Annotated in this window: 99 protein-coding genes and 5 pseudogenes (2 of these 104 only partly in view); 45 read left to right on the forward strand and 59 right to left on the reverse strand. The window is 67.6% G+C overall.

The window, feature by feature from the left end; translation table 11 throughout:
- On the forward strand, positions 1 to 623 hold the end of the coding sequence (locus G6N46_RS17020) for an aldehyde dehydrogenase (protein WP_163692837.1). Its footprint begins 850 nt before the window's first position; the window shows 623 of its 1,473 coding nt (coding positions 851-1,473); its start codon lies off the left edge, out of view; the stop codon is at positions 621 to 623.
- A 172-nt stretch (positions 624 to 795) separates the two neighbouring features.
- Positions 796 to 1,017, forward strand: coding sequence for a hypothetical protein (locus tag G6N46_RS17025; RefSeq protein WP_061006832.1), 222 nt, complete (start codon positions 796 to 798; stop codon positions 1,015 to 1,017).
- 441 nt (positions 1,018 to 1,458) lie between these two features.
- On the opposite strand, the gene G6N46_RS17030 is transcribed toward G6N46_RS17025, so the two are convergent.
- Positions 1,459 to 2,256 (reverse strand): crotonase/enoyl-CoA hydratase family protein, encoded by a 798-nt coding sequence (locus G6N46_RS17030; RefSeq protein WP_138247638.1) that lies wholly within the window; start codon positions 2,254 to 2,256, stop codon positions 1,459 to 1,461.
- Positions 2,257 to 2,407: 151 nt separating this feature from the next.
- On the opposite strand from G6N46_RS17030, the gene G6N46_RS28935 reads away from it, so the two are divergent.
- A complete protein-coding gene (locus G6N46_RS28935) occupies positions 2,408 to 2,542 on the forward strand; it encodes a hypothetical protein (RefSeq protein ID WP_268815718.1) in 135 nt (44 codons plus the stop codon).
- 56 nt (positions 2,543 to 2,598) lie between these two features.
- On the forward strand, positions 2,599 to 3,174 hold the full coding sequence (locus tag G6N46_RS17035; protein WP_167526469.1) for a TetR/AcrR family transcriptional regulator: 576 nt from the start codon (positions 2,599 to 2,601) through the stop codon (positions 3,172 to 3,174).
- Here the strand turns inward: G6N46_RS17035 and G6N46_RS17040 are convergent.
- Positions 3,171 to 3,698 carry a dihydrofolate reductase family protein gene (locus tag G6N46_RS17040; RefSeq protein ID WP_138247636.1) on the reverse strand — a complete coding sequence of 176 codons (528 nt, stop codon included), beginning with the start codon at positions 3,696 to 3,698 and terminating at the stop codon, positions 3,171 to 3,173. The two genes, G6N46_RS17035 and G6N46_RS17040, sit on opposite strands and share 4 nt — an antisense overlap.
- Positions 3,699 to 3,756: 58 nt before the next feature.
- Between G6N46_RS17040 and G6N46_RS28690 the strand changes: the two are divergent.
- The 4 genes and pseudogenes from G6N46_RS28690 to G6N46_RS17055 all read left to right on the forward strand — a co-directional run.
- A pseudogene (locus G6N46_RS28690) lies at positions 3,757 to 4,875 on the forward strand (acyl-CoA dehydrogenase family protein); the annotation flags it as partial.
- A 552-nt stretch (positions 4,876 to 5,427) separates the two neighbouring features.
- Positions 5,428 to 5,877, forward strand: a pseudogene (locus G6N46_RS28695) (acyl-CoA dehydrogenase family protein); the annotation flags it as partial.
- A 101-nt stretch (positions 5,878 to 5,978) separates the two neighbouring features.
- The gene (locus G6N46_RS17050) at positions 5,979 to 6,461 is read left to right on the forward strand and encodes a hypothetical protein (RefSeq protein WP_138247634.1); all 483 of its coding nucleotides are present in this window, start codon (positions 5,979 to 5,981) and stop codon (positions 6,459 to 6,461) included.
- 54 nt (positions 6,462 to 6,515) lie between these two features.
- A complete protein-coding gene (locus G6N46_RS17055; RefSeq protein WP_138247633.1) occupies positions 6,516 to 6,983 on the forward strand; it encodes a hypothetical protein in 468 nt (155 codons plus the stop codon).
- A 6-nt stretch (positions 6,984 to 6,989) separates the two neighbouring features.
- Here the strand turns inward: G6N46_RS17055 and G6N46_RS17060 are convergent.
- Positions 6,990 to 7,789 (reverse strand): annotated as a pseudogene (locus G6N46_RS17060) (crotonase/enoyl-CoA hydratase family protein).
- Positions 7,790 to 7,936: 147 nt separating this feature from the next.
- On the opposite strand from G6N46_RS17060, the gene G6N46_RS17065 reads away from it, so the two are divergent.
- From G6N46_RS17065 to G6N46_RS28355, 4 genes are all read left to right on the forward strand, one after another.
- The gene (locus G6N46_RS17065) at positions 7,937 to 8,689 is read left to right on the forward strand and encodes a lysophospholipid acyltransferase family protein (protein ID WP_234785509.1); all 753 of its coding nucleotides are present in this window, start codon (positions 7,937 to 7,939) and stop codon (positions 8,687 to 8,689) included.
- 6 nt (positions 8,690 to 8,695) lie between these two features.
- On the forward strand, positions 8,696 to 10,324 hold the full coding sequence (gene fadD12 / locus G6N46_RS17070) for an acyl-CoA ligase FadD12 (RefSeq protein ID WP_138247631.1): 1,629 nt from the start codon (positions 8,696 to 8,698) through the stop codon (positions 10,322 to 10,324).
- Positions 10,314 to 11,546: an alpha/beta hydrolase gene (locus tag G6N46_RS17075; RefSeq protein WP_138247630.1), complete on the forward strand. Its 1,233-nt coding sequence runs from the start codon at positions 10,314 to 10,316 to the stop codon at positions 11,544 to 11,546. The genes fadD12 and G6N46_RS17075 overlap by 11 nt, the downstream gene beginning before the upstream one ends.
- A gap of 248 nt (positions 11,547 to 11,794) precedes the next feature.
- A complete protein-coding gene (locus tag G6N46_RS28355) occupies positions 11,795 to 12,157 on the forward strand; it encodes a hypothetical protein (protein ID WP_138247629.1) in 363 nt (120 codons plus the stop codon).
- Positions 12,158 to 12,177: 20 nt separating this feature from the next.
- On the opposite strand, the gene G6N46_RS17085 is transcribed toward G6N46_RS28355, so the two are convergent.
- Together G6N46_RS17085 and G6N46_RS17090 are read right to left on the reverse strand one after the other, a co-directional pair.
- Complete coding sequence (locus G6N46_RS17085; protein ID WP_064861105.1) at positions 12,178 to 13,596, reverse strand: WS/DGAT/MGAT family O-acyltransferase; 1,419 nt, start codon at positions 13,594 to 13,596, stop codon at positions 12,178 to 12,180.
- A 47-nt stretch (positions 13,597 to 13,643) separates the two neighbouring features.
- The gene (locus G6N46_RS17090) at positions 13,644 to 14,867 is read right to left on the reverse strand and encodes an alpha/beta hydrolase (protein WP_135357742.1); all 1,224 of its coding nucleotides are present in this window, start codon (positions 14,865 to 14,867) and stop codon (positions 13,644 to 13,646) included.
- Positions 14,868 to 15,011: 144 nt separating this feature from the next.
- On the opposite strand from G6N46_RS17090, the gene G6N46_RS17095 reads away from it, so the two are divergent.
- The 3 genes from G6N46_RS17095 (at position 15,012) to G6N46_RS17105 (ending at position 19,509) form a co-directional block, all read left to right on the forward strand.
- Positions 15,012 to 17,171, forward strand: coding sequence for an acyl-CoA dehydrogenase family protein (locus G6N46_RS17095; protein WP_135357743.1), 2,160 nt, complete (start codon positions 15,012 to 15,014; stop codon positions 17,169 to 17,171).
- A gap of 89 nt (positions 17,172 to 17,260) precedes the next feature.
- The gene (locus G6N46_RS28940) at positions 17,261 to 18,478 is read left to right on the forward strand and encodes a septum formation family protein (RefSeq protein WP_138247628.1); all 1,218 of its coding nucleotides are present in this window, start codon (positions 17,261 to 17,263) and stop codon (positions 18,476 to 18,478) included.
- Positions 18,479 to 18,612: 134 nt separating this feature from the next.
- Positions 18,613 to 19,509 (forward strand): PDDEXK family nuclease, encoded by an 897-nt coding sequence (locus G6N46_RS17105; protein WP_234880479.1) that lies wholly within the window; start codon positions 18,613 to 18,615, stop codon positions 19,507 to 19,509.
- A 90-nt stretch (positions 19,510 to 19,599) separates the two neighbouring features.
- Here G6N46_RS17105 and G6N46_RS17110 read toward each other — a convergent pair whose 3' ends face one another.
- Entirely contained in the window at positions 19,600 to 20,958 is a 1,359-nt protein-coding gene (locus G6N46_RS17110) for a WS/DGAT/MGAT family O-acyltransferase (RefSeq protein ID WP_138247627.1), read from the reverse strand.
- 44 nt (positions 20,959 to 21,002) lie between these two features.
- A complete protein-coding gene (locus G6N46_RS17115) occupies positions 21,003 to 22,490 on the reverse strand; it encodes an amino acid permease (protein ID WP_138247626.1) in 1,488 nt (495 codons plus the stop codon).
- A gap of 97 nt (positions 22,491 to 22,587) precedes the next feature.
- Between G6N46_RS17115 and G6N46_RS17120 the strand changes: the two genes are divergently transcribed.
- Both G6N46_RS17120 and G6N46_RS17125 read left to right on the forward strand, forming a co-directional pair.
- Complete coding sequence (locus G6N46_RS17120) at positions 22,588 to 23,505, forward strand: alpha/beta hydrolase (protein ID WP_163692838.1); 918 nt, start codon at positions 22,588 to 22,590, stop codon at positions 23,503 to 23,505.
- Between the two features lie 269 nt (positions 23,506 to 23,774).
- The gene (locus G6N46_RS17125; RefSeq protein WP_138247624.1) at positions 23,775 to 24,044 is read left to right on the forward strand and encodes a hypothetical protein; all 270 of its coding nucleotides are present in this window, start codon (positions 23,775 to 23,777) and stop codon (positions 24,042 to 24,044) included.
- Positions 24,045 to 24,111: 67 nt separating this feature from the next.
- Here G6N46_RS17125 and G6N46_RS17130 read toward each other — a convergent pair whose 3' ends face one another.
- The 6 genes and pseudogenes from G6N46_RS17130 to fadD4 all read right to left on the reverse strand — a co-directional run bounded on the left by G6N46_RS17130 (position 24,112) and on the right by fadD4 (position 32,061).
- The gene (locus G6N46_RS17130) at positions 24,112 to 25,257 is read right to left on the reverse strand and encodes a 3-ketosteroid-9-alpha-monooxygenase, oxygenase component (RefSeq protein ID WP_138247623.1); all 1,146 of its coding nucleotides are present in this window, start codon (positions 25,255 to 25,257) and stop codon (positions 24,112 to 24,114) included.
- A 44-nt stretch (positions 25,258 to 25,301) separates the two neighbouring features.
- A complete protein-coding gene (locus G6N46_RS17135) occupies positions 25,302 to 26,852 on the reverse strand; it encodes an FAD-binding protein (protein ID WP_061003515.1) in 1,551 nt (516 codons plus the stop codon).
- A 12-nt stretch (positions 26,853 to 26,864) separates the two neighbouring features.
- Positions 26,865 to 28,548 (reverse strand): annotated as a pseudogene (locus G6N46_RS17140) (AMP-binding protein).
- The gene (locus tag G6N46_RS29010; RefSeq protein ID WP_322790400.1) at positions 28,541 to 29,539 is read right to left on the reverse strand and encodes a nuclear transport factor 2 family protein; all 999 of its coding nucleotides are present in this window, start codon (positions 29,537 to 29,539) and stop codon (positions 28,541 to 28,543) included. Before G6N46_RS29010 ends, G6N46_RS17140 begins: the two are co-directional and overlap by 8 nt.
- Positions 29,540 to 29,558: 19 nt before the next feature.
- The gene (locus G6N46_RS17155) at positions 29,559 to 30,542 is read right to left on the reverse strand and encodes a MaoC family dehydratase (RefSeq protein ID WP_338100891.1); all 984 of its coding nucleotides are present in this window, start codon (positions 30,540 to 30,542) and stop codon (positions 29,559 to 29,561) included.
- 1 nt (position 30,543) lies between these two features.
- Positions 30,544 to 32,061, reverse strand: coding sequence for a fatty-acid--CoA ligase FadD4 (gene fadD4 / locus G6N46_RS17160; protein ID WP_133425805.1), 1,518 nt, complete (start codon positions 32,059 to 32,061; stop codon positions 30,544 to 30,546).
- A 267-nt stretch (positions 32,062 to 32,328) separates the two neighbouring features.
- Here fadD4 and G6N46_RS17165 point away from each other — a divergent pair, with 267 nt between their 5' ends.
- Positions 32,329 to 34,038, forward strand: coding sequence for a GMC family oxidoreductase (locus G6N46_RS17165; RefSeq protein WP_138247621.1), 1,710 nt, complete (start codon positions 32,329 to 32,331; stop codon positions 34,036 to 34,038).
- Here the strand turns inward: G6N46_RS17165 and G6N46_RS17170 are convergent.
- From G6N46_RS17170 to G6N46_RS17180, 3 genes are all read right to left on the reverse strand, one after another.
- Positions 33,939 to 35,219 carry a calcium:cation antiporter family protein gene (locus G6N46_RS17170; RefSeq protein ID WP_138247620.1) on the reverse strand — a complete coding sequence of 427 codons (1,281 nt, stop codon included), beginning with the start codon at positions 35,217 to 35,219 and terminating at the stop codon, positions 33,939 to 33,941. The two genes, G6N46_RS17165 and G6N46_RS17170, sit on opposite strands and share 100 nt — an antisense overlap.
- A 625-nt stretch (positions 35,220 to 35,844) precedes the next feature.
- Entirely contained in the window at positions 35,845 to 37,674 is a 1,830-nt protein-coding gene (locus G6N46_RS17175; protein WP_138247619.1) for a phosphoenolpyruvate carboxykinase (GTP), read from the reverse strand.
- Positions 37,675 to 37,890: 216 nt separating this feature from the next.
- Positions 37,891 to 38,886 carry a hypothetical protein gene (locus G6N46_RS17180; RefSeq protein ID WP_138247618.1) on the reverse strand — a complete coding sequence of 332 codons (996 nt, stop codon included), beginning with the start codon at positions 38,884 to 38,886 and terminating at the stop codon, positions 37,891 to 37,893.
- Between the two features lie 123 nt (positions 38,887 to 39,009).
- Here G6N46_RS17180 and trmB point away from each other — a divergent pair, with 123 nt between their 5' ends.
- The 3 genes from trmB to G6N46_RS17195 all read left to right on the forward strand — a co-directional run bounded on the left by trmB (position 39,010) and on the right by G6N46_RS17195 (position 43,602).
- Positions 39,010 to 39,813, forward strand: a complete 804-nt coding sequence (gene trmB / locus G6N46_RS17185; RefSeq protein ID WP_407665120.1) for a tRNA (guanosine(46)-N7)-methyltransferase TrmB — start codon at positions 39,010 to 39,012, stop codon at positions 39,811 to 39,813.
- Complete coding sequence (locus G6N46_RS17190; RefSeq protein WP_138247616.1) at positions 39,810 to 40,526, forward strand: NYN domain-containing protein; 717 nt, start codon at positions 39,810 to 39,812, stop codon at positions 40,524 to 40,526. The genes trmB and G6N46_RS17190 overlap by 4 nt, the downstream gene beginning before the upstream one ends.
- Positions 40,527 to 40,623: 97 nt before the next feature.
- Entirely contained in the window at positions 40,624 to 43,602 is a 2,979-nt protein-coding gene (locus G6N46_RS17195) for a trehalose monomycolate exporter MmpL3 (protein WP_138247615.1), read from the forward strand.
- Here the strand turns inward: G6N46_RS17195 and G6N46_RS17200 are convergent.
- A complete protein-coding gene (locus G6N46_RS17200; protein ID WP_138247614.1) occupies positions 43,562 to 44,734 on the reverse strand; it encodes an AI-2E family transporter in 1,173 nt (390 codons plus the stop codon). The genes G6N46_RS17195 and G6N46_RS17200 overlap by 41 nt on opposite strands.
- Before the next feature lie 139 nt (positions 44,735 to 44,873).
- On the opposite strand from G6N46_RS17200, the gene G6N46_RS17205 reads away from it, so the two are divergent.
- Genes G6N46_RS17205 through G6N46_RS17215 form a run of 3 tightly spaced genes read left to right on the forward strand, consistent with a single transcriptional unit; the run spans position 44,874 to position 47,549 of the window.
- Positions 44,874 to 45,977, forward strand: a complete 1,104-nt coding sequence (locus tag G6N46_RS17205; protein ID WP_138247690.1) for a lysylphosphatidylglycerol synthase transmembrane domain-containing protein — start codon at positions 44,874 to 44,876, stop codon at positions 45,975 to 45,977.
- Complete coding sequence (locus tag G6N46_RS17210; protein ID WP_138247613.1) at positions 45,974 to 47,188, forward strand: M23 family metallopeptidase; 1,215 nt, start codon at positions 45,974 to 45,976, stop codon at positions 47,186 to 47,188. The genes G6N46_RS17205 and G6N46_RS17210 overlap by 4 nt, the downstream gene beginning before the upstream one ends.
- Positions 47,178 to 47,549 carry a DUF3054 domain-containing protein gene (locus G6N46_RS17215; protein ID WP_138247612.1) on the forward strand — a complete coding sequence of 124 codons (372 nt, stop codon included), beginning with the start codon at positions 47,178 to 47,180 and terminating at the stop codon, positions 47,547 to 47,549. The genes G6N46_RS17210 and G6N46_RS17215 overlap by 11 nt, the downstream gene beginning before the upstream one ends.
- A 52-nt stretch (positions 47,550 to 47,601) precedes the next feature.
- Here G6N46_RS17215 and G6N46_RS17220 read toward each other — a convergent pair whose 3' ends face one another.
- Both G6N46_RS17220 and G6N46_RS17225 read right to left on the reverse strand, forming a co-directional pair.
- Positions 47,602 to 47,973, reverse strand: a complete 372-nt coding sequence (locus tag G6N46_RS17220) for a heme-binding protein (protein ID WP_138247611.1) — start codon at positions 47,971 to 47,973, stop codon at positions 47,602 to 47,604.
- Positions 47,974 to 48,068: 95 nt separating this feature from the next.
- Positions 48,069 to 48,623 (reverse strand): hemophore, encoded by a 555-nt coding sequence (locus G6N46_RS17225; protein ID WP_138247610.1) that lies wholly within the window; start codon positions 48,621 to 48,623, stop codon positions 48,069 to 48,071.
- Between the two features lie 411 nt (positions 48,624 to 49,034).
- Here G6N46_RS17225 and G6N46_RS17230 point away from each other — a divergent pair, with 411 nt between their 5' ends.
- Together G6N46_RS17230 and G6N46_RS17235 are read left to right on the forward strand one after the other, a co-directional pair.
- Positions 49,035 to 51,953 (forward strand): MMPL family transporter, encoded by a 2,919-nt coding sequence (locus tag G6N46_RS17230; RefSeq protein WP_138247689.1) that lies wholly within the window; start codon positions 49,035 to 49,037, stop codon positions 51,951 to 51,953.
- Positions 51,950 to 52,489 (forward strand): helix-turn-helix domain-containing protein, encoded by a 540-nt coding sequence (locus tag G6N46_RS17235; protein ID WP_061006517.1) that lies wholly within the window; start codon positions 51,950 to 51,952, stop codon positions 52,487 to 52,489. The genes G6N46_RS17230 and G6N46_RS17235 overlap by 4 nt, the downstream gene beginning before the upstream one ends.
- A gap of 18 nt (positions 52,490 to 52,507) precedes the next feature.
- Here G6N46_RS17235 and G6N46_RS17240 read toward each other — a convergent pair whose 3' ends face one another.
- Positions 52,508 to 53,197 (reverse strand): hypothetical protein, encoded by a 690-nt coding sequence (locus G6N46_RS17240; RefSeq protein WP_061006518.1) that lies wholly within the window; start codon positions 53,195 to 53,197, stop codon positions 52,508 to 52,510.
- Positions 53,194 to 53,874 (reverse strand): hypothetical protein, encoded by a 681-nt coding sequence (locus G6N46_RS17245; protein WP_064858615.1) that lies wholly within the window; start codon positions 53,872 to 53,874, stop codon positions 53,194 to 53,196. Before G6N46_RS17245 ends, G6N46_RS17240 begins: the two co-directional genes overlap by 4 nt.
- 59 nt (positions 53,875 to 53,933) lie before the next feature.
- On the opposite strand from G6N46_RS17245, the gene G6N46_RS17250 reads away from it, so the two are divergent.
- Positions 53,934 to 55,907, forward strand: coding sequence for a M13 family metallopeptidase (locus G6N46_RS17250; RefSeq protein ID WP_138247609.1), 1,974 nt, complete (start codon positions 53,934 to 53,936; stop codon positions 55,905 to 55,907).
- A gap of 61 nt (positions 55,908 to 55,968) precedes the next feature.
- Here G6N46_RS17250 and G6N46_RS17255 read toward each other — a convergent pair whose 3' ends face one another.
- Complete coding sequence (locus tag G6N46_RS17255; protein ID WP_138247608.1) at positions 55,969 to 57,054, reverse strand: L,D-transpeptidase; 1,086 nt, start codon at positions 57,052 to 57,054, stop codon at positions 55,969 to 55,971.
- Positions 57,055 to 57,276: 222 nt separating this feature from the next.
- On the opposite strand from G6N46_RS17255, the gene G6N46_RS17260 reads away from it, so the two are divergent.
- From G6N46_RS17260 to G6N46_RS17275, 4 genes are all read left to right on the forward strand, one after another.
- Entirely contained in the window at positions 57,277 to 57,576 is a 300-nt protein-coding gene (locus G6N46_RS17260; RefSeq protein ID WP_138247607.1) for an MTH1187 family thiamine-binding protein, read from the forward strand.
- An 86-nt stretch (positions 57,577 to 57,662) separates the two neighbouring features.
- Positions 57,663 to 59,087: an allophanate hydrolase gene (locus tag G6N46_RS17265; protein ID WP_138247606.1), complete on the forward strand. Its 1,425-nt coding sequence runs from the start codon at positions 57,663 to 57,665 to the stop codon at positions 59,085 to 59,087.
- Complete coding sequence (locus G6N46_RS17270; protein WP_138247605.1) at positions 59,084 to 59,782, forward strand: cysteine hydrolase family protein; 699 nt, start codon at positions 59,084 to 59,086, stop codon at positions 59,780 to 59,782. Before G6N46_RS17265 ends, G6N46_RS17270 begins: the two co-directional genes overlap by 4 nt.
- A gap of 13 nt (positions 59,783 to 59,795) precedes the next feature.
- Positions 59,796 to 61,382, forward strand: coding sequence for a SulP family inorganic anion transporter (locus G6N46_RS17275; RefSeq protein WP_138247604.1), 1,587 nt, complete (start codon positions 59,796 to 59,798; stop codon positions 61,380 to 61,382).
- Positions 61,383 to 61,479: 97 nt separating this feature from the next.
- Here the strand turns inward: G6N46_RS17275 and ricR are convergent, their stop codons facing one another.
- A complete protein-coding gene (gene ricR, locus G6N46_RS17280) occupies positions 61,480 to 61,809 on the reverse strand; it encodes a copper-sensing transcriptional repressor RicR (RefSeq protein ID WP_064858539.1) in 330 nt (109 codons plus the stop codon).
- A 75-nt stretch (positions 61,810 to 61,884) separates the two neighbouring features.
- Here ricR and ilvD point away from each other — a divergent pair, with 75 nt between their 5' ends.
- On the forward strand, positions 61,885 to 63,585 hold the full coding sequence (ilvD, locus tag G6N46_RS17285) for a dihydroxy-acid dehydratase (protein WP_138247603.1): 1,701 nt from the start codon (positions 61,885 to 61,887) through the stop codon (positions 63,583 to 63,585).
- Positions 63,586 to 63,793: 208 nt separating this feature from the next.
- Positions 63,794 to 64,960 carry an ankyrin repeat domain-containing protein gene (locus G6N46_RS17290; protein WP_138247602.1) on the forward strand — a complete coding sequence of 389 codons (1,167 nt, stop codon included), beginning with the start codon at positions 63,794 to 63,796 and terminating at the stop codon, positions 64,958 to 64,960.
- On the opposite strand, the gene G6N46_RS17295 is transcribed toward G6N46_RS17290, so the two are convergent.
- The 7 genes from G6N46_RS17295 to G6N46_RS17325 form a co-directional block, all read right to left on the reverse strand.
- A complete protein-coding gene (locus tag G6N46_RS17295; RefSeq protein WP_163693171.1) occupies positions 64,897 to 65,727 on the reverse strand; it encodes a PaaX family transcriptional regulator C-terminal domain-containing protein in 831 nt (276 codons plus the stop codon). The genes G6N46_RS17290 and G6N46_RS17295 overlap by 64 nt on opposite strands.
- A gap of 94 nt (positions 65,728 to 65,821) precedes the next feature.
- Positions 65,822 to 67,033 (reverse strand): saccharopine dehydrogenase family protein, encoded by a 1,212-nt coding sequence (locus G6N46_RS17300; RefSeq protein WP_138247601.1) that lies wholly within the window; start codon positions 67,031 to 67,033, stop codon positions 65,822 to 65,824.
- On the reverse strand, positions 67,030 to 68,058 hold the full coding sequence (locus G6N46_RS17305; protein ID WP_138247687.1) for an alpha/beta hydrolase family protein: 1,029 nt from the start codon (positions 68,056 to 68,058) through the stop codon (positions 67,030 to 67,032). The genes G6N46_RS17300 and G6N46_RS17305 overlap by 4 nt, the downstream gene beginning before the upstream one ends.
- Before the next feature lie 118 nt (positions 68,059 to 68,176).
- On the reverse strand, positions 68,177 to 68,923 hold the full coding sequence (locus G6N46_RS17310) for a DAPG hydrolase family protein (RefSeq protein WP_138247600.1): 747 nt from the start codon (positions 68,921 to 68,923) through the stop codon (positions 68,177 to 68,179).
- Entirely contained in the window at positions 68,920 to 70,260 is a 1,341-nt protein-coding gene (locus G6N46_RS17315; protein ID WP_138247599.1) for an FAD-binding oxidoreductase, read from the reverse strand. The genes G6N46_RS17310 and G6N46_RS17315 overlap by 4 nt, the downstream gene beginning before the upstream one ends.
- 79 nt (positions 70,261 to 70,339) lie before the next feature.
- A complete protein-coding gene (locus tag G6N46_RS17320; protein ID WP_138247598.1) occupies positions 70,340 to 70,735 on the reverse strand; it encodes a hypothetical protein in 396 nt (131 codons plus the stop codon).
- Entirely contained in the window at positions 70,735 to 71,400 is a 666-nt protein-coding gene (locus tag G6N46_RS17325) for an O-methyltransferase (protein ID WP_138247597.1), read from the reverse strand. The genes G6N46_RS17320 and G6N46_RS17325 overlap by 1 nt, the downstream gene beginning before the upstream one ends.
- A gap of 84 nt (positions 71,401 to 71,484) precedes the next feature.
- Here G6N46_RS17325 and G6N46_RS17330 point away from each other — a divergent pair, with 84 nt between their 5' ends.
- Positions 71,485 to 72,486: a DUF4331 family protein gene (locus G6N46_RS17330; RefSeq protein ID WP_138247596.1), complete on the forward strand. Its 1,002-nt coding sequence runs from the start codon at positions 71,485 to 71,487 to the stop codon at positions 72,484 to 72,486.
- A gap of 104 nt (positions 72,487 to 72,590) precedes the next feature.
- On the opposite strand, the gene G6N46_RS17335 is transcribed toward G6N46_RS17330, so the two are convergent.
- From G6N46_RS17335 to G6N46_RS17355, 5 genes are all read right to left on the reverse strand, one after another.
- Positions 72,591 to 73,082, reverse strand: coding sequence for a TIGR04338 family metallohydrolase (locus tag G6N46_RS17335; protein ID WP_138247595.1), 492 nt, complete (start codon positions 73,080 to 73,082; stop codon positions 72,591 to 72,593).
- Entirely contained in the window at positions 73,079 to 73,828 is a 750-nt protein-coding gene (locus G6N46_RS17340; RefSeq protein ID WP_138247594.1) for a DUF2786 domain-containing protein, read from the reverse strand. Before G6N46_RS17340 ends, G6N46_RS17335 begins: the two co-directional genes overlap by 4 nt.
- A 71-nt stretch (positions 73,829 to 73,899) precedes the next feature.
- Complete coding sequence (locus G6N46_RS17345; RefSeq protein ID WP_163692841.1) at positions 73,900 to 74,076, reverse strand: hypothetical protein; 177 nt, start codon at positions 74,074 to 74,076, stop codon at positions 73,900 to 73,902.
- A 119-nt stretch (positions 74,077 to 74,195) separates the two neighbouring features.
- Complete coding sequence (locus G6N46_RS17350; protein ID WP_138247593.1) at positions 74,196 to 75,230, reverse strand: alpha/beta hydrolase; 1,035 nt, start codon at positions 75,228 to 75,230, stop codon at positions 74,196 to 74,198.
- A gap of 13 nt (positions 75,231 to 75,243) precedes the next feature.
- Positions 75,244 to 76,083, reverse strand: coding sequence for an alpha/beta hydrolase (locus G6N46_RS17355; RefSeq protein ID WP_133425787.1), 840 nt, complete (start codon positions 76,081 to 76,083; stop codon positions 75,244 to 75,246).
- 60 nt (positions 76,084 to 76,143) lie between these two features.
- On the opposite strand from G6N46_RS17355, the gene G6N46_RS17360 reads away from it, so the two are divergent.
- A complete protein-coding gene (locus tag G6N46_RS17360) occupies positions 76,144 to 77,178 on the forward strand; it encodes a sigma-70 family RNA polymerase sigma factor (RefSeq protein WP_138247592.1) in 1,035 nt (344 codons plus the stop codon).
- Positions 77,179 to 77,371: 193 nt separating this feature from the next.
- Positions 77,372 to 78,496, forward strand: coding sequence for an NDMA-dependent alcohol dehydrogenase (locus G6N46_RS17365; protein ID WP_138247591.1), 1,125 nt, complete (start codon positions 77,372 to 77,374; stop codon positions 78,494 to 78,496).
- 345 nt (positions 78,497 to 78,841) lie between these two features.
- Here the strand turns inward: G6N46_RS17365 and G6N46_RS17370 are convergent, their stop codons facing one another.
- The 5 genes from G6N46_RS17370 to G6N46_RS17390 all read right to left on the reverse strand — a co-directional run bounded on the left by G6N46_RS17370 (position 78,842) and on the right by G6N46_RS17390 (position 84,888).
- Positions 78,842 to 79,768, reverse strand: coding sequence for a DUF4349 domain-containing protein (locus tag G6N46_RS17370; protein ID WP_133425783.1), 927 nt, complete (start codon positions 79,766 to 79,768; stop codon positions 78,842 to 78,844).
- A 229-nt stretch (positions 79,769 to 79,997) separates the two neighbouring features.
- A complete protein-coding gene (locus G6N46_RS17375; protein WP_138247590.1) occupies positions 79,998 to 80,774 on the reverse strand; it encodes an SDR family NAD(P)-dependent oxidoreductase in 777 nt (258 codons plus the stop codon).
- Positions 80,775 to 80,825: 51 nt separating this feature from the next.
- Complete coding sequence (locus G6N46_RS17380; RefSeq protein ID WP_138247589.1) at positions 80,826 to 83,795, reverse strand: hypothetical protein; 2,970 nt, start codon at positions 83,793 to 83,795, stop codon at positions 80,826 to 80,828.
- 198 nt (positions 83,796 to 83,993) lie between these two features.
- Positions 83,994 to 84,374, reverse strand: a complete 381-nt coding sequence (locus G6N46_RS17385; RefSeq protein WP_138247588.1) for a hypothetical protein — start codon at positions 84,372 to 84,374, stop codon at positions 83,994 to 83,996.
- Positions 84,375 to 84,444: 70 nt separating this feature from the next.
- Complete coding sequence (locus G6N46_RS17390; protein ID WP_167526414.1) at positions 84,445 to 84,888, reverse strand: MarR family winged helix-turn-helix transcriptional regulator; 444 nt, start codon at positions 84,886 to 84,888, stop codon at positions 84,445 to 84,447.
- Positions 84,889 to 84,955: 67 nt separating this feature from the next.
- Between G6N46_RS17390 and G6N46_RS17395 the strand changes: the two genes are divergently transcribed.
- From G6N46_RS17395 to G6N46_RS17405, 3 genes are all read left to right on the forward strand, one after another.
- A complete protein-coding gene (locus G6N46_RS17395; RefSeq protein WP_138247586.1) occupies positions 84,956 to 85,726 on the forward strand; it encodes a pirin family protein in 771 nt (256 codons plus the stop codon).
- 170 nt (positions 85,727 to 85,896) lie between these two features.
- Positions 85,897 to 87,003, forward strand: a complete 1,107-nt coding sequence (locus G6N46_RS17400) for a phosphodiester glycosidase family protein (protein ID WP_174814059.1) — start codon at positions 85,897 to 85,899, stop codon at positions 87,001 to 87,003.
- Positions 87,004 to 87,155: 152 nt separating this feature from the next.
- Positions 87,156 to 87,515: a hypothetical protein gene (locus G6N46_RS17405; RefSeq protein WP_138247585.1), complete on the forward strand. Its 360-nt coding sequence runs from the start codon at positions 87,156 to 87,158 to the stop codon at positions 87,513 to 87,515.
- 117 nt (positions 87,516 to 87,632) lie between these two features.
- Here G6N46_RS17405 and G6N46_RS17410 read toward each other — a convergent pair whose 3' ends face one another.
- The 14 genes from G6N46_RS17410 to fadD5 form a co-directional block, all read right to left on the reverse strand.
- Positions 87,633 to 90,065, reverse strand: a complete 2,433-nt coding sequence (locus G6N46_RS17410; RefSeq protein ID WP_138247584.1) for a hypothetical protein — start codon at positions 90,063 to 90,065, stop codon at positions 87,633 to 87,635.
- A 410-nt stretch (positions 90,066 to 90,475) separates the two neighbouring features.
- Positions 90,476 to 91,342 (reverse strand): mammalian cell entry protein, encoded by an 867-nt coding sequence (locus G6N46_RS17415; RefSeq protein WP_234880478.1) that lies wholly within the window; start codon positions 91,340 to 91,342, stop codon positions 90,476 to 90,478.
- Positions 91,309 to 91,872 carry an Rv1363c family protein gene (locus tag G6N46_RS17420; protein ID WP_138247583.1) on the reverse strand — a complete coding sequence of 188 codons (564 nt, stop codon included), beginning with the start codon at positions 91,870 to 91,872 and terminating at the stop codon, positions 91,309 to 91,311. The genes G6N46_RS17415 and G6N46_RS17420 overlap by 34 nt, the downstream gene beginning before the upstream one ends.
- Positions 91,872 to 92,843: an RDD family protein gene (locus G6N46_RS17425; protein WP_138247582.1), complete on the reverse strand. Its 972-nt coding sequence runs from the start codon at positions 92,841 to 92,843 to the stop codon at positions 91,872 to 91,874. Before G6N46_RS17425 ends, G6N46_RS17420 begins: the two co-directional genes overlap by 1 nt.
- Positions 92,840 to 93,484: a hypothetical protein gene (locus G6N46_RS17430; RefSeq protein ID WP_138247581.1), complete on the reverse strand. Its 645-nt coding sequence runs from the start codon at positions 93,482 to 93,484 to the stop codon at positions 92,840 to 92,842. The genes G6N46_RS17425 and G6N46_RS17430 overlap by 4 nt, the downstream gene beginning before the upstream one ends.
- Positions 93,454 to 95,013, reverse strand: a complete 1,560-nt coding sequence (locus G6N46_RS17435; RefSeq protein ID WP_135357665.1) for a virulence factor Mce family protein — start codon at positions 95,011 to 95,013, stop codon at positions 93,454 to 93,456. Before G6N46_RS17435 ends, G6N46_RS17430 begins: the two co-directional genes overlap by 31 nt.
- A gap of 3 nt (positions 95,014 to 95,016) precedes the next feature.
- Positions 95,017 to 96,204 (reverse strand): virulence factor Mce family protein, encoded by a 1,188-nt coding sequence (locus tag G6N46_RS17440; protein ID WP_179967710.1) that lies wholly within the window; start codon positions 96,202 to 96,204, stop codon positions 95,017 to 95,019.
- Positions 96,204 to 97,820 (reverse strand): virulence factor Mce family protein, encoded by a 1,617-nt coding sequence (locus G6N46_RS17445; RefSeq protein WP_135357666.1) that lies wholly within the window; start codon positions 97,818 to 97,820, stop codon positions 96,204 to 96,206. Before G6N46_RS17445 ends, G6N46_RS17440 begins: the two co-directional genes overlap by 1 nt.
- Before the next feature lie 10 nt (positions 97,821 to 97,830).
- Positions 97,831 to 99,396, reverse strand: coding sequence for an MCE family protein (locus tag G6N46_RS17450; protein ID WP_174814060.1), 1,566 nt, complete (start codon positions 99,394 to 99,396; stop codon positions 97,831 to 97,833).
- Positions 99,393 to 100,424 carry an MCE family protein gene (locus tag G6N46_RS17455; RefSeq protein ID WP_138247580.1) on the reverse strand — a complete coding sequence of 344 codons (1,032 nt, stop codon included), beginning with the start codon at positions 100,422 to 100,424 and terminating at the stop codon, positions 99,393 to 99,395. Before G6N46_RS17455 ends, G6N46_RS17450 begins: the two co-directional genes overlap by 4 nt.
- Entirely contained in the window at positions 100,421 to 101,701 is a 1,281-nt protein-coding gene (locus tag G6N46_RS17460; RefSeq protein ID WP_138247579.1) for an MCE family protein, read from the reverse strand. Before G6N46_RS17460 ends, G6N46_RS17455 begins: the two co-directional genes overlap by 4 nt.
- Positions 101,702 to 101,705: 4 nt before the next feature.
- Positions 101,706 to 102,575 (reverse strand): MlaE family ABC transporter permease, encoded by an 870-nt coding sequence (locus tag G6N46_RS17465; RefSeq protein ID WP_138247578.1) that lies wholly within the window; start codon positions 102,573 to 102,575, stop codon positions 101,706 to 101,708.
- Between the two features lie 3 nt (positions 102,576 to 102,578).
- Positions 102,579 to 103,382 carry an MlaE family ABC transporter permease gene (locus tag G6N46_RS17470; protein ID WP_135357671.1) on the reverse strand — a complete coding sequence of 268 codons (804 nt, stop codon included), beginning with the start codon at positions 103,380 to 103,382 and terminating at the stop codon, positions 102,579 to 102,581.
- A 262-nt stretch (positions 103,383 to 103,644) separates the two neighbouring features.
- The gene (gene fadD5 / locus G6N46_RS17475) at positions 103,645 to 105,267 is read right to left on the reverse strand and encodes a fatty-acid--CoA ligase FadD5 (protein ID WP_138247577.1); all 1,623 of its coding nucleotides are present in this window, start codon (positions 105,265 to 105,267) and stop codon (positions 103,645 to 103,647) included.
- A 136-nt stretch (positions 105,268 to 105,403) separates the two neighbouring features.
- Between fadD5 and G6N46_RS17480 the strand changes: the two genes are divergently transcribed.
- Positions 105,404 to 106,090 (forward strand): GntR family transcriptional regulator, encoded by a 687-nt coding sequence (locus G6N46_RS17480; protein ID WP_138247576.1) that lies wholly within the window; start codon positions 105,404 to 105,406, stop codon positions 106,088 to 106,090.
- On the opposite strand, the gene G6N46_RS17485 is transcribed toward G6N46_RS17480, so the two are convergent.
- Both G6N46_RS17485 and G6N46_RS17490 read right to left on the reverse strand, forming a co-directional pair.
- The gene (locus G6N46_RS17485) at positions 106,087 to 106,530 is read right to left on the reverse strand and encodes an SRPBCC family protein (protein WP_133425769.1); all 444 of its coding nucleotides are present in this window, start codon (positions 106,528 to 106,530) and stop codon (positions 106,087 to 106,089) included. The genes G6N46_RS17480 and G6N46_RS17485 overlap by 4 nt on opposite strands.
- Positions 106,531 to 106,636: 106 nt before the next feature.
- Positions 106,637 to 107,068, reverse strand: coding sequence for an acyl-CoA thioesterase (locus G6N46_RS17490; protein WP_138247575.1), 432 nt, complete (start codon positions 107,066 to 107,068; stop codon positions 106,637 to 106,639).
- A gap of 26 nt (positions 107,069 to 107,094) precedes the next feature.
- On the opposite strand from G6N46_RS17490, the gene G6N46_RS17495 reads away from it, so the two are divergent.
- Positions 107,095 to 108,183, forward strand: a complete 1,089-nt coding sequence (locus tag G6N46_RS17495; RefSeq protein ID WP_138247574.1) for an alcohol dehydrogenase catalytic domain-containing protein — start codon at positions 107,095 to 107,097, stop codon at positions 108,181 to 108,183.
- Here the strand turns inward: G6N46_RS17495 and G6N46_RS17500 are convergent.
- Positions 108,180 to 108,839, reverse strand: coding sequence for a TetR/AcrR family transcriptional regulator (locus G6N46_RS17500; protein WP_138247573.1), 660 nt, complete (start codon positions 108,837 to 108,839; stop codon positions 108,180 to 108,182). The two genes, G6N46_RS17495 and G6N46_RS17500, sit on opposite strands and share 4 nt — an antisense overlap.
- Positions 108,840 to 108,961: 122 nt before the next feature.
- Here G6N46_RS17500 and G6N46_RS17505 point away from each other — a divergent pair, with 122 nt between their 5' ends.
- Positions 108,962 to 110,263, forward strand: a complete 1,302-nt coding sequence (locus tag G6N46_RS17505; protein ID WP_138247572.1) for a cytochrome P450 — start codon at positions 108,962 to 108,964, stop codon at positions 110,261 to 110,263.
- Here G6N46_RS17505 and G6N46_RS17510 read toward each other — a convergent pair.
- Positions 110,260 to 112,056: an acyl-CoA dehydrogenase gene (locus G6N46_RS17510; RefSeq protein ID WP_138247571.1), complete on the reverse strand. Its 1,797-nt coding sequence runs from the start codon at positions 112,054 to 112,056 to the stop codon at positions 110,260 to 110,262. The genes G6N46_RS17505 and G6N46_RS17510 overlap by 4 nt on opposite strands.
- 30 nt (positions 112,057 to 112,086) lie before the next feature.
- Positions 112,087 to 112,779 carry a TetR/AcrR family transcriptional regulator gene (locus G6N46_RS17515; RefSeq protein WP_234880477.1) on the reverse strand — a complete coding sequence of 231 codons (693 nt, stop codon included), beginning with the start codon at positions 112,777 to 112,779 and terminating at the stop codon, positions 112,087 to 112,089.
- A gap of 147 nt (positions 112,780 to 112,926) precedes the next feature.
- On the opposite strand from G6N46_RS17515, the pseudogene G6N46_RS28710 reads away from it, so the two are divergent.
- The 3 genes and pseudogenes from G6N46_RS28710 to pntB all read left to right on the forward strand — a co-directional run.
- Positions 112,927 to 113,043: pseudogene (locus tag G6N46_RS28710) on the forward strand (CAP domain-containing protein); the annotation flags it as partial.
- A gap of 252 nt (positions 113,044 to 113,295) precedes the next feature.
- On the forward strand, positions 113,296 to 114,819 hold the full coding sequence (locus G6N46_RS17520) for a Re/Si-specific NAD(P)(+) transhydrogenase subunit alpha (RefSeq protein ID WP_138247570.1): 1,524 nt from the start codon (positions 113,296 to 113,298) through the stop codon (positions 114,817 to 114,819).
- A 35-nt stretch (positions 114,820 to 114,854) separates the two neighbouring features.
- On the forward strand, positions 114,855 to 115,343 hold the beginning of the coding sequence (gene pntB / locus G6N46_RS17525) for a Re/Si-specific NAD(P)(+) transhydrogenase subunit beta (RefSeq protein WP_138247569.1). 942 nt of this gene lie beyond the right edge of the window; the window shows 489 of its 1,431 coding nt (coding positions 1-489); its start codon is at positions 114,855 to 114,857; the stop codon falls past the right edge of the window.

The raw sequence follows: 115,343 nt of genomic DNA on the forward strand, positions 1-115,343 counted from the left end.
TGATGAACACCGGCCAGGCCTGCGTCGGCCAGACCCGCATCCTGGCCCCGCGGTCGCGGTACGACGAGGTCGTCGAGAAGGTGGCCGCCGGCGCGGCCGCCATGCAGGTCGGCCTCCCCGATAATCCGGCCGCCATGATCGGTCCGCTGATCAGCGAGAAGCAGCGCGAGCGCGTCGAGAGCTACATCAAGAAGGGTGTCGAAGAAGGCGCCCGCATCGCCACCGGCGGTGGCCGTCCCGACGGCCTCGATTCCGGTTGGTTCGTGCAGCCGACGGTGTTCGCCGATGTCGACAACTCGATGACCATCGCCCAGGAGGAGATCTTCGGCCCGGTGTTGGCGATCATCCCCTTCGACAGCGAAGAAGACGCCATCCGGATCGCCAACGACTCGGACTACGGCCTGGCCGGCAGCGTCTACACCACCGACATCCCGCGGGCCATGAAGATCGCCTCGCAGATTCGCACCGGCACCTACGCGGTCAACATGTACGCGTTCGACCCGGGTGCGCCGTTCGGCGGCTACAAGAACTCCGGCATCGGCCGCGAGAACGGCCCCGAGGGCATCGAGGCCTACTGCCAGGCCAAGAGCGTCCTGATGCCATTCGGCTACACCCCGGAGTAATACCACCTTCGTCCGGATGGCCACCCGCGCTTTGTCCTTCGCCCCTCGGGGGACTCGGCCGGGTGGCCATTCGGCTTTTTCAGCACCGGTTTTTTATCCCAGGCGAACCCCAGCAATCGCTGATACCGTCACGCCCGTCCGAAGGTCTGGCAAACAATCTGGGAGGAAACGTATGGCTGTCTCTGTAGATCTCGACAAGGCACTCGACAAGGCGTACGAGGGCAAGTCCCTCAAGGAAATCCTCGACGCATCGCCCGCCGCGCTGGCCGGGGTCAGCGACGCCGACGCCGAGCACCTCGCCGCGGCGTTCAACATCAAGACCGTGCGTCAGCTCGGTTCCAGCAAGTACTTCGCCGTCGCTGCCGCGCTCGTCGCGCTGGAGAACGCCGGCTAGTTTTCTCTGCGAACTGACGCAAAACTGCCCCTTTTCCTCGGAGAAGGGGCAGTTTTGCGTTCCCCCGAGCGGGAGTTCGTCAGTAATGCTGAGGGCCACGCGCCGAGTCCGGCTGAGCGCTGTGTCAGCCTCGGCTCGGTTTAGCGGATGCTAGCGGAAAGTACCTGGGTGCAATCGCGGTCGGGATCTGCCGACGGTTTCTGCATTCAGGGACGGCTCAAGCCCGTAAATGGTCCCTGGGTTCAATCACGGCGGCTAAATGCGCAGGGTGATTGACGCGACGTACTTGTCGGGAGGTTTTCGCGCCGAGCCAGCAGCAACCGGCCGGATCGCGGGAGTTGAGTGCGAACTGAGGTCGCAAAAGTACGCGTGGGCAGGTGCGTAGGTTCGCAGTCAACGCCATTTCTCAGTCGCGAGGCCGGCCTTCGAGTTGGACCGTGGCTACGCCCCCTGGAACTGAGCGGGGCGACGCTCGACGAAGGACTGCACGCCCTCGGCGGCGTCCTGAGTTGTGAACAACCGAGCCACTTCGGGTTGCAGTCGCTCGAACGCCGCGGCCTCGCCGGAACTGCGGGCCAGCTGCGCCGAGGCCAGCGTCGCGCGCACACCCAGCGGAGCCGCGCGGTCGGCGATGGTGTGCGCGATCTCGATGGCTCGCGCGTGCGCGGCCGCAGCATCCTCGACCACCTCCTGCACCAGGCCGATGCGGTGCGCCTCGGTGGCGTCGAACTCGTCGCCCGTGAGCAGCCAGCGCATGGCGTTGCCCCATCCCGCATCGCGCGGCAGCCGCACGCTGGCGCCGCCGAACGGATAGATGCCGCGCAGCACCTCGATCTGGGCGAAGCGGGCGTCGGCGGCGGCAACCCGGATATCGGCGGCGAGCAGCAGTTCGATGCCGAGCGTCAGGCATCGACCCTGGACCGCCGCGACGACGGGCTTGGTCCACGGCCCGTCGAGTCGCCACGGATCGCGGCCGTCAGCGGGAAAGGGACTCTCGCCGGCGGCGATCAACGGGGCGACATCCAGCAGGTCCAGCCCTGCGGTGAAGTGTTCGCCATGAGCGAGGAGCACGCCGGCGCGCAGGCTCTCGTCGCGCTCCAACAGCCCGTATGCCCGGGAGAGGTCAGCCAGCATCGTGCGGTCGAACGCGTTGCGCTTGTCGGGCCGATCGAGTCCCATCACCAGAACACGTCCGTCCCGTTTGAGGGTGACGGTCTGCAATACGGGTTCGGTCGTCATGTCAGCAGTGAACTCTCGATTCCCAAATTATGCAAGAGACCATATTTTTGATGGCATTTGGCCGCTGTAGCCACCCAATAGTGACCTGGAATACATTCTTTGGCCTGGTGTGGTCGGCGTTTTATGCTGAGTTCCATATCAAGGAGGCGCCATGTGGGTGGTCGAGGTCAACGTGAAGGGCCGTCGCTTCACGCATACCGTCCTGGGTGCCAACGAGCGGCTGCGTGAAGCTGCGCGGGGCATGCAGGACCGGATGACGCGACTGCGGAACCGGGTCACGCATTGACGTCAGCTGAGCCCGTCGCCAAGACGGTCAACAAGCGGGGCGCGACGCGGGAACGCATGGTGCGCAGCGCCGCCGCTGTGCTGCGCGAGCGCGGCGCGGCAGGCGTGACCATCGACGAGGTGCTGGTCCGCAGCGGCGCCCCACGCGGCTCGGTCTACCACCACTTTCCCGAGGGCCGCAGCCAGCTGCTGATCGAGGCGCTGCAGTTCGCCGGTGATGCGATCGCCGCGCATATCGACGCGTCCGCCGCGTACGGCGGCATCGCCCTCGTCCGCGGATTCGTCACCTTCTGGGATCGCATCCTCGCCGACAGTGACTTCACCGCCGGGTGCCCGGTGGTCGCGGCTGCCGTCGGGTCGGGTGACGAAGCGCCGACCCTGACCCCCATCGCCGCCGAGATCTTCGATCGGTGGCGCACCGCGCTCGGACACGCCTTCACTGCCGAAGGCTTCAGCGACAGCGACTCGTCAGCGCTGGCGGTCACCTGCCTGGCCGCGCTCGAGGGCGCCGTGGTCCTGAGCCGCTCGTCGCAGAGCGTCGAACCGCTGCACGACGTCGCCACGCAACTCGAATTCCTCATCAAGGCAAAGGCTTTCGTCAAGAACAACGGCCTGCCGACCGCCGGCGGTTAGCCTTCCGCGCGAGCCCACCGCGCGCACACGAAGTCCCCGTTCACCGCGGATTCCAATAGCTTCCACTCCGAGCGCACCGGCAGCACGGGTGCGCCTTCACCCAACGAGCATGGCGCGTACGACACCACCAGTTCGTCGACCAGACCGGCCGTCACGAACTGCGCCGCGACGTCACCGCCCCCGACGATCCAGACGTCACGTTCGCCCGCCGCCTCAACCAGGGTCGGAAGCAATTGCGCCACATCACCGCTCACCGCCTGCACAGGATGGCCATCGACGACGACGTCCGACCGGGAGGTGAGCACCCACGTCGGTTGGGGATATGGCCAGTCACCCGGCTCGTGCTCGACGACCCAGCGGTATGTCGTCGAGCCCATGACCAGGGCACCGACCGACTTCTCGAACGCCTTGTAGCCGAACGGGCCGTCGACGTCGATGTCGCGCGAGAGCAGCCAGTCCAGACTGCCGGTGGAATCGACGATGAAGCCGTCCAAGCTCGATGCGGTGTAGTAAATGGTCGCCATCGCACCGAGTATGCCGGGACCCACCGACAACCCGGGAAGCCACGATTAGTGTTGCCCGATGGACGATTTCGACGCACTTCGCGCCGACGACGGTGACCTGGCCAAACTACGCGACGACCTGCGCCGGTTCCTGGCCGAGGACGCGGCGCAGTTCGGCTGGCAACCCGGCGTCGACTGCTGGCTGTCGAAGTGGGACGCCGACTTCAGCATGCGGCTGGCGGCGGCCGGCTTCGTCGGGCTGACCATCCCCGTCGAGTACGGCGGCCACGGACGCAGCCACATGCACCGCTACGTCGTCACCGAGGAACTCCTGGCCCACGGCGCCCCCGTGGCCGCCCACTGGATCGCCGACCGGCAGGTGGCGCCCGCCCTTCTCACCTACGGCAGCGAGGACCAGCGCCGCCGTCTCCTGCCCCGAATCGCTGCCGGCACTCTGTATTCCGCCATCGGCATGAGTGAGCACGAGGCGGGTTCCGATCTGGCCGCCGTCACGACCAAGGCCACGCGCACCGACACCGGCTGGCTGCTGAGTGGCAGCAAGGTATGGACCAGCGGCGCGCACCTGGCACACCAGATCGTGGTGCTCGCCCGCACCAGCCCGCTGGACCCGAAACATCGGCACGCAGGGTTCAGCCAGTTCATCGTGCCGACCGATGCCCCGGGCGTCACCATCGAGCCGATCGTCCAGATGAACGGCGAGCACCACTTCAACGAGGTGCTGTTCGACGACGTCGCGCTGACCGATGCCGATCTGCTCGGCACCGTCGGCGCCGGCTGGCATCAGGTGACGTCCGAACTGGGTTTCGAGCGCAGCGGTCCGGAGCGCTTCCTGTCCACGGCCACGCTGCTTTTCGCACTCGTCGACGCCCTGCGGGACGACCCGCGCGCCGACGTCGGTGAACTGATGGCGCGGATGATCTCGCTGCGCCAGCTGTCCATCTCGGTCGCCCGGGCGCTGACCGCCGGCCGGGACGCCGCGGTGTCCGCCGCACTGGTGAAGGACCTCGGCACCCGTTTCGAACAGGATTCCGTCGAGATCGCCGCGGAGCTGCTGGACCGGTACGACGGCCCCGACCGTCCGCGACTGCAGGCGATGCTGGACACCGCCCGCGTGCACGCACCGCTGTTCACACTGCGCGGCGGCACCAACGAGGTACTGCGCGGCATCGTCGCCAAGAACTGGACCAAACAGGCTGCAGCCGAACAGCATTCGGACGAGTACGCCGAATTGCGGGAACTGGCCGAGCAGATCGGCCGGACGGCCGCGCCCGCCCGGACACTGCCACTGACGTTCGACGACGCCCTGTGGCGCACCGCCGAGACTTCGGGACTGACGCGGCTCAGCAGTGACGCCGAGGCCGGACCCGCCGCCGCGGCCGTCGTGCTGGGCACCCTGGCGCGTCATGCCGCCGCGGTGCCGATCGCCGAAACCGATGTGCTGGCAACATGGCTGGCCACCGAGGCCGGCCTGGTGGTACCGGAGTCCGGACCACTGACGGTGGCGGTCGAGCAGATCGCCACCTGGCCGCAGTGCGGACCGGTGTTGGTGACCAAGCGCGCGCCGGACGCCCTGTACGTCGGCCTGGTGAACCCACCGATGCTCACCGACAATGGGCACAACCTCGCGGGCGAACCTCGGGCCACCGTCGAATTCGACATGGCAGCAACCGATGTCGTCCAACTTCCGCTTGCCGTCGCCGACGAGCTGACCATCCGCGGCGCCTGGTGCCGGTGTGTACAGATCGTCGGCGCATTCGATGCCGCCGCCGAACTGACCATCGCACACACCGAGACGCGGGTGCAGTTCGGCCGCCCGCTCGGCGCCTTCCAGGCCGTGCAGCACTCCCTGGCCACCATGCTCGGAGAGATCGAACGCGCCAGGGCCGCAACCACTCTGGCCGTCACCGCGGCCGCTCAGTATGGCTTCGCCGACGCCCGCACCGGCTACGCAACAACCGTGGCCAAGGTCGCGGTGGGCCGCGCCGTCGCTCCGGTGACGACCATCGCCCATCAGTTGCACGGCGCCATCGGCACCACCGCGGAACATCCGCTGTGGCGCGCGACCATGCGGGCACGCAGTTGGGCCGACGAATTCGGCGGCACCAGCTGGCATGCCCGCCGACTCGCGACGCTCACCGCGACGACGAACCCGTGGTATGTGACGGTGGGCCGCGTCTGAAACGTGTTGTGACCTAAGTCATTATCCGCGCCGAAAGTGGACTCCGTCCGCTTGTGACGGCGGCCATAGCGCTACCGGCGGTCCCGGTAAAAACTCGACACATGTCGAAATTCAGCGGCGCCCTGGCTGCGCTGGCCGTGTCCGCCCTGCCTGTCGCGACTCTGGTCGCCGCGCCCGCCGAGGCCGCCGGCACGTCCCGCCAGACCCTGATGTCGCGGACGTACACCTGCGACCGGCAGCCCATCAACTACATGAAGTTCCGGTTCCCGGCGGTGCCGACCGCCGAGATCACCTCCGACGGCCGGACCGCCACCGCCCACATCGAGATGCTCGACGGTGCGCGCAACGCGCAGTACACGGTTCGGGTGATCCCGGCCCCGCATGCCTCGCTGGGCTGCCTGCCAGGTGACCCGAGCATCGCCACCGGCGCACTGAGCACCGACGGCTTCGGCAACGGCAGCTCCACCGTCCAGCTTTCCGTCGCCCCCGGCATCAGCGGCGTCTGGGTCGCGGTTGATCTGCCCCAAGCGCATTCGCAGAGCCCGGCCGAGTTCTACAGCAGCGACTTCGTCGCCTCGGTCTGACATTTGTTCGACCCCAGCGGCCGACACGAACGATCTCCCCGGTAGAACAAACACATGCGCTACCGGGAGAACATGACGTCGCGGCGACTCGATGGCCGTCAGGCCGCGGTGCTGGCCGCCGCTCTGCTGCTGGCCGGATGTTCGGGTGACAAGCCGCCGGCACAGCCCACCACCTCGACGTCGAGCGCTCCGGCGCAGAGTTCGTCGGCCGCCCCGAGCACGCCCGACGCCGGCGCGCCGCCGTCCCCGACCAGCCGTCAGCTCGACGGCGGCACGTGCCTACAGCTCACCGGCGCGGTGGTGAACCTGATGTCCGGGGCGTCCCCCGACGACGCGAAGGCGGCCGGGGACACCATCAACGGATTCCACCCGCCGGCCGATGTGCAGGCCGCCGTGACGCACTTCGTCAAGACCAACGGCCTGCACAGCAGCGATCCCGACCGCAGCCAGTTCAGCCGCACGCTCAACAACTGGGTTGAGCAGCAGTGCCCGGTGCAGCAGCCGGAGAAGAAACCCAAGTAGCGAAGGTCAGCTACCGGTCCACTGCGGCGCGCGCTTCTCGGCGAAGGCGACCGCGCCCTCACGCGCGTCCTTCGACATGAAGATCGGGCCCAGGATGGCGCCCTGCTTCTCCCACTTCTCCGCGTCGGACCAGTCGGGCGACTCGACGATGATGCGCTTCGTCGCGGCCACGGCCAGCGGGCCGTTGGCCGTGATGCGCTCAGCCAGCGCGAGAGCGGCATCCAGTGCGCCGCCGGGCTCGGTCAGCTCGTTGACCAGACCCAGCTCATGGGCCCGCGTCGCGGTCAGGTTGTCGCCCGTGAGCGCGAGTTCCATGGCGATGGCGTAGGGGATGCGCTGCGGCAGCCGCAGCAACCCGCCACCACCGGCGACCAGACCGCGCTTGACCTCGGGGATACCGAACGCCGACGCGTTGGAGGCGACGATGAGGTCTGCCGACAGCGCCAGCTCGGTGCCGCCCGCCAGCGCGTAACCCTCGACGGCCGCGATCAGCGGCTTGGCCGGCGGACGCTGGGTCAGGCCGAAGCCGCGGCTCGAGATGATGTTCTCGCCCTTGGCGAAGGCCTTGAGATCCATGCCGGCACAGAACGAGCCGCCCGCGCCGGTCAGCACGCCGACCGACAGCCCGGGGTCCTCGTCGAGGCGGTCCGCGGCAGCGGCCAAGCCGTTGCTGCCAAGCCGTTGCTGACCGCTGAGTTGACAGCGTTCTTGGCTTGGGGCCGATTGATGGTGATGATCAGTATGCGGTCGCGCTGTTCGAGGAGGACGGCATCTTCGCTGGTGGCTTCTTCGGTCACGACGGTGATGCTAGCCACAGGGGATTGGCGTCCGGCGGTCAACCAGTGAATAATCGAAAATTAGAACGCGTTCTAGTTTTCGCCGCAGTCAGAGGAGAAACCGTGGCCAAGCTGCCCGAAATCACCAAATTCGACCCGGAGCTGACCGAGAAGGTCATGGGGATTCTCCGCCCGCTGCTGAAGGTGTATCACCGATCCGAGGTCCGCGGATTGGAGAACATTCCCCTCGGCGGCGCGCTGGTGGTGAGCAACCACTCGGGCGGCATGCTGCCCATGGACGTGCCGATCTTCTCATCGCATTTCTACGACAAGTACGGCTACGACCGTCCCGTCTACACCCTCAGCCACGCCATGCTGATGGTCGGCCCGACCGCGGACTTCTTCAAGAAGACCGGCTACATCCTGGCCAGCCACGAGAACGCCGACGAGGCGCTGCGCTCGGGCGGCCTCGTCGTCGTCTTCCCCGGCGGTGACTACGACGTCTACCGGCCGTCGACCGACGCCAACAAGATCGACTTCGACGGTCGCAAGGGCTACGTGAAGGCGGCGATCAACGCCGGCGTGCCGATCGTGCCGATGGTCGGCATCGGCGGCCAGGAGACCCAAATCTTCCTCACCCGCGGCGAGAAGATCGCCAAGGCACTCGGTCCCATCGCACGCGCCGCCCGTGCCAAGGTGGTGCCGCTGTCCATCGGCCTGCCGTTCGGGCTGTCCGCCGTGCTGCCGTTCAACGTGCCGCTGCCGTCGAAGATCGTCATGCAGGTGCTGCCGCCCGTCGATCCCACGGCCATCGCGTTCGAGTCCGGCGATGAGCCCGACATCGACGCGGTCGACGCGCATGTCCGCAAGGTCATGCAGGACGCCCTCGACGAACTCGCCGAAGAGCGTCGCTTCCCGGTACTAGGCTGACCGGCCGTGGGTATCACCGACAAGCTGACCGCAACAGCCGGCCTGGTCAACACCATGGTCCGGGCCGGTGTCATCGCCCCGCTCCGTCCGGACAAATACGTCCGGATCGCCGGCGCCATGGCGCGCGAAAACATGAGCGTCACTTCGGGTTTCGCGAGTTCTGCGCAGCGCTGCGGTAACCGTCCCGGCCTCATCGACGAACTCGGCACACTGACCTTCAGTGAGCTCGACAAGCGGGGCGACGCGTTCGCCGCCGCACTGCAGACGCTGCCCTCGGCCAAGGTCGTCGGCATCATGGCGCGCAACCACCGGGGCTTCGTCGACTCCCTGATCGCGGCCAACCGCATCGGCGCGGATGTGTTGCTGCTCAACACTTCCTTCGCGGGCCCGGCGATGGCCGAGGTCGTGGCCCGCGAGAACGTCGACGTCATCATCTATGACGAAGAGTTCACCGCGACCGTCGATCGTGCTTTGGAAGACCGCACGGGGCGGTCCGAAGTGACCCGGATCGTGGCGTGGACCGACACCGAGGACCACCCACTGACCGTCGAGTCACTCATCATCGACCATCGCGGGCTGCAGCCGCGACGCACGGGCGAGAAGAGCCGCGTGATCCTGCTGACCTCCGGAACCACCGGAACTCCCAAGGGCGCCAAGCATTCCGGCGGTGGCGTGGACGCGCTGAAGGCGATCCTAGACCGCACGCCCTGGCGCACCGAGGAGACGACCGTCGTCGTCGCGCCGATGTTCCACGCCTGGGGCTTCTCGCAACTGGTGTTCGCGGCATCGATGGCCTGCACCGTCGTCACGCGGCGCAAGTTCGACCCGCAGGCCACGCTGGCGCTGGTCGACAAGTACCAGGCGACCGGATTGTGTGTCGTCCCAGTGATGTTCGACCGGATCATGGAGCTGCCGGACCACATCCGCAACCGCTACAGCGGCCGCTCGCTGCGGTTCGCCGCGGCCTCCGGCTCGCGCATGCGTCCCGACGTCGTCACGTCGTTCATGGACCAGTTCGGTGACGTCATCTACAACAACTACAACGCCACCGAGGCCGGCATGATCGCCACCGCGACGCCGGCCGACCTGCGCGCCGCCCCCGATACCGCCGGCCGCCCCGCCGAGGGCACCGAGATCAAGATCCTGGACGGCGACTTCAAGGAGTTGCCGACGGGTGAGGTCGGCACCATCTACGTGCGCAACTCCACGCAGTTCGACGGTTACACCTCCGGTGCCACAAACGATTTCCACCAGGACTACATGTCCTCGGGCGATGTCGGCTATCTCGATGCCGCCGGCCGCCTGTTCGTCGTCGGCCGCGACGACGAGATGATCGTGTCGGGCGGCGAGAACGTCTACCCGATCGAGGTGGAGAAGACGCTGCTGACGCACCCCGAGGTGGCCGAGGCCACCGTGCTGGGTGTCGACGACGAGCAGTACGGCCAGCGGCTGGTGGCGTTCGTCGTGCTGACCGACGGGGCGGAAACCACCGAAGATGCGCTCAAGCAGCACGTGCGCGACAACCTGGCCAATTACAAAGTGCCACGGTCGATTACGGTGCTGGCCGAACTGCCCCGCAACAGCACCGGCAAGATCGACCGCCGCGAGTTGAAGGCGCTGGTCGATGGCGCGTAAACCGGTGACCCTGCTGCGGGCCGTGCTCGGACTCGTCAACGCCACCAACGCGGCCCGCCCGCTCGCGCGGTCCGGAAACCCCGGCATCGTCGCGTTCGCCTATGGCTGGCCCTCCAGTGAAGCGGCCGGATTAATGCTCAGTTCCTCGGTGCTGTCCGCGGTCCGCCGCGGCCGGCGCGGCGATTTCTCGGGCACCGGCGGCCGAATCGCGTTGGTTATCAACGCGATCACCTGGGCCGTCCTGGGATACATCTTCGCCCGGAGCCGGAGCTCGCAGCCGGCGTTCGAGGAGCCCCTGACCGACGTGATCGGTCCGCGCAATCCCGCCGACCCGGGCGTCCCGCGCCTGCCCGGCATCGGACGCACCATGCTGTCACGCCGCAAATACAACAAGGACACCGTCAAGTACGGCCCGCACCGCGCCAACCTGGCCGACATCTGGCGTCGCCCCGACCTGCCGCGCGACGGCAAAGCCCCTGTGCTGCTTCAGGTTCCGGGCGGCGGCTGGATGCTCGGCGATCGTCGGCCGCAGGCCTACCCGCTGATGGGCGCCCTGGCCGACCGCGGCTGGATCTGTGTGTCCATCGGCTACCGCGTCAGCCCGAAACATCAATGGCCGGCACACATCATCGACGTCAAGCAGGCCTTGGCCTGGGTCAAGGAACACATCGCCGAGTACGGCGGCGACCCCGATTTCGTGGCGATCAGCGGCGGCTCGGCGGGCGGTCACCTGTCGTCATTGGCGGCGTTGACTCCCGGGGATCCCCAGTGGCAGCCGGGCTTCGAGGACGCCGACACCTCGGTGGTGGCCGCGGTCCCGGTGTACGGCCGGTACGACTGGTTCGGCTTCGAAGGCCCCGGGCGCGCCGAGATGATGCGGGCCCTCGAGCAGCTGATCATCAAGAAGCGGTTCGCCAACGATTCGCAGGTGTTCCTGGACGCCTCCCCCATCAAGCGGATCGGTCCCGACGCCCCGCCGTTCTTCGTGCTGCACGGCACCAACGACACGTTGATCGACGTCCAGGAGGGACGGGATTTCGTCGCCGCGTTGCGGGCGCAGTCACCGGCGCCGGTGGCGTACGCCGAGATCCCCAACGCGCAGCACGCATTCGACGTGTTCGGCTCGGCACACGGCCGCTACACCGCCGAGGCGATCACGCGGTTCCTCGAGTGGGTGCGGGTCGAGAAGGGGCATGCCGCGAGCAACGTCGCCGTCGGTTGACAGTCACCGTCCGCGTTCTCAGCTCGCGACCGAAGCAGGACCCCATTCGGTCCGCCGCTCTCATCGACATGTCCGATCTGGACCCGTCACCTTGGGCTGACATTGTCACCTTGAATTGACACCGTCAGCCCGAGGTGACGACTCCCAGCCCGAACCCACTTGGAGACAGGTCGCGTCGGTCTCGGGCACACCCAACTTGTCGGACCCGCGACACATACTTTCCGCAATGACCCCGGAAGGTATATGCCATGACTTACGCAGCCGAGCGATTCTGGTGGGAACCACAACAACGCCGTCCGACGCGCGAAGAGATCGACGCCGCCGGCGATGCGTTCCGGAAAGCACACGGCCTCGACGATGATGATGACGATGACTGGTCGTTCGAAGACGAACCACCCGAACCTGACCCGATAGCCGCGGACGTATTCGGCGGCATCAGCCGACGCGCGCTGGCTCAGGCGCGCGACGATCTCGACAGCGCGAAGAAGCAGTACGAGCAGGCCGTGCGTCAGGCCCGCGCCAACGGATGGACCTGGGCCGAGATCGGACGGATCATGGGGGTGTCGCGGCAGGTGCTCCACAAACGATTCCGCAACCGCCCGTCGGACTGAAGAGCGGCCGGGCGCAAACGCTACTGCGCCATGGCGGTCTCGACGACCGTCAGCTCCTCGGAAAGCCCTGCGGCCCTGCGGATCTGCTTGAAGTCCTCGACCATGCCCGCGGTCACCTCGTGCGGATCGTCGGTGGTCGAGCCGTCGGCGAGAACCGAGATGTTGAGCTGGTCGACGTAGCTCCACACCGTGATGTTCAGGCCGCTGCCCGCGGTGAGCGGTCCGACCGAATAGATCTCGGTGACGGTCGCGCCGCCCACCTTGCCGACTTCCCGGGGTCCGGGGACGTTCGAGATGTTGAGGTTCAGCACCTTGTTCTGCCCGTCCTTGTTGGACAGCCGGCGGAACATGGACTCCATCGGCGCCGGCGGCATGTAGGCCGCCCACCGGGCGACGAGCTCCGGGCCGACCAGCTGGTGACTCTCCTTGGCCAGCAGGGCGGCCTCGCGGGCCTGCTGGACGCGCTGCGCAGCGTCGTCGACGTCGACCGGCAGCGCGATCAGCACGCCACTGAATCGGTTGCCGGAGATACGATCCGGCGAGAAGTCGTAGCTCATCGGCACCGATGCCAACAGCGGGTGATCGGCCTTGCCGTCGTACTTCAGCAGCAGCTCGCGCAACGCGCCCGACGACATGGCCAGCACCAGGTCGTTGATGGTGACGCCGAGCTTCTTGCTGGTCTCCTTGACATCCGCGAGCGCCAAAGTGGCTGTGGCGAAACGTCGCTGGGGCGTGATCACGTGGTTCATGAAGCTCGGCGGCGGCGTGAACGGCCGGGTCAGTTCGGGCGACAGCTTGCGGCTGCTCTTGCGTACCCGCGCCATACCGTCGGCGGTGTACTTCACGACGCCGGGGAAGCGTGCGATCTGCCGAAGGTGGTCCGCGAACGCCGACCGGACGAGCTGGCCGCGCGACGGCGCCGGATCCGTCACGTACAGATCATTGTCGCGTTGCGGTCCCTCGGTGATGTCCATACCGAGCGCCAGCAGGTTGGCCGAGGCCACCCCGTCGGCCAACGCGTGATGGATCTTGCCGACCACGGCGACCCGCCCGTTGGCCAGACCTTCGACGAGGTACATCTCCCACAGCGGCCGGCTGCGATCCAGTGGGGTACTGGCGATTTCGCCGATGGCCTCGTCCAGTTCGCGGCGACCACCCGGAGCGGCAACCCGCCACGGCCGCACGTGGTACTCGAGGTCGACCTCGGCGTGCTCGCGCCACATCGGATGGTGGAACTTGAAGGGGATGTCGACGAGTTGGTAGCCGAAGGGCTCCAGCTTGTACAGCCGTTCGCGCAGCACGCGGCGGAATTCGTTGATCCCGAAGGTGCGATCACCGAGGCCGGCCAGGTCGATGACGGCGATCTTGAGGGTGTGCATGTGCACGTTGGGCGTTTCCGAATACAGCAGGAACGCGTCCCACCCACTCAGTCGTTTCACTCGACCTCTCCTGCGCTTCGGGTCGGAACCTCGGCCAGTCGATCGGTCTAGACGACCTCTTCGACACAGTGCAGGTTCTGGTTCCGGCGAACCTCGTCGAGGAACAACCCTATGGCAGTGGCCATCGACCCCGTGCGGGCACCGTCGATCATGTCGAAACCGTGTCCGGCACCGGGCAATTCGATGTAACTGACCGTGGAATCGGACACCGCGCGCAGCTCGTGTACGAAGTCCCGCGCCTGCGCCACCGGGATCACGCTGTCGCCGCTGCCGTGAATGACGAGGAACGGCGGCGCATCGCGGTGCACGCGCGCGATCGGCGACGCCTGCCGGTAGATCTCCGGGTGTTTGTCGATGCGGCGCCGGACCACGACGCGCTCCAGGAAGTCGACGAACTCCTCGCGCTCCTTGGTGGACCGGTCCTCCCAGTCGTACCGGCCGTAGATGCCGACAACGGCGTCGACCGACGTGTCGGCGCCCTCGGGCAGCTCGGTCTGCAGTTCGGGATCGTTGGCCGTCAGACCCGCCAGCGCGGCGAGGTGCCCACCGGCCGAGCCACCGGAGATGGCTATGAAGTCGCGGTCGCCACCGAACTTGTCGACGTTGGCCCGGGCCCACGCGATCGCAGTCTTGACGTCGGTGATGTGTTGCGGCCAACGGTGATTCGGGGCCACGCGGTAGTCGATGGACAGACAGACCCAGCCGTGCTGGGCCAGATGGCTCATCAGGGCATAGCCCTGCAGCAGCCGGCTGCCGTGCACCCAGGCCCCGCCGGGCAGATAGATCAGGACCGGGGCCGGCTCGCTGGGCAGGTCGTCGGCGCGCCAGACGTCCAGCAGTTGCGACGGGCTGTCGCCGTAGCGCACCGACGTGCGGTGCACCTGGCGCCGGTGTTCGCGTGCCCGCCAGAACGGCGGCGTGCGCTCGGGCGCCGGCCATTCGATGTCGAGTTCCTTGGGTGGCACGACGCCCGTCAGCGCGGCGCGGACGACCTCGTTGGTGCAGTCGCGCTCGGCCCGGCGGATCTCGGCGACGCTGGGAGTGAACAGCGCCTTCGACGTCGACGCCCAGAAGCTGGGCACGTGCCGCATGCCCCAGAGGGTCATCGCGGTGGCGCCGCCGAGCGGCTCGAGACTCTTGCCGATCACCGGCAGCGACGCGGCCGCCGTGGCCATCGCCAACAGATGATCGGAGGGCTTGGCTGCCATGAACCAGCGCAGCCTGGTGGCCAGGGAAGGGCCGTGAACATCATTGTTCGGTCGAGCCGTCATTTCGCGAGCGTACACCGGGCTGACCACGCGGTTTCGGGGCCACGGCAAGTTCGCGGTCACAGTTCGGCGACTGCCGATCTGTGAAGTGCATCACAGCTGACCAGGGCCTATTCGAAGTCGTACCGTCGTGCTTACAGTCGAGCGATGGGTACCTCAGCGCTGGCGATCACCGACGACCACAACGACCTCGCGGACTCAGCGGCGGGACTGCTGCACCGGCTCGGTAGCCGGGCCGCCGCCCGCGCCACGCTCGAGGGTGGGCCGTCGCATCCGGCCGGCTTCTGGACGGCCGCGGCCGATCTGGGGTGGCAGGGCCTGGCGATCCCCGAGGCGTACGGTGGCTCCGGTTTCGGGCTGCCCGAGCTGGCGGTGGTGCTCGAGGCGCAGGGCCGCGAATTGTGCCCCGGGCCGTTCCTGCCGACCGTCGCCGCCGGCGTCGTCATCGACCGGTGCGGAACCGAGGAGCTGCGCGCGGCGCTGCTGCCCGGGCTGGCCGACGGCAGCACCGTCGCCGCCCTGGGTTTGTCGGGCCACGTTCACATCACCGGCCACACCGTGTTCGGCGAGAGCCCCACGGTGCTGGGCGCGCCCGATGCCGCGCTTCTGGTCCTGGTCGCCGGTGACGACTTGGTGGTCGTCGACGCCCAGGCCAACGGAGTCACCGTCACCCCGCTGGCCGGGGCTGACACCACGCGCAGCATCGGCTCGGTGACGCTGGACCAGGTCGAGGCCATCGCCGTCATCCGCGATGCAGCCATCAAGGCGCACAACGCTTTTCGCATTCTGGCCGCCGCCGAAGCCGTCGGGATCAGCTGGGCGGCGCTGGAGATGGCCGTCGAGTACGCCAAGGTGCGCGAGCAGTTCGGCCGCACCATCGGCACGTTCCAGGCCGTCAAACACCATGCCGCCAACATGCTGGTGGCGGCCGAACTCACCACCGCCGCCGCATGGGACGCGGCACGCGCCGACGATCTGGACGACACCTGGTTCGGCGCGGCCGTGGCCGCCACCCAGGCGATGCACAGCCAGGTCTTCAACGCGGAGAACAACATTCAGCTGCACGGCGGCATCGGCTTCACCTGGGAGCACGACGCGCACCTGTACCTGCGCCGGGCCCTCACACTGTCCGCATTGACGGGAGACGGCGCCGACCCGCTGGCCGATGTGGTCGACGGGCAGCGCACCGGCCGGGCCCACGGCGCGTCGTTCGCACTGCCCGAGGAAGCGGCCGAATATCGCACCGCCGCCCGCGACGCCGTCGCCACCCTGCGGTCGTTGACGGAAGACAAGAAGCGCGACTTTCTCGTCGATTCCGGCTATCTGGTGCCGCACTGGCCCAAGCCGTGGGGCCGGGACGCGGGCGTGCTGGAGCAGTTGGTGATCGAGGAGGAGTTCCGCGATGTGGAGCGGCCCGACCTGGGCATCACCGGCTGGGTGACGCTGACCATCGCGCAGGCCGGCACCGACGACCAGCGTGAGCGCTGGGTATACCCGGTACTGCGTGGCGAGATCATGTGGTGCCAGCTGTTCTCCGAACCCGAGGCCGGCTCGGACGCCGCCGCGGTGCGCACCAGCGCCAAGAAGGTCGACGGCGGCTGGCTGGTGACCGGGCAGAAGGTGTGGACCAGCCTGGCCCAGTACTGCCAGTGGGGCCTGGCCACCGTCCGCACCGATCCCGACGCCCCCAAGCACGCCGGCGTCACGATGATGGCGATCGACATGAAGGCGCCCGGCGTGACCGTCAACCCCCTCAAGGGCCTGACCGGCAACGCCCACTTCAACGAGGTGTTCTTCGACGACGTGTTCGTCCCGGACGCCGACGTCATCGGTGACGTCAACAAGGGCTGGCTGGTGGCGCGCGCGACGCTGGGGAACGAGCGCCTGTCGATCGGTGGCGGCTCCGGCGCGCAGTCCGGCTTCAGCGCGGACGATCTGATCGCCCTGCTGGACGCGGCCCCGCCGGAACTCGCGGCCGGGCTGCGCGACCGGGCCGGCGCCGTGATCGCCGAGGGACACACCCTGCGGCTGCTGAATCTGCGCCGGATCAGCCGGGCCATCGCGGGCACCGGCCCGGGGCCCGAGGGCAACGTCACAAAACTCGTGGTGGCCGAACAGGGGCAGCGCCAGACCGAGCTGGGCATGAAGCTGGCCGGCGCCGCGGCCGTGACCGGGCAAACTCCCGCGCTCACCCAGGCCTACCTGGGCTACCGCGCCATGACCATCGCCGGCGGCACCTCGGAGATCACCCGGAACACCATCGCCGAACGCATTCTCGGCCTGCCCCGTGATCCTTTGCTCAAGTAGGCGCTCACCCGTCACGAGTCGGTAGAGACTCGGTGGAGATAGCTGCGCCAAGCTGCGCCGATCGGCCAGATATGTTACGCTAGGCACCGATGAGTGTGCTATCGGTCAAGTTCGGGACGCAGCGCCGCGCTTTGCTAGCGGCTTTGCTGTGCGCCCAACTGATCGCCGGCGTGGTCACCGTGGCCGCTGTCGGCCCGTCCGCGGGCGGCGCGACCGACGACGACCACACCGACGCCGTCTTCCGCAGCGCGAACGCCGGCAGCTGCCTGACCTGGCAACCTGAGCCGCCACAGCGCCCCGCGTTCGTCCAGTGCAGCAGCCCGCACCTGTTCGAGGTCGTCAACGCCGTCCCGGGAGACGGCGACCAGGAATCCTGCGCGGTGTCGGGACGCCGGTACCTCGGATCGCACTACGACCCGAACGGCCGATTCGCGTACGGCCTGCTGCGCTCGGTGGGCGAGGGTTCCGGGTCCCGCATCTCGCTGTGCGGACTGCAACTGCCCGGCCCGAACGGCGCGCAGCTGCCGTTCCGCGGGCTCGTCGCCGAACAGGACCAGTCACGGGTATGGCCGCCGGGCACCTGCCTGGGAGCCGACATGAAGGGCGGGCAGACGGACCTGGTGCCCGTGGACTGCGCCGAACCGCACTCGGTCGAGGCCGTCGGCCCCATCGACCTCGACGCACACTTCCACGACGGCCCGCCGCCCTCGGATGCCGAGCAGGAAGAGGTACTGCGGCCCGCCTGCGTCACGATGGCCACCGCGTATCTGGCGCCAAAGACCCTGTCCGGCAGCGCATTGACCCTGAACCACCGACCGATCGGGCCGGCCAGCTGGTCCGCCGGCAGCCACCAGGTGCTCTGCGCCCTGGCGCCGCGCACACCCGGCCCGATGACCGGAAGCGTCAAGGCCCCCGGCGGCGCCACCGCAGTACCCGCTCCCGTGGCCGCGCATCCGGTCGCACCGCCCCCGCCGGCTACGACGACGACCGTCGCGCCGACGAGCAGCGCGCCGACCACCGCCGCGGCCCCGAGTACGGCAGCGGCACCGTCTTCGTCTTCGTCGGCGACATCGACTGCGTCGTCAGCGGCGTCGGTGGCCCAAACCGCCGAGGCGCCAAGCGCTTCCGTCACCGATACCACCGCGCCGCCGGCAGCCCCGGCGTCGCCCGTCGACAACCCGGCCCACGTACCGCAGGCGCCCCCGGCCGAACCGGCACCACCCGCCGAGCCGGCCCCGCCGTCGCACGTGCTCGAGATCCCGGGCATGGCCCCGATCACCCTGCCCTGGGCCCCGCCCCCGCTGTAAGGCCCGCGCCGAGACTGACCACAGGGCGATTTTCGGGCAGGTTTTCCGCCACCCGGTCAGTTTCGCGAAGGTTATCCACAGGGTGCGTCGACTGACGGTGGCGTCGCCGCAGAATCACCGGGCACACTGCCGACGTGGGGGAGCCATTCATCGGCAGTGAAGCAGTGGCGGCGGGTCGCCTGACCCGTCATCAGCTGCGGATGAATTTCGTTGCAGTCCACAAGGATGTTTACGTCCCGAGGGGAACACGACCAACCGCGATCATCCGAGCGAAGGCCGCATGGCTGCGCTCCCACCGCACGGGCGTTCTCGCGGGATTCTCAGCGGCGGCAATGCACGGAGCCAGGTATATCGATCCGTCCTTGCCCGCCAACATCATTGGCAGTCCCTGTCGACCGACGCGCGGCATCGTGGTGTGGGCCGACAGCACCGAGGCCGATGAGGTGTGCGATATCGGCGAACTGCGCCTGACCACTGCCGCCCGCACCGCGGTCGACCTGGCACGCAAGTTCCCTGAAGACGTCGCGGTCGCCGCCATCGATGCACTGGCGCGTGCGACGAAACTGACGGTCGCTGATATCGAACTGGCCGCGCAGCGTCGAGCCGGTCAGCGCGGGATCCGGCAGGCGCGGAAGGCCATCGCACTGGTTGACCCGAAAGCAGAGTCGCCCCGGGAAACCGCCTTGCGACTGCTGATTGTTCGCGCTGGATTCCCACCGCCCGAAAGTCAGCATCCGATCTGCAACGAATTCTCCGTGCTGATCGGAGTTGTCGATTTCGCCTGGCCGGAGTTGAAGGTCGCGGTCGAATACGAGGGCCGGCACCACATGGACCCAGATCAGGTCCGCAAAGACATCGCCCGGATCGAGGAGATGATCGAGATGAGCTGGCTCGTCATCCGCGTCACTTCGCGTGATTCTGCCGGTGTGGTGCTCCGCAGAATTGCCCATGCCCGCAAGTCACGAGGAGCGGTGGACCACGTAGAACTCAGGACGGGCGGGGCGGAGCCTTCGTGGCGGTCCGCCTCGTGAGCCGATCCGCACCGAGACTGACCACAGGGCGATTTCCGGGCAGGTTTTCCGCCACCCAGTCAGTTTCGCGGCCGTTGATGGCCAGGACGCCTAGCGCACCGCGGCCTCCAGATCCGTCAGCGAGTCTTCGAGGTGGCCCAGCAGGCGCTGCAGGTGCGGCACGCTGTGCCGGCAGCCGACCAGGCCGAAGTCGAGGTTGTCGCCGTTGTTGACCAGCGTGATGTTGAGCGCCTGGCCGTCCAGGGCGATCGACAGCGGGTAATTCCCGTCGAGCCGGGCGCCCTTCCAGTACATCGGCACGCGTGGTCCCGGCACGTTCGAGATGACGATGTTGAACGGCGGCGGGGTGGCATCGACGAAACCCGGTACCGCGGACAGCGCGATCGGGGACAGCAGCAGCGCCGACAGGGCCATCGACTCCGTCTTTGACAGCCCGGAGAACACCTGCTTGTTGCCGCGCATCGAGTCGGCGATGGTCTGCAGCCGCGTCGCCGGATCCTTGACGTCGGTGGCGAGGTTGCACAGGATCGCGCCGACCTGGTTGCCGCCGGCGTCGGCGTCTGCCTCGGACCGCAGGCTCACCGGGACCATCGCGATCAGCGGGGCGTCGGGCAGGGCACCCTGCTCCAGCAGATAGGCGCGCAAGGCGCCGGAGCACATGGCCAGCACGACGTCGTTGACAGTGACGCCGCCGGCGGCCTGCTTGACGGCCTTGATGCGGGCGATCGGCCAGGACTGGGCCGCCACCCGTCGGGCGCCGCCGATCTTGACGTTGAACATCGTCTTCGGCGCACTGAAGGTCCGGGTCAGGTTCTGCTCCAGTAGCACGGCGCGGGCCACCCGGAAGGTCGACGGCGCGATACCGGCCGCCGCACCGACGGCGCCCGCCGCCGAACCGATCAGGGATTGGCCCTGTTTCGGCGTGCGCCTGCGGGACGGCAGGTCCCACGGCACCCGCACCTCCTGCTCGGCCGGGTCGTCGGACAGCGTGCGCATCGCCATCCGCAGCGCGGAGACGCCGTCGAGCAGCGCGTGGTGGGCCTTCGAGTAGATGGCGAACCGGCCGTCCTCCAGACCCTCGACGAGGTACGTCTCCCACAGCGGGCGGTGCCGGTCCAACAGGCTGGTGTGCAGCCGCCCGCACAGGTCGAGCAGCTCGCGAACCCGGCCCGGTGACGGCAGCGCCGAGCGACGCAGGTGGTAGTCGACGTCGACCTCGTCGTCATACGCCCAGCCGAAGCTGGCTATGCCGCCCAGGATCCGCGCCGGGCGTTTGCGATAGGTGGGGTTGAAGTTGGTGTGCGCCAACATGTCCCGGTACAGGTCATGGATGAACTCGGGGCCGGATCCCTCGGGCGGGGTGAACAGCTGCAGGCCGCCGACGTGCATCGGATGCTCCCGCGATTCACCGAGCAGGAACATGGCATCGGTTGGCGACATGATCTCCACCCGCCAAGTAAACCCCGAATCGGCGAGCGGTAAACGTCAACGCGTCAAGGTTGACGTTCGCCGGGTGGCGGCGGGTTGGCGACCACGGGGAACTGGCCGGTGAAGCCCTGGCGCTGCTTGGCGATCTCGAGCACCCGGCCCCGCGCCGCGTACCAGCCGAGGATCAGCGCCGGGATGATGATCACCAGCGTCGCCACCGTCCAGGTGCCCACCGGCTTGTCGAACGCCATGAGCACCAGCACCGCGGCCAGGAAGACCAGCGTGGCATATCCGGTGTACGGCGCGCCCCACATCCGGAACGCCGGCCTGACCATCTCCCCGCGCTGCGACCAGCGGAACAGCTGCAACTGACAGATCACGATGGTGGCCCACGACGCGATGATGCCCAGCGCCGCCATGTTGAGCACGATCTCGAACGCCTGCGCCGGCACGACACCGTTGAGCACGACACCCAGCAGGCCGATGCTGGCGGTGAGACAGATGCCGCCATACGGCACACCGCGTTTGGACATGACGCCCGTGAACTTCGGGGCGCTGCCGTTCATCGCCATCGAGCGCAGGATGCGGCCCGTCGAGTACAGCCCGGCGTTCAGGCTCGAGAACGCCGCGGTGAGCACGACGACGTTCATCAGGGTGCCGGCGCCCTCGAAACCGATCTTCGAGAAGAACGTGACGAACGGGCTCTCCCCCGGCTTGTACGCGGAGTACGGCAGCAGCAGGCCGAGCAGCACCAGCGAGCCGACGTAGAAGAGCGCGATGCGGAAGATCACCGAGTTGATGGCACGCGGCATGATCTTGTGCGGTTCGGCGGTCTCGCCCGCCGCCGTGCCGACGAGTTCGACTGCGGCATAAGCGAAGACGACGCCCGAGGTCACCACCACCAGCGGTAGCAGGCCGGTCGGGAACAGGCCACCGTGGTCCGCGATGACGCTGAAGCCGGTGGACTGACCGTCGACCTTGAACCGGCCGGCCAGGAACACCGTGCCGACCACCAGGAAGGTCACCAGCGCAACAACTTTGATCAGCGCTGCCCAGAACTCGAGCTCGCCGAAAAGCGTCACCGAGATCAGGTTCATGCTCAGCACGATGGCGAGCGCGATCAGCGCGATCAGCCACTGCGGGATCGCGTCGAACGCCGACCAGTAGTGGAAATAGGTGGCGATGGCGGTCGAGTCGACGATCGACGTCATGGCCCAGTTCAGGAAGTACATCCAGCCGGCGACGTAAGCCGCCTTCTCCCCGAGGAATTCACGCGCGTACGACACGAACGAGCCCGACGACGGCCGGTGCAGCACCAGCTCCCCGAGGGCCCGCAGGATCAGGAAGACGAACCCGCCGCAGATCAGGTACACGAGGAACAACCCCGGCCCCGCGTTGTGCAGCCGCCCGCCGGCACCGAGGAACAGGCCGGTGCCGATGGCGCCGCCGATCGCGATCATCTGCAACTGGCGCGGCTTGAGGGTGTGGTGGTAGCCCGCGTCCTCGGCCGTCAGACCGGGCGGCTCGACATGCGTATGCGGCGTAGAGGTCATAGCGTTTCAGTGAACACTGATGCGCAGTTTCGCGCAGGGCAACGAGTTTCCTGTGTGTGAACGCGCCGAGACGGCCCAGGTCGGTAATGTCGGTCGGATGTCGGGTCTCTCCCAAACAGTCGACTTCCACCCCGAGCTGGCGCGGGCCGCACGGTTCATGCCGCGCAGCGCGGTCAATCCGCTGAACTTGCGCTTGGTCCGCAAGCTCACCCTCCTGCAGGAACGCCGGGTCCCGGAGGGGGTCGAGGTGCTGACGCTCCCGTCCGGAGTCGGCATCCGGCTGCACCGGCCGTCGACCGGAACCGGGCGCGGCGGTGCGCTGCTGTGGATCCACGGCGGCGGTTACCTCATCGGCTCGCCGGCCCAGGACGACAAGTTGTGCCGCCGCTTCGCCGACGAACTGGGCATCACCGTGGCGGCGGTCAAGTACCGCCTGGCGCCCGACAATCCGTATCCGGCGGGGCTGGAGGACTGCTACACGGCGCTGCGCTGGCTGGTCGAGCTGCCGGCCGTGGACCCCGCCCGCGTGGCGATCGGCGGTGCGAGCGCCGGTGGCGGACTGGCGGCGGCACTGGCGCAGCTGACGTACGACCGCGGCGAAATCCCCTTGGCAGCACAGCTTCTGGTGTATCCCATGATCGACGACAGGTCGGGCAGCCGGCCCGGGCTGGACCACCCTGGGCAGCGGTTGTGGTCCCAGAAGTCGAACCGCTTCGGCTGGCGCGCGTACCTCGGCGGCGCTGATCCGGCGGTGGCCGTGCCCGCCCGGCGGGCCGATCTGTCCGGGCTGCCGCCGGCCTGGGTCGGGGTCGGGACCTTCGACGTCTTCCACGACGAGGACGTCGAGTACGCCGAGCGGTTGCGCGCGGCGGGCGTGCCGTGCGAACTGGAAGTGGTGCCGGGCGCCTATCACGGGTTCGACGGTGTCGCCGCCAAGACGCAGGTCGCCCGCGCGTTCTTCGCCAGCCAGGTGGCGTTCCTGCGGCCGCTGCTGAACCCGGCCGTCGTCGGCTGACCATCGGCTAACTCAACGGCCCGCCATGCCGGTTCCCGGCCGCCGCAAGCCCGCTGCGGCAGAGCCGATCCCGGGCCGCAGCGTCGGAGAGAGCGTGATCTTCGTTACTTAGTTCATACTATCTAATTGATGTTTACGCAGGTCAATGCGGCTTTTTAGAAAATTAGCCGATCAAATAAACCCTTGCGGGGAAGCATTTCGGGGCGCATGGTTGTTGAACAGACCAACGACCACCTCGGTCGTGATCTTCACCGAGAAGAGGCACGGCAATGACCACCCTGACCCATCAGACGACCGAAAACATCGGCCCGCTGCGGCAGCTGTTCCGGCGTTCCACCGCTGCGGTGGTGCTGACGGCGGCAGGCTTGGGCGTGGCCGGCTACATGGCCCTCGGCATGCTGCAGGACAAGCCGGCCGACCCGGTGCTGCCGACGTTCTCCGCAGTCCCGGTCCCGTCCGCTCCGGACATGGACAAGCTGCAGAACCTGGGCCAGCTCGCCGCCATCGTGCAGGGCCCGCAGGCGCACCCGGCCCGCTAGGCTCCAACACCCCGATCTACCACTGAGCCGCTCTCGAAATCGAGGGCGGCTCAGTGCTGTTCGGCGTCTACTGGACCGCGTGCGCCTTACCGACGGTGATGCGGTTGGCCAGGTTCTGGGCGACCTCTTCGTGCCAGAGGTCGTTGGCGTGGGTGGTGTCCACTTCCTGCTCGAACCGGGCGACCATGTCCGGTTTGATGTCGGCGACGTCGACGTAGAACTGCTCGTACCAGCGGCGATGCTGGTAGACCGGGCCGTCTTCCTCGGTCAGCAGCGGGTTCTCGATGCGGGTCTTGTTCTTCCAGATCTCGACGTCCTCCATGAAACCGTCCCCGAAACTGCGGCTCAACGACGCCGCGAGCTTGGCGGTCTTCTCGGGCGGTAGCGCCGGGTTGTTCTGCACCGCCACGCCCCACTGCAGCACGAACGAGTCATGGGTCACCGGGTAGTGGCAGTTGATCAGCGCGATCTCGACGGTGAAGTTCGGCGCCAGATCGTTGTGCAGCCAGTTGATCATGTACGCCGGCCCGAAATAGGTGGCCTCCGACCGCAGGTAGGTGCCGTCCCACAGCTCACGCGTCGCGTAGTCCGGCCGCGGCTTGGACTCCATGAACTGGCTCGCGGTGTGGCCCTCGATGACGTTCTTGAAGTACGTCGGATACGCGTGATGGATGTAGAAGAAGTGCGCCATGTCGACGTTGTTGTCGACGATCTCCCGGCAGTGCGAGCCCTCGATCAGCAGCGAGTTCCACTGCCACGGCGACCACCGGCCTTCCTCATACCCCTCGATGGCCGGCGGCGTCAGCTCCAGAGCCGGCGTCGACCCTTCCGGGTCGTGCCAGATCAGCAGCTGCCCATTGACCTCGGTGGTCAGCCAGGCGCGGGTGCGGGCCAGCCGCGGCGTGCGCTTGGCGTACGGCACCAGCTGGCACTTGCCGTCCCCACCCCAGCGCCAGTCATGGAACGGACACGCCACCGCGTCACCTTTGACGGTGCCTTGGGACAGGTCACCACCCATGTGCCTGCAGTACCCGTCCAGCACCTTGATCGCACCCGTCGAATCGGCGAACACCACCAACTTGGTGCCGAATGCCTGCACCGCGTGCGGCTTGCCATCACGGAACGACTCGGCCAACCCGATGCAATGCCAGCCCCGCGCGAACCGCGTCATCTCCACGCCCGCGTCGATGTGCCTGACTTCAGCCTCAGACATGTTGTGTTCCTTCCGAATTCGCCGAGCCCTGTGGACCAGAGCTCTTACGAAGCCTCTCGTTTGACCATATCGAGCACCGCCAGGTGGGAGAACACCATGCTGGTGCCGATCGGATTACCGCCACCGGGGTAGGCGTAGCCGCTCGGCGCGGCCATGGTGTTGCCGGCCGCGTACAGCCCGGGGATCGGGCTGCCGGCGGTGTCGAGCACCTGGCCGGTGGTGTCGGTGCGCAGGCCGCCCTTGGTGCCCAGGTCGGAGATGCCGAACCGGGCGGCGTGGAACGGCGCCTTGTCGATGCGGACCATCGGGCAGGCACCGCCGGAGAACGCGCGGTCGTAGGCCTCGTCGCCGCGGCCGAAGTCCGGGTCCGAGCCGGCGTCGGCGTATTCGTTGAACTGTTTGACAGTCGCGGCGAGCTGGTCGGCCGGCAACCCGATCTTGGCGGCCAGCTCCTCGAGGGTGTCGGCGGTGTGCCACAGCCCGGCGTCGACGTACTTCTCGGTCTCGACCATGGACACGTTGGTGGCCTTGATCGGGGGCACGCCCTGATCGGTGTCGTCGTAGATCATCCAGAATGGCAACGTCATCTCGCCCTTGGCCAGCCGGTCCACGACCACGCGGCCGATGCGGTCGTACGCCGCAGACTCGTTGACGAAGCGCTTGCCGTCCTGGTCGACGAAGATGCCGCCGGTGAACCACAGCGCGAACGCGCTGCGACCGTCCGGATGGGTCAGTCCGGGCGACCACCAGGCCTGCTCCATCAGGTCGGTGTCGGCGCCGACGGCGATACCCGCTTCATGCGCCTGGCCCAGATTTCCCCAGGGCCCCATGGTGTCTCGCGCCTCGCCCGGCACGCCGTACTTGTGCCGCAGCTCGTCTTTGCCCTCGAAGCCGCCGGCCGCGAGCAGCACGCCCTTGCGCGCTCTGATCGCCTTGCGGACCCCGTCCGTCTCGACGACGGCGCCCACGACCTTGCCCTCTTCAGTCACCAGCTCAACCAGCGCGGTATTGAGTTGTGTTGCGGCCGAAGGATATTGCTTCAGCGCGACCAGGAAGCGGGCGATCAGCGCCCGGCCGCCGATGAAGTAGTCGTCGGGCTGCGGGACGCCGAGCCGGTCGTTGTCGAGCGGTCCGCGCACCAATTCCTTGAATTCCGGCGCCTTTTCGATCTTCAGCGGACGCGCCGCGACGTGCCGCTGACCGTCCAGCCGGGCTTTCGGCATCTTTCCGAAGTAGTCGGGCCAGGGCAGCATGTCGAACTTGATGTTGGGATCGGCTTCCAGGTACTCCATCAGCGGGGCGCCGCCGCGGACGTACGTGTCCTGCAGCTCGCGCGGCGTCCGGTCACCGACGACGGCGTGGTAGTACTCCAGCGCGTCCTCGATGGTGTCGTCGGTGCCGGCGCGCTGCAGCACTGGGTTGCAGGGGAACCACACGCCACCGCCACCGGAGTAGGCGGTGGTGCCGCCGAACTTGTCGGTGGCCTCGACCAGGAGCACCTCGAGTCCCTCACGCGCGGCGGTGTAGGCGCCGGTGACGCCACCGCCACCAGAGCCCGCCACCAGCACGTCAACCGTTGCGTCCCAGTCCGTCATGCCCACACTCCCCTACAGATATCGCTGCCGTCCGTACTGCGTGAACTCGTCGTCCAACGCGCGCTTGGCATCTTCTGACATGAGGCCGTACGCCGGTACCCCCCTACCCACCCAGCGGTACACCAGCTCGTCGGTGTGCCACTTGTCCGCCTGGAGCTCGCGCTTGAGCACCTTGTTGGAGCCGGTCACCGGCAGCGCGTCCGAGACCCGCAGGAACCGCGGCGTGCCCTTCTTGCCCAGGTCGTCCTGGTCGTTCAGATACTGCACGAACTTGTCGACGTCGAACAGGATCGGATCGGCGACCTCGATGGCCGCCATCACCTGATCGCCCGAGCGGGGGTCCGGCACCGCGTACACCCCGGCGGCGATCACCTCGGGATGACGCCGCAGCACGCGCTCGATGGACAGCGCCGAGGTGTTCTCGCCGTCGACGCGAATCCAGTCACCGCGCCGGCCGGCGAAGTAGATGAAACCGTCCTCGTCGAGGTACCCGAGGTCCCCGGTCCAATACCAGCCGCCCCGAATGCGGTCGGAATCGGCGGCGTCGTTCTTGTAATAGCCCTCGAACTTCTTGGTGCCGAGCTTGTCCACGATCTCGCCGACGGCGTCGTCCGGGTTGAGGATGCGGCCGTGCTGGTCCAAAACCGCTGGGACACACTCGATCATGGTTTCCGGGTTGACGATCGCGACGCCCGGATGGGCCGGACGGCCGAGTGCCCCCTCGGGCTGGTTCGAGTCGAGGACGACGGCTCCGCCGCCCTCGCTGGAGCCGTACCCCTCGTACAAGTCCGCACCGAAGCGGCGCTTGAAGTAGGCCTGGTCCTCCGGGCGAGGCCTCGGTGCCGAAACCGCGGTTGAGCTGGTTGTCGGCGTCGTCGGGCTGTTCCGGCGTGGCCAGCAGATAGCCGAGCGCCTTGCCCACGTAGGTGAAGAACGTTGCGCCGAAGTACCGGACGTCGGGCAGGAACCCGGACGCCGAGAAGCTCGGCGTCAGGCAGACGGTCGCGCCGACGGCGAGCGCCGGCGCCCACAGCGCCATGATGGCGTTGCCGTGGAACAGCGGCATGCAGCAGTAGTCGACGTCCTCGCGGACGTGGTTGAACTTGTCAACCGCCGAGTAGGCGATCCACGCCAGACGACCCTGGCTGCACTTGACGGCCTTCGACGCACCGGTGGTGCCGGAAGTGAAAAGCAGCAGCATCAGCGTTTCCGCGCCGACGCCCTCCGCCGCAGCGATTTGTGCACGATTTTCCGCGCCGGCCGCGGATTTTCGTGCACGAATCGCGTCTTGGTAGGCGGGGTCGTCGACGACGAGGATGCGGTCGGGCGTCAGGCCGAGGTCGAGTCCCGAAAGCCGCTCGCGCCCAGCCGAATCCGTGACGATCAGCTGACAGTCCGCATGCCGCACCTCACCGGCCAACTCCTGGTTGCCGCGCGTCGGGTTGATGCCGACGATCGTCGCCCCGGACAGGGCCGCGCCGCCCAGCCAGAACAGGAAGTCGGGCACGTTGTCCAGCAGCACGCCGATGTGGAAGTGGCCGTCGTTGCGCAAATCCGCGGCGTATGCGCCGCGGGCGGCCGACTCGCGGACCACCTCGTCCCAGGTCCAGTCCTGGTCCCGGGTACGCAGCCCCAGTCGCTCGTCGCCGAGGCGATCGAGGAGCAGGGACGCGATGTCCTCGCGCGGCTCAGGCATTGGCGGCGGCGGCGTTCTTCTGGTCGATGTACGCCTGCGGCAGGTCTGCCACGCCGAGCTTGGTGACGCTGACCGGGCCGGTCTGGTAGGCGTCCTCGCCGATGATCAGACCGTCGGCGTCGATCGGCCAGTTGATCAGCTGACGGAACACCAGCAGGTAGTCGCCGGCCGGATCGTCGACGTCGACGCCGATGGCCTGCGCAGCGGCGCCCGGGTAGATCATCTTCATCCAGCCTTCGGTCATCACCAGATCATCGTCGACGGCAAGGCGATCGATCTCGAAGGCGAGATGATTGGCGCCGCTGGTCACGAATGCCTCGTAGTACGCGCGCACACCCTCGGTGGTCTTCGGGCCCATATCGGTGTTGGCGTACCAGAAGTGGTAGTCCGGGTTCGGTGACAACGTGGCCATCAGCCGGTCCATGTCCGGCACCGCCTCCGCCTTCATGTGCTCGAGCACGATGCCCAGCACCTGGCGATGGCGCTTGGTCCGGCCCTGGCACACCACGGCCGTCGCGGTACCCAGGTCCGCGGTCCGCACCGACACGGACGTCAGGGCCGACGTGATGACCCGCAGCGCTTCCGGCGACGACTGCGCCGACACCGCCAGCACCCTGACCTCGCGGGACTCATCGAGCCCCAGCAGCCTGATCGCCCGCGCCCGGTCCTCGGGGCGCTCCCGGCTCGACAGCACCACCTCGACCAGCGCCGGGTCGCCGAAGCTGGGCGGCACCCGGGCACCGATGTCGCCCAGCGTGTGCCGCACGCGGTCGAGCAGGACACCGTCCAAGGGGTGGGCCGGGGCGTCGCGCTCCAACCAGACCTCCGGCGCGGAACCGTCCCAGCGCACATGCACGGGACACCCGGCGACCGCCTGTGCCGCCGCCAGCACCGCGTCGGCCCCCGTGGCGTCGAGGTCGTCGAAGAACCGGACCAGCCGCAGCACCGACTCGGGGTCACTGCCCAGCTCGGACAACCGCAACGCGCTCACGCCGCCATTCTGGCAATGCTCAGAACTGCAGGACGCTGAACCGCCAGTCCAGTACCTGCCGGTCGGGGCCGTCGGCGTCGACCGCGAACACCACGGACCGCAGGTCCAGCGTGCCGCCGCGGCCCGGCACCTCGTGGGCGGCCTCGACGTGCAGCTCGCTGTAGAGGGTGTCGCCCTCCTGTACGGGGCCGGTGTGATCGCAGGACTCCCAGCCCAGCACCGCGACGATGTTCGGCAGGAGCCGGCTGGCTTGCGCCAACGCCAGGCCGATGGTGTGCCCGCCGTACACCAGGCGCTTCCCGGCCACGCGCGAATCATGATGCGTGGCAGCGACGTTGAGCGTCAGCCGGGCCAGCTCCGGAGCGCTGCTGACGACGTCGGCCGTGCTGGTGAACACCTGGCCGGCGAGCTCCGGATCGAAATTCTCGCCGGGCACGGCGGAGCGCCACGCATCGGCGCTCCATCCCGCGGCCGGGTCCGGGAGGCCCGGCACGGCAGTGCCGATGGTGCTGATGTCGTCGGCGTGGCCGGTGTCGTCGGCGTCGTCGCGCAGCGGCAGCATGGCGCACCGGTGGAAGTCGAGCACCGTGCGGCCGTCCTGGTCGATGGTGATCATGCGCAGCGCCGCCAGCCCGGTGCGCGGCCGGCCGGGCTTGGCCGAATTCTGTTTGAGTCCAACCACTTCGGTACGGGTGGTGATGGTGTCGCCGATGTGCGGGAAGCGGTGGAACCGCAACCCGCGGTAGAACAGATTCGCCTTGACCCGTCGGGTCACCAAGGTCGACTGACCGATCGCGACGTCACACACGAGCGCCGGATGCACCAACGCCCGCGGCGATCCGGTGACCGCGGCAGCCAGTGCGGCATCGAGCGGCAGCCGCATTCGGTCACCCAGAATGGCCTGGTGTACCGCAGCGGTGCCGTCGGTGAGCGTCATGCCGGGCGCCCAGTCGAAGACCTGACCTATCCTGAGGTCCTCGAAAAACGGTCCGCCAGAGGGCACGTCACACAGAGTACTTGTCGATCAGCGATTGCTTGTACAGCTTGCCCGTGTCGGTCCGTGGCAATTGCTCTTCGAACGAGATTGACCGCGGGCACTTGTAGTGCGTCAGCCGGTCTCGCAGCCAGCTCAGCAGCTCGGTGCCGAACTCCTCGGTACCGTCGGCCGGATCCACCGTCTGCACAACCGCTTTCACACTCTGGCCCATCTCGGCGTCCGGAATACCGAACACTGCGGCATCCATCACCTTGGGATGCGTGACGAGGACGTTCTCCGCTTCCTGGGGGTAGATGTTCACACCGCCGCTGATGATCATGTGATGTCGGCGATCGGTGAGGTAGAGATAGCCGTCCTCGTCGAGGTAGCCGATGTCTCCGACGGTGGCCCAACCGTGCGCATCCCTTGAGGCCGCGGTCTTTTCGGCGTCGTCCAGATACTCGAAGGTGTTGCCGCCCTCGAAGTAGATTTCGCCGGGCACACCCTGCGGCTGCTCGTTGCCCTCCTCGTCGAGGATGTGCAGGACGCCCAGCATCGGCTTGCCGACCGACCCGGGATGGGTCAGCCAATCTTCGGCGGTGATGAGGGTGGAACCGATGGCCTCGGACGACGCGTAGTACTCGTCGACGATCGGACCCCACCAGTCGATCATCTGCTTCTTGATCTCCACCGCACACGGGGCGGCGGCGTGCATGACGCGCTTGAGCGACGACAGATCGTACGAATCCCGCACGGACTGCGGCAGTTTCAGCATGCGGGTGAACATCACCGGCACGAACTGGCCGTGCGTGATGCCGTAACGCGCGATGGCGTCCAGACAGCCCTCGGCGTCGAACTTCTCCATCACGACCGTCGTGATGCCCTCGGCCTGAATCTGCATCGACCACACCGACGGCGCGGTGTGGTACAGCGGCGCCGGGCTCAGGTAGACGGCATCCTTGGGGAGCCAGAAGCTCATCAGCATCTTCATCAGGCCGGGCACCTCGGCCGGCGGCAGATGCGTCAGCTCGCGCTTGATGCCCTTCGGACGACCCGTCGTGCCCGACGAGTACTGCAGCAGGTCACCTTCGATCTCGTCCTCGATCGGCGTGTCGGGTTGGGCCGCAACGCATTCCGGGTATCGGTCCCAGCCCGGCAACTCACCGTCGGCGATCATGAGCAGCTTGGGCAGCCCGGCAGTGAGGTGCTCGGCCAGGCCGGCGCAGGTCTGGCTCAGGGCCGCAGAGCCGATCACCGCAGACGCTCCGCTGTTCTCGATGATGTAGGCGGCTTCGGCCGGCGTCAGGTGGATGTTGATCGGCACGTAGTACAGGCCGCTGCGCCGCGCGCCCCACATCGCCGCGTGCATGTGCTCGTTGTTCTCCATCAGGATGGCAACGACGTCACCCTCGACCAGGCCATTGGCCCGGAAGTGATGCGCCAGGTGGTTGGCGCGGGCCTCGAGCTCGTCGAAGGTCACCACCGTGCCGGACGGGTGCAAGATCACGGCCGGTTTCCCATTGCCCACGTGCTGGCGAATCTGCATGACGGCACTCTACGACAGGTGACTTGACACCTGTCAAGAAGGCCGTGTCCGAGGCTCCTCGGCGTGCCACAGCCGATGACGACACCCTGCCACCACTGGGCAAGCAGCCAATATTCTGCTTTTCCTGCAATTTTGGCAAACTCTCAGCTAATCGCCAGAGCAGTATCTAATCGACATTTTTTGCATATCTATGTCACTATCTCTCGATGTCGTGTGCTTGCGACTGTAGTTTTGGCAAATTTCTAGTTACGCCGACCGGAGGTCACGATGGCCACATTCGATTACCTCGTGGTGGGCGCCGGGACGGCAGGGTGCGTACTGGCCAATCGACTGTCCGCCGATCCCCGGAACCGAGTACTGCTCATCGAAGCCGGTGGTCACGCGCGTAGCCCCTACCTGCGCGTACCCAAGCTCGGCAGTCGCCTGTTCGGCAACTCGCGGTACATCTGGCAACACCAGACCATTCCGCTGGGCCCCCACGGCACCACCGAGTTCTGGCCGCGCGGCAAGGTTCTCGGTGGATCCAGCTCAGTCAACGGCATGGTCTACAACCGCGGCCAGAAAGCCGACTTCGACGAACTCGAGCAGCTGGGCAATCGCGGCTGGGGCTGGGACAACATCCTCGCCGCATACCGAAGCTTCGAACACAACACCATCGGCCAGTCGTCGACGCGAGGGTTCGGCGGCGAACTGGCGATCAGCGTCGTCCCCGACCCTGACCCACTCGCGCTCACCACGATCGCCGCCGGCACCTGCCTGGGCATGCGCCCCCTCGCCGATCTGAACGAGTCGGACGAACCGCGCATCGGACTTTCGCCCGCGACCATCCACAACGGCAGACGGATCAGCGCCGCCACGGCATTCCTGGACCCGGTGCGCGCCCGCCCCAACCTGCAGGTGCTCACCGGCGCCACGGCAGAGCGGCTGGAGTTCACCCGGGGCCGGGCCACGGGCGTGGTCCTGCGACTGGGCACCTTGTCGATGGTGGTCCGCGCCGAGCGCGAAGTGGTCCTCACGCTGGGCGCACTGGGATCACCGAAACTGTTGCAGCTCTCCGGAATCGGGCCCCGCGATGTACTTGCGGCCGCTGGCGTGCCGCGCTACCTGGAGCGCTCGAACGTCGGGCGGCGCATGCGGGATCACCGGACTCTTGTGAACACCTACCGGCTCAACCGCAACATCGGGCACAACCGGCATCTGTCGACCACGTCGGGCAAGGTTCGGTCCACGATCCGATACGCCATCAGCGGGCGCGGACCACTGGCCGCACCGACCGGCGACGTGCTCGCATTCTTCAAGACCGGACCCGATCAGTCGCGGGTCGACGGTCAGATGCTCGTCACCGCCCTGACCCTCGCCGGCCATGGCGGTGCCGTCGAGCGCCTGCCGGGCCTGTCCTGTATGGGCGAAATTCTGCGACCGACGTCGGAAGGCAGCGTCTGGATAAGCTCACCCGACCCCGACCACCCCTTGATGATCGACCCCAACTACCTGGCCACCGCCCACGACCGGACCGCTGCCATCGGCGTCCTACGCACCATGCGCGAGGTGTTCCAGCAGTCGCCCATCGCCGACCTCATCGCCACGGAGCTGACACCCGGCCCCGACACCCAATCCGACGACGAGCTCTTGCACGCCGCGATGGCGCAGGGGCTGACCGGTTTCCACGCCATCGGAACCTGCGGCATGGGACCGGACGACGACGACATCGTCGATGACCGGTTACGGGTCCGCGGCATCGACGGACTACGGGTGGCCGACCTGTCGATCATGCCGATCATGTTGTCCGGCAACACAAATGCGCCTGCCATGGCGATGGCCGCGCGGGCCGCGGACCTCATCCTGGACACGCCGGCGCGCGCCGGCAGCCACCGCGGTCACCGGCCGACGATCGACAGCTCCCGACCGTCGAACCTGACCCCGTCGACGTCGTGGTCGCCGGCACTGAACGGCGCCCGCAGCGTCGCGACGATGTGACGGCGGTTGATGATCAAGCCCACCACCGTCAGCGCACCGTAGACACCGCACAGCACCAGCCTGCCGGTGGTCGAGGTGATCGGGAACTGCACGACGAACAGCGCCAACAGCAGCCACGCCGTCGCCCGATGGAACCGCAGCGACAGGATCAACGCCACACCCATCATGGTCTGGGTGGCGGTCAGCAGCACCTCCTCGACCTGCCTGCCGTCGAGAACCAGCGCGGTTCCGCCGCCACCGGCGAGGTAGGCGATGGGCAGCGAGCCCATCAGCAGCGTCCACTGGTTGACCTTGGATGAGATCAGGGTCGCGATGGCCGCGGTGCTCTTGCCCCGCGCGGCGAAAATGGTCGCGATGATGAACTCCGGCGCCTCCGAGGCCAGCGGCGCCAGCCACTGCACCAGCAGGAAGCGGTCGACGCCCAGTTCGGTACCGGCGTCGATCAGGCTGTTCGCGAACGGCTCGGCGCACATCAGGATGACCGCGCCGGACACCAGGAACAGCGTCACGACGGTGATCCGGCGGGCCCGGTCCGGCAGCGCGCCGATCGCCGCGGCGGTACCGACGAGCTCGGGCTCCTCGGGCTCCCCGCGGGTCAGTTTGTACAGGTAGAAGCCGAACCAGGCCAGCATGGCCACGCCGAGCACCAGGTGGATGCGGCCCGTCGCCGGGATGATGAAGGCGACGAGCCCGGCGATGAGCAGGAATCCCAGCTCGACCCGGTTGCCGGGTTCCAGCGCCAGCATCGGTTTGCTGGTCTCGGCCGACATGCGCTGTACGACGTACAGGCCGACGATCACCACGACCGGCCAGCCGATGCCCATGAGCAGCCGGTTGGAGCCGGTCATGTTGGCGGCGGCGTATTGCACGTACTCGGCGTCGTGGCCGGCGACGTAGGCGTAGTAGAGGTCGACGGCGTACTCGGGCAGCACCGCGATCAGCGCCAATACGGCGATCGCGAAGCCACCGGACACGTCGACCTGCGCCGCTTCGGCCGCCCAGGCCAGCACGAAGCTGGCGGCGACGACGGCCGCACCGAACGCCAGGAGCGAGACAACGGGGTCTGGGTGCACACCGGTGACACGCAGCGCCACCGCCGGAAGAACGAACGCGGCGGCCAGCAGCAGGGATCGCGCGAGCGGCCGACGCGTGGTCGGGCCGGCGGATCGGGTGCTGGTCACGCCGCTGACGTTAGCCGCCCAAAACGGCGCCAGCAACTTAGCGTTGCTACGAATTAGTTGAGCTTGCGATGCTGAATTTGCTGGTCAGAGTCGCGAATCTTTTGAGTTCGGCTACCCTAACTTGATTTTGTGGCTAACCACGTCTGGCGATGTCGGCGAGCCCCGGGTGTGTGGAACCACGCCGAACGCCGTCGGCACCGGCAGTCGTGGGCCCAGCCCGAGCCCGGATCGAGCTCGGCCGCCGCTTTCGGGCGTGGCGTCAGTCCTGGGTCCCGGCGCAAAGTACGTGGGCTCAATCGCGGCCGCGAGAGGCGGTGGTTATTGAACCCAGGGACCGCCGGCGTCCAGAAGAAGTACCTGGCTTCCATCACGGGCAGCCCTGTACGTCGGTGATTGAAGTTACGCACTTCCCTGGCTATGCCCGGACCGGATTCCCCCGGCCCGGCGGGGAAGCCATCGCGTCGCAGGCATCGCATTCGCCCGTCGCGCCACGTGCGCGCTCGTAGCGCGTCTCCGCCACCCGATCCGCGATCTGGCCGCACGTTCGTGGCGGAACACCCCCGAATACACGCAACCCCCGATCTCCGGCGGAGATCGGGGGTTGCGTGTTGGTGTGAGCGAGCTACTAGGCCTCTTCAGCCAAGCGGTGCTTGAGGGCGTCGAACTCGTCCTTGATGCCGGTCGGCAGCTTCTCGCCGACGAACTCGAACCACTCTTCGATCAGCGGCAGCTCGTCGCGCCACTCGTCGACACGCACAGCCAGCGCCTCGTCGACGTCGGCGGCCTTCACGTCCAGACCGTCCAGGTCCAGGTCAGCGGCGGTCGGGACGATACCGATCGGGGTGCTCTTGCCCTCGGCCTGATGCTCGATGCGCTCGATGGCCCACTTCAGCACGCGGCTGTTCTCACCGAAGCCCGGCCACAGGAAGCGACCGTCGTCGCCACGGCGGAACCAGTTGACGAAGAAGATCTTCGGCATCTTGGACTCGTCGGCGTTCTTGCCGATGTTGATCCAGTGCTGGAAGTAGTCACCGACGTGGTAGCCGAGGAACGGCAGCATGGCCATCGGGTCGCGGCGCACGGTGCCGACCTTGCCTTCGGCGGCAGCGGTCTGCTCGGAACCCAGGGTGGCACCGATGAACACACCGTGCTGCCAGTCGCGGGCCTGCGTGATCAGCGGCACGGTCGTCTTGCGGCGGCCGCCGAACAGGATCGCCGAGATCGGCACACCCTGCGGGTCGTCCCACTCGGGGGCGACCGACGGGCACTGCGAGATCGGGGTGCAGTAGCGCGAGTTCGGGTGCGCCGCCTTGGTCTCCGTCTCCCGCAGGACCCAGTCCTGGCCCTTCCAGTCGATGAGGTGCTCCGGCTCGCCCTCGAGGCCCTCCCACCAGACGTCACCGTCGTCGGTCTTGGCGACGTTGGTGAAGACGGTGTTGCCGGCGGCGATGGTCTTCATGGCGTTGGGGTTCGAGGACCAGTTGGTGCCCGGCGCGACGCCGAAGAAGCCGAATTCGGGGTTGACGGCGTACAGCCGGCCGTCCTTGCCGAAGCGCATCCAGGCGATGTCGTCGCCGACGGTCTCGGCGCGCCAGCCCGGGATGGTGGGCTGCAGCATCGCGAGGTTGGTCTTGCCGCACGCCGACGGGAACGCCGCGGCGATGTAGTACGCCTTGTTCTCCGGGGAGATCAGCTTGAGGATCAGCATGTGCTCGGCGAGCCAGCCCTCGTCGTGCGCCATGGCCGAGGCGATGCGCAGCGAGTAGCACTTCTTGCCCAGCAGCGCGTTGCCGCCGTAGCCAGAGCCGTAGCTCATGATCTCGCGGGTCTCGGGGAAGTGGGTGATGTACTTGGTCTCGTTGCAGGGCCACGGCACATCGGCCTGGCCCGGCTCCAGCGGCGCACCGATCGAGTGCAGCGCCTTGACGAAGAAGCCGTCATCGCCGATCTTGGCCAGCGCCTTGGCGCCCATGCGGGTCATGGTGCGCATCGAGACGACGACGTACTCCGAGTCGGTGATCTCGACACCGAGCTTGGGATCCTCGGCGTCCAGCGGGCCCATGCAGAAGGGCACGACCCACATGGTGCGGCCGCGCATGCAACCGCGGTAGAGGTCGGTCATGATACCGCGCATCTCGGCCGGGTCCATCCAGTTGTTGGTGGGTCCGGCGTCCTCTTCGCGCTCCGAGCAGATGAAGGTGCGCGACTCGACACGGGCGACGTCGGACGGATCCGACAGTGCGAGATACGAATTCGGCTGCTTCTCGTCGTTCAGCTTCTGGAACGTGCCGGCGGCGACGAGGTGAGCGGCGAGGCGGTCGTACTCCTCTTCCGAGCCGTCGGCGAACATCACCCGGTCGGGCTGAGTCAGCTCCGCAACTTCACGCACCCAGGCGAGCAGCCCGGCGTGATTGGTCGGAGCGGCGTCGAGACCGGGAATGGTCGCTGAGGTCATCAAATTCTCCTGCTCGCAAATCGCAGCTATACCTCTTTAGAGGTTAACGTGAGTGACATACAAGTGGACAATCGGGCTGCTGTCCGATCTCTCACAAGAACGATTCAGAAAGCCCGATCGCGGCTCCCGAACCCGCTGGTAACGCGTTTGGTGACACCGGCAGGCGGTTACCCGCCAGTAGCGCGGCGGCCCCGATGGGCACAATTCGTAAAGCGATCAATTTTTCGTTTTGTGATGTGCGGACGCCATGTCCGTCTGCGCCTCCAGTAACCGGTATGCCAGTTCCTCTTCACTCGCCTGCCGTGCCGCCGCGATCGCGGACCCGACCCACCGGTCCAGCACCGCCCGCCGATGCAGCCGGGCGCGGCCGCAGACGACCGCCACGGTGAGCGCCAGACCGAGCACCAGTCCGACCACCGCGCCGATGCCGTCGGGCACGCCCACCAGCCCCGTCGCCACCCTGGCCAGCCCCAACGCCGCCCCCAGACCGAAACCCGCGCCCAGCACGACGCCCAGCCACAGCTCGTCGGGACGCTGGACCAGGACCGGACCTGCGACCTCAGTCAACGGCCACCGCTCGGCCGGCCCGGAACTGCCCAGCTCAACGGCGGTTGCATCGCGCATCTGGCCGGCGACCTCGACCAGCCGCTCGCGGGCACCGGCTTCGAAATTTCCGGCCGCACGGCGCCCGGACGGCACCCGGGCGAGCAGCTCGGCACGCAGGTCGCCGTATCGGCGACGGGAATCCCGGACCAGTTCCAGCCGGATGCGCTGCAGTTCCAGCCGGGACATCACCCGCCGCGGCGCGGCACCCGCGAGCAACCGCAGTGAACGGCGGCTGATGTCCGCCGCACAGCGACGGTGCAGGTCGGTGGTGGCGCTTCGGCCATAGCGGCGCCAGTGCAGCGCCCGTCGCAGCTGGGCGTCGGGGTCCATGGCAGCGTCGACAGCCAGGCCGTCCGCTTCCAGCGCTGCCGTCGCCGCGGCGGCGCGCACTGCCGCCACCGCATCGGATGCCAACCACGTCCACACTCGGTCGTCGTTCAATTCGCTTGCTGTACAAACGATTTCACCCAGTACCGCACACATCGACCGGTACCGGCCGGCGGCGTCGTCCGCGTCAGGGCCGGCGACGACGTGCGCCAGCCCCGGCACCTCGGCCGTCAACCGCTGTAGCTCGACCGTGAACCGCTGCCAAAGATCCCCCGACACCACGTACCCCCGGATGCCATCGTCGCACCTCGGCACGGGTCCGGACGACGCCTGTTTCCACCCACTGTGTCCAGGCAACTGTTGGGTATCAATCTGCACCACGATGCGGGCTCTCACAGCCGAATGAGAGACGATGGACGGATGTATGCCCAGCGCGAGGACGACGCTGCCTCGTCGGCCGGCGCCTCGGCGGCCGAAAACGAGTCCGCAACCGAAACCACCGCCGCGCCCACCCACCAGCACCGGCGCGTCACCAGCTTCCGGTCCCGCCGGTCGAGCCTGTCCACCAAGCAGCAGAGCACCTGGGACCGGCGCTGGCCTGAGCTGGGCAAAGTCGCCCGCTCCGACGACGGCGAACCCGCCCCGCTGATCGACACCGCCGCCTGGTTCGGCCGCACCGCCCCGGTCGTGCTGGAGATCGGCAGCGGCACCGGCATCTCGACGCTGGCCATGGCGCAGGAGGAGCCGCACCTGGACGTCATCGCGGTCGAGGTCTACCGCAAGGGCCTGGCCCAGCTGCTCGGCGGCGTCGATCGGGCCGGCCTGACGAATGTGAGATTCGTCCGCGGCGACGGCGTCGATGTGCTGGAACACATGATCGCGCCGGGCACCCTGACCGCCGTCCGCGTATTTTTCCCGGATCCATGGCCCAAGGCCCGCCACCACAAGCGCCGGCTGCTGCAGGCCGAGACCGTGGCGCTGATCTCCAGCCGCCTCAAGCCCGGCGGCATCCTGCATGCGGCGACCGACCACGCTGATTACGCGGTGCAGATCGCCGAGGTGGGCGACGCCGAGCCCACGCTGAAGCGCACCTCGGCCGACGCCGACCTGCCGATCTCGGTGCAGCGGCCCACCACCAAATATGAGGCGCGGGGCATGCGGATGGGCAGTCCCATCACCGAGCTCATCTGGGAGAAGCCCGAGTGACCATCACCGAGGCCTTTCCGCAGGCCGTCCCCGGACCTGGACCCAAGCCCTACCCGCCGGCTCCGCCGCCGGGGCCGCGGCCGCACCGGGTGCTGCTGGTCTGGGACGCGCCGAACCTGGACATGGGCCTCGGGTCGATCCTCGGCGGCCGTCCGACGGCTGCCCACCGGCCGCGCTTCGACGCGCTGGGCCGCTGGCTGTTGGCACGCACCAGTGAGATCGCCAACGGACGGCGGCCGGATCAGGCACCGGTGTCCCTGGAGCCCGAGGCGACGGTCTTCACCAACATCGCGCCCGGTAGCGCCGACGTCGTGCGCCCCTGGGTGGAGGCGCTCCGGAACGTCGGTTTCGCGGTGTTCGCCAAGCCGAAGACCGATGAGGACAGCGACGTCGACAGCGACATGCTGGCGCACATCGCGCTGCGCCGCAGCGAGGGTCTGGCCGGCATCTATGTGGCCTCCGCCGACGGTCAGGCGTTCCGGCAGCCGCTCGAAGACATCGCCCGCGACGGCACTCCCGCGACCGTGGTCGGATTTCGCGAACATGCCAGTTGGGCGTTAGCGTCGGATACCTTGGACTTCGTCGACCTGGAAGACATCCCTGGTGTCTTCCGGGAGCCGCTGCCGCGAATCGGCCTGGATTCGCTGCCTGATCAGGGCGCCTGGCTGCAGCCCTTCCGGCCGTTGTCCGCGCTGCTGAGCTCGCGCGTTTAGGAAAAACTACAGATGACGTGTGCGGTGGCTGAAAATGGCAACCTCTTAGAGGGTGCCTTTGAGCAATATTTTTTGCAGATAATCGTGAGGAGCTGACGTGTTCGCCTGGTGGGGTCGAACGGTGTACCGATTCCGATACATAGTGATCGGTGTCATGGTCGCACTGTGCCTTGGTGGCGCCGTGTACGGGTCCAGCCTCGGTGAGCATGTCACCCAGAGTGGCTTCTACAACGAGGGCAGTGAGTCCGTCGCCGCCTCGGTGCTCGGTGACGAGGTGTACGGCCGCGATAGGACCAGCCTCGTGGTGGCCATCCTGACGCCGCCCGACGACAAGAAGATCACCGACCCGGCGTGGCAGAAGAAGGTCAGCGGCGAGCTGGACACCTTCGTCAACGACCACAAGGACAAGGTCGTCGCCTGGGTCGGCTGGCTGAAGGCGCCCAGTGACGGCCTGAAGAAGATGACGACGCCGGACCTGCGGCACACCTTCATCACGGTTCCGCTCAAGGGCGACAACGACGACGCGATCCTGAAGAACTACCAGGCCGTCGCCCCTGACCTGTACAAGGTCAACGGCGGCAACATCAAGCTGGCCGGTCTGGAGCCGCTCGCGAGTGAGCTGACCGGCACCATCGGCACCGACCAGAAACGGGCCGAGCTCGCGATCGTGCCGCTGGTCGCGGTCGTGCTGTTCTTCGTGTTCGGTGGCGCGGTCGCCGCCGCGCTGCCCGCCATCATCGGTGGTCTGACCATCGGTGGCGCGCTCGGCATCCTGCGGTTCACCGCCGAATTCGGGCCGGTGCACTTCTTCGCCCAGCCCGTGGTGACCATGATGGGCTTCGGTATCGCCATCGACTACGGCCTGTTCATCGTGAGCCGGTTCCGAGAAGAGTTGGCCGAGGGCTACGACGTGGAAGCGGCTGTCCGAAGATCCGTCATGACCTCGGGCCGGACCGTCGCGTTCTCCGCCGTGATCATCGTCGCGTCGTCGCTGCCGCTGCTGCTGATCCCGCTGGGCTTCCTGCGGTCGATCACGTACGCGATCATCGCGTCGGTGCTGCTGGCCGCCTTCCTGTCGAACACCGTGCTGCCCGCCGTCCTCGGCATCCTGGGCACCAACGTCGACGCCCTGGGTGTCCGCACCCTGCTGAAGGTGCCGTTCCTGGCCAATTGGCCGTTCTCGCGCAAGATCATCGACTGGTTCGCCGAGAAGACGCAGAAGACCAAGACCCGCGAAGAAGTCGAGAAGGGCTTCTGGGGCAAGCTGGTCAACGTCGTGATGAAGCGACCGCTGGCATTCGCCGTGCCGATCACCATCGGCATGATCCTGCTGGTCATCCCGCTCGGCCAGCTGGCCCTCGCCGGTATGAGCGAGAAGTACCTGCCGCCGGACAACTCGGTTCGTGTGGCCCAGGAAGAGTTCGACAAGATCTTCCCCGGCTTCCGCACCAACGCCCTGACCCTGGTGATCAAGAGCGACAACGGCCAGCCCGTCACCGATCAGCAGATCGCCCAGGTGCGGGCCAACGCCGGCACCGTCAGCGGGTTCGTCACGCCGGACGACAACGACAAGTCGAAGATGTGGGCCGAGCGGACCTACCAGGAGGGCGGCACCAAGGACCCGGCTGTCCGGGTGCTGTCCAACGGTCTCATCAACAGCGGTGATGCCGCCCAGAAGATCGACGAACTGCGCAGCCTGCAGGAACCGCACGGCGTCCAGGTCATGGTCGGCGGTACGCCTGCCCTCGAACAGGACAGCATCAGCACGCTGTTCGAAAAGCTGCCGCTGATGGTGGTGATCCTGGTGGTCACCACGACCGTGCTGATGTTCCTGGCGTTCGGCTCGCTGGTGCTGCCCATCAAGGCCGCGCTGATGAGCGCCCTGACCCTGGGCTCCACGATGGGCATCCTGACCTGGATGTTCGTTGAGAACGGGCACGGGTCCGGGCTGATGAACTACACCGCGCAGCCGCTGATGGCACCGATGATCGGCTTGATCATCGCGGTCATCTGGGGTCTATCGACGGACTACGAGGTGTTCCTGGTGTCCCGCATGGTGGAGGCCCGCGAGCGCGGCATGTCCACCGCCGAGGCCATCCGGATCGGTACCGCCACCACCGGCCGCCTCATCACCGGTGCCGCGCTGGTGCTGGCCGTCGTCGTCGGCGCCTTCGCGTTCTCCGACCTGGTGATGATGAAGTACCTGGCGTTCGGTCTGCTGATGGCGCTGCTGCTCGACGCCACCGTCATCCGCATGTTCCTGGTGCCGGCCGTGATGAAGCTGCTCGGCGACGACTGCTGGTGGGCGCCGCTGTGGATGAAGCGCGTGCAGCAGAAGCTGGGTCTCGGCGAGACCGAACTGCCCGACGAGCGCAAGCGTCCCGCGGTCCGCGAACCCGAGGATCCGCGTGCCCTGGTCGGTTCCGGTGCTCCGGTCCGTCCGCCGCACGATCCGACGCATCCGGCCGCCGGCCAGCGCGCCGTCCCGACCCGGATCAACCCGGGTCAGCCGCAGCCGCCGAGCCAGGCCCCGACCAACCGCATGCCGAGCGCTCCCCCGCAGCCACCGGCACCGCAGGCCCCGCCCGCGCCGTCGTCGGCTGAGCCGGCTGAGCCCGCAACCACGCGCTTCAGCGCCGCCAAGGGCGCCTTCCGCAACGTGGTGTCGAACGTGACGCGCGCCGTCACTCCGCAGAACGGGGACCCGACGCCGCCGACCACCGCGATCGGCGACCCGGCGACCACCGCGTTCCGTCAGGCCGATCCCGCCACCACGGCGTTTCGCGCGCCGGGCGGCATCAAACCGCCCGCAACCGACACCGGCCAGGGCGGCGGCAACCGGGAGATCGAGTCGTGGCTCGGACAGCTGCGAGGCAACATCAGTGCCTCGGGGCCGCAGATCCAGACGCCGTCAGACGCGCCCGGTGAGGGCAACGAGCCGACCACCGCGTTCCGCGCGCAGCCGGCCGATGCCCCCGACGCCACCGAGAAGATCGATACCGCGGAAACTCAGCGCCGCGGTACCGGCGGCGGGGTCAGCGCTGCGGATCTGCTGCGCCGGGAGGGCCGTCTGTAGCAGGGGCGTCCGCCCCCTGCGAGACGGTCGCGGCGGCGACCGAGCCCGCTTCGGCGAGTAGCTCGGCTTGCTCGGCGTCCGGGTCCTTGGCGACCAGCACGCGGATTGCGCTGTTCAGGAAAGCGACGATGGGCACCGCGATCAGCGCGCCGATGACACCGGCCATGACACCGCCACCGGCGATGGCCAGCACGACGGCGAGCGGGTGGACGGACACCGCGCGGCCCATCACGATCGGCTGCAGCACGTGGGCTTCCAGCTGCTGCACCGCGATGATGAGGCCGAGCGCGATCAACGCGTAAATCCAGCCCTTGGCGATCAGCGCCACCACCACGGCCACGAAACCGGTCAGCACGGCACCGACCAGCGGGACGAACGCGCCGAGGAACACCAGGGACGCCAGCGGAAGCGCCAGCGGCACGCCCATGATGGCCAAGCCGGTGCCGATGCCGACGGCATCGACGAGCGCCACCACGAACGTCGCCCGCACATACCCGATCAGGGAGCCGAAGCCGGCGCGGCCGGCGTCACGCACCCGCTCGCGGACCGACGCGGGGACGATCTTGGTGACGAACGCATAGATGTCCCGGCCACCGTGCAGCAGGAAGATCAGCGTGAACAGCACCAGCAGCATCCCGGTGATGATCTCGGTCAGTGCGCCGGCGGTGGAGAAGACGCCGCTGGTCAGCTTGGACTGATTGTTCTTCAGGGCGTCGATGGCGCTCTGGCCGACGCTGTTGATCTGCTCGCTGCTCAGATGCAGGATCGGGCCTTCGGTCAGCCATTTGCGGGCCCCGTCGATGCTCTTGGTGACCTGCTCGACCAAAGCTGGTGCGCCGTCGATGAATTGGGAGACGACGAACGTCAGGATGCCGCCCATCACCACGATGGAGCTCAGCAGCACCGCCGCGACGGCCGCGCCGCGGGGTAGCCCGCGCGCGGTCAACAGGTCCACGGCAGGCAACAGGAACGCCGCCGCCAGCGTCGCCAGCAGCACCGGCACCACGATGACCTCGAGCTTGATGACCACCCACAGCAGGGCGAGCACCGCACCGAAGATGACCAGTAACCGCCAGGACCAGGCCGCAGCCTTACGTACCACGGGATCGACCGCTTCGTGGGCGTGTGACATGGGCGCCAGCGTAGCGCCGTGACGACGTTGCACGATGCGGCCGCGCTCGGCACGCCGGGCGCGACACGCCGGATACGCTAAGCGCGTGTCGAACGAGGCTGCGCCAGGACCGATGACGGCCCGCCGTCGCGGCCTCTGGATGGCGTGCCGTCGTGGCGATGCCCGGCCGGCTCGGACGCGCGGCAAGTACTGGTGGCTGCGCTGGGTTCTCATCGGCGTCGCCGTCGCCGTGCTGACCGTCGAGGTCGTGATGGTCTGGGAGCAGCTGGCCAAGGCCTGGCGCAGCCTGCTGTCGGCGACGTGGTGGTGGGTGGCCGCCGCGGCCGTCGCGGCCCTGGCCTCGATGCACAGCTTCGCGCAGATCCAGCGCACCCTGCTGCGGTCCGCCGGGGTCCAGGTCAAGCAGTGGCGATCCGAGGCCGCCTTCTATGCCGGCAATGCACTGTCCACCACGCTGCCGGGCGGTCCGGTGCTCTCGGCCACTTTCGTCTACCGCCAGCAGCGGCTGTGGGGCGCGTCGCCGCTGGTCGCGTCGTGGCAGCTGGTGATGTCCGGGGCGCTGCAGGTGGTCGGGCTGGCCCTGCTGGGTCTGGGTGGCGCGTTCCTGCTCGGCGCGAGCAGGAACCCCCTGTCGCTGATCTTCACGATCGGCGGCTTCGTGGCGCTGCTGCTGCTCGCCCAGGCCGTCGCCGCCAATCCGCAGCAGATCGACGGCATCGGCGTGCGGCTGCTGTCGTGGGTCAACTCGCTGCGCGGTAAGCCCGCCGACACCGGGCTGGACGGCTGGCGCCGCACCCTGAGCCAGCTGGAGTCGGTGAGCCTGAGCCGCCGGACCTTGACCGTGGCGTTCAGCTGGTCGCTGTTCAACTGGATCGCCGATGTCGCATGCCTGGCCTGCGCCGCGTACGCCACCGGCGGGCATCCCTCGCTGGCCGGGCTGACGGTCGCCTACGCCGCGGCCCGCGCGGTCGGGGCGATTCCCCTGATGCCCGGCGGACTGCTCGTGGTCGAGGCGGTGCTGGTGCCCGGTCTGGTCTCCAGCGGGATGACGCTGGCGGGGGCCATCTCGACGATGCTGATCTATCGGCTGGTCAGCTGGATCTTCATCTCGGCCATCGGCTGGGTGGTGTTCTTCTTCCTGTTCCGCACGGAGAAGGACATCGACCCGGATGCGCCCGATCCGGCTGGCAGTCCTGGCACCGCACCCGGGCCGCGGCCCGACAGCCCCGAGGACTCGCCATGACTCCGGGTAGCCGGCTGGCGGCGGCAGTCCTGCTCACCGTCGCGCTGACCTCCTGTACGTCCGTACCACAATCGGGCCGATCTTCCACTCCCTCAACCAGTTCCGCGGATGCCGCCACGCCGATCGTCACGCCCGTCCTGGTCGACGTCGTGGCCGAACCCGTCCCGATGCCGGCCACCGACGGTCGGGTCCATCTCGCGTACGAGCTGCTGCTCACCAACACCTCACCCGAACCCGTGACGGTGGATTCGGTCGCGGTCATGGGACCCGTCGGGCCACTGCTGCAGCTGTCCGGCGCCGGCCTCGGCTACTGGACGCGGACCATGGGCACCCGGGTCAGCACCAACGACCTGGCGCCGGGACAGCGTTCCGTCGTGTGGCTCGACGTCAAACTGGACGCGGGAAGTGCGGTGCCGCAGCAGCTTTCCCACCGCGTGGTGGTCAAGGTCCCTAAACCCATGCCACCGCTCGTGCCGCCGGTGGTGACGGAGAACGTCGCACCCGTGCCGGTGTCCGACCACAAGCCCGTCGTACTCGACCCACCGCTGCGCGGCTCCGGCTGGCTCGACGCCAACGGCTGCTGCGACATGACGCCGCACCGGATGGCCCTCAACCCGATCGACGGAAAGCTCTGGGCCGCAGAGCGATTCGCCATCGACTACGAGCAGCTCCGGGCCGACGGACAGCTGTTCGGCGGGGACCGCGCGAAGACCGACAGCTACCTCTACTTCGGCTCCGACGTACACGCCGTCGCGGACGGCCCCGTGGTCGCGGTCCTCGACGGACTGCCCGAGCAGGTGCCCGGCGTCGACCCGACTGGCCTGACGCTGGCGCAGTACGGCGGCAACCACGTCGTCCAGGACCTCGGGAACGGGAACTTCGCGTTCTACGCGCACCTGAAGACCGGCAGTGTCAAGGTCAAGCCCGGTGACCGGCTGACTGCCGGGCAGGTGCTGGGCAACGTCGGCAACACCGGCAATTCCAGTGCGCCGCATCTACATTTCCACGTGATGAGCACGCCCGATCCGCTGCGCGCCGACGGCCTGCCCTTCGTCTTCCGCTCGTTCCGGCTCACCGACCGACTGGCCGACATGGCCGCCGTCGACGCGGTGGAGGCCGGCGGTCCCGCGCGGCCGGTCCCCGGCTTCACCGTCCGGGCCGAAACCAATGTCAGCCCACTGAATCTGGACGTGATGACCTATGACAACTGAGCCGACCACCGGAAACCGCAGCGCCGCACTGGCTTTCGTCACCGACGTGGTGTTGGTGGTGATCTTCTGCGCCATCGGCCGGCGCAGTCACGCCGAGGGCATCACCCTGGCCGGCGTGGCGCACACGAGCTGGCCGTTCCTGACCGGAACCGTGGCGGGCTGGGCGCTGTCGCGGGGCTGGCACCGCCCGACGGCGCTGAACCCGACCGGGTTGGTGGTGTGGATCAGCACCGTCGTCATCGGCATGCTGCTACGCAAGGCCTCAGCCCAGGGCGTCGCGGTGAGTTTCGTGATCGTCGCCTCGACCGTCACGGCCGTCTTCCTGCTCGGCTGGCGCGGCCTGGCTCGACTCCGCAAGTGATTTGTGCACGAAAATCCGCGCTAGCCGCGGATTTTCGTGCACAAATCCCTGACTAGCGGGCGGCTGGGCCGGGCAGGCCGCAGCGGTCGCGGATGTCCTTGAGCGGCTGCCGGATGCCCTGCAGCTCCGCCTTGGTCTGCGGGTTGGCGATCAGGTACTGCTTGACCTTGGCGTGCGCCTGGTCCTTCGACAGACCCCGCAGACTGGTGAAGAAGTCGTTCACGTCCGGGTGGGTGAACAGGTAGGCAGAGGTCGATGCCTCGACACCGGACTTGACACCGGCGATGTCCGCAGCGGAGCAGTTGGGCGGCAGGTCGTCGGCGAGGGCCGACGGGACGGCACCGAACAACATGCTGCCGGCGACTGCGCCGGCGCCGATGAAACCGGCAACAACGCGTCGCTTGGCCGGAGCGGTGAGCATCATGTGGTCAAACCCCTTCGTCGAGAGTTCCGGTAGCGGAACCCCGACGGGGCTACCGGCCCCTCAAAGATAAGCAGAAGAGCCGGATAACCGCCTGTCTAGCGCCCGGCGGGTTGCGCCGCCGACACGGCCTGGGCCGCCGGAATGGACCCCGTCGCCGTCGTCACGCCGGGCAGGGTGGGCGTGAACGGCACGGCGCCGGGCACGCTCGGCACGGCGGGCATCGCGGGCAGCGTGGCCGGCAGTCCGCCGCCCTGCTGCGCCGACTGCATCAGGCCCATCAGCTGCGGCAGCGTCAACGGCAGCTTGCACTGCGACGACAGCGTCACCAGCGGCGCCTGCAGGTTCTGCAGCGCGGCGCCCTCCTGCGGGTTGGCATCGAAGTAGGTCTTCAGCGCTGCCAGCGACTGCGGGCCGGGCTGCTGCTGCGAGATGTTGGTCAGCGTCTGGTTCGCGGTGGGGTGCGCGTCCAGGTAGGTGCCCGTCGACGTGGCGACCATGCCGATGGTCTTGGCGACCTGGCTGGCCGCACACGGATCCTGGCCCGCACCGGCCGACGGAGCGCCGAACGACGTCACCATCACACCGCCGAGTGCAGTTACAGCGAACGCCCCGGCGAGTCCGCGGCGAACCGCGACACTGGTCGTCTTCATGGCAAATCTCCTCACCGGTTTACGGGCCAACGACGGCCGTGTAAACACTCGGCAAACACTGTTTTCCCGGGGTGGCGCCGATGGCTGCGCCGGCCGCATCCGGGATTCGGCTCCTGCCATCTTGCCATCGCGGCGCGGCCGGTGACCAATCCACACAGCAAACATCCAGGTCACCGCGGGATTCACCCTCGGCGCCGCAGCCCTCCGACGGCCTCCGACGACGTTGCCGGCCGGGCGCGGAGTTGGCCCGGTTGCAGTTGCATCAAGGTTCCCACCTGGCGCCGCAACGGCGCTCGCGAGCCGGTCACCCTACCCCATACTGGGGTAGGGTCGGCCGCACGAAACGCCGATCAAAAGACTCCGGTGGCAACCGGGACGACCGCAGGAAGAGGGTTCGCCATCCAGCAGTTGATGATGCGGCTGAGCGGTCTGCTCCGGCGTTGGCGCTGGGCGGTTTTCGCCACCTGGCTGCTCCTCATGGTGCCGTCTCTGTATCTCGCTGCGACGCAGTCCAGCAACCTCAGCGGCGGCGGGTTCGACGTCGCCGGCTCCCAGTCCCTGCACGTCCAGTACGAGCTCGAGGACCACTTCCCCGACGAGGGCGCCTCACCGCTGGCCCTGGTCGCCGCCCCGAACGCCAACGCGTCGCAGGAAGACATGACCGCCGCCGTCGACGAGCTCAAACGCATCGCGGCGGGCGTCTCCAACGTCAAGGTCGTCCCCGACCCTACGCAGGCCGAGCCGCAGGCCGGCAAACCCTACGTCGTCACGTTGCGCCTCGACTTCAACAACAGTGGCGCCGTCGACATCGCCAAGAAGCTGCGTAAAGCAGTCGGCATCGAGGGCGGCAAGCCCGGTCAGACCGCCGACGGCAAGGTCCGGCTCTACGTCATCGGGCAGGGCGCGCTCGGCGCCGCTGCCAGCGAGACCACCAAGCACGACGTCGCCGAGGCCGAGAAGTGGAACCTGCCGATCGTGCTGATCGTGCTGCTGGCGGTGTTCGGCTCCCTCGCGGCCGCGGCCATGCCGATGCTGCTCGGCGCCTGCACGGTGATCGTGACGATGGGGGTGGTCTACCTCCTGTCCATCTGGGTCACCATGAGCGTCTTCGTGACCACGACGCTGTCGATGTTCGGCATCGCGCTGGCCGTCGACTATTCGCTGTTCATCCTCATGAGATTCCGCGAGGAGCTGCGGGCCGGCCGTGACCCGGAGCAGGCCGTCGACGCGTCGATGGCGACGTCCGGTCTGGCGGTGCTGCTGTCCGGGCTGACGGTCATCGCGTCGATCACCGGCATCTACCTGATCGGCACGCCGGTGCTGTCGTCGATGGCCACCGGCGCCATCCTGGCCGTCGCCGTCGCGGTGCTGACGTCGACCACCCTGATCCCGGCCGTGCTCGCCACGTTCGGCAAGCGGGTCGCCAAACGCTCGTCGTGGCTGCACGTGTCGCGCCGCCCGGACGCCACGCAGTCGCGGTTCTGGACCCAGTGGACCGAGCGGACCATGCGGTGCCCATGGCTGTCGGCGCTACTGGCCACCGTGTTCCTGGTTGCCCTGGCCGCACCGTCGTTCGGCATGCAACTGGGCAACAGCATGCTGCGCCAGTTCGAGCCGTCCCACGAAATCCGCAGCGGCGTGGCCGCGGCGGCGGAAGCGCTGGGCCCCGGCGCGCTCGGCCCGATCCGGGTCCTGGCGACGTTCCCCGACGCGACGGCGTCCGACCCGCAGAACACCGCGACGCTCGACGCCCTGCACCAGACCATGACGCAGGCGCCGGACGTCGCCCAGGTGTCACCGCCGGTGTTCAGCAACGACAACCGCAGCGCCCTGTTCTCGGTGGTGCTCTCGGTGGACCCCGAAGACCTCGTCGCGCGGGACTCCATCACCTGGCTGCGAGAACACCTGCCGGGGGTCGCCGGCCCGAACGTCGCCATCGCCGTCGGTGGACCGACGGCGCTGATCATGGACTTCGACCACCGCGTCGCGAACACCGAGATCCTGGTGTTCGCCTTCGTGTCGCTCATCGCGTTCGTGATGCTGCTGATCTCGATCCGCTCGATCGTGCTGGCGCTCAAGGGCGTCCTCATGACGGTGCTGTCGGTGGCCGCGGCCTACGGCAGCCTGGTGATCGTCTTCGAATGGGGCTGGTTCAAGGCGCTCGGGTTCAAGCCACTGGAATCGCTGGACACCACCATCCCGCCGCTGGTGCTGGCGATGACGTTCGGCTTGTCCATGGACTACGAGATCTTCCTGCTGACACGCATCCGGGAACGCTTCCTGCAGACCGGCAACACCCGCGACGCCGTCGCGTACGGCGTCAGCACCAGTGCCCGCACCATCACCAGTGCCGCGCTCATCATGATCGCCGTCTTCATCGGATTCGCGTTCGCCGGTATGCCGCTGGTGGCCCAGATGGGCGTGGCCTGCGCCGTGGCCATCGCGGTCGACGCGACGGTGGTCCGCCTGGTCCTGGTGCCGGCGCTGATGGCGATGTTCGACCAGTGGAACTGGTGGCTGCCCAAGTGGCTGGACCGCCTGCTGCCGTCGGTGGATTTCGACAAGCCGTTGCCCACCACCGATACCGGCAGCCTCGTCATCATCCCCGACGACATCTCCGCGCTGGGCCCGTCCGGCGCGGAGCTGCGCAGCGTCGTGAAGTCCGCCGCCAAGCTGAAAAGCCTTGCCGAACAGACTGTTACGGTCGCCGATCCGCTGGCGTTCAGCGGCTGCGAGCCGGGCGAGCAGCAGTACGTGCCCCGCGCCGTGCCCCGCCGGATCGCGGCGGCGCCCCCGCGCAAGGACCGGTCCCGCACCGGGCTGGCGTTGCTGCGCCGGCGTGCCCACGGCCTGTCCCGGTCCGCGTCGGACAACCCGGACGTGCACCCCGTCACCATGTGGGGCGGCCGGCTGTCGGTCGCGCTCGACGCGCTGTCGCTCAGCGACACCGACGGCCCCGCCATCGAGCGTCGCAGCCCCGTGGAGACGACGACGGTGCTGCTGCCCACGGGCGACCGGCTCGAAATCCCGACGGGCGCCGAGACGCTGCGGCTCAAGGGCTACCTGATCATGTCCCGCAACAGCGTTCAGGACTACACCGACTTCGTCGATCTGGTGTCGTGCATGGACATCCGGACCGCAGCCGCGGTTCTTGCCGGAATTGACGGGTATTACTGTGGAGAACGGTCGAAGAACCAGTGGGTGGCCACCCAGTTGGTCCGCAGGTTGGCCGACCCGCACCCGTTCGACGACCACGAATCGGCAGATTGGCCCGACGTCAAACAGCGTTGTCTGGCGGTGGCAGTGGCCATGTTGGAGGAGGCGAGGTGACGTTGACATCCGAAGTGAGGGACACCCCTTCTGGTGCCGACGATCCCGGTGACTCCGCCGCAACCGGCACCAACGGGGCACCCACCGTCGCGTTCCCGGCGCAGGCCCCCGGCGAGAAGCCCGTCGAGTTCTGGTCGACGTCCGCCATCCGCGCCGCGCTGGAGAACGACGACCTCGCGGTGTGGCAGCGCATCGTCGTCGCCATCAAGCGCGACCCCTTCGGCCGCACCGCTCGTCAGGTCGAAGAGATCCTGGCGACCACCAACCCGTACGGCATCTCCAAGGCCTTGGCCGAGGTGCTGGCCCGTGCCCGCACCCAGCTCGAGGCCAACGAATGCGCCGAGGTCGCGCGCCAGATCCGGCTGCTGATGGAGCGTTCCGGTCTCAGCGAGACGGAATTCGCGTCCCGCATCGGTGTTGGCGCACAAGAACTTTCGGCCTACGTCGCGGGCACCACCAGCCCGTCGGCCGCGCTGCTGGTACGCATGCGGCGGCTCTCGGACCGGTTCGCCCGGATGCGCTCCGCCCGGTCCTGAGCCGGCGCCCGAGCCGTCCTACCGCGACGCGATCGGCGTCACGTCCATGACCAGCCAGCGGCCGTCCTGCTTCGTCAGCGTGACCCGCAGCCCCAACACCGTCGCCTGCGCCGGCTTGTTCGGGGTGTTCTGAGTGGCCCGCATGACCACCGCGACACTGGCGAAATTCGGGCCGATGGTCTCGATACCGGCCGAGATGGTGCTGGCCTGCCCGGCCACCCCACGGCTGGTCAGGTCCTTGGCGACCGCGTTGAACTCGTTGCGGTAGGCCTCCGCGCGCTGCGGCGCCATCAGCGACGTGGCCCGGTCGATCGACACGTTCGGCGCGCCGGGGGTGAAGGTCGCCGACGCCTCCGCGACGCTGCTGGCGATGCCCACGACCGTGGACATGTCGTTCTCGGTGGTGCGGTCGGGCACCGTCCACTTGGTGTAGCCGACGATGGCGGCCGCGACCACCGCGACCGCCGTCAGCCCCACGACCGCGAGCCGCAGCCTGGGCGCGTCGTCATCGGTGCCCATGGTGACGCCGTCACGGCGGAACAGCACGAAGTTGACCACCGACGCCTGCAACACCAGCAGACCGACGATGGTGCCCACCACGACCCACCACAGCGGCCGCTCCAGGGCCAGCCCGATGTAGACGAGACTCGCCAGCACCGCGAGCGGCGCCAGGATGTCGAAGACCAGTACCCGCCACGCGTTCCTCATCGCAGCGTCTCCAATCGCGAGATCAGCATCTTGCCGTCGACGTCGGACACCCCGAGGCGCAGCCGCCAGCGCACGGTCTGCGGCTTGGCACCGGCGTTCTGGCTCACCGACGTCGCGATCACCAGCACCGTCGTCGTATCCGAGGCGATCGCCGCCAGCTCGGGCTGGACCGCCGGTTTGCCCTGGTCCCCCGGCGGCGCGTGATGCAGCGTCTCCAGCGCGACGGACTCGATCTGACCACTGGTCTGGCTCTGCAGCTTCTGCACCAGCTGGGTGAACGGCGCGACGGTGGCGTCGAAATCGGCGTTGAGCTGGCCGACGGTGCCCTCGTGCAGCTTCGGCACGTTGACGGCGACGTTGTCCTTGGTCATGTTGATCAGCAGGTTGGACCACTCGGCGGCGGCTTTCATGGCCTGCGCCTCGTGCGCGCGCTCCGCGTCGTCGGCCCGGTGGCCCAGGTAGACCCAGGTCGCGACGACGACGGCGACCGCCGCGACGACACCCAGCACGGCCGAGGCGATGCCGTAACGGCTGAAGATTCCCTCAGCCTGATCACTCGGTGCGGCGGCCTTGGTGGCGGGCTTGGCGGCAGTGGCCGCGCCGGCCGATCCGGCGTCTTTCGCTGTGTCTTTGGCAGCGTCTTTTTCGGCGGAGTCTTCGCTGCGCTCGTCGGGCATGGGCGTGAGGCTACCCGCAGCGCCGTCGCGCACTGCAGCGGCGATGGCAGGATGGCGAGGTGAGTCTCGAAGCTACCTCTCCCCGATCCGGTATCGACCTGAGCTACCTCGACCCCGGCGCCCGCCCGCAGGACGACCTGTTCGGTCACGTCAACGGCCGCTGGCTCACCGACTACGACATCCCGGCCGACCGCGCCACCGACGGCGCCTTCCGCCTGCTGGCCGACCGCGCCGAGGAGCAGGTGCGTGACCTCATCACGACGGCCTCGGGCCCGGTGGGCTCTGATGCCCAGCGCATCGGCGACCTCTACGCGAGCTTCATGGACACCGAGCGGGTGGCCGCCGTCGGCCTCGCGCCGCTGTTGGCGGAGCTTGCCCTGATTTCCGATGCGGCCGACTCCGCCGCTTTGGCCACGGTGCTCGGCGCGTTGCAGCGCACCGGCGTCGGCGGTGGCGCCGGCGCCTACGTCGACACCGATTCCAAGGACTCGACGCGGTACCTGCTGCACTTCACGCAGTCCGGCCTCGGCCTGCCCGACGAGTCCTACTACCGCGAACCGGCACACGCGGCGGTGCTCGCGGCCTACCCGCAGCACATCGCCCGCATGCTGAGTCTGGTCTTCGGCGGCGATCAGGCCGAGACCGCCGCCCGGATCGTCGCGCTGGAGACCAAGCTGGCCGCCGCGCACTGGGACGTGGTCAAGCGCCGCGACGCCGACCTGAGCTACAACCTGCGCCGGTTCGCCGACCTCGCCGACGAGGCACCCGGCTTCGACTGGGCCGGCTGGCTGGCGGCGGTGGGCGCGCCGGCCGACGTGGTCGCCGAAGTCGTGGTGCGGCAACCCGATTTCCTGGTCGCGTTCGGCGCGCTGTGGGCGTCCGAGCCGCTCGAGGACTGGAAGGCCTGGCTGAGCTGGCGCCTGATCAGCGGCCGCGCCCCGATCCTGACCGACGACCTGGTCGCGGAGAACTTCGATTTCTACGGCCGCACCCTGTCGGGCACCGAGGAAATCCGGGACCGCTGGAAGCGTGGCGTCGGCCTCGTCGAGGGTCTGATGGGCGACGCCGTCGGAAAGCTGTACGTGGAGCGGCACTTCCCGCCGTCGCACAAGGCGCGGATGGACGAACTGGTGGCCAACCTGCGCGAGGCCTACCGCGTCAGCATCACCAACCTGGAGTGGATGACGCCTGAGACGCGGCAACGCGCGCTGGCCAAGCTGGACAAGTTCACCCCGAAGATCGGCTACCCGGCACGCTGGCGGGACTACTCGAACCTGGTGATCGACGCCGGCGACCTGTACGGCAACTACCTGCGCGGCCAGGCCGTCGAGCACGACCGGGAGCTGGCGAAGCTGGGCAGTGAAGTGGACCGCGACGAGTGGTTCATGACGCCGCAGACGGTGAATGCCTACTACAACCCGGGCATGAACGAGATCGTCTTCCCCGCAGCGATCCTGCAGCCGCCGTTCTTCGACGCCGAGGCCGACGACGCCGCCAACTACGGCGGGATCGGCGCGGTGATCGGGCACGAGATCGGGCACGGCTTCGACGACCAGGGCGCCAAGTACGACGGCGACGGCAATCTGGTCGACTGGTGGACCGATACCGACCGCGCCGAATTCGGTTTGCGGACAAAAGCTCTCATCGAGCAGTACGAGGCCTTCACGCCACGGGCACTGGATGCGGGCCACCACGTGAACGGCGCGTTCACCGTCGGCGAGAACATCGGCGACCTGGGCGGGCTGTCCATCGCGCTGCTCGCCTACGAGCTGTCACTGGGCGGCAAGGAGGCGCCCGTCATCGACGGGCTGACCGGCGTCCAGCGCGTCTACTTCGGCTGGGCCCAGGTGTGGCGCACCAAATCCCGTGACGCCGAAGCCATTCGGCGCCTCGCCGTCGACCCGCACTCGCCGCCGGAGTTCCGGTGCAACGGCGTGATCCGGAACATCGACTCGTTCTACGAGGCGTTCGATGTCAGCACGTCCGACGAGCTGTACCTGGATCCCGCCGAGCGCGTGCGCATCTGGAATTAGCCATACCACGCGAAAACCCCCTATTTCGTTGGAAATAGGGGGTTTTCGCGTTGTCGACGGATCAGCGCGTGCCGGCGCCCGAACCCGAGCCGCTGCCCGTGGACGGCGTCGCGGCCGGCGTCTGCATGCCCCATTGCCAGTCGCCCGCACCGTCGGAGTAGTTGTACAGGCCGACCGAGTTCTTCACGACGATCGGGTCACCACTGCCGAACTGGTCGTAGAACCACTTCGCGTTGTCGGGCGAGAGGTTGATGCAGCCGTGGCTGACGTTGCGCTTGCCCTGGTCGGACACCGACCACGGGGCGCTGTGCACGAACGCGCCGCTGTTGTCGATGCGGACCGCCCAATTGACCTTCAGCTTGTAGCCCTCGGGTGAGTTGACCGGGACGCCGTACGTCGACGAGTCCATCACGATGTCCGGGAACTTCTCCAGCACGTAGTAGGTGCCGTTCTTGGTCTCGTTACCGGACTTGCCCATGGACATCGGGAACGTCTTCTCGACCTTGCCGTTGCGGCTGATGGTCATCTGGTGCGTGGCGTTGTCGGCCGTCGCGACCAGCGCGTCACCGGTGCGGAAGCTGGACTTGGTGCCCGCGGCGTCGATGTTGACGACGGTGTTCGCCGGCCAGAACGCGATGGGCCGCCAGCGCAGCTGGGTGTCGGTCACCCAATAGAACATGCCCGGCACCGGCGGGTTCGACGAGATGTGCACGGCGTCCTGCGCCATCTGCTTGTTGGCGATGGGCCGCGGGAAGTTGATGTAGATCGGCTTGGCCACACCCACCATGGACCCGTTCACCGGGTTGAAGGTGGGCGGGTTGAACGGCGGCTGGCCGACGAACGGCGTCGGGTTCTGGCCGGCCGGGGTACCTGCCGGGATCGGCTGGGGTTCGCCCGGGATCGGGGCGCCCGGGATGACGGGAGCGGGCGCGACGGGTGCGCCGGGGGCCAGCGGGTCACCGACCGGCGGGATCGGCGGCGGCAAGGGAGCCTCCGTGGGCAGACCCGGGTCGATCGGCGCGGCTGCCACACCGGGGTCCGGCGCATCCGGGTCGGCCAGCGCCGACGGGGTTGCGACGGTCATTCCGGCGACCAGTCCGGCCGCCACGACCGCGGTCAGAAGCTTGCTCTTGTTCCACTGCGGCATCCGCCACCTCCAGTTCACAACGTCCCCAGTCTCTCATAGCGCGCTGACCGGCCCCTGCCGCGAAAGGCCGTCATACCCCCATGGCGGCCCCGTAGAAGGCCGCTGAACTGCACTGTTGATCGCCCCAGATATGTCGGGCGTTACTCCCACCGGCCGCACTGGAGACCTCGGAAGCGCCACCGACGGTGTCCAAGCCCCGGGGATCCGCGCACAATCGACCCTGTGATTGTTGCTTTCAGCGTCAGCCCGATGGGTGGTGACGAGTCCGGCGGCGTCGGCGCGGCCGTCGCCGCGGCCGTGCGGGTGGTGCGCGAGTCGGGTCTGCCCAACGAGACCAATGCGATGTTCACGAACATCGAGGGCGAGTGGGACGAGGTGATGGCCGTGGTCAAACGGGCCGTGGACGCGGTGGCGGCGGCGTCCCCGCGGGTCAGCCTGGTCCTCAAGGCCGACATCCGGCCCGGCTACACCGGCCAGCTGACCGCGAAGGTGCAGCGCATCGAGGACGAACTCGGCGCCTAGCGCGATCGGGGGCGGCGGGAACCGCTAACACGATCGACACACAGCCGTGACTGCCGGCGACATCATCGTGCCGACAATCGTCAGGCATGGGTCCAGATGCGCGCGGCGGGATTGACCAGGCATTCGGTACCGGTCCGACGATCGGCCCGTCGGTGGCCGAGATCCTCGAATCCCACGCCGGAGGCACCGGCTCCCCGGTCAAGACCGCGGCCCGCGTCGCCGATGCGATCGCCGCCCGCGGGGACGACGGCACGTGGCTGTCGGTCGTGCCCCGCGAGGAGCTCCTGAAGGCCGCTGCCGAGATCGAGAACCGGCCCGGCGCGCGCACCCTGCCGCTGTACGGCGTGCCGTTCGGGGTGAAGGACAGCATCGACGTCGCCGGGGTGCCGACGACGCTGTCGTGCCCGGACTATGCATACGTTGCCGAGCGGACCGCGCCGGCGGTGCAACGGCTGCTCGACGCGGGTGCGCTCTACGTCGGCAAGACCAACCTCGACCAGTTCGCCACCGGCCTCAACGGCACCCGCACGCCCTACACCGTGCCGCGCAGCGTCTTCGGCGGTGGCCTCATCTCGGGCGGGTCCAGTTCGGGTTCCGCGCTGGCGGTCTCGCTGGGCCAGGTGCCGTTCGCGGTGGCCACCGACACCGCGGGGTCTGGGCGGGTGCCCGCCGCCCTCAACGGCGTGGTGGGTTTCAAACCGTCCCGCGGGCTGATCAGCACCGTCGGACTGGTACCGGCGTGCAAGTCGCTGGACTGCCTCAGCGTGATGGCGGGCTGCATCGACGATGTGGACCGGGTGTTCGACGTGATGGCCGGCCGCGACGACGCCGACGCCTGGTCGCGCGATCGGGGACCGCGTCACGGCGGCGCGCCGATCCGGGTGGGATTACCGCCGGTCGACGAGCTCGAGTTCTTCGGCGACGAGGCCATGCGCGCGGCACACCTGAGTTTCCGGGAGCACCTCGAACGCCTGGCCGTCATCGTCGAGGTGTCACTGGTGCCGTTTCTCGCCGCGGGTGCGCTGCTCTACCAGGGCCCGTGGGTCGCAGAGAGGCTCGTCGAGTTCGGTGATTTCCTTGCCGCACAACCTGATTCGATCCACCCCGTGGTGCGGGACATCTTCCGTAGCGGGTTGACCTACACCGCGGTGGACGCCTTCGCCGCACTGCAGAAACTGCAGGAGCTCAAAGCCGAGGTGGGCCGCCTCTGGCAGACCATGGACGTCCTCGTCGTGCCGACCGTCGGGACCACCTTCACCGTCGAACAGGTGTTGGCGAATCCGATCAACTGCAACACGATGCTCGGTCACTACACGCACTTCGGCAACCTGCTCGATCTGCTGGGCGTTGCGGTGCCGCTCGGCGTGACCAGTGACGGCCGGCCGTACAGCGCGATGCTGCTGGGCAACGCGCTGTCGGACGACACCGCGCTGACCTTGGCCGCACAAATTCTCGACGAGCCCCGCGCGACAAGCGAAGTCGCCGCAGCGACGGCGAAGGAGCCCGCATGACATCTGTCGAGGTAACGGCCGAACCGACACCGTTCTCGCTCATACCGGGTCAGACCGCGCTGATCGTCATCGACATGCAACGCGACTTCCTGCTGCCCGGCGGGTTCGGCGAAAGCCTCGGCAACGACGTCGACCAACTACTCAAAGTGGTGCCACCGCTGGCGGCGCTGATCGCCGCGGCCCGCGCGGCCGGGATCATGGTCATCCACACTCGGGAAGGCCACGAACCCGACCTGTCGGACTGCCCGCCCGCCAAACTCAATCGCGGTGCGCCGTCCAAACGGATCGGTGACCCCGGCAAGTACGGGCGCATCCTGATCCGCGGCGAATACGGTCACGACATCGTCGACGAGCTGGCCCCGATCGACGGCGAGCTCGTGATCGACAAGCCGGGCAAGGGCGCCTTCTACGCCACCGGGCTGCAGGACGCACTGAGCGGCGCGGGCATCACACAATTGCTCGTCACCGGTGTCACCACCGAGGTGTGCGTGCACACCACCACCCGCGAAGCCAACGACCGCGGCTACGAGTGCCTCGTCGTATCCGATTGCGTCGGTTCATATTTCCCGGAGTTCCAGCGGGTCGGCCTGGAGATGATCGCTGCCCAGGGCGGCATTTTCGGCTGGGTCGCGGACACCGCAGCGGTCATCCCCGCACTGCACCAACTCGCCGCCCCGTCAGCTTCTGCGGTTTAGAGAGGACCTGCCCATGTCCACCGACGTCTCCGATCCCCCGGCCGCCGATACTCCCAAGCTGTCCATCCCGTGGTGGACGCGCGGCGACACCAACGCGTTCTTCGGGCTGGGGTTCAACATCCTCGTCAACGTGCTGACGCTGACGGGTCTCATGATCGGCGTCGTCAAGGTCCCGGCCGGTGACGTGCTCGGCACCATCCTGCCCGCGCTCGGGGTGGCCCTGATCCTCGGGAACCTCTACTACACGTTCCTGGCCCGCCGCCTCTCCCGGCGCGAAAACCGCACGGACGTCACGGCTTTGCCCTACGGCCCGAGCGTGCCGCACATGTTCATCGTGGTTTTCGTGGTGATGCTGCCGGTGTATCTGCACACCAAGGATGCGATGCAGGCCTGGCAGGCCGGGCTGGCGTGGGCTTTCATGATCGGCATCATCGTGATGATCGGCGCGTTCGTCGGGCCGTACATCCGCAAGCTGACACCGCGGGCGGCCATGCTCGGGACGCTGGCCGGCATCTCCATCACCTTCATCTCGATGCGGCCGGCCGCGCAGATGTGGGAGGCGGCGTGGATCGGCCTGCCGGTGCTGGCGATCATCCTCATCGGATTCTTCACCGACGTGAAGCTGCCGTTCGGCATCCCGACCGGGCTGGCCGCGTTGCTCGTCGGCACCGCCATCGGGTGGATCGGCGGGTTCATGTCGGCGCCCGACGTCGCAAAGGCGGTGTCCGACATCGCGATCGGGCTACCCGACCTGCGGGTCGGCATGTTGTTCTCGGGGCTGTCGCATCTGGCCCCGCTGCTGGGGACCGCGATTCCCCTCGGCGTCTACAACTTCACCGAGGCGATGAGCAACGTGGAGAGCGCGGCCGCCGCCGGCGACAACTACAACCTGCGCAGCGTGCTGCTGGCCGACGGCGCGGGTGCGGTGATCGGGTCGGCCTTCGGCTCGCCGTTCCCGCCTGCCGTGTACATCGGCCACCCCGGCTGGAAGGACGCCGGCGGCCGGGCCGGGTATTCGCTGGCCAGCGGCGTGCTGATCGGGGCCTTCTGCTTCCTGGGCCTGTTCGGCGTGCTCGACGCGCTGTTGCCGGTGCCCGCGATCGTGCCGATCCTGCTGTACATCGGTCTGCTGATCGGGGCGCAGGCCTTCCAGGCGGTACCCCGCCTGCATGCCGTCGCCGTCGTGGCCGCGCTGCTGCCGAACCTCGCACAATGGGCCGGCGGCCTGGTCGACAACGCGCTGAACGCGGCGGGCACGTCGGCCGCGGCAGTGGGGCTGGACAAGCTCAACGGCGCGGGCGTGGTCTACCAGGGGTTGCAGACCCTCGGCGAGGGCGCGGTGCTCGTCGGGCTGATCCTGGGCACGATGGTGACCTTCATCCTCGAGAAGAAGTTCCTCTACGCGGCCATCGCGTCGGCGGTCGGTGCGGCGTTGTCCTTCATCGGCCTGATCCACGCACCCGAGGTGTCGTGGGGCGCCAGCCCGCAGGTCGCCCTGGGCTACCTGTTCTTCGGTCTGGTGTGCGCCGCGTACTCTCGGTTACCCGGCGCCGGCGATCCGGTCACGGTCGACGAGTCGGACGTGGTCGCGGGCCATTAGTTGTCCCGGCACGATCACAATGTCGGCCTGCGAGCGTCGTTGAGACGCATATACGGTTAGCGCTGCTCTCAGGCCGACATTGTGATCGGACTTCGCGTCAGGAGCGCACCAACCGCGCGATCGCCGCGGAGGCCTCGGCCAGTTTCTGCTCGGCCTCGTCGCCGCCGACGGCCACCGCATGGCTCACGCAGTGCCCCAGGTGTTCGTCCAGCAGCGCCAGCGCGACCGACTGCAACGCACTGTTGACGGCGCTGATCTGCGTCAACACGTCGATGCAGTACTTGTCCTCGTCGATCATCTTGGCGATGCCGCGGACCTGTCCCTCGACCCGCCGCAGCCGCTTGGCGTAGTTATCCTTGTTGGGCGAGTAGCCGTGCTGGGGCTCGGCGAGGCTCGCCTCAGGTGCGCCCGACTCTTCTGCCGTCATAAGCCCAGCGTACCGCATACCCCTTAGGGGTATCCAATGAAATTCGGTTTGGCGGCGATTGGCATACTTACCTGCATGTCTTCTGACCAGCCCGATATCAAGCCCCGCAGCCGCGACGTCACCGACGGCCTGGAGAAAACCGCAGCCCGCGGGATGCTGCGCGCGGTAGGGATGGGTGACGACGACTGGGTCAAGCCGCAGATCGGCGTCGGGTCGTCGTGGAACGAGATCACCCCCTGCAACATGTCGCTGCAGCGGCTGGCGCAGTCGGTCAAGGAGGGCGTGCACGCCGCCGGCGGTTACCCGCTGGAGTTCGGCACCATCTCCGTCTCCGACGGCATCTCGATGGGCCACGAGGGCATGCACTTCTCGCTGGTGTCGCGCGAGGTCATCGCCGACAGCGTCGAGACCGTGATGCAGGCCGAGCGCCTGGACGGCTCGGTGCTGCTCGCCGGCTGCGACAAGTCGATCCCCGGCATGCTGATGGCGGCCGCCCGGCTGGACCTGGCCAGCGTCTTCTTCTACAACGGCTCGATCATGCCCGGCGTCGCGAAGCTGACCGATGGCACCGAGAAGGAAGTCACCATCATCGACGCCTTCGAGGCCGTCGGTGCGTGCGCCCGCGGGCTGATGTCCCGCGAGGACGTCGACATCATCGAGCGCGCGATCTGTCCGGGCGAGGGCGCCTGCGGCGGTATGTACACCGCCAACACCATGGCGTCGGCGGCCGAGGCCCTCGGTATGTCGTTGCCGGGCAGCGCATCTCCGGTCGCCATCGACAAGCGCCGCGACGAGTTCGCCCGCAAGTCCGGCGAGGCCGTCGTCGAGATGCTGCGCCGCGGCATCACCGCCCGCGACATCCTGACCAAGGAAGCGTTCGAGAACGCCATCGCCGTCGTCATGGCCTTCGGCGGTTCCACCAACGCGGTGCTGCATCTGCTGGCCATCGCCCGCGAGGCCGAGGTCGAGCTGACCCTCGCCGATTTCACCCGCATCGGCAACAAGGTGCCGCACCTGGCCGACGTGAAGCCCTTCGGCCGCCACGTGATGAAGGACGTCGACGAGATCGGCGGCGTGCCCGTCGTCATGCGCGCACTGCTGGATGCCGGTCTGCTGCACGGTGATTGCCTCACGGTCACCGGCAAGACCATGGCCGAGAACCTCGCGCACATCGCGCCGCCCGACCCGGACGGCAAGGTGCTGCGCGCGATGAACAACCCGATCCACCCGACCGGCGGCATCACCATCCTGCACGGCTCGCTGGCCCCCGAAGGCGCCGTCGTGAAGTCGGCCGGCTTCGAGTCCGACGTCTTCGAAGGCACCGCAAGGGTTTTCGAGCGCGAGCGGGCCGCCCTCGACGCGCTGGAGGACGGCACCATCACGCACGGCGACGTCGTCGTCATCCGCTACGAGGGCCCCAAGGGTGGCCCGGGCATGCGCGAGATGCTGGCCATCACCGGCGCAATCAAGGGCGCCGGCCTGGGCAAGGACGTGCTGCTGATGACCGACGGCCGCTTCTCGGGCGGGACGACGGGCCTGTGCGTCGGGCACATCGCGCCGGAGGCCGTCGACGGCGGCCCCATCGCATTCGTGCGCGACGGTGACCGCATTCGCCTCGACGTCGCCAACGGCAAGCTGGACCTGCTGGTCGACGAGGCTGAATTGGCTTCGCGCCGTGAAGGTTTCGAGCCGCTGCCGCCGCGCTACAAGACCGGCGTGCTGGCCAAGTACACCAAGCTGGTCCAGTCGGCCGCCGTCGGCGCCGTCTGCACCTAACCGGGATTTGTGCACGATTTTCCGCGGTCGGCGCGGAAAATCGTGCACAAATCACCAGGTGGGCGTGCCTGCTGTAGCCTGAGGTTGGGCGCGCAGGACCGCCCGACGTCCGCTCGAAGGGGCTCAGCCTCCCTGCTGATTGCTTTACCTTGTGACCGACCTCTTCTCGGCCCGATTCGCGGACGCGGGCGCATGAGAGGAGGCCGTCATGGCCAGCACACTGCCCACCAATCCGTCCTTGGACAAACTTCGCGTCGAAGCCCGCCAACTTCAGCGGGCGGACGGCATCGCTCTTCATGCCGCGCAATTCACCGTCGCCCGTCGTTATGGCTTCACCGACTGGCCGGCACTGGTGCACTACCTGCGGCTGGCCGCCGATCTGAGCGTCGACCCGGGCGCCGTCGACGAGGATGCCCTCGACCCGGCCGACCGGCTCTGCTCGTGGGCATCGTTGCGCTATGACGAATCCGACGCCCCGCCGCGCCGGCAGTCGGCCGCCGACCTGCTGGCCGCCGACCCCGGCCTTGTCGACCGCAACATCTGGTGTGCGGCCGCAGCCTCCGACCCTGCCGCGGTGGCCGACCATCTCGCCCGCCGCCCGGCGCTCGCCGACACCGGCGGCGGACCGTTCGGCTGGGTCCCCCTGATGTACCTCTGCTACTCGCGGATTCCCCTGGGCCGCAGTGCAAATGACGTCGTCGCTGGCGCGACGCTGCTGCTCGACGCCGGCGCTGATCCGAACGGCGGATACCTGTGGTGCGGCATGTCGACGCCGTTCACGCTGCTGACCGGGGTGTTCGGCGAAGGCGAGCAAGGGCCGCGGCGTCAGCCCCGGCATCCGCACGCTGCCGAACTCGCAACCCTGCTCCTGCGCCGCGGCGCCCACCCGGTCGACCAGCAGACGCTCTACAACCGGATGTTCCGCCCCGACAATTCGCACCTGGAGCTGCTGTTCGCCCACGGGCTCGCCGACGCCGGGCCCAGCCCGTGGGAGCGCCGCCTGGGTGAGGCCATGGAGACCCGAGAACAGATGTGGCAGCGGCAGATTCAGTGGGCGGCTGCGCACGGATTCGGTGACCGCCTCGCGCTGCTCGAACGGCAGGGCATCGACGTCTCCGGCGTCGACATCGTCGCGCCGGCCTTCCCCGAAGATCCGAATGCCCGCGACGACGAGGGCGCGACGCCGCTGCACCAGGCCGCCTGGGCAGGCGACCTGGCGCTGATCCGACGGCTACTGGAGGCGGGCGCCGACCCGTCGCTCACAGACGGCCGGTTCGGCTCGACCCCGCTGCAGTGGGCCGAGCACGCCTATCAGACCGAGGCGGCGGAACTGCTCCGCGCCGCGACCTCCGCCACCACTTCCGAGTACCACTGAAACAGCTTGATGCGTTGTGGTGCATCACTTTTGAGCAGCTCCGCCCAGCAGTCCGCGACCTTCGCCCGAGCGGCCACGCCGATCCACGGCTGCGGCAACAACTCCGGCGGCAGCAGTGGGTCGGGCTCGACGGCGCGGGTGAACTCAGCGGCCAGTTCGATCGCGACGGTGAGCTGCGCCGTCGGGGAGGCATCCGGCAATGCGGACAGTGCGCGTCCGGCGACGGCGAGCAGGCGGCGGTGCCGTTCCGCGATGTCGTGCAGCGGCCACAGGTGGGCGGCGACGGCACGGGGCTCATCGGTGCCACCGACGGCCAGATCCGTGGTCGTCAACGTGGTGACGTGCTCGGCAATCGCCAGTTGTTCTGCCGCATCGGCTATCTCGCCGTCCCAGTCGTTCGGGGAGACGTAGAGACCACCTTGGATGGCGGCACCGCCGAGGCGCACGATCGCATCGCGCATGGCGTCACGCGCCGGCCGGACCGACTCCGGGACCGCGAACGCCACCACGTGCCAGCGGCCATCCCACGGCGCGTCGCCCCGGTCCTGGGCATACATGAGCCGCAGGTAGTCGAGGTCCGGCGTGATGGTGCTGCGCAGCTCGTCTGTCGCGCGCAGCACAGCTTTTCGGCCGCGCCCGTCCTGGACGAACTGCCCGTCGGCGACCAGTCGTTTGATGCACAACCGCACCTGCTGGTCCGTCATGCCGAGCTCGCCCGCGACGTCATACAGTGCTCCGGCATCGATGGTCGCGTCGTCCCGCAGCATGCTCTCGACGAGCGTGCGGGTCGGCACTTCGATGGGTGCGTCTTCCAACGGTCAACTCCTTGCGCCCGCGGCACGACGTGCGGGGCTCCCAAGTCTAGGCACGCTCGTCCTGTTCGACGACGACGAGCGGCCGGCCGGCGGGCTGATCGAGCCGGCGGGCAAGGTCGGCGAAGAACCGTGGCGCGTCGATGACGGCATCTGGTGGGTGCACTCCCGGACGCCGAGCGGTCCCGTCGACGATCTGTGCCAGGCCCAACGCCAACGGGATACCGGTGGCCCGGGCCATGTCTCCGAACAGCCCTGCCGCGCTACCGGACAGGTCGAGGTGGGCCAGCACCACACGCTCGCGTCCGGCACGGGTGCCGGACACCGCGGCGAAGAACGGCGGCAGCGTGCCCGGCCCCTTGCTGCGTAGGGACGACGGGACAGACCGCAAGTAGCGCAACAGATTCGGTTTCGCGAACTGCAGAGCCGCCGTCTCGTGGGTCAACCGGCGCCGGTCGGTGTCCCGGCGCAGCACGTCGAGATACGCCAGCGTCCGCGGCCGGACCACCATGAGGTTGACGGCCTCGCCGCTGAGCCCGAGCGTACGCCGCAGCGTGATGGGCTCGGGATGTCCGACCGTGTACGCGGTGCCGCGTCGACCGCGCGGCAAGGTCAGCCCGACCGGGCGCAACGGACGCTCGAATGTCAGCTGTCCGCTGCGGACGGTGCAAATCTTGCCGCTGCTCTGCAGCATCCAGTGCACGGCCGCCGCCGAGGGCCGGCCGTCGGGGTCCAACAGCACCTCACCGCCGTCGCCTCCCCCACCGGGCACGTCCACCGGCCACGCGGTGTAGGCGTCGCGCACTGTGTCGAGTCCGGCGGCCGCGGTGGCGGCGAGCAGGTTGCTCACACCCGGGCTGGCGCCCATGCCGATGACCGCGCAAATGCCTGCGGCACTGGCGGTTTCGTCCAATTCGAGCATCTGCACCGTTGGTTCCCAGTCGTCGCAGATGTCGACGTAGTGCGTGCCCGCCGCGATCGCCGCGCGCAGCACGGGGACCCCGAAGCGGTAGTACGGCCCGACGGTGTTGACGACGAGGTCGGCCCGCTCGAGCGCTTCACGTAGCGCCGGGCCGTCGGTGACGTCGATCTGGGCGGCGCTGACCGGAACCCGGGCTTCGGCGAGTTGGCCGCACAACCGGTCGGCGGCGGCGCCATCGCGGTCCGCGACGACGATCTCGTCGACCCCGGGCAGCTGCGCGGCGAGCCGGACGGCGACCGCCCCCATCGCCCCCGGGCCGCCCAACGCGAGGATCCTCATCGGGCCTCCTTGGCGGCCGGCAGTTCCTGCACGTAACGCCGGAGATTGTCGAGATAGCTGGGCGCGTAGATCTGCCGAGGTGCGAAAGTTCCTATCGCGTAGGCCTTTACGCTCTCGGGGTTGTTCTCCAGGTCTTCCTTGGCGAGGCTGTGCGACGCGTGCGGGTAGGTCTGGACCGTCAGCAGATCGGGACGTACCAGTGCGCGGTAGACGCGCTCAGTCTCGGCCACGTCGACGTTCCGATCAGCCTCGCCGAGCTCGAGCAGCACGGGGACGGAGAGCAACGGCAGCGTCGCGCTGACGTCGGCGTGGTAGTTACGGGCGACGAATGCCCAGCGGTCCGCGGACATCGGTGACGCGTCGATGCCCGCCATGCGGTACTCGTGATAGGTGGCACCGTTGCGCAGCAGCTGATTCGTCCGCTCCCGCCGGGCCAGCGCAGCGGCCAGTTCGGACTGCGGCGCCGCACGCGCCCGCAGTTCGGCGCGCAGGTTGTATTCGCCCTGTCGCAGCCAATTGATCGCCGGGCCAACGAGAATCATGAACTGCAGGTCCGGCTTGCGCACCGCCACCTCGGGCGCCACCCAGCCGCCCTGGCTGATTGCCCAGATGCCGATCCGGCGTGGATCGATGTCCGCCCGGGTTCGGGCCCAGTCGATCGCGGCGCTCGTCTCGTCGGCCCGGTCGGCCATGCTCTGGTTCAGCCAATTGCCGGGCGCGCCGCCGATGCCGGGCTTGTTCCACGACAACGACGCATAGCCGGCGTTCGCGAAGGACTCCCAGATGGGCCGGTAAAAGCCGTTGCGGCCGGCATCGGCGGGACCGTCACCGTGGACGAACACCACCAGGCCGAACGGCCCCTTCCCCGTCTTCGGCAGGGCCAACACACCGTCGAGCGGCTGCGCCGGCGCCGGGATCGTGACGCGCTGCTCGCGGATCGCGAAGTCGTTGGCGTACAGCACCCAACCGCCCGCCGATAGCGCGACCGCGACAACAGCGCCCAAGGCGATCAACGTGCGACGCATCCAGCCGGGCAGTCGACGGGCCTGTACGGAACTATCATTCATGTCACGATCGTAGCGTGGGTGATAGTTATTGGTGAGTGGCGTCAGCCACACCCGCCGCCGGCACCTCGCGAGCGGGTTAACCGAACTGCGCGTGGAGCTCCGGCAGGAAGCCGGCCAGGTGGTTCATCTCCTGCGCGCAGTGCACCAGCAGATCGCGCGGGTGCGGCAGCTGACGTGCGGCGAGCACCCGAAAAGCGTGGTCTGCCAAGGACTTACCCGCACGGAAGCTCACGTGCTGCCCGCCCATCCAGAATCGAGAGCGCATCTCGGCACCGTCCGGCGTCGGCCGCACCTGATGAACCAGCCAGCCGATGTCGACCGGGATGTCCGGCGAACCGAGGCGGGCGACGATGGCCAGCCCAGCGTGCCCTTGCGCAACCGGATCGACGAACTGGATCGCCACCGAACTCAGCGCCGAACCGAGGTACTCCTCCACGAGCGACGTCCGGCCGACGTAGGCCAGGTCGTCGCGGCCGTCACGCCACTGCGCCGAGACATGCGCCCGCGGGTGCCACAGCTTGTAGCGGCGCGCGTCGCAGCCGTGCCAACCGAACCACCAGTCCCACATCTCAGGCGTCACACCTGGCATGTCGGTGCGCACCGCCACGGTGTAGCCGCCGTCCGACAGCGTGCCGTAACCGTTCTCGGTCTGCTGGTAACCGTCCTCGGCCAGCGGTTCGTCGAAGTCGGGCAGCACGGGGCCGGCCTGCGGCCCATGCTCGAGCGCCTGCACCACATGACGTGGCAGCGCCGCCATCTCCGGATTGAAGAACCTGCCAAAAGGCGTGTCCGCGTCGTCGCCGCGGTAACCCAGGTAGCTCATGTCCGTCCCATCCAGGCGTAGAAGCGACCCTCCGGGTCATATTGTGCGCGCACCGCATCCAGTCGCGCCATGGCCGCGTCGGTGGCGAACCGGGCCGGCCGGGCCCCCAGGTTCTCGTCGGCCAGCTGTATTCCGGTGGCCAGGTGGGACATCGCCGCCATGTTGGATCGCGCCCAGTCGCCGTACTTTTCGTCGTCTGCGGCGTCCGACCAGCCGGCGTACAGCGCCAGGTAGACCTCGTCCTCGAGGCTGTAGGCCATGTCCTGCCGCGCCGGCGACGGCCCCCAGTTCAGCCAGAGGAAGTGCGACGGGTGCGGAGGCATGGTCTCGAGGATGTTCCGCACGCCCGGCAGCAACTCGGCCGTCGACGCCGACGTCCACATGTTGTCCGCGGCGTAGCGGTGGTCGTTCAGGTAGTTGCTCATCACCGCGTCGTACCAGGTGGGCAGGTTCGTCGGTGCGTACGGCACGGCCATCAGGGCATGCGGGCGCGCCGGGCACGTATCCAACAGTGCCACTGCATCTTTCGCTTCATCGTCGCTGTCGGCGAACACCGGTGAGGCCAGCACGATGCCCGGCGTATCCAGCCCCGAACTCGGCATGGCCCGGGAGGCGACGATCTGCAACTCCACCCGGCGGTCCACGTCGGCGCTGATGGCGCGGGCCCACGCGTAGATCTCGTCGGCGGCCGCGAAAGGGTAGACGTACAGGCTGCTGCCGCACACCGCCGGCTTCGGATGGAGACGCACGTGGAACGCAGTCACGACGCCGAAGAAGCCGGGACCGGATCCCCTTGCTGCCCAATATAAGTCGGGGTGATGCTCGGCGTCGCAGCGAATCTGCTCACCGGCTGCGGTGACCACGTCGAGCGCCAGCACGCTTTCACACGCCGGCCCCAGCACGCGGTTGTTCCACCCGTAGCCGCCCTGCAGCAGATAGCCACCGAGTCGGACACCCCGGCAGTGTCCGGATGGGAAGAACAGGCCCTGCTGCTCCAGTTCGGTGGCCAGCACGCTGCCACCTTTTCCGGGACCCACCACGGCGATCATCGCGTCGCGATCCACCCGGCACGTGTCCAGCCGGCTCACGTCGAGCAGCATGCCGCCATCGCGCAGGTGGTTGGCCGACCAGCTGTGTCCGCCCGATCGGATGCCGACCGCCAATTTGTTCGCTTGGGCGTAGCGGACCGCCGCCACCACATCAGCCGTGCACGACGCCTGCACGATGACATCCGGAAAGCGCTGCGGCACACGGGCATTCCACACCGTCGCGCAACGCGCATCCTCATATCCCGCGTCGCCGCGGCGGAAATGTCGGACCTCGGCCAAAGCTGTCACCGCAACTCCTCACGCCTCGACGCCCCCACCGAAACGTAACACCGGGAATCAGCGACTGCGTCAAATTCGCGCTGCGGATCTACGCGGCCGTGAGCACCGCCCGACTGCCGACAGGATTGGCGAGCGGCACGACGATCGTGCCGGGCATGATCATCATGGTGCAGACCATGTGTTCGCGATCCGACCGCCGGCCGGCCGTCAACGTGACCACCACGGTCTGGCCGGTCTCCGCCGCGGTGGCGTGTACCCCGTAACAGTCGGGCGATCCGAGCGAAATGTTCAGCGCCACGGCGGGTTCCGGGTCCAGCCGGCTCCAGGACTCTGCGGCCAGCGGATGGGGGTCGACGATCGCCGGATCGTCGACGAACGTCGTGCCCGGCGAGACGGGCACCTCCGGTAGCGCCGGCGCGTCAGCCGACGCCGTCGGCGCGAGGCCGACGGCCAACACGAGTCCCGCGGCGGCGACCCTGAGCACTACTTACCCACCCGGGCCACGGCGAAGCCGTCCCAGCCCTTGGCGCCGACCGTCTGGATGGCGGCGGCCTCCAGGCGCGGATGGTTGCCCACCAGCTCGAGCATGTTGCGCACGCCTTGCGCCTGCAGATCGTCGGCGGCCGGATCGAGCACCCGGCCCATCCGGGTGACGTTGTCGACGACGATCACCGCGCCGGGCGTCGCCAGTCGCACCGCCCACTCGACGTAGGCGCTGTTGTTCTCCTTGTCGGCGTCGATGAAGAAGAAGTCGAACTGCTCGTCGCGCTCCGCCAGCTGCGGCAGGGTGTCCAGCGCCGCTCCAACCAGTACCTCCACCTGATCCGCGACGCCGGCGCGCTCGAAGTTGGCGCGCGCGACCGCGGCGTGTTCCGGGGAGTACTCCAACGTCGTCACGCGACCCTCGGTGCCGATGCCGCGCGCGAGGTTGATGGTGCTGTAGCCCGCGAGTGTGCCGATCTCCAGCACCCGGCTGGCGCCACTGATGGTCGCCAACAGCGACAACAACTTTCCGTGCTGCGCGGATACCTCGATGGCCGGCATACCGGCCGTCACGGCGGACTGACGCGCCGTGACGAGCACGTCGTCCTCGGTGTGCAGCACCTCGTTGAACATCTCGTCGACAGCCTGCGGTTCGGGTTGAGTCATGGCCCCAGGCTAGCGCGGGAGAATTCTGTCCCAGATTGGCCGATTTTCGTTCGGCGCGGTCCGTCGGGCACTTGAATGACGGCTATGTCAAACCATTTCACGGGCCTCAGCCTCGGCCCGCCCCTGGGCGACCAGCGCCTGGACCTCTGCGATCTCTACGCCTTCCAATCACCGGCCGACCCGGCGCGCACGGTGCTGATCCTCAACGCCAACCCCAACGCCGACGCGCTGCATCCCGAGGCGATCTACCGGCTCGCCATCGACAACGACGGCGACCTGCGTAACGACATCGCGTTCAGCTATGTCTTCTCCGAACCGGACTCGGGACAGCAGACCGTCGATGTCTACCTGGCGACCGGAGAGGCCGCAGAATCACCGGAAGCGGTGGGCGACAAAATCTTCGAGGGCGTCGAGGTGTCGTTCGGCAAGGAGCCCGTGATCGCCCACTCAGGCGAATACACGTTCTTCGCCGGCGCCCGCAGCGATGCCTTCTTCTTCGACTTCGACGGCATCAAGAACCTGTTCGACATCAGGGGCGGCCGCAACTTCACCGCGCTCCACCTCACGGGCGAATTCCCCTGGACCGGAGTGGATTCCAACACGCAGGCCAACGTGTGCTCGATGGTCCTGGAACTGCCGACCGCGGCACTGGGCGCGGCACCGGACATCCGGATCTGGGGCCGCTGCAGCGTCCGCCGCGACGGCACGCTGCTGCACGTCGACCGGGCCGGGCACCCGTCGGTCAGTAGTTTCTTCAACACCGATGACACCAAAGAGGAGTACAACGCCAGCGAGCCGGAGCACGACCGGGACCGCTGGATGCCGATGTTCGTGCACCTCCTGGGACACACCGGTGGTTACACCGATGAGGAGGCCGTCGCCGCGGTCGACGCCGAGGGCATCCTGCCCGACATGCTGACGTTCAACCCAGCACTGCCGGCCAAGTACCCGAACGGGCGGGTGTTCACCGACGACGTCATCGATTACCGGCTGGCCTCGCTGACCAAAGGCGACTGCCCGCCGTCCGGCTTGAGCCCGCACACCGACACCCTGCAGGTCTTCCCGTATCTGGGTCCGCCGCACTAGGACGGCACTGGAAACGCACGCTCGCCGGCCGCGAGCGTGCGCGGACTACACACCGAACGCGGCGTGTCCACGTACAAACACGGACGCTCGCGGGAAAAAAGGGGTTAGCGCGCGCCCTCTTTGGCGTACACCACCCGCAGGATGTGCCCGACCTCCGGGCCCATCACCATGTCAGCGAGCTCGCAGAATGCCGCGGTGAACACCGGCCCGTGCGGCGGCACCGCGGCGGACAGGTGGTGCGCCACCTCGTGCAGGACGACCAATTCCCGCAGCGCCCAGGTGGATTGGCGTTCGGGGACGGCGATGACCGCACCACCGGCACCGGATTCGTAGTGCGCGGCCGTCACTCCCCGGCGCGCCCGCACCGCCACCGCACCGGCGTCGGGCCACCGTTCCGCCACCGCCGGCATGGCCAACACCTGGTCGACATAGCGCCGCACCGCGTCGAGGGATCCGAACCGCGCCTCGGGCGGCAACGTCAACTGCGTCCCGAAGAACTCGACCGCCCGGTTGCCGCGTTCCCCGGCGCGGTCGAACAACGTGCGCACGAACTGCTCAGCGGCGTATACCGCGGACCGTTGTACGTCGCGGGTCACCGCTCCAGAGCCGTACGCGCCCCGGACAATTCGGGACTCGGCCCCAGCCGGGCCCGGCGCCCCGCCCGGTCCCCGGCCCGCCGTGCTGCCGATGAGTAGCCGGCCGACGCACTCGTCGCCCGCCAGCTGCCCCGCGCCTGCGACGTCTTCTTGTAGAACGACACCAGTTCGAGATCCTTGTTGCGCAACGCAAGCGCCGTCCCGGGCTGGTCGGCACTCTCGGCCGTCGCTGCCTGCCGGGCCTCCTCGCGCGCGTCGACCAACCGCTGCCCGACGCGCGCGCCGAACGCCAGCTGGAAGTTGAGCCGGGCAGTGATGGTCGGCGTCGGCCGGTGCGCACCCGTCGAGATGTAGGCATCCGACGACTTGACCATCTGCACCACCACACTGGCGTACAGGGCGTGGGTGGCGTCGATGTCCTCGGCGAACCCGTAGGCGTAGACGAACGTCGAGTTGGACGCGATATCGCATTTCACGTCGTTGGCCCGCGCGATCAGCACGAACAACTGCACGAATGTGCGCAGCCCGCGGGTGCCCGCCTCGCCGATGGTGACGGTGCGCTGCACCGGCTCCTGCGCCGCGGTCCGGGTCGCTGAATGCGCCCGCGCCACCGCCAGATCGATCGACGTGGTGGTGGCCAGCCGCTGCGCGGCCGTCATGAACGCCTCGGCCTCGTGCGGGTTGTCGGTGTTCTCGGCCTGCCGCAGCAGTGCCGCGATCCGGGCCAGCATCTTGTCGTCACTCATGCTCGCGACATTATGGGACGGCTACGACGTTTCCGCGCGCGCGACATGTCGTCGCCGGCGTCGCACCGCTGTCAGTCCGGCGGCTCCTGCCCTTCGGCCGGTTCCTGTTCGACGTCGGGCGTCTCGTCACGGCCCGTGGCGCTGGCGCGGCGAAGTTCGTCGACGGCGCTGGTCGGTCGCTTCGCCTCGCCGGTCTCGACGTCGGCGTCGGTGTACGTCCCCCGGGAACCGGGATCATCCTTGGTCATGGCAGTCCGTCCTGTTCGTCGGTCGTACGGCGCCACGAAGCACCGCAGCGGGCAGGCGTCGTCATGCCGATATACCCACCGATGAAGGTTGGACACCTCCTGCGGTTGCCGCGTGGTGACTACTTGCCGACGAATCCGTCCAACGCGCTGGTCAGCTGCGGCGACAGCGGCGCCTTGTTGGCGTAGTTGGCGACGTTGTCGGTCGGATCGTCGCGCAGCACGTGACTGACGCCCTTCAGCGGAACCACCGTCAGCGCGGTGTGCGCCAGCGCGGCGATCAGCGGCTGCTCCGCGTCGCAGAAGGCCTGGACGTCCGAATCCGAACAGGTCAGCAGCACGGGAGTGCCGTTCGGCAGCTTCGCCGCCAGGGACAGCGGGTCGATGGCGTCGGCCTCCAGCACCGCCTTGGCGTTGGCAGGGTTGAGGATGGCACTCAGACCTTCGGGCAGCTTGGCCGGCGGGGTGCCGGTGGCGCGCGTCGTCGCGACGGCGTCGGTCCACTCCTTCAGCACCTGGTCGGCCTGCTCGCGGGTTTTCGCCCCGGCCTTCACATCGGCGTCGACCGACGACCGCACGCGGTTGGTGATGACGTCCAGATACCGGCCGGCCAGTGGCTGCAGCAGCGCGAGCGAGTGGATCTTCGGGGCACCCGGGCTGGTGTCGGTCGCGAGCGCCAGCGCGTGCACGGTGCCCTCACCCAACCCGTACACCGAGACTCGGGCGGTGTCTGTGCCCTTCTGCTCGGACAGGAACTTCACGGCCGCCTTCGCGCCGGCGGTGTAGACGGCGCTGCCCACGTCGCGCAGGTTCTGGGCGTGCGGGCCGACGCCGGTCTTGCCGGTGCCGACCTTGTCGTACCGCAGGCTGTCGACCTTCTTGCCGGACAGGTACTCGGCGAGCTGTCGCATGTTGCCGACCTTGCCGGCGACGGCGTTGTCACCGTTGCGATCGGTCTGGCCGCTCTCGGAGATCAGCAACACCGACGGCGCCGCGGCGGCCCCGGGGACATGGCGGTAGCTGCCGTGGATGGTCAGGCCGTCGGCGACGAAGCTGACGTCCTCATCGACCCAGTCGCCGCCGCCGGCCTTGTCCGAACCGCACGCCGCCACCGCCAGCACCGTCAGCGAAACCAGCAGGCGCACAGCCCATTTCACGCGACCACCCCGGTCACAGTCGCACTTCGATCCAGCTGACGACGTCGTCGAGCACCACTGCCTTCTCGGGCTCGTTGAACACCTCGTGATACAGCTCCGGGTAGACCTTCAGCGCCACGTCCGACGAGCCGACGCACTCCACCAGCTTGCGGCTGCCGGCCACCGGAACCAGCTTGTCGTCCTCGCCGTGCACCACCAGCAGCGGTGCGGTGAGGGCAGCGGCGCGCTGCGGCATGGTCTCGCCGACCCCGATCAGCACCTTGCCCACCCCGGCGGGCACCTTGCCGTGATACACGAGCGGGTCGGCGTTGTAGGCCGCGACCACCTCGGGATCACGCGACACCGCGTCGAACGGCAGGCTCTGCGCGGGCAGCCCGGGCAGGATGGAGCCCAGCAGCTTCGCCGCCAGCGCCAACGGCAGGCCGACCTGGGACCGGGCGTCGACCGCGGGACCGGACAGCACCATGAGGTGATAGTCGTCGGGGTGCTCGACGCCGTACGCGAACACGATGCCGCCGCCCATGCTGTGGCCGAGTACGACGCGCTTCAGCTCGGGGTATTCGGCGGTCGCGATACCGACCAGGTGGTGGAAGTCGCCGGTGTACTCGGAGATGTCGCGGACCAGCACGCGCTTGCCGCCCGAGCGGCCATGGCCGCGGTGGTCGAGCGCGAAGGTGATCAGACCGGCCTCACCGAACCGTTGCGCGACATGGTCGTAGCGACGCGCGTGCTCACCGAAACCGTGGGACAGCACCACCACGCCCGTCGGGTCGGTCGCGGGCACCCAGACGTCGTAGACGATCTTGGTGCCGCCGATACCGTCGAAGCTACGTTCGCTGCGGGTCGTGGCCATGGAGAGACAATATCCGGGGTCCGGCCCAGGCGCGTCCGTCGCCGCCGTGACTCCCGCCAGATGTCACACCCGCTGCGTACGCTGGGTCAGGTGAGTGTCCTCAGCGATTCCACCGCAGCAGACACGTCGTCCCGGGCCCGTGATGCGTTCCTTGTCGACGCGGGGCGGCACCGGCGCGAGCTGCTGGCCCACTGTTACCGCATGACCGGTTCTCTGCACGATGCCGAGGACCTGGTGCAGGAGACCTACCTGCGCGCCTGGAAGGCCTACGACAACTTCGAGGGCAAGTCGTCGGTGCGGACCTGGCTGTACCGCATCGCCACCAACACCTGCCTGACCGCACTGGAGGGCCGTCAACGCCGGCCGTTGCCGTCCGGGCTCGGGCAGCCCGCGGCCGACCCGCAGGCCGAGATCACCGAGCGCACCGACACCGCCTGGCTCGAGCCGCTGCCCGACGTGCATGACGCACCGGGTGATCCGCAGACCATCGTCGGCTCCCGCGAGTCGGTCCGGCTGGCGTTCATTGCTGCGCTGCAACATCTTTCGCCGCGGCAGCGCGCCGTTCTCGTGCTACGCGACGTGCTGCAGTGGAAGGCCGCGGAGGTCGGCGAGGCCGTCGGAACGTCGACGGCGGCCGTCAACAGCCTGCTGCAACGGGCCCGCGCACAGCTCGACGCCGTCGGCCCCAGCCAGGACGACGTCCTCGTGGCCCCCGAGTCCGACGAAGCGCGTGAGCTTTTGACCAAGTACGTCAACGCCTTCGAGTCCTACGACATGGACGCCCTCGTCGAGCTGTTCACCGCCGACTCGGTATGGGAGATGCCGCCGTTCGACACCTGGTACTCCGGCCCACGGGACATCGTCGAGCTGTCCCGGTTCAAATGCCCCGCCGAGCACCCGGGCGACATGCGGTTCGTCGTCACCACCGCCAACGGGCAGTCCGCGGCGGGCATGTACATGCGCAATCCCGAGACCGGCCGGCACGAGGCGTTCCAGCTGCACGTGCTGGACATCAAGCCGGGCGGCATCTCGCACGTTGTCGCGTTCATGGACCCGACGCTTTTCGAGAAATTCGGGCTGCCCCCACACCTCTGACGGTCACCCGCCACTGTTCCGGCTTCGCGTCCGGGCCGGCTTCGGCGTGCCCGGTTACGGAACCCAACGCACTACTGCTGCTAGTTTTCGATAATTCGGAACGACATGTTCTGAGGTCCTATTTCTGCAGGTAGAGTGCCTGCCATAGCATCTTTCTGGAACGTGTTCTCGCTTTGTGGCTATGATCTTCGTCATGAAGACCAAAGGCGCTCTGCTGTGGGAAGTGAACTCCCCGTTCCAGGTCGAGGAGATCGACCTCGGTGACCCCGTTGCCGACGAAGTACAGATCCAGATGCATGCCGCGGGCATGTGCCACTCCGACTACCACCTGACCACCGGCGCCACCCCGATGCCGCTGCCCTGCCTCGGCGGGCACGAGGGCGCGGGCGTCGTCACCAAGGTCGGAAAGAACGTCACCGGCATCGAAGAGGGCGACCACGTCATCCTCGCGTTCATCCCGGCCTGTGGCTCCTGCCCGCCGTGCATGAAGGGCTTCCGCTCGCTGTGCGACCGCGGCGCCGTCCTGCTGGGTGGCAAGTCGATCGCCGACGGCACCAATCGCATCCACGCCCGCGGCAAAGAGGTCGCGGCGATGAACCTGCTGGGCACCTTTGCGCCGTACATGACGGTCCACAAGGACTCCGTCGTCAAGATCGACAAGGACATCCCGTTCGAGTCCGCCGCCATCATGGGCTGCGCGGTGCCGACCGGCTTCGGCTCCGCCACCAACGTCGCGCAGGTCCAGCCCGGTGAGACCGTCGCCATCGTCGGCGTCGGCGGCATCGGCATGAGCGCGCTGCAGGGCGCGGTGATCTCCGGCGCCAAGCACGTCATCGCCATCGACCCCAACCCGTGGAAGCGCGAACAGGCCATCAAGTTCGGTGCGACGCACGTGTACGCCTCGATGGCCGAGGCCATCGCGCCGATGATCGACCTCACCTGGGGCCTGATGGCCGACAAGGTCATCATCGCCGTCGGCGAGATGAAGGGCGAGTACATCGAAGAGGCCATGATCCTGACGGCCAAGACCGGCACCTGCGTCGTCACCGGCATGGGCTCGATGATGGACGCCGACGTCAAGCTGAACCTCTTCCTGTTCACCATGTTGCAGAAGACGTTGAAGGGCAACATCTTCGGTGGCGGTAGCTCGCACATCGAGACGCCGCGGCTGGCCGCGCTGTACAAGTCCGGCCTGCTGAACATCGACGACATGATCACGCGGACCTACAAGCTCGAGGACATCAACCAGGGCTACCAGGACATGCTGGACGGCAACAACATTCGCGGCGTCGTCACCTTCGACGAGTCCGACTGGTAACCGTTCCTCGCGAACAGTCGCAAAACCCCCAATTTTCCTGGAAATTGGGGGTTTTCGCGTTTCCGCCGCCGTCAGGACGTCCCCCCGCTCGGCCGGCAAAGTACCTGAATGCAATCGAAGTGGCGATCTGCCGATGGTCAGTGCATTCATGGACCTCTGGCGGCCTGGAGCGTTACCTGACTTCAATCACAATGGCCGCCAGTGCGAATTGACTGAACCCACGGATTTCTCCGCCCCTGCTTTCATCTCGCGTGGGCGTTGAGTGCGGACTGAGGGCGTAGCAGTTCGAGTGAGCATGTGCGTAGGTTCGCGGTCAACGCGCGGTTGCGGGCACTCGACTAATAGCTACTGCGGTGAGTCCACAGTGGGCTCCGACGGCGTATCGGGCTCTGCCGGTGCGCTGCTCTTGTGACGCGAGCCGGTCCACTTGACGAAGACGTAGAGCGCCCCGCCGAGGACCGCGAGCGGAATCAGCCACGGCAGCAGGAATCCGAATGCCAGGACAAGGTGAGAACCGAAGGCCCACAACGTGTCCCAGCCTCGCTCAACCTGTCCGAAGAAGCCGTGATAGCGCTCCGGCGCGGGACCGCCGGTGCGCTCAGCGGTGATCTGGACATCGACGGAGCTGTAGGTGATCTGGTCCCGGAGGGTGTCGCGCTGCGCTTGCAGGCTCTGCAGCTCGGCCTGCCGCGACGACAGCGCGTCCTCGGCCTTGATCAGCGCATCGGGGTCTTTCGAGTCCCGCATGATGGCCAGCAGCCGGTCCACCGACGTCTTCAGCGCGGTGATCCGGGCATCGAGGTCGACGCGGCGTGCGGTGACGTCGTCGGTCTTGACCTCGAGCGTCTGGACCGTCCCGAGGCCCTTGAGGGAGGCCAGGGCGGCGTCGAGCCCGTTGGCAGGAACTCTCAGCACCAGGTGAACGCTCGCGCGGCCGGACGTCGACCCGGCGTCGTCCGAACGCTCATCGACCCGCCCACCCGCTTTGTCGACGATGGCGGTGGCCTTGTCCGCCGCGGCTGCCGGGTCGGCGGCAACGAGGATCAGTGACGCGGTCTTGACGACATCGCGCGCCGGATCTACCGGCGGCGCGGGCGCCTCCGGGGCGCCGCCTTTGAAGTCCGCCCCGGCCCCGCCCTTCAGCGGCGCCGCCGCCGGCGCGGACTCGGAATGCCGCGCCGAGTTGTTGCTGCCGCTACATCCGGCCACCAACCACAATGAGGCGATCAACAGGGCGAGAAAAGCGATCGGCCGGAACCGCATGCGACTCATGCCTGCCCAGCGTACCGACGGTTTCACAGGAATTCGGTGGGGAATGTCCAGCCACGGGTTGCGCCGAACGCAACTGCACGGCGCCACGAGGCCGGTTTCTCCGCCGTCCAGTTGCGTTGGCCGCCGCTGCGAAGGTTTCATCGGATCGCGTCGGCGCTCCCGTCCCAAAACACCGAAAACCCCCAATCCCGTTGGGGATTGGGGGTTTTCGAAACCGGCTGAGGGACTACTACTTCGGAGGCATCCGGATGCCGCCATCGACGCGGACGACCTCGGCGTTCATGTACGAGTTGGTCAGCAGCTCGACGACCATGGAGGCCAGCTCGTCGGGCTTGCCCAGGCGGTGCGGGAACAGCACGGACTCGCCGAGCTTGGCTTTAAATGCTTCGGAGGCCTCTCCTTCCCCATAAATCGGGGTATCGATCAGGCCGGGGGCCACGGTGTTCACGCGGATGCCGACAGCCGACAGGTCGCGGGCGACCGGCAGGGTCAGGCCCACGACGCCACCCTTGGACGACGAGTACGCGGCCTGGCCGATCTGGCCGTCGAACGCCGCGACGCTGGTCATGTTGACGATGGCACCACGCTCACCGGCCTCGGTGAAGTCGTTCTTGCTCATCTGGGTGGCGGCGATGCGGATGCAGTCGAAGGTGCCGACCAGGTTGATGTCGAGAACCTTCTTGTACAGGTCCAGGTTGTGCGCCGACTCGAACTCGCCGTCCTTGCCGATGGTGCGCTGGGCCCAGCCGACACCGGCCGAGTTCACCAGGGCACGCAGCGGGCCGAGGTCAGCGGCGGTCTTGACCGCGTCGATGATCTGCTCGGTGTTGGTGACGTCGACGGTGACGAAGACGCCGCCGATCTCCTTGGCGAGCGCCTCGCCCTTCTCGGCCTGGAGGTCGGCAATGACGACCCGGGCACCCTTGGCGGCCAACTGACGGGCAACAGCCGCACCGATTCCTGACGCGCCGCCGGTGACGACCGCGCTAGCTCCATTGATATCCACGCCGACAGCGTATGCGAGGCCGTCCGCTCACCGGGACGGACCTGGCAAAGCTCAGGCGGCGTGCTTGCCGCTACCCGATTCCGGCGCGCGGTGCTTGCCGCCGGTCGACGACGGGGCCCGGTGCCGGCCTGTTCCCGCGTTGTCGGCGTCGACTTTCGCCGCGGACGAATCCGCGCTCTCTGCATTGCCTTTGGGCTTCGGCGCCTTGGTGGTCTTGGTGGTCTTGGGCTTGCCCGCCTTGCGCTCGCCCTTGTCCGCGCCCTTGTCCGTGCCCTTGGTCGCGTCGGCGGGCTTGCTGTCGTCCGGCGCCGCCTTGTCGTTCGCCGTACCCGTCGCCGCCGTCGGCCCGGCGGCATCGTCCTTGGCATGTTTGGGTTTCGTGAGGTCCTTCGTCGTCGGTTCAGCCGACGGGGACTCAGCGGGCGTCGTGGACGCCGGCTCGGTCGCTGTCGTGCCCGTCGTCTGCGCACCGGTGGCGGTGGTCGCCGCGGCGATGGCCGCCGGCGGCTTGGACTTGTTGGTCGTCGCGACCGGGGCGGACGCCGCCACCGCGGTGGGCGTCGGGGTTGCGGCGACCGATGACGGCAGCGCACCCAGACTCAACAGACTGCCGCCCTTGCTGATCACCGAGATCGCACCCGAGATGGCGTTGGGCACCGACACCGGGCCGGTGAACGCTTTCTCGAACCCCGTGACGAGTGACGTCATCAGGCGGGGAACCACCTTCGACCAGTCGATGTGCGGCAGGGTCCCGAACTGCACCGGGGTGGCCGCGGTGTTCAGCGTGCGCAGGTACTGGCCCGATGCGGGATCCCAGTACGCGTCCGAGTAGCCCAGGTTGACCAGACTGGTCAGAACCGGCGACAGCGCGTTGCCCAACCGGTAGGCGACGTTCCCGACAGGCGTCAGACCGACGAGGTTCAACGCATCACCGGCGAGGTAGACCGGCTCCAGCAGGGGCAGGTGGTTCGCCGCCGCCGTCAGATAGATGTTGGTGTTGGCCGAACCGCCGCCCGCCAGATTCGTGACCATCGACTCCAGCTGCGTGATCAGCTGACCGGCCGCCGTGGCCTGGTCGACGCCGCGCAGGATGTACGTCGGCATCAGCCCGGCCGCCATGTTGTTCAACAACGTCACCGGGTTCGCCCAGGCCGCGAAGTCGGACAGCGGCTGGTACTCGACGGTCGCGTCGATCTTGACGGGCACCAGGTTCGCACCGCCGAGAGCCAGCCCGGTACCGCCGAGCGCGGTGCCGCCGCTGCTGGTAATCGCCACGTCCGGGGTGACGGCGTTGATACCCAGCATTCGCAGGAATGACGAGAATCGCGCCAGCACACCGCCGTTCGCGCGGCCCGCGTTGTTGAGCAGAATCTCCGGCAACAGGGTCAGGCTGCCGGCGATCGACGTGGCACCCGTGTAGTTGAGCCCGCCCGGCTGCGACGACAGCTTGGCCAGCACGTCCCGGTAGGCCGCGCCGGCCGAGAACGCGCCCAGGCCGCTGGCCACCACGATGGGTACTCGGACCGACCCGACGTCCAGCGACGGGATGGCGTCGACGACGCCGAGCACCGCGCTGCTCAGCACTCCCGTCAACGCTCCCGACACCGTGCCCGACAGGCCACTGGTGGCGCCGGAGACGACGGTGCCGACGACGCTCGTGACCGTGCTGCTCACGGTGCTGTTGACCAGGGTGCTGATGCTCGTCCCATTGGTCAGGCCGGTGACCAGGCCGCCGATGAGGGGATTCAGCGCGTTCACCACGGTGCTGGTGAGGTCGATCGGCAGTCCCACGAGCGGCACGTAGCTCAGGCCCAGGTCGCCGACGGCGGTGCTGATCGCGGTGGTCAACGCCGACGTCAGCGTGCTGGTGCTGCCGACCGTGCCGTCCACGGTGCTGGTCAGGGCGCTGGTCAGCGCAGTCGTCAGCGAGGTGGTGAGCGAACTCGTCAGCGTGCTGGTGAGTGCGTTGGTCAGGATGGGCGTCAGGCTCGTCGCCAGGGCGCCGGTGTTGAGCGCGTTGGTGAGGTTGGTCGCCAGCGCGTCCTTCAGCGTGTCGGTACCGAGGGTGAGGTATGCGGTGTTGTTGACGCGGTCGGCGATCGCGGTCTCGGTGCCCGGAGTCCAGCCGATGTCGACACCCAGCAGCCGGGCCAGCGTGAAGGCCGGGCCTGCGGTGGTCACGGAGATCGCATTACTGTCGACGAGGCTGCCGAGGTTCAGCCCGGCCAGGTCGAGCAAGGTGCCGACGCCGATGTTGCCCGCGGCGTCCTGGAATCCCGCGGCCTGCAGCAGCGGGTTGACCAGATCGCCGAGGTTGCCGGTGACGATGCCGCTCAAGGCACCGGTGAGCGTGCCGCCGAGGCCGTCGGTCAGCGCGCCGCCGGACAAGCTGCCCGTCAGACCGCTGGTGATGCTGGTGGTCAGCTGCCCGATGAGGTCGGTGGCGACGAGGTTGGCCACCGTGGTGGCCAGGCCCGAAACGTTGAGCAGACCCGAGAGGCTCAGCGGTATCCCCACGATGGGAACGGTGATGGACAGCCCGCCCAGCATCGTTTGCAGCGGCCCGACCAGTGCGCTCACCAATCCCGTCTGCAAGGTGCTCAGGAAGGTCGTGCCGGTCAGACCCGACAGCGCGGTGTTCAGTGCCGAGCTGACGGCCGCGCTGATCGCCGTGCTCAGTTGCGACGTCGTCCCGGCGCCCACTTGCGAGGTGAGACCCGAGACCAGATCGGGGCTCAGCATGTTCAGCAGCGACGGCACGTTGATGCTGCCCACGTTGGCGTTGAGCACATCGGCCAGCAGGCTGGGCGGGATCTGCGCCAGCAGCGTCTGCAGCGTCACGGTCGGTTTGCGACCGAACTGATTGACCAGCGCCGGCAGCACCGCGTCGACGGTGTTCTGGAACGCCTGGTAGGGCGTGGTGGCGGCCGTCAGGTCCACCGCGCGGTGACTCTGGGCCAGCAACGCCGTGGGCGTCGGCGCGGGCGCGACGACGGCGGTTGCCGTTGCGGTCGCCGCCACGACTCCCAGTAATGCCAAACGCGATCCGCGTACGTCGACTTCACGATGACTGCCAGCCATGTGCCCCGCCCCATCCCGCAATATTGACTGCGACGACAGGACGCTAACACCGGTGTACCAGCAATTTCCGGTGAATTGACGGTTGTGTCATATGCCGGCACGGGCAGCCGACAGGCCAGCAAACCTGCTAGCGCATGACTACTGCGGGCAGACCAACACCTGCTCGTGGAAATGCCAGCTGTCGATGTTCACGTATTCGCCGGGGGCGCCGGGGACGGATCCGCTCGAATTCAGTTCGGGGATGTAGACCGCGTTGATTCGCGCTCCGAAACCGAAACCGGTGTTGTACTTCACGCCACCGTCCTGCTCGATGGCCCAGTTCACCATGCCATCGGTGTACGTATAGGTCCGAAGGAGTTGCAGATCCTTGCCGATTCCGAAGCTCTTCTCGCGCTTGAGGACCATCGGAGTGCCATCCAACGGAATGCAGCGTTCCGCGTGCGCCTGCGGGGCCGGCAGCCATGCCAGCCCGGCGACCAGCGCGCCCGCTGTGGCAATCGTGGCGACCGAATGTTTCACGTGAATCCTCCCCCGCAAACCCGACGATCCCTACTGTAGCCGCGATTTGGCCCCGGCTCCCCGGGTCCGTTCAGTCCAATCGCTGGAGCACCGTCGCCGTCCACCGCCGCAACGCGTCCGCCTGCGACCGACTCATGCCGGCGAACACCACCGAGCGCACCAACTCGGCATGCCCGGGTGCGGCGGACTCGAGCGCGTCGCGCCCCCCGGCGGTGAGTGTGACGACGGCCGCTCGCCGGTCGTCACTCGACCCAGATCGCTCGATCAGCCCGCGCGAGCGCATGCGCGCCAGCTGATGCGATACCCGGCTCTGCTCCCACCCGAGATGGGTACCGAGCTGGCCCATGCGGCAGTCCGGTAACTCGCTGAGGGCGACCAGTACGTCGTAGTCCGCCAGCGACAATCCGTGGTCGCGCTGCAGCTCCCGGCCCAGCGCCAGCTGCAAGCGGCCGCTCATGGCCAGATAGGCGCGCCAGAGGTCCTGCTCATCGTCGGTCAGCCACATGAAATACATGACACATCATTTACGTTGTGCCGTCCAGTAGCGACACCTAAGCTCACCGACAACGACAGGGGTAGACATGACGACAAACCCGACTGCCGGCATTGATATCCGCCGCGCCGCCGACCGCGACGCCACCCGCATCTCGTGGCTGGACTCGAAGCATTCGTTCTCGTTCGGCGACCACTACGACCCGGCCAACACCCACCACGGCCTGCTGCTGGTGAACAACGACGACCGCGTCGCCCCCGGTTCGGGCTTCGAGACCCATCCGCACCGCGACATGGAGATCGTGACGTGGGTGCTGCGCGGATCGCTCGTGCACCAGGACTCCACCGGTAATTCAGGCGTCATCTACCCCGGGCTGGCCCAACGGATGTCCGCCGGACGCGGCATCCTGCACTCGGAGAAGAACGACTCCTGGCGCTTGACCGGCGCCGAATCACACAGCGAGCCGGTTCATTTCGTGCAGATGTGGGTGGTGCCCGACGAGTCCGGCAAGACACCGGGCTACCAACAGCTGGAGATCGACGACGAGCTGCTGCGCGGCAAGCTGGTCACCATCGCCTCGGGCATGCCCGGCCATTCCAACGACACCGCCATCACCATCGGCCAGCGCAACGCGGCGCTGCACGGCGCGCGGCTGGAGCCCGGCGACAGCGTCGAACTGCCGTCGGCGAAATACCTGCACCTGTTCGTGGCACGCGGCGAGGTGGCTCTCGAGGGCGCCGGGCCACTGCAGGAAGGCGATGCCGTGCGGCTGACGGCGTCGGGCGGGCAGCGCGTCACCGCCACCACACCGGCCGAGATTCTGGTGTGGGAAATGCACACCGATCTGTTCGGCTCGTAACCCTGCGCTCATGGCCCCGCTCCGACTCCGGTCGGCAGCGGGGCCAATTGCTGTGTCCACCAAGGTGATTCATCCGTCATCACCCCGTGATGCGGACGTGACCAAAGTTGACAGAGTGTTTGCTGTGGCTACGCTGAAGGTCGTTGTATCGGACCGGAGGAAGGGCCACAATGTCGTTTCTCGGGTCGACTTCCCGACGCGGCGTCGTCCACCGCCTGCGGCAATTGCTCACGCACACAACGGTTCTCACCCTGGCCGCCGCACTGGCCGGCACTGCTGGAGCACCGGCAGCGCACGCCGCCGACGGTCGCTCGCTACTGGTCAACGCCATCACGAACTACCGCGGCAGCTTCCTTGTGTACAACTTCGGCGGCGACCACCCCGCGCCTTTGCTCAACGCCGCGGGCAACTGGTCCGAGTCGGGCAACGGCGGCCATCTGCTCGTCATCAAAGCAGCGTCGCAGCGCATGAACCCGCGTCTGCTCGTCGACTCCCACCGCGGCATCCAGTCCCGCTGCGAACGCGATCCCCGCGCCCGCACCGCCGAGGGACTGTGGCAGGCCTCCGAGGTCTTCACACCGCTGGAGGCGTGGCAGGCGCTGGGCCGGCCCACCATCGCGGTGAACGCCAACTTCTTCGACATCCGCGGCCAACAGGGCGGGTCGTGGACCTCGACAGGTTGCAGCTCGCCGCTGGGCGCCTACGTCGACAACACCCGCGGCCAAGGCCGCGCCAACGCCGCCGTCACCGGCACCATCCCCTACGCCGGCAAGCAGGGGCTGTCGGGCGGCAACGAGGTGTGGACGGCGCTGAGCACCATGATCATCCCGTCCGACGGCGCGCCGTACATGATAACGCCAAGCAGCACAAGCGATTTCAACGCCGCGACCGGAGCGGTCAACAACCTCGTGAACCAGGGCGCCCGGTTCGTCGCGGTCAGCGGCATCGGCCTGCTCGCGCCCGGTGACACCAGCCAGCTGAACGACGGTGGCCCCAGCGCCGCCCGTACCGCACTGGCGTATGTGCGGAGCCGCGACGAGATGTACATCTTCCAGGGTGGCAGCTACACGCCCGATCAGGTCCAGGACCTGTTCCGGGCGCTCGGCAGCGACACCGCCATCCTCCTCGATGGCGGTGGCTCCTCCGCCATCGTGCTGCGCCGCGACACCGGCGGCCGCTGGGCCGGATCCGGTACGCCGCGCGGTTCCTGCGACACCCCGGCAGTGCTGTGCGATTCCAGAGAACGCGCGCTGCCCGGCTGGCTCGGCTTCGCTTGATGCGTAAAGCGCCAGTCCGTCGCTCCCCCGGTGCCGCTGGCACCGGAATCAGCCTTGGCGCCAGCGCTTTTCGACTCCTCCTCGATCTCGGAGCAGCCCGCCGGGGCCGTTCTGCCGCCGCCCGCGGTCTGGCGCGGCTCGTCCTCCTCGCCATGCGGCGCCCACACCGGCCTACCGTCACCGGCCTGGAGATCGAACGCTTCCCTGCGTGCCTGCGGATCGGCCTGAAGATCGGCCTCCGTATCGGTCTCGGGCTCTTCTGCCTCGGGCTCGGCGTCGGGGTCTGTGTCGGGCTGTGCCTGTGGCTCGTGGGCCGGCTGCTCGTCGGCGTCGTCGTCGTCACCGGTCGACTGGTCGGGGCGCTGGGTGTTGTCCTTCGCGCGCGGGCCGGTGACACCGGCCGAGTTGAGCGGCAGCGACGACAGCTCCGCAGCAGTCGACGCAATCACGGCCGTCGGGCCGGTGGCGCCGTCGTCCGCCGGCAGGCCGCTCGTCAGGCCTGGTCCTCCTGACCTGACAACGTCGACTGCGGACCTACGCACACCCACCCCGACATTTGCGACGTCGGTTCGCACTCGAAGACGAGAACGCCCGACGTGAATTCACGTCGGGCGTCTCTGCTGCCTGTGTCAGCCGGCGTGTGCGGCCGAGCCCCCACCGGTGGCGGCGGTCGACTTCGCGGCGCCTTCCTTCTTCTGCTTCTTGGTCTTCGGGCTGTCCTTGGCGACCTTCTCGGACTTGTCCTTACCGGCCTTGGTGTCCTTCGTGACCTTGTCGGTCTTCGCGGGCTTGTCGGCCTTCTTGTCCTTGCCCGCGGTGGACGTGCCGTCGGCATCGTCAGCGGCGTGCTTCGGCTTCTTACCGCTGTCCGGCGTGGACGGGGTGCCTTCCTCGGCGGCGTGCTTGCCCCCGGACTGCTCGGTGTCCGTCTTGGTATCGGACTTCGGGTCGGTCTTCGGGTCGGTCTTGGTGTCCTCTACCTTGGGCTCGGCCTTCGGGTCGGTCTTGGGATCTTCGGCGGCCGGCGTGGTGCCGGTCGTGTCCTCGGCCGTCTTGCCCTTCTCGCCGGCCGTCTGATCGGTGGCCTGCTTGCCGTCCTTCTTGCTCGTACCGGTGAGGCCGGTGAGGCTGGCCGACAACGGTGCCAGCTTCGGCGTGGTCGACGGAATGTCCGTCGCGGCCGTCGGGCTGACGACGCCCTCCTTCGCAGCCAGCGAGTTGACCGTCGCGCCCTGCGTCAGGCCGCCCAGCGTGCCCAGCACGCCGTTGAGCAGGTTCTGCACCGTCCCGGCCAGACCGCCCAGCGGGTTGAAGCTGCCGAGCTTGCCGCCGGTCAGCAGCTTGATCAGCGCTTCGACAGCGTTGTCCGGCGCAGCGGTCGGGTTGGCGCTGAAGAATTCCTTCTTGAAGCCCGCGACCAGCGAGTTCATGATGTCCGCCGGCACCTTCTGCCAGTTGACGTTCGGGAACGAGAAGAACGGCGTCGGGGTGGCGGCGTCGTCCAGGGTGCGGCTGTAGGTGCCGTCCGCGTTGCGGACGACGTCGGTGTAGCCGAGGTTCACCAGGCTGGTCATGGCCGGGGCAAGCGCGTTGGCCAACTTGTAGATGGGGCTGCCCAGCGTGCCGAAGCTGACCATGTTGAGCACGTCGCCGGTGAGGTACATCGGCTCCATCAGCGGCAGCGTGTTGGTCGGGATCGTCAGATAGATGTTGACGGCCAGCGGATTTCCGGACAGCAGGCCACCGGTGAGATCGCCCAGCTGGCTGGTCAGCTGGTTGGTCAGGGTGGCGGTCGAGATGCCGCGCAGCAGGTAGGTCGGCAGGGTGCCGGCCACCAGGTTGTTGGCCAGGCTGAACGGGTTGGGCCACGCGGCCAGGTCCGAGAACGGCTGGTATTCGAGGGTGGCGTCGACCTTGATGGGCAGCAGGCTCGCACCGCCGATGGACAACCCGGTGTTCAGCAGCGGGATGCCGCCGCTGTGCGCGGCCGCAACGTCCGGGGTGATCAGGTTGATGCCGAGCAGGTCGCCGATCGGGTAGAAGCGCGCCAGCAGACCACCGTTGGCGCGGCCCAGGTTGTTCAGCAGGATCATGGGCAAGACGGTCAGGCTGCCGAGGACCGGGCCCGAATGATTGGCGCCGCCCGGCTGGTTCGCCAGATCCGCGAGCACCTTCGAATACGCCTGCCCCATCGAGAACGCGCCGAGACCGAAGCCGACAGACAGCGGCACCCGTACGTCGATCAGGTCCAGCTTGTCCAGGCCGATGGCGTCACCCACGGTGTTGATGACCACCTGCAGAGCAGAGATCAGCGGCCCCAGGCCGCCGAGGTTCGAGGCCCGGTCGAGCACCTCGTTGATCAGACCCATGGCTCCGACGTCGAGGTAGTCGGTGTTGTTGATCGCGTTGGCGATCGCGTTGGCGGTGCCCGGCGTCCAGCCGAGGTCGAGGCCCGCGATCTTCAGCAGCGTGAACACCGGCCCGGCCGTGACGATGTTGACGCCCGGGATGTCCAGGCCACTCAGGTCCAGGATGTTGTCCAGGCTGATGCCCAGCACGTCCAGCAGGCCGCTGAGCGTCACGTTGCCCTGGGCATCCATGATGCCGAGCGCGCTCAGCAGCGGGACCAGCGCACCGGTGAGAAGCGGGCCCAGCGCCGCATTGAGCAGCGGCGTCAGCTTGATCGGCAGCGCATCGAGGATCTGGCTGAGCAGATTCTTCGGCAGCTGGTTGATCAGGTTGGTGAGGTTGAGCCCGCTGAGGCCGCCGGCGGCGCTGAGCGCCTGAACCAGCGGCGGCAGCAGCGCTTCGACGCCGCCCTGCGCCAGGTTGTACGCGGCGTTGCCCACGCCGAAGGTTATGTCGGGCAGTACGCCCGGCTTCGGGAACGGCGTGGTGAAAGCCGACAGGTTGACGGCCGAGTGCGACGACGGCACCACGCGCGGAGTCGGCGCGTTCGGCACCGAGGCCGTCACCGTCATGGCGGTGGCTGTTGCAGCCGCCGCACCCAGCAATGCCGCTCGCTTTGCTTGAACCCGCCCAGCCAGATGCGTAACAGCCATTTGCCCCGTCCCCTCAGCCGCCACAATCGGTTATCAACCGGACGGTAACATTAATGCATCGCAGCTCCAACACGCATCTTGACCAGCCGCTTTCCCAGATTTGGCAAACGGGTGACCGGAGCTCACGCCGCGCCGTGAACGCCGTGAAGTCAGCTAATTTTCATTCAGTGAAAATTGTTTGCTGGTCAACACACGGGCCGGTCTCGGCTCGCCACACGGAGCCGCCGGATATTGACGTCGGCAGCCACTGTGACGTGTGCCCGATGCAGGTCCAGACGTGATTCAGGCCATAGCCAGCGGCCGCAGCCTGCACCTGACCAGCCCCGCCGTTGCCGCGAGATGGGCGATTCACAGTGTGCTGACAGGTAGCGCGCGTCAATTCAGGCAAACACGCCTAACGAGAGCCGACGCTAGATCTGGGGCGTCAGATCCAATTTGGTCAGGGCACTCATCTGACTGACCTTCCACTCAGCGCCGGAACGCTTCAGGGTCAGCCGGTACGACAGGTAGCGCAGCGAGGGGATGCCCTTGGTCAGCGGACTGGTCGCGACCGAGTTGGTGTAGACGATCGCGGTGGCCTCATTTGCACTGATACTTTCCACCGCTGTGCCCATCACCTTGGTCTGGTTGGTGACCTGGGCCTGCTTGTTGCTGGCAACGATCGAATCGACGAACTTGCGGTACTCCTCGGCGAAACCACCGGCCAGATACTGCTGCGAGCGGTCCGCCAGCTTGTCCATGTCGTTGGGCGAGTACGACCACAACGTGGTCACCGCCGCGGCAGCGGTCTTGGCGACCTCGAACTTGCTCTGAACCAGGGCGCGATCTGCCAGGTAAGGCTGCGCGGCGGCACCCGCGAACGCGGCGGCACCGACGAAAAGGGCCGCCGCCACGACACCCGCGGCCAGCAGCCTGCGGCCCGCGGGGCGATGCGGCACCAGCACCACGGGCGCAGTTCCGGGCTCCTCGCCGGCACCCTCGTCAGCCGCTTCACTGTCCGAGTCTTCCTCTGCGGCAGCATCTTCCGGCTTCTCGTCAACCGCGGCGGCGTCGTCGGCAACCTTGTCGGCCGTATCGGCCGCCGCGGTGGCGTCGTCGGTACCAGCGTCGGCAGTGGCGGCGTCCTCGACCGGCGCGGCGTCGACGGCCTTCTGCCGGGGCAGCCGGTGCCGGCGCCGGGCCGCCTTGCCCTGCGGGGCGTCGGCCGTCCCCTGCGGAGCATCGGCCACAGACTCCCCGGGGGTCACATCACCGGATTCATGCGGCTGATCTTCCACTGCTGCCCTTCCTGCGTAGCCGTTACCACCCAACGCGAGCCACTTTCCACGGTCGCGTTGCCGTCCGGCGTCGTCGTCGTCAGCTTCATCGCGATCAGCACGTCGGCGCTGCCGTCGTCATTCCACCGTTGTACGCCGGCGTCTTCGACGGTTCCCTCCGCCGGTTGCGCGCGCGCCACCTGCATGAGGATCTGGTCGTGCTTGTCCTTGAACTGTTTGGCGAACTCGCCGGTGGACTGCCCCGCGATCTTCTCGACGTAGGCGTTGGCGTGGAACGGGTCGACCGCGGTGAAGCCCCTCATGAACTCTTTGACGTAGCCCAGCACGGCCGCCGACTTGGCCTGACTCGCCACGTCCTTCTCGTGCTGGACCAGCAGGTAGGTGCTGGCCGCGATCGCGGCGATCACCAAAACCGTTGTGACGCAGGCGATCACCGCCAACGCCACGCGGCGGGGCACCTCGGCCACCGCCTTGAAGTAGTCACCGGCGACGAAACGCTCGGCAGCATCGATCTTGCGACGCGGACTCATCAGCGTCCTCCCCGCGGGCTCTTGAGCACCGTCAGATTCGACAACTGCCACTTGCCGTCGTCTGACTTCACGAAGTCGACCCGCACGGTGGCGGTGATGAACCGTAGGGTGTTGGCGTCGACGCCGCGCTGCCCCTGCAGCGCGAGCAGCATGGTGGCCTGATCGGTTCCGGCGCTGAGGATCGCGCTGCTCACCGCGTAGTACTGGTTGGTCGTCGGTTTCTTGCTCACGGCCTGCTGCTGCTTGATCAGCTGGTCGCGGTAACCGTCGGTGACCAACGCCTGGGCGGTCTTGAAGTCGTTCTGATAGGTGTCGATGCCGTAGCTCAGGACGTGCTCGACGATCTTGGGACCCTGCTCGGAAATCTGGTGCCGCGCCTCGTCGACCGCGCGGTCGTGCCGGAACTGCACGCCGTAGCTCAGTCCCACCGCCGCCACACAGACCAGAGCACCGGCCACGAGCACCTGCCCGGCCCGCCGGCCGGGGTCCGCCGCGGGCGCCGGGACGACGCGAACTTCGGTGTGCAGCAACAGATCTGCGAAAGTGCGGTGCCGCGGGTCCCAGAGCGGCCACAGCCAGCCCAGCAGCACCGCAACGGTATCCAACAGATGCGCGAGGTCACGCAGGACCAAGCGGCCCATGCCGGCGGGAACGCCGGCGGGCACCCGTTCCACCCGGATGGCGAACAGCGAGCGGCCCACGCTCCATCCGGTGATCGACGGCAGCAGCCACCGATTCACCAGGACCGCGGCCGCGGCCACCGTCGCCGCCGCGGCGTACACCCACAGCGTCCAGCTGTCCCGGGCCGCGTAGCCCAGCAGCGCCGTGACCACGATGACGGCCACGCCCAGCAGCACGTCCAGCGCGAAGGCGCCGGCCCGCGCCGGCCATGAGGCCAACTCCGGTGCCGCTTCGAACTCGGACCCCGTGCTCACTGCCTCGGCGCTCGTCGTCTCCTGACCAACCGTCACGAGGTGACCTGGTCGAGCTTGGCCACCTTGAACTTCCCGTCCACCGGTGCCATCTGCGCCCGCATCCGGTAACCGACTTCCTTGTCCTTCTCGGCGCTGTTGTTGATCTTCACGCGCACCGCCACCAGGACGTCGATGGACCCATCATCGTTGTGCTTCTCGACGGCCGCGCGCATCTGCGAGATCTGCACCTGCACGTTGGCGGCCTTGTACGCCTCGAGCGTGATGCCGCTCATGAACGAGGCCTGCGTCTGGTACGCGCCGGTGGCGCACTCGATGATCTTCGTCTGCGCGGCGATCATGGCCGACGTGTCGGGTGCCTGGGTGGCCGTGACGCAGTCCTTGGCCGCCGCGATGGCGGCCGTCTCGTTCGCCGCGAGCGCCTGACTCTCCCGATGCGATTTGAGCGCGAACCAACCGCCCGCGCCGACCGCGGCGGCCAGCACAACAAGCGCCAGGCACACCGTCAGGGCAATGCCCCGCCCGATCCGGGCGGGGCGCTGCGCACCCTCTGATTCGCCGGTTTCACCCGGTTCCTCGATCGATTCCTCGGCAGACGGCTCTGTCGTCACCACGTCCTGGGACGTGACGTCCTGCTCATCGGTGGGGTTCAGCTGGCTGGTGCCAGCATCTCCTTCCATCCGTCGTCTCCTGGGTTGCTCGAGTTACTGACCGAATACTTCACACCATTCGGTCCGACCACCTGACCGCTCTGCGGGTTGTAGGTGGCCTCTGGTCCTGCTGCCGGAGTGTAGAGGCACTTGTTGGGTTGCTGCCCGCTGCACTCCACCGTGCCCTGCCCCGGTGCGCTGATCGGGTCACTGGACGGCGCCGACGCACGCTCCGGCGGCGGCAGCATGTTCGCCGGCAGCGGGTTCATCCCGTTGTTGATCGACGGCGCCGGGATCACCTTGCCCGGGTCGACCGGCTGATCACAACGCGCGGCCGGGGCCGGGCAGTTCACGATCTGGTCCGGGGTGCCGTACCACGGGTTGGTACCGAGCGGCTCGTACGGCTTGTTGTCGCGGCACTCCATGGGGCTGGCCGCGCGTTTCGCCGGGTTGTCCACACAGGGCAGGTTGCGGGAACCGCGGACCGTGTTCTGGGCGTCCTTCGGGATCTTGCAGTACAGGCCCGACTCCAGCGGGGCGGTCGACGTGTCCGCCGGGGACCGCCACTGCGACGCCGGCAGGAAGCCGGTGAGGCACGGCGGCGGCTGGTTGATGCCCAGCGCCAGGTTGATCGGCAGTTCCTTCTCGTAGACCGCGGTCAGCGAGTCGACGATGGGACCGGCCATCGGCAGCACCACGAGTACCTGCTCGAGGCCCTTGTTGTAGCGCTTCAGCATGTCGAGCACGATCTCGACGTTGGCCAACGACTGCGGCAACGCGTCCCGCACCTCACCGAACACCGCGTTGAGCTGATCAGCCGTCGGCGCGCCCTGCTGGATGGCGTTGCGCAGCGCCGCGTCCTGCTGAGCCGACTGCGAGGCCAGCACGTTCAGGTTCCGGGCCCACCGTGAAATGGCGTCGCCGGACTTGACCTGGCTGTCGATGATCGGCGCCGAGTTCTGGATGATGTCGTCGACCGAACCGAGGTTGTCCTTGAAGTCCCCCGCCAGCGCCTGGGTCCCGTCGACGAGGTGCTGCAGTGACGGACCGAGCCCGCCGACCGCCTCCGCGGTGTAGTCCAGCAGCGCGCCGATCTTCTCCTTCGGCAGCGAGGCGAGCGCGTTCTGTGTCGCGTCGAGAGCCGGACCGACCTCCTTGGGGACGGAGCCCTTGGTGATCGTCTGACCAGATGTGAGGTAACGCTTGGACGGGTTCTCCGGCGGCACCAGATCGATGAACTGCTCACCGACCGCGGACACCGAGTGCACGTTCGCCTGCACGTTGTCCGGGATGTCCACATCGTTGTTGACGTCCATGGTCACACGCGCGCCGGTGACCGTCGGCTCGACGGACAGCACCTTGCCCACCTGGTTACCCAGGTAGGTGACGTTGGCGGTCTTGTACAGGCCGCCCGAGTTGGGCAGTTCGGCGTACAGCCGATGCATACCCACACCGAGGTAGGTCGGCAGCTTGAGGTACACCAGGGACAGCCCGACGAGAGCCGCCACGGTCACGATGCTGAAGATGATCAGCTGAATCTTCAGAAAACGGGTAAGCATCGGTCACTCGCCCCTTTCGATTCGCGGGCCGCCCGGTGCGTTGGCCGGGTTCGGGGTGAATCGGACGTCCGGGATCATCGTCGCCGGGTCACGGCCCCACGACTGTTCCAGAGCCCGAGCCATACCCGACAGACCGGTGCCGGTCAGGATGCCGTTGTCGATGGCACTCAGCGTCAGGTCGAGGTGCAGCGAGAGGTTCATGTAGTCGCCGCGGATCACCTTGGGGATGTTGTCGATCGGGAACGGCAGCGTGAACAGCAGCTTCATGGCCGGCACTAGGTTCGGTGACGTCTTGGCGATCTGCTTGAGCGCCCGCTGCAACGTCGCGAGATTGGTGTGCAGGTTCGCGTTGCTGTTCGACAGCGTGGTGTCCGCAGCCTTCGACAACCGGCCCAGCGCCAGCACGGCGTTCGAGAACAGGTCCTGGGTCTTGTTGAAGTGCTCGATCAGCGGCGGCGTCTCGGTCAGCACCCGATCAAGGGTGTCGTTGCGATCCGCGACGACCTTCAGCAACGTGTCACTGGAGCGAATGGCCCGCGTGATGTCCTCGCGCTGCTGATTGATCTCGTCGGTGAACGTGTCCAACCGGTGCAGGAACTCTTTGATCTGATCCGCGCGCCCGTTGAGGATGTTGTAGACCTCGGACTGGATCTTCTCGACGTTCGGCACACCGCCGCCGTTGAGGATTCCGGAGATGCCGGCCAGCGTCCGCTCGATGGTCGGGTACGCCGACGAGTTCTTCAACTCGATGGTGTCGCCGTTGCGCAGCGGTTGGGACGACGGGTCGGCCGGCGGGTCCAGCTCGAGGTGCTGGGCACCCAGCAGGCTGGTCTGCCCGATCTTGGCCTGCACGTTGCGCGGCAGGTTGATACCGGGGTTCAGATCCACCGTGAGGGTGGGCACCCAGTTCTTCAGCTCGATCGCACGCACCCGGCCGACGAACACGTCGGCCACCCGGACCCGGCTGTTGGCGTTGAGGCCCAACGTTTCCGGCATCTGGATGTAGATCGTCGAGTGGCCGTCCACCGTGCCCGGACCACCGGGCAACGGCACGTTGGCGATACCCCGCCAGCCGCAGGAGCTGAGGATCAGCGCCGCCGCCGACAACACGCCGACCCGGCGGGCGTTACGCGCCCAACCACCGCGGTGCCGCGATGCCGAGGGTGACTTCGGCCCCATGGACCCGGTCATCATTGGCCTCCAACTTCGGCAGGAAGTGCGGGTCCGGCCGGCGCGGGCGCCGGAGCCGGTCCTGGGGCGGGCCCAGGTGCCATGGCACTCATCGGGCTCGGATCGTTACCCGGTCGCGGCGGCGAGACCGGTCCCGGCTGCGGGTACCACGGCGGGGGCAGCGGGCTGCTCTCGTTGTAGGCGTTCGGCGGACCCGACATGTTCACGCCACCGGTCGGCGGAATGATGTCCGGGCCACCCATGAGCTCGTCCAGCGACTCCGGCGTCAGCAGGTCCTGGGTCGACTGTCCGACCTTGAGTCCCTGCATGCCCGGTGCGGTGATCCAGCCCGCCTCGTGCTGGCCGTGTGACCACGGGGTGTCGGGCGAGAACACGCCCGGCACGGTCGTGTCCTTGTATCCGCCCGGGGGCTGCAGGCGCGGCTCCGAGTACGTGACCAACTTCGGCAGCGTCATGGCGGTGGTCGCCATGTTGATACCGAACGGCAGATAGTTGAACTTGATGGCGTCCATCACCGGGGCCAGGTACTGCGCGCACAGCTCCGCAGAATCCTGGTAACCCAACCGGCTACCGGCCTGGATCGAGCTGCAGATGAACTGCAACGGGTTCGAGTTGGTCACGCCCGGCAGCACACCGGAGGCGATCAGACCGCCGGTCGCCGGCGAGTAGATGTTCTCGAGGTTGGCCAGGAAGTTCGGGTAGGCGTGCAACGCACGTTCCAGGCCGTCCCGCGGCTCCGGCTGCAGAATGGCCGTCGTCGCCTCGGACACGTTGTTGATGTCGTGGGCCAGGACGCTGCCGTTCTTGTCCAGGAAGCTCCGGGTCGTCGCCATGACCTGGTTCAAATCCTTGAGCGCCGACGCCAACTCCTGGTCGGTGTTGGTGAACTTGTTCGTGAACGACGCCAGGTCGTTGTTCAGCGACACGAACTGCTGATCGCTCTGGTGCAGCGCGTTGACGAACACCGCCAGACTCTTGATCACCTGGAAGAAGTCGCCGCGGCCCTGGTTCAGGGTGTTCACCGCATCCGACAGACCCTTGAGGGTCTTGTTGAACTGCGCGCCCTTGCCCTCGAAGCCGTCGGCGAACGACTCGATGATGTCGCCGAACGGGCCCTTCGGTTGCTCCTTGGTCGGACCCAGTTCGGCGAGGATGCGCGTCAGCTGATTGCGCAGCTCGTCGTACTCGATCGGAATCTGGGTGCGTTCCTTCGGAATCACGGCGCCGTCAGCCATCGTCGGCCCACCGGTGTACGGCGGAGAGAGCTGAACTACGCGGGACGCGACGAGGCTCGGGTTCAACACCGACGCCGACGCGTTCTGCGGCACCTTGAAGTGATTCGAGTAGTGGAAGACGACCTTCATCTGATCGCCGTGCGGCTCAGTGGTATCGATGGCACCGACCTCGACGCCCATGATCTGAACCTTGTCACCCGGGTACAGCGCGAGTACCTCAGGGAAGTAGGCCGTCACCGTGGTGGTGGTCATCTTGCGGTACAGCTGCAGACCGAAGAAACCGAGCAGCACGATCGCCACGAGCGCGAGCGCACCACCGATGACCGTCCCCTTGGACAGGTTCGGCTTCTTGATGTTTCGGATGCTGAAAACAGTCGACATCGTGGCGGCCCTATCCTTGCGACCCTGGCGGGAGGAACGGCGGGTTACCCGGCAGCGGCGCGGTGCCGGCCGGACCGGCGCTGGGACCTGGTCCCGGCGGCGCCGGCGGCGCGATCAGCGGCCCGGGGATCGGAGCGAATCCGGGTGCGATGTCGCTGTCACCGGGCTGCGGCGTCAGCGGAACCGTCCGGGCACCGACGGGTGCCGGCGGCAGCGGCACCGGCGTACCGGGCACGTTCTCGGCCGGTTGGCCCGGGAACGCGGCCGACGGCACACCCGGGCCGGTGGGAACCCCGGCCGGGTTCGGCGCCGACGGGACGACGTTCGGCGGGGCGTAGTCGGGTCCACCGAACGGACCGACGCTGAGGTGCGAGCACGGCAGCGGATCGGCCGGCGACGGGTCGGCACCGGCTCCCGGCGTGTACGAGCACGGCGAACCGGGAGGCACCGCGGGCCCGGGATGCTCCGGCGTGCCTTCGAGCTTCGGCGGGGCCGGCGGCGGCGCACCGTTGGCGAAGCGCGTGCCATTGGGATCCGGCCACTGCGCCTCCGGCAGGCCGGCGCTGCGCCAGAAGTCTTCGGGGTTCAGTCCGCGCTTCTTGAACGCGGCGTCCACGAACGGCTGCATCAGCTGCGGCGGCAGGATGTTCTCGACCATGACCTTGAAGTACGGGCCCGAAGCGATGGCCTCGGACAGCGAGGCCACGAACTTACCGGCCGAGACCAGCGTGTCCGACAGATCCTGCTTGCGGGCGACGAGGATGTCGCTGATGGTCCGCAGCTGCTCCAGGACGTGGTTGATGTTCGGGTTCTCGTCGATGGTCGCCTTCAGCTGGTGCGACACCCGGGACACGCGCTCGAGCAGCAGGCTGATGGCTTCGCCGCGCTGGTTCAACGCATGCAGCAGCGTCTGGGCATTGACCAGCAGCGCATTCACCTGGCCACTGCGGTCGCCGAGGATCGTGGCGATCTTGTTGGCGTTACCGAGCAGCGAGCGGACCTGGTCGTCGCGCTTGCCGATGGTCTCGGACAGCTTCTGCACGCCCTCGAGTGCGGCGGTCAGGTGCGGCGACGTCTGATCCACCGTCTCGGACAGGACGTTCAGCGATTCCTTGATCACCTTGGTGTCCCAGCCTTGCGAGGCCCGGGTGACGTCGAAGATCGCGTCGTAGATCTGGTACGGCGTCGAGGTCTGGCTCAGCGGCAAGGTGCCGCGCGGCGGCAGCTTGTGGGTGCCCTTGGCCTCGATCTCGATGGCCTTGCGGCCCAGGATGGTCTCGGTCTTGATCAGCGCCCGGCTGTCCGTGCCGATGGTGTTGGTGCCGATGTCGAAACCGATGATCACCTTGTCGCGGTCGATGTCCATGTCCTTGACCGTGCCGACGTTGACACCGTCGATGCGGACGTAGTCGCCGACCATCAGACCGCCGGTGTCGCTGAACTGGCCGTAGTACGTGGGCGACGCGAACAGCATCGGCACCTTGGTGACTGACGCACCCACTGCCGTGACGAGCACGACGGCCGCCAGACCCATCGCGCCTCTGCGGACCCGGTCGGACCCTTCTATGGACCTCACTTCGGCGTGCACCTTCCGGACGGCTGGTTGGTGAGCTTGACTGTGCGCACGGGTCCACCCGGCTGCAGACCGTTCATCTTCAACTCGATGTCGCAGACGTAGAAGTTGAAGAAGTCGCCGTAGACACCACCGGAACGACCCAGGATCTTCAGCGCCTGGGGCACCTTCTGCAACGTGTCGTTGAGCTGTTCCTTCTGGTCGACAAGCGACTGCTGGGTGGTCTCGAGGTAGCCGAGCGTGCTGTGCAGCAGCTCGCGGTTATCGCCCAACAGATCGGCGAGCGAGCCGGCGCCATTGCTGATGCTGGCGACCGAGTCGGCGATCGGGTCGGCGCGGTTCTTCAACCCCGTCACGAGCGACTCGAAGTTCTTCAACGTGTCGTCGAACTGCTTCTGGTGCTTGACCGTGGTGTCGAGGACCGTATTGAGGTTCTTGACGACCTCACCGATGGCCTGGTCCTGCTCTCCGATGGTCGACGAGAACGAGGCCGTCTGATCGAGGATGTTGTTGATGGTGCCGCCCTCGCCCTGGAAGATCGTGACCAGCGACGAGGCGATGGTGTTGACCTTCTGCGGATCCAGCGACCGGAACAGGGGCCGGAAGCCACCGACAAGGGCATCGAGATCCAGGGCCGGCTCGGTGCGGTCGACCGGGATGGTCCCCCCGGGGGCCAGTACCTGGTTGCTGTCACCGCGGCGCAGGTCCAGGTACCGGTTGCCGATCAGATCCAGGTAGCGGATGTGCGCCGTGGTCCCCTGGTACAGCGACAGGGACTTGTCGACGCTGAACTTCACCCGCGATTTGCTGCCACCGTCGATCAATTCGACGTCGGTGACCTTGCCGACCTCGACGCCGTTGGCGCGCACGAACTGATCGGCCTTCAGACCGCTGCTGTTGGTGAAGATCGCCGAGAACTCGTTGGTCCGGCTGAACCGGAACTGACCGAAGACGATGAAGATGCCTGCTGTGAAGGCCAGCAGGACCGCGGAGAAGATGGCGAGTTTGATCGCCGTGCCCTTGATGCTCATGGGTTGATCGTGTTCTCCCCGTCTTGACGGCCCCAGACGTACTCGGATGCGAACGGCGATCCGAGACCGAAGTGGTTGTAGGGCGCGATCGACGCGCCGGTGTCCATGACCATGTACGGCATCGGCAGGATGTCCTTGGTGACCGTCCAGCAACCGGGCCGGCCCATCGGCCCGCCCTTGGCGTTGATCCGCGGGAGGTTGTCCGGGTACACGTACTGGTTGGCCGCACCGACGAGTTCGGTGTGGGTCACCAGCGAGTAACCGTTGCCACCCAGACCCTTGGCGGCGGCCGGCGCGCCGGCGGCGAAGCCACGGAACAAGCAGTCGAGCTCAGGGGCGTATTGGTCGAGCACCCGGGCGGTCGGCAGCAGGTCCTGGGCACCGCGGACCAGGTACGGGCCACCGCGCTCGAGGATGTCACCGCCGGTGTTGCCGAGGCCGACCGCCGACATCAGCGCCTGGTCGATGGTGCCGCGCTGATCATTCAGCGTCCGCTCGGTGGTCACCGCATTCTTCAGCCCGTCCCACAGATCCGGCGAAGCCTTCGAGTAGACCTCTGTCAGATCGGCGAGGGCCTTGGTGTCGTGCCGGATGTTCGGCATCCGCTGGTTCAGATCGGCCAGGATGGTGTTGCCGTTGACCAGCGACTGCCCGAACTTGTCACCGAGGCCGTCGAGGGCCTGCGCTGCAGCGGTCAAGGTCGCGTTCAGCTTGATCGGGTCGACCTGCTCGGAGATCGCCGTGATGGTCTCGAACAGGGTGTTGAGCTCGGTGGTGACGCACGCCTCGGCCGGCGTCGGGGGCGAGCACTTGGAGACGTCGATGGTGTCGCCGTTCTTGATCCGCGCGCGCTCGGGGTCCGACGGTGAGGTGAACGAGACGTACTTGCTGCCGAAGACGGTGGTGGCCAGCAGCTTGGTGTTGACGTTCTTGGGCAGCAGAGGGAGGTACTTCGGATCGACGTCGAGCTGCAGACGGGCTTTCGTGTCGCCTTCCTTGCCGATGACGTCGATCACCTTCACGCGGCCGATGGGCACGCCGTTGTAGGTGACCTTCGAACCCGGGTCCATGGACAGTCCGGACCGGGGCGACACCACGTAAAGCTTGGCCTTGGTGTCGAAGTAACCGCGGAACTGGAACCAGACCATGACGAGAACGAGGGCGGAGATCACCGCGAAGATGACGCCGACGATCAGGTAGGGCGGGGTGCGGTCCTTGTTGAGCGGCGCGTGGACCTGACCCTCGGCGACGGGTGGCGTTGCTTGTGGATTCGTCATCGCGTCACACCGTCAGGTTGAAGTTCGGGTCGGTGCCGTACAGCGCCAACGAGAAGAGCAGGACCACAACGACATTGGAGATCAGCGACGTACGCATCGACCGGCCCACGGCCTCACCCACGCCGACGGCACCGCCGCTGGCGTAGTAGCCGAAGTACGCGTGGTTGAGCAGCACCACCATCGACATGATGATGACCTCGAGGAACGACCACATGACGTCGTCGACGCGCAGGAACGTGTGGAAGTAGTGCTCGTACGTTCCCACCGACTGCCCGTAGAAGAGCGTGGTGACCAGCTGTGCCGACAGGAACGACAGCAGCAGGGCCAAGGCGTACAGCGGAATGATGACGACCATGCCGGCGACCAGGCGGGTCGAGACCAGGAAGGACAGGGACTTGACCCCCATGACCTCCAGGGCGTCGACCTCTTCGCTGATGCGCATGGCGCCGAGCTCGGCGGTGGCGCCTGCGCCGACTGTGGCTGCCAGCGCGGTGCCGCTGACCACCGGTGCGACGACGCGGATGTTGGCCAGGGCGGCGAAGAAGCCGGTGAAGGCGGCGACACCGATGTTGCCCAGCGAGGCGAAGCCCTGGATGGCGATCAGGGAGCCCGCCGCCAGGGTGACGAAGCCGATGATGGCGACGGTGCCACCGATGACAGCCATGGCGCCGGTGCCCATGCCGACCTCGGCGATCAGCCGCAGCACCTCTTTGCGGTAGAACCGCAGGCAATGCGGGATATGCCCGACGGCCGACCCCACGAAGACACCGACGTGGCCCATGCTGGCGAGCATCCGGCTCGGCGCAGCGCCGAAGTCCTTGACACGGGAGAAGACGCGGGGGAACCGTCCCTGCAAAACTGTCGCTGTACTCATGCGCTACCCGGCCTGCGTTCCGAATTTGATACCGATCGTGGTGAGAACCACGTTGACCGCGAACAGAGCGATGACGCAGAGCACCAGCGTTTCGTTCACCGCCGTGCCCACACCCTTCGAACCACCCGCCACGGTCAGCCCGCGGTAGCAGCCGACCAAGCCGGCGATCAGGCCGAAGATGGTGGCCTTGAGGACGGAGATGACCACTTCGGGGAAGCCGGTCAGCAGGGTGAGAGTCGAGACGTAGGCGCCGGCGTTGACGTTCTGGATGTACACGCCGAAGAAGTAGCCACCGACCAGACCGATGATGATCACCGCGCCGTTGAGCATGAAGGCCACGAACGTGGAGGCGACCACACGGGGCACGACCAGGCGCTCGATGGGGTCGATGCCCAGCACTTCCATGGCATCGATCTCTTCACGCACGGTCCGGGCTCCGAGGTCAGCGCAGATGGCCGTCGACCCGGCGCCGGCCACCACCAGCACCGTCACCAGTGGCCCCAGCTGGGTGACAGCACCAAGGGCCGCACCGGCGCCGGAGATGTCGGCCGCGCCGAACTCACCGAGCAGGATGTTCAGCGTGAAGATGATGAGCACCGTCAGCGGGATGGAGACCGCCAGGGTGGGCAGGAATGCCACCCGGATCAGGAACCAGCACTGAAGGATGAACTCCTTCCACTGGAATGGCCGCGAGACCAGCGCCTTGAAGGTGAGGATGCACATCTTGACGAAGCCACCCACCTTGGTGAATGGCTTGTCGAGCTGGTCCTTGAGATACCCGACCAGGGAGTTGTCAGAGGCTGTCACCGATCAGCCTTCCCTTCCGGAAAGCGGCCGTTCCGCGGCGTCACGCGTGGCACGTCCCCTCCTTAGCCACTAGCACAAACTGAGTGATTTCTGTCTCGCCACTCCCGAGTAGTAAGACGGACCACAGGACTGTACCCGATACACCGCGTACCCCGTGACCCAACTGAGGGATAATTGCGTTCAGTTTCAGCAAACGCGACATGGGCCCATCCGCCCTCCACTCAGGTGGTCGAATTTCTCAGCGCGACGTCACTTGCCGCGCTCACGACACACTTGTATCACCGAACCGCTCTCGGAGTTCCGTTTTAAGAACCTTGCCAGAAGGATTTCGTGGCAATGCGTCGACAATTTCCAGCGCTTTCGGGTGCTTGTAGCGCGCGAGCCGTTCGGTCAGGAAATCGTCGAGATCTGCCAGGGTCAGCGCACTTTCGCGATCGGAGTTCACATTCGCCGCCACAGCAACGACGGCAACCGGGACTTCGCCCCACTTTTCATGCGGACGGCCGATCACCGCAACTTCGGTAATCGATGGGTGCGCGGCCAGAATGTTCTCTACTTCTGCACAGTAAATATTTTCGCCGCCGGAAATAATCATGTCCTTTTTACGATCGACGACCCAGATGTAACCCTCTTCGTCTTGGCGAACCAAGTCACCGGAGTGGAACCAACCGCCGGCGAATGCCTCGGCCGTCGCCTTCGGGTTGTTCCAGTACCCCGCCATGAGGGTGGGCGCACGGTAGACGATCTCGCCGACCTCGCCTACCGGGACGTCGTTCATGTTGTCGTCGACGACCCGGGCGGCCACGGTCGGGATGACCCGGCCGACCGACCCGAGCTTCCGCAGCGCGTCCTGGCTCAGCAGCATGCACGTCACCGGCGACATCTCGGTCTGGCCGAACGCAGCAAAGATCTGGGTTCCGGGGAACGTCGACGCCATCTCCCTCAGAAGAGTGTCCGACGCGGGCGCCGCACCCCAGGAAAGAACGCGCAATGCCACCTTCCGCGGTTGCGCCTGCTGCGCCGCGCACACCGCCTGCCACTGCGCCGGGACCAGGAAGATCGACGAGACTCCCTCGGCCTCCAGCACGTCGAGCAGCGCGCCGGGATCGAACGCGCCGAGAGGGTAGATGACGGTCGGCAGACCCAGGAGCAGGCCGCCGATCATGTTGCCGATGCCGGCGATGTGGAAGAAGGGGACGCCGATGAAGCCGACGTCGTTGTTGATGTCCGGCGCGATCGTGAACAGGTTGGTCATGGCCTGGCCCATGATGTTGACGTGCGTGAGCACGGCGCCCTTCGGATAGCCCGTGGTGCCCGAGGTGTACATGATCAGCGCCGGAGAGTCCTCGGGGATGTCGACAGGCGCGGGCGGCGCACCGTCCTCGGCGAGGACGTCCTCGTAGCCCAGCACGGTCCCCTCGGTGGCGCCGCCGGCGACGATCACCGTCGCCAGCGACGGTTCCAGCTCCCGCACCGCGGTGGCGACGGGAGCCAGCACCTGCTCGGTGATCACGGCTCTCGGGTCGCAGTCCCGCACCAGGTAGGCGATTTCGGGCGGGGTCATCCGGAAGTTGACCGGGACGGCGATGGCACCGAGGAGGTTGGCGGCCAGGAACGACTCGACGTATTCGGTGCGGTTCAGCATCAGGATCAGCACACGATCGCCGAAGCCGACCCCTCGACGGCTCAGCGCTCCCGCGAGCTGGGTGACGCGTCGCTGCAGTTCACCCCAGGTGACCGTGTGGCCGACGAAACGCAGCGCGGTCCCGTCGGGTTGCATGAGGGCGTGCCGGGCGAGGTGGGTGGTCCAGTTCTGCCGGCGGGCCAGATACGGCTGCTCGAGTGCTGCGGATGACACGGTCTGCTCCTGTGTCTCGATCGGCATCGTGGCGGAGTTGAAGTGATCGCGACAAACGATGCTGATATTTGATCAAATATAGTGTTGCCGCCGTCACAATAGGACGCCCGCACCATCCGGACAACCGCCGGGTGGCCCTACCCCGCCGACAAGAAGGACTGCCGTGAACGTCTCGGCAAAACCGCTACCCGGCCTGCGTCGGCGCGAACAGCTGTCCGACGAGGTGGCGGCCCATCTCCGGGCGGCGATCATGTCGGGGACTCTGCGACCGGGCACCTTCGTCCGGCTCGACGAGACCGCGGCCGCTCTCGGCGTCAGCATCACGCCGGTCCGCGAGGCACTGCGCACCTTGCGCGGTGAGGGCATGGTTGAGCTCGAACCCAACCGCGGCCACGTGGTGTCCGCGTTCACGCGCGACGACATCGCCGACATCTTCTGGCTGCAGGCAACCATCGCCACCGAGATCGCCGCGAACGCGGCCCGGCGCATCACCGAACACGTCATCGCCGAACTCGACCGGCTCACCGACGAACTCGCGGACGCCGTCGCGGCGGGCGACGTCGATGCGATCGCGCTGGCCGAGTTCCTGTTCCACAAGGAGTTCAATCGCGCCGCGGGCCGCACGAAACTGGCCTGGTTCCTGCTGCACGCCGCCCGGTACCTGCCGGTCCGGATCTACGCCACGGACCCGCAGTGGGGTGCGGCGACCGTGGCGAATCACCGCGAACTGGTTGCCGCGTTGCGAGACAGGGACATCGACGAAGTCGTCCGGCAGACCCGCCGCCAATTCGACGACGCCGCCGAACGTTTGACGGGCCGCCTCGACGAACTCGGGTTGTGGCCGGCCTAGTTGGCGGCGAGCTGCTCGGCGCGCGTCTTGAGGTTGCCGGCCAGGTGGTCCAGCGCGTCGTTGACGACCTTCTTGACCATCATCGACGGAATGCCGGGCATATCGACCTCGACGTCCATGTCGACCGTCAGCAGCGCGCTGGCGCCGAGGTCGACCACGGAGAACAGCTGCTCCTGCTTGGAGAACAGGTTGCCCTGCTGCATGACGGTCTGAATCTGGCCGTCACCGGGGTAGTAGACGGCCTGGATGTAGGAACCGTCCATGCCCTGAATCTTGGTGTCCAGGCGGAGCTGGCTGGGCCGGCCGTCGTCGTAGCGGTGCAGGATCCAGCAGCCGGTGACCTCTTCGTTCCACTGCGGGTAGGCCTCGAAGTCGGCGACGATCCCCAGGATCTGCGCTGCGGGTGCGGCGACCTCGACGGTCTTGCTCACGATCGGCATGGGCCCGAGCATATCGAGGCCGCCGTTCCGGTTATCCCGCGCGTGCGTCCGTTGACCGTGAACTGACGGCGCACCGCTCTCGACATTTCCCGCCCAGGATGCAGGGTCAACTGACGACGGCGGTCTCCAGCAGCTCGCGGATGGGCGCCGGGATGGGGACGGGACGACGGGTGTCGCGGTCGACGTAGACGTGTACCCAGCTGCCGACCGCCGCCGGCGTCGTATCGCCGTCGGCCCACAGCCCCGTGCGATAGGTGACGCTGCTGTTGCCCAGCCGGGTCACCGCGAGCCCGACGACCAGCTGCGACGGAAACTTCAGTTCCGCGAAGTACCGGCAGCCCGATTCGGCGACGACCCCGAGCCACGGCGCGGCCACCGGGTCGACGTCGCGCGTGGTGTTGATCCACGCGTTGATCGCGGTGTCGAAAAGCTCGTAGTAGACCGCGTTGTTGAGGTGGCCGAACATGTCGTTGTCGGTCCATCGGGTCTGCACGGGCCAATGCACCGGAAATTCCGCGGTGGTCAGTGCCTGCTCCATGTCGGCCAGTCTGACAGGCTGGTGGCATGTTGATTCGCGGTGCCGTACTCGAAGAGATCGGCCGGGCCCGCCCGTACGCCGAATCCCGGCCGCTCACCATCAGCGAGTTGGACCTGGACGTCCCGGGCGACGGCGAGCTGCTGGTGCGCATCGAGGCGGCCGGGTTGTGCCATTCCGATCTGTCGGTGGTCGACGGCAACCGGGTCCGCCCGGTGCCGATGCTGCTCGGGCACGAAGCGGCCGGCGTCGTCGAACAAGTCGGCGGCACTTCGGATTTGGCGGTCGGGCAACGCGTCGTCATGACGTTCCTGCCGCGCTGTGGCCAGTGCCGGTCGTGTGCGACGGACGGCCTGGCGCCCTGCATTCCCGGCAGCGCCGCCAACGGCGCGGGCACGCTGCTGGGCGGCGACACACGGCTAACCCGAAGTGGCACAACGGTTCTGCATCACCTCGGCGTGTCCGCCTTCGCGACGCACGCGGTGGTGGATCGCCGTTCGGTGGTGCCGGTGGACAGTGACGTGCCGCCGGTCGTCGCGTCGCTGCTCGGCTGCGCGGTGCTGACCGGCGGCGGCGCGGTGCTCAACGCCGGACAACCGAAACCCGGTCAGACGGTGGCGATCGTCGGCATGGGCGGCGTCGGGATGGCCGCGATGCTCACGGCGCTTGCACACGACGACGTCCGCGTTGTCGCCGTCGACCGGTTGCCGGACAAACTCGACCAGGCCCGCGCGCTCGGCGCGCACGACGCCGTCACCGATCCCGGCGGCATCAAGGCCGATGTGGTGATCGAGGCCGCCGGCCACCCCGCCGCCCTGGAGACCGCAATCGGCATGACTGCCCCGGGCGGCAAGACCATCACAGTCGGGCTGCCGCACCCTGATGCGCGAATCTCGGTGTCGCCCTTGGCTTTGGTCGCCGACGGCCGGTCGCTGATCGGCAGCTATCTCGGATCGGCCGTACCGGCGCGGGACATCCCGCGTTTCGTCGAGCTGTGGCGGTCGGGGCGACTCCCGGTCGAGAAGCTGGTGTCGGACACCATCGCACTCGACGACATCAACACCGGCATGGACGCCCTGGCCGACGGCCGCGCGGTGCGGCAGATCGTGCAGTTCTAGGGCGTGACCATCGGCATCAGGTAGCGGCGCACATAGGCCCGCGTGTCATCGAGGCTCGCGAGCTTGATGCCGGTGTGCGGCGTGACGATGAACGACAGGGTGAGCCGGGTCTGCAATTCGGCCGCGGTCCGCAGGTGCCGTTCCTGGGCCGCGGAGATGGTCCTGTTTCCGTACAACTCGCGGCGGAACAGTGCGACCGTGTAATCGGTGGCGAAGTCGATGATGGCTCCGGCGTCGACGGTCAGGCTCGGCAGGATGGCTTCCGGTTCGGTGCGGAGCAGCTTCTTCAGCAGTGCGTGTTCTCGGATGAAGGTCACGGTGAAGACGGTGTCGTAGACCATGCGGTCCTCGAATGTCGTCCCCTGGGCGCGAGCCTGTGCGCTGCCCTCCAGAAAGCGCCGCACCTCGGAGAGCACGATGGCGTCGTTGAGCGCGGCCTTCGTGGGAAAGCGCCGGTACAGCGTGGCCCGCCCGACTCCGCTGCGTTTCGCGACGTCCTCCATCGTGGACCGCCGCATGCCGAGCAGTTCGGCCTGCTCGAGAGCCGCCCGCAAGATCCGGGTGGTGATCTCGTCGGGGTCTTCAACCAGGGCGGCCACCGCGGGGTCCGGATCGGACAGCCGACGCACGAAATCTTCTGTTCGGCTTGAGGTCACGCACTTCTCCTTGCCAGTCCGGCTCCCCGGTCGTACGGTAGATCATATCCGAGCGAGACAAACAACGTCTCAATGTCTCGCACGCCGCATCTGACGTCCGCGCTCCGACGGAAGGAACTGCGATGCAGATTGGCCTCTGGTCCCGTTGGCTGGCGCTGCATGGTGTGCCGCGGGCGTTTCTCGGGATACAGGCGCGTCGCGGCGATCCCATGGCCGCACTCCTGGCAAACCACGGTCGCCCGGCCGATCCGTACCCGCTGATGGAGGCGATCCGGCAGCAGGGCCCGCTGGTGCGCAAACGCTACACCTGGGCCACCGTCGATCACGGCGTGTGCCGGGAGATACTGCGGGACAACAGGTTCGGCATCACCGACCCGACTGCCATGGAACTTCCCAAACCGTTGCAAGCCTTGATTGCGCGGACCGACCCCGGCGTGTCCAACCCCGTCGAACCGCCCGCCATGATTGTCGTGGACCCGCCTGATCACACGCGTTGCCGGCAACTGGTCGCGCAGAGCTTCACCCCGCGGGCCATCGGACGACTGGACTCGCGGGTCGCGGAGGTCACGGGTGAACTGATCGAGCGGCTGGCCCGATCACCGCATCCCGATCTGATCAGCGACTTCGCGGCGCAGCTGCCGATCACAATCATCGCCGAGTTGCTCGACCTACCGGCAGACACACGCCCCCACCTGCTGGAGTGGGGCCACAGCGGCGCACCGCTACTTGACGTTGGAATCCCCTGGCGCACATACAGATCAGCGATCAACGGCCTCCGCGACATCGACCGGGTCAACCAGGAGAACTTCCGGCGGGCCAGGGCCGGCGTAGGCGGAGACACCCCTTTCAGTCGCCTCGCGACCGACGGCAGTCTGAGCGACCGGGAATTCGCCGCGAATGCCGCACTGCTGATCGGTGCCGGTTTCGAGACGACGGTCAACTTGATCGGCAACGGCATCGTGTTGCTGCTGCAGAACCCAGACCAGCTGGCCAGGCTGCGGTCCGAACCAGAACTGTGGCCCACCGCCATCGAGGAGATTCTGCGGATCGACAGCCCCGTACAGATGACGGCGCGCACCGCAAACTGCGATCTCGAGATTGCCGGCCAATCGGTCAAGGTTGGAGACATGGTCGGACTGTTCCTCGGCGGCGCCAACCGTGACCCACAGGTCTTCACCAATCCGACTCACTTCGACGTCGGCCGCGAGAATGCCCGCGAACACCTGGCATTCGCGTCCGGTGTGCACGCCTGCCTGGGCGCCGCGCTGGCTCGGATCGAAGGCGTCACGGCCCTGCGCGCCCTCTTCGAAGCGTTCCCGGATCTGGACCTCACGGAGACACCGAGTCGCCGCGGCCTGGTCAATCTCCGTGGCTACTCCACGCTCCCGGCACAGTTGGGGACACGACGGGTGGTGACCGCCTAGAACCAGGCGTCCCGCATCTCCAGTGTCGTGCGGTCCAGCGACTCGAGCAGGTCCAATTGCGGTGCGGTCTTGGGCAATTCGAACCGGAAGAAGTAGCGGGCAGCCTGCCGCTTGCCGTCATAGAAATCGCCGTCTTTACCGGCGGCGGCGACGAACTGCTCGAGCCACAGCCACGCCACCACGATGTGCCCGAACGCTTCCAGGTAGACGTGGCTGTTGGCCATCACCGCGGGGATGTCGCCGGAACCGAACATGCCGCCGGTCACGGCGACCAGCCGCTGCCACGACGCATCGAGCGCGCCTGCCAGCTCGGCGCCTTCACCACCCAGCTCGCCGGCCGCGCGGACCGTCTCGGCGATGACCTGGCCCAGCGCCGCGAGGCTGGCCCCGCCGCGCTGAGTCACCTTGCGGCCCAACAGGTCCAGACTCTGGATACCGTTGGTGCCCTCGTGGATCGGGTTCAGCCGGTTGTCCCGGTAATGCTGCTCCACGTCGTATTCGCGGGTGTAGCCGTACCCGCCGTGCACCTGGATCGCCAGATTGTTGGCCTCCAGGCACCACTGCGACGGCCAGCTCTTCGCGATGGGGGTCAGGATGTCGATCAGCAGGCCGGCCGCATCAGCTTCGGCGTCCGACTCCGCGCTGTGCTGCACGTCCACCAGCCGCGCACAGTACAGACCCAGCGCCAGTCCGCCTTCGACATAAGCCTTCTGCGCCAACAGCATTCGCCTTACATCGGGGTGTTCGACGATGGGCACCTGCGGCGTCGTCGGGTCCTTGACGTCCAATGGGCGGCCCTGCGGCCGCTCCCGGGCGTACTGCACCGACTTGAGGTAGCCGGTGTAGCCCAGCGCGACCGCACCCAAGCCGACGGCCATTCTGGCCTCGTTCATCATCTGGAACATGTAGACGATGCCACGGTGCGGTTCACCCACCAGATAGCCGACCGCGCCGTTCTCGCCGCCCGGATTGAATTGCGTATCACCGAAATTCAGCACGGTGTTGGTGACACCGCGCTGCCCCATCTTGTGGTTGAGGCCGGCGATGGCAACGTCGTTGCGCTCGCCTATCGAGCCGTCGGAGTTCACCAGGTACTTGGGCACGATGAACAGCGAGATGCCCTTGGTCCCCGGCGGTCCGCCCGGAATCTTGGCCAGCACGAGGTTGACGATGTTGTCGGTGATCTCGTGCTCGGCGCCCGAGATCCACATCTTCGACCCGAACAGCCGGTAGGTGCCGTCGTCGCGCGGTTCGGCGCGCGTCGCGACGTCGGCCAGTGACGAGCCGGCCTGCGTCTCCGAGAGCGCCATGGTGCCCGAAAAGTGCCCCGTCAGCATGGGTTTGACGTAGGTCTCGATCTGCTCGGGCGTGCCGAATTTCGTCAGCAGGTTGGCGTTGGCGATGGTCAGCATCAGGTAGCCCGATGTCGATACGTTGGCCGCGGCGATCCAGGCGAATGCCGCCTGCGCGACGACGGCCGGCAGTTGCGCTCCGCCGACCGACTCGTCCATGGACATGCCGATCAGGTCGGCTTCGACGAATGCGTCCCAGGCCTCTTTGACCTCAGGGACCATCGTCACGGTCTGCCCGTCGAAGGTCGGCTCGTTGGCGTCGCTCTTCTTGTTGTGCGGCGCGAAGTAGCGTTCGGCCAGTTGCTCGCTGAGGTCCAGGACCCCGTCGAAGGTCTCGCGCGAGTGCTCGGCGAACCGCTTGCGGCTGGTCAGTTCATGGACCTTCAGCCACTCGTACAAGAGGAAGTCGAGGTCGCGGCGGGACAGCAGCAAGGATTTCATCGGACCTCGGTCACCTCTCGATCGCGGGTTCTATGCGCCGCCGCCGAGGGGGTCCTCGGTGCGGATCGTTTCGTCGCGGATCAGGCCGCGCAGCAGTGCCGTGCTGAACTCGACGGCGATCTCGGAGGCCGTGCGCCGGCCGTGCGGCCGCAGCCACCGGTAGGCGCCCAGCGTCATCCCGATGTAGCCCAGCGCCAGCACATGCGAGTCGCAGTCGTTGAACTCGCCACTGGCGATGCCGCGGTCGATCACGTCGCGGACGTGCTCGTAGACGGTCGTCTCCGCCTTGCGGATGTATGCGACCTGCTCCTCGGTGAACCACTCGGTGATGTACGGCCCCTCCTGGAAGTACACCGCCGCGGATTCCAGGTCGGTGGCGATGCCGGTCAGCAAGCGCCGAGTGAAGTTGAAGATGGTCTCGCGCGCTGAGGCGGTCGGGTCGTCATGCAGGGCATCGACGGTGAAGTCGGCGGTCGACTTGTAGATGTCCCAGAGGATCAGCGACTTACTGGCGTAGTAGTGGTAGACGGTCGCCTTGTTCAGCCCGACGGCGTCGGCGACGTCGTCCATGCGGGTCCCGTGGTAGCCGCGGGCCGCGAACAACTTGGCGGCGACCGCCAGCAACTCCTCGCGCCGCGACGTGCCGTTCGACCCGTTCGACGCAGCCGACGCCCCCGCGGGCGATCCCGTGGCAGAACCTTTTGTCGACGACTCTGTGGACATGTCAGCTCACTCTATGCAGCCGGGCTTCGGCCCGGGACCCAATCAACTGGTTGGCCAGTCTATGCCGTGGCATCTCGTCGGCCGATCTGCCACTCGCAACGGGGAGCCAGCAGCTAAACTCGCGAGTAACAAGCTTGTCGGTTGGAGGTACTGATGGATCCGAGCCCGGACTACGACGCGAGCGACGAGGTCGAGTACTTCTTCAACTGGGTCCCGTGGGGCCTGCGCGGCGTATACCCGCCCCCGGCGTACCCCCCGGTGTAACCACCCCAGAATTCCACCATTCCGACCGGTGTGTTGGCGCGCTGCGTCCCACCGGTCGGAATTGCTGTACCCAAATCCGTGCCGATGACGTAGACATATCCAGGCAATGCTGGCCAGTGGATTTTTGGTCGCATTATGAGCGACTGCTAATTTATAAGCGATTGCTAACTGGTATAGGGGGGCAAGAGCACCGTCCCGAGGTGGATGGGGGAGACTCTTGCAAGCAAACCAACACAGATCGGATCGGATTCGATGATCATCGGGATTCCCCGCGAGTCTCTGGCTGGTGAGACGCGGGTTGCCGCCACTCCTGCAACTGTCGGGCAGCTGATCAAGCTCGGCTATTCGGTAGTGGTTGAGTCCGGCGCCGGCGACTTGTCCAGCTTCGCCGACGCCGCCTATGTAGAGGCCGGCGCCGACATCGGCTCCCCCTGGGCCGCCGACATCGTGCTCAAGGTCAACGCCCCCGACGACGGCGAGATCGCCGCGCTCAAGGACGGCGCCACCCTGGTCTCGCTGATCTCCCCCGGGCTCAAGCCCGAACTGGTCGAGAAGCTCGCCACCCGCCCGATCACGGTGCTGGCCATGGACGCGGTGCCGCGTATCTCCCGCGCCCAGTCCCTGGACGTGCTGTCGTCGATGGCCAACATCGCCGGCTACCGCGCCGTCGTCGAGGCCGCGCACGCCTTCGGCCGGTTCTTCACCGGCCAGGTCACCGCCGCCGGCAAGGTCCCGCCGGCCAAGGTCCTCGTCGTCGGTGCCGGTGTCGCCGGCCTGGCCGCGATCGGCGCCGCCGGCTCGCTCGGCGCCGTCGTGCGAGCCACCGACCCCCGCCCCGAGGTCGCCGACCAGGTCGCCTCTCTCGGCGGCGAGTACGTGTCCGTCGATCCCAACGCCGGCGAGGTGTCCGCGACGGGCTACGCCAAGGAAATGGGCGACGACTACAAGGCCCGCGAGGCCGAGCTGTACGCCGAGCTGGCCAAAGACGTCGACATCATCATCACCACCGCGCTGATCCCGGGCCGCCCGGCGCCGCGGATCATCACCGCCGACATGGTCGCCTCGATGAAGCCCGGCTCGGTGATCGTCGACATGGCCGCGGCCAACGGCGGCAACGTCGAAGGCACCGTCAAGGACCAGGCCATCGTCACCGCGGGCGGTGTGACGATCATCGGCTACACCGACCTGGCCGGCCGCCTGCCCGCGCAGGCTTCTCAGCTGTACGGCACCAACCTGGTCAACCTGCTCAAGCTGCTCACCCCGGAGAAGGACGGCCAGGTCGTCCTGGACTTCGACGACGTGGTGCAGCGTGGCGTGACCGTCGTGCGCGACGGCGAGATCACCTGGCCCCCGCCGCCGGTGCAGGTCTCCGCCGCCCCCGCCGCGCAGCCTGCCGCCGCGCCCGCGGTGTCTCAAGCCAAGGAGCCGATGACCACCGGGCGTCGCCTCGGCATCACCTTCGGTGCCGCCGCGGTGCTGTTCTTACTGATCGCCGCCTCCCCGGCCGCCCTGCAGGTCCACCTGACGGTGTTCGCCCTGGCAATCGTGATCGGCTACTACGTGATCGGGCACGTGCACCACGCCCTGCACACCCCGCTGATGTCGGTGACCAACGCGATCTCCGGAATCATCGTGGTCGGCGCGCTGCTGCAGATCGGGCACCACAACACCCCGATCACCGCCCTGGCTGGCGTCGCGATTCTGCTCGCCAGCATCAACGTCTTCGGTGGCTTCGCGGTGACCCGCCGCATGCTGGCCATGTTCTCCCGCAGCTAACCCCTGCTGACCTAAAGAACCTTTGGAACGGATTCATGTTCAACGCAGAAACCATCACCAACGTGGCGAACGCGGCGTACGTCGTCGCCGCCCTGTTGTTCATCCTCGCTCTGGCCGGCCTGTCCAAGCACGAGACCTCCAAGGCCGGTAATGCCTTCGGCATGGCCGGCATGGGCGTCGCCCTGGTCGCCACCATCGTCCTGGCCATCAACAAGCAGATCGAGCCCCTGGGCCTGGCGCTGCTGATCGGCGCCATGGCCGTCGGTGCCGCCATCGGTCTGTGGCGCGCCAAGGTCGTCGAGATGACCGGCATGCCCGAGCTGATCGCGCTGCTGCACAGCTTCGTGGGTCTGGCCGCCGTGCTGGTCGGCTGGAGCGGCTACCTGCACGCCGAGTTCAACGCCAACAGCCAGGGCGCCCTCGAGCTGGCCAAGGAAGGCATGCTCGGCATCCACTCCGCCGAGGTGTTCATCGGCGTGTTCATCGGCGCGGTGACCTTCACCGGTTCGATCGTGGCCAACCTG

It is taken from the genome of Mycolicibacterium phocaicum, from assembly GCF_010731115.1.
GTDB lineage: Bacteria > Actinomycetota > Actinomycetes > Mycobacteriales > Mycobacteriaceae > Mycobacterium > Mycobacterium phocaicum.

Bases quoted from the DNA above. Each gene is read 5' to 3' on its own strand.
- G6N46_RS17355 (WP_133425787.1), bottom strand. From the start codon at position 76,083: ATGGCCACGACCCGCAGCGAACGTAGCTTCGACGGTATCGGCGGCACC.
- ricR (WP_064858539.1), bottom strand. From the start codon at position 61,809: ATGACGGCAGAAGAGTCGGGCGCACCTGAGGCGAGCCTCGCCGAGCCC.
- G6N46_RS17295 (WP_163693171.1), bottom strand. From the start codon at position 65,727: ATGCTGCGGGACGACGCGACCATCGATGCCGGAGCACTGTATGACGTC.
- G6N46_RS28355 (WP_138247629.1), top strand. From the start codon at position 11,795: ATGACTTACGCAGCCGAGCGATTCTGGTGGGAACCACAACAACGCCGT.
- G6N46_RS17340 (WP_138247594.1), bottom strand. From the start codon at position 73,828: ATGAGTGACGACAAGATGCTGGCCCGGATCGCGGCACTGCTGCGGCAG.
- G6N46_RS17445 (WP_135357666.1), bottom strand. From the start codon at position 97,820: ATGTCGACTGTTTTCAGCATCCGAAACATCAAGAAGCCGAACCTGTCC.
- G6N46_RS17165 (WP_138247621.1), top strand. From the start codon at position 32,329: ATGGCCACATTCGATTACCTCGTGGTGGGCGCCGGGACGGCAGGGTGC.
- G6N46_RS17410 (WP_138247584.1), bottom strand. From the start codon at position 90,065: ATGGCTGTTACGCATCTGGCTGGGCGGGTTCAAGCAAAGCGAGCGGCA.
- G6N46_RS17305 (WP_138247687.1), bottom strand. From the start codon at position 68,058: ATGCGTCGCACGTTGATCGCCTTGGGCGCTGTTGTCGCGGTCGCGCTA.
- G6N46_RS17405 (WP_138247585.1), top strand. From the start codon at position 87,156: ATGCGGCGCCCACACCGGCCTACCGTCACCGGCCTGGAGATCGAACGC.
- G6N46_RS17065 (WP_234785509.1), top strand. From the start codon at position 7,937: ATGGGGATTCTCCGCCCGCTGCTGAAGGTGTATCACCGATCCGAGGTC.
- G6N46_RS17345 (WP_163692841.1), bottom strand. From the start codon at position 74,076: ATGACCAAGGATGATCCCGGTTCCCGGGGGACGTACACCGACGCCGAC.
- G6N46_RS17440 (WP_179967710.1), bottom strand. From the start codon at position 96,204: ATGACCGGGTCCATGGGGCCGAAGTCACCCTCGGCATCGCGGCACCGC.
- G6N46_RS17135 (WP_061003515.1), bottom strand. From the start codon at position 26,852: ATGACGGACTGGGACGCAACGGTTGACGTGCTGGTGGCGGGCTCTGGT.
- G6N46_RS17200 (WP_138247614.1), bottom strand. From the start codon at position 44,734: ATGTCACACGCCCACGAAGCGGTCGATCCCGTGGTACGTAAGGCTGCG.
- G6N46_RS17520 (WP_138247570.1), top strand. From the start codon at position 113,296: ATGATCATCGGGATTCCCCGCGAGTCTCTGGCTGGTGAGACGCGGGTT.
- G6N46_RS17400 (WP_174814059.1), top strand. From the start codon at position 85,897: ATGTCGTTTCTCGGGTCGACTTCCCGACGCGGCGTCGTCCACCGCCTG.
- G6N46_RS17265 (WP_138247606.1), top strand. From the start codon at position 57,663: ATGGGTCCAGATGCGCGCGGCGGGATTGACCAGGCATTCGGTACCGGT.
- G6N46_RS17095 (WP_135357743.1), top strand. From the start codon at position 15,012: ATGGGTACCTCAGCGCTGGCGATCACCGACGACCACAACGACCTCGCG.
- G6N46_RS28935 (WP_268815718.1), top strand. From the start codon at position 2,408: ATGTGGGTGGTCGAGGTCAACGTGAAGGGCCGTCGCTTCACGCATACC.
- fadD5 (WP_138247577.1), bottom strand. From the start codon at position 105,267: ATGCCGATCGAGACACAGGAGCAGACCGTGTCATCCGCAGCACTCGAG.
- G6N46_RS17395 (WP_138247586.1), top strand. From the start codon at position 84,956: ATGACGACAAACCCGACTGCCGGCATTGATATCCGCCGCGCCGCCGAC.
- trmB (WP_407665120.1), top strand. From the start codon at position 39,010: ATGAGAGACGATGGACGGATGTATGCCCAGCGCGAGGACGACGCTGCC.
- G6N46_RS17275 (WP_138247604.1), top strand. From the start codon at position 59,796: ATGTCCACCGACGTCTCCGATCCCCCGGCCGCCGATACTCCCAAGCTG.
- G6N46_RS17075 (WP_138247630.1), top strand. From the start codon at position 10,314: ATGGCGCGTAAACCGGTGACCCTGCTGCGGGCCGTGCTCGGACTCGTC.
- G6N46_RS17270 (WP_138247605.1), top strand. From the start codon at position 59,084: ATGACATCTGTCGAGGTAACGGCCGAACCGACACCGTTCTCGCTCATA.
- G6N46_RS17435 (WP_135357665.1), bottom strand. From the start codon at position 95,013: ATGCTTACCCGTTTTCTGAAGATTCAGCTGATCATCTTCAGCATCGTG.
- G6N46_RS17505 (WP_138247572.1), top strand. From the start codon at position 108,962: ATGCAGATTGGCCTCTGGTCCCGTTGGCTGGCGCTGCATGGTGTGCCG.
- G6N46_RS17360 (WP_138247592.1), top strand. From the start codon at position 76,144: ATGTCACACCCGCTGCGTACGCTGGGTCAGGTGAGTGTCCTCAGCGAT.
- G6N46_RS17465 (WP_138247578.1), bottom strand. From the start codon at position 102,575: ATGAGTACAGCGACAGTTTTGCAGGGACGGTTCCCCCGCGTCTTCTCC.
- G6N46_RS17510 (WP_138247571.1), bottom strand. From the start codon at position 112,056: ATGAAATCCTTGCTGCTGTCCCGCCGCGACCTCGACTTCCTCTTGTAC.
- G6N46_RS17130 (WP_138247623.1), bottom strand. From the start codon at position 25,257: ATGTCTGAGGCTGAAGTCAGGCACATCGACGCGGGCGTGGAGATGACG.
- G6N46_RS17245 (WP_064858615.1), bottom strand. From the start codon at position 53,874: ATGCCCGACGAGCGCAGCGAAGACTCCGCCGAAAAAGACGCTGCCAAA.
- G6N46_RS17370 (WP_133425783.1), bottom strand. From the start codon at position 79,768: ATGAGTCGCATGCGGTTCCGGCCGATCGCTTTTCTCGCCCTGTTGATC.
- G6N46_RS17255 (WP_138247608.1), bottom strand. From the start codon at position 57,054: ATGCCGCAGTGGAACAAGAGCAAGCTTCTGACCGCGGTCGTGGCGGCC.
- G6N46_RS17215 (WP_138247612.1), top strand. From the start codon at position 47,178: ATGACAACTGAGCCGACCACCGGAAACCGCAGCGCCGCACTGGCTTTC.
- G6N46_RS17515 (WP_234880477.1), bottom strand. From the start codon at position 112,779: ATGTCCACAGAGTCGTCGACAAAAGGTTCTGCCACGGGATCGCCCGCG.
- G6N46_RS17115 (WP_138247626.1), bottom strand. From the start codon at position 22,490: ATGACCTCTACGCCGCATACGCATGTCGAGCCGCCCGGTCTGACGGCC.
- G6N46_RS17460 (WP_138247579.1), bottom strand. From the start codon at position 101,701: ATGACGAATCCACAAGCAACGCCACCCGTCGCCGAGGGTCAGGTCCAC.
- G6N46_RS17300 (WP_138247601.1), bottom strand. From the start codon at position 67,033: ATGAGGATCCTCGCGTTGGGCGGCCCGGGGGCGATGGGGGCGGTCGCC.
- ilvD (WP_138247603.1), top strand. From the start codon at position 61,885: ATGTCTTCTGACCAGCCCGATATCAAGCCCCGCAGCCGCGACGTCACC.
- G6N46_RS17120 (WP_163692838.1), top strand. From the start codon at position 22,588: ATGTCGGGTCTCTCCCAAACAGTCGACTTCCACCCCGAGCTGGCGCGG.
- G6N46_RS17325 (WP_138247597.1), bottom strand. From the start codon at position 71,400: ATGACTCAACCCGAACCGCAGGCTGTCGACGAGATGTTCAACGAGGTG.
- G6N46_RS28940 (WP_138247628.1), top strand. From the start codon at position 17,261: ATGAGTGTGCTATCGGTCAAGTTCGGGACGCAGCGCCGCGCTTTGCTA.
- G6N46_RS17050 (WP_138247634.1), top strand. From the start codon at position 5,979: ATGTCGAAATTCAGCGGCGCCCTGGCTGCGCTGGCCGTGTCCGCCCTG.
- G6N46_RS17330 (WP_138247596.1), top strand. From the start codon at position 71,485: ATGTCAAACCATTTCACGGGCCTCAGCCTCGGCCCGCCCCTGGGCGAC.
- G6N46_RS17240 (WP_061006518.1), bottom strand. From the start codon at position 53,197: ATGAGGAACGCGTGGCGGGTACTGGTCTTCGACATCCTGGCGCCGCTC.
- G6N46_RS17490 (WP_138247575.1), bottom strand. From the start codon at position 107,068: ATGGAGCAGGCACTGACCACCGCGGAATTTCCGGTGCATTGGCCCGTG.
- G6N46_RS17485 (WP_133425769.1), bottom strand. From the start codon at position 106,530: ATGCCGATCGTGAGCAAGACCGTCGAGGTCGCCGCACCCGCAGCGCAG.
- G6N46_RS17040 (WP_138247636.1), bottom strand. From the start codon at position 3,698: ATGGCGACCATTTACTACACCGCATCGAGCTTGGACGGCTTCATCGTC.
- G6N46_RS17125 (WP_138247624.1), top strand. From the start codon at position 23,775: ATGACCACCCTGACCCATCAGACGACCGAAAACATCGGCCCGCTGCGG.
- G6N46_RS17205 (WP_138247690.1), top strand. From the start codon at position 44,874: ATGGCGTGCCGTCGTGGCGATGCCCGGCCGGCTCGGACGCGCGGCAAG.
- G6N46_RS17210 (WP_138247613.1), top strand. From the start codon at position 45,974: ATGACTCCGGGTAGCCGGCTGGCGGCGGCAGTCCTGCTCACCGTCGCG.
- G6N46_RS17495 (WP_138247574.1), top strand. From the start codon at position 107,095: ATGTTGATTCGCGGTGCCGTACTCGAAGAGATCGGCCGGGCCCGCCCG.
- G6N46_RS17290 (WP_138247602.1), top strand. From the start codon at position 63,794: ATGGCCAGCACACTGCCCACCAATCCGTCCTTGGACAAACTTCGCGTC.
- G6N46_RS17230 (WP_138247689.1), top strand. From the start codon at position 49,035: ATGATGCGGCTGAGCGGTCTGCTCCGGCGTTGGCGCTGGGCGGTTTTC.
- G6N46_RS17365 (WP_138247591.1), top strand. From the start codon at position 77,372: ATGAAGACCAAAGGCGCTCTGCTGTGGGAAGTGAACTCCCCGTTCCAG.
- G6N46_RS17035 (WP_167526469.1), top strand. From the start codon at position 2,599: ATGGTGCGCAGCGCCGCCGCTGTGCTGCGCGAGCGCGGCGCGGCAGGC.
- G6N46_RS17310 (WP_138247600.1), bottom strand. From the start codon at position 68,923: ATGAGCTACCTGGGTTACCGCGGCGACGACGCGGACACGCCTTTTGGC.
- G6N46_RS17090 (WP_135357742.1), bottom strand. From the start codon at position 14,867: ATGACGGCTCGACCGAACAATGATGTTCACGGCCCTTCCCTGGCCACC.
- G6N46_RS17390 (WP_167526414.1), bottom strand. From the start codon at position 84,888: ATGTATTTCATGTGGCTGACCGACGATGAGCAGGACCTCTGGCGCGCC.
- G6N46_RS17220 (WP_138247611.1), bottom strand. From the start codon at position 47,973: ATGATGCTCACCGCTCCGGCCAAGCGACGCGTTGTTGCCGGTTTCATC.
- G6N46_RS17420 (WP_138247583.1), bottom strand. From the start codon at position 91,872: ATGAGTCCGCGTCGCAAGATCGATGCTGCCGAGCGTTTCGTCGCCGGT.
- G6N46_RS17225 (WP_138247610.1), bottom strand. From the start codon at position 48,623: ATGAAGACGACCAGTGTCGCGGTTCGCCGCGGACTCGCCGGGGCGTTC.
- G6N46_RS17055 (WP_138247633.1), top strand. From the start codon at position 6,516: ATGCGCTACCGGGAGAACATGACGTCGCGGCGACTCGATGGCCGTCAG.
- G6N46_RS17455 (WP_138247580.1), bottom strand. From the start codon at position 100,424: ATGAGCATCAAGGGCACGGCGATCAAACTCGCCATCTTCTCCGCGGTC.
- G6N46_RS17025 (WP_061006832.1), top strand. From the start codon at position 796: ATGGCTGTCTCTGTAGATCTCGACAAGGCACTCGACAAGGCGTACGAG.
- G6N46_RS17430 (WP_138247581.1), bottom strand. From the start codon at position 93,484: ATGGAAGGAGATGCTGGCACCAGCCAGCTGAACCCCACCGATGAGCAG.
- fadD4 (WP_133425805.1), bottom strand. From the start codon at position 32,061: ATGCAGATTCGCCAGCACGTGGGCAATGGGAAACCGGCCGTGATCTTG.
- G6N46_RS17030 (WP_138247638.1), bottom strand. From the start codon at position 2,256: ATGACGACCGAACCCGTATTGCAGACCGTCACCCTCAAACGGGACGGA.
- G6N46_RS17175 (WP_138247619.1), bottom strand. From the start codon at position 37,674: ATGACCTCAGCGACCATTCCCGGTCTCGACGCCGCTCCGACCAATCAC.